Source organism: Vibrio sp. Vb2960, assembly GCF_033337665.1.
Classification (GTDB): domain Bacteria; phylum Pseudomonadota; class Gammaproteobacteria; order Enterobacterales; family Vibrionaceae; genus Vibrio; species Vibrio alginolyticus.
Genome location: NZ_JAWORD010000020.1, coordinates 1 through 99,491, shown reverse-complemented (window position 1 = coordinate 99,491; position 99,491 = coordinate 1). Strand labels below are relative to the sequence as shown.

The following is a 99,491-nucleotide window of genomic DNA, read 5'->3' as shown; positions in this document are numbered from 1 at the left end:
CTCAATGAATACTGAACATTACATAAGTAATGTTTGAATTGACTGTGCTGAATCTTTCGATTCAATGGTCACTTCGTTTCATTGAAACCTAATTTGATACCGAGGTATCGAATTGAATTATCATCAACGAGTGCCCACACAGATTGATAGGTCTATATTGTTAAAGAGCTTGCTTTGCGAGAAGTTTTTCTCTCAAAGCGGAGGTGCATTCTAGCGATTTAGTTGTTAGTGTCAAACACTTTTTTAAACTAATTTTTTGTAGAAGCTTTTTACCTCTTCGAACCTGCTGAAGCCTTGTGACGTCTGCCGTGTCGATGGATGCGCATTATAGGGAGAAGATTTTCTTTGGCAATACTAAAAATGCATTTTTTCTAAAAAAACATGCCAAATGGATACTTTCCATCCACCCCCCAAATTACCCAGAAATAACACTCAGGATTTATACAATTTACCCACAAAAAGCTGTGGATAACTACTCATCGCTATCAAAGAAATAAGAAATACGCGAACGCGGATTTAGATACTCTTTTACTTTATCCGGTAATTTTGACGGATGAATCGCGTTAACTATCTTTATATCTTTTGACGCAAGATCAATGATTGGCGCTTGCGTCCTTGGTACTGATGGATCGTAAACCAAGACATTCGGGAATAATAAATGCGATGCATTCACTGAGATAACCAGGCCGACCATATTATTAGAAAGCTGAACTACGGTACCCGGAGGAAACACGCCCATAAACTTAATTAGGATGTTCAGGTTCTCTTCTTTATATAGGTGTTTACAGTTCTTATATAAATGAGAGAGTGCGGTATAAGGAATCTTTTGGTCTGAGACTATCGGGGTATGACACAAGTTATCAAACGCATTGGCTACAGCAATAATTTGAGCAAACTCGTTGATCTCATCTCCTTTCAGGCCTTTAGGATAACCAGACCCATCTCTTAGCTCATGGTGCTGCGCGATCACAATTCTCGCGACTTCGGGAAAAGCCTCGATTTGACTCGCAAGATCGACGCCATATTTAGTGTGCAACTTTAAGTAGTTGGTTTCTGGCTCTGTTAGAGGTAGTTGCTTTCTTAATATTGCAGTCGGGATTTTTATTTTCCCGATATCATGGAATAGTGCGGAGAAGGAAAGCTCTTTCAACTGTGCTGCTGAGTACCCTTTAGCACGGCCAATCATCATCGAGATAACAGCCACGTTCAATGAGTGGAAATAAATATCTTCAAACTCATTTTTTCCGTTCATCAGATGTAACGTAACATTATCATCGCACATTAACTTCTCGACGATATCTTCAATAAGAAGCTTTGCTTCATCAACTGCTGCTGTCGGACGGTTACGGATTTTAGTCATGACTGAACGCATACGTGCCAGAGAGCGCTCAAACTCTTTTTCACACTGAATCACGCGTCGACGGTATGCACTTAACTTCTCTATGCGGTTCTGTTTTTCTTGCCACATTTTTTGAGTTTCATGATCTAACGACGCTTCATTTGTTACTCTGTCAGCTTGTCTTTGATCAACAGGGAGCGGAACGGCATCGCTTTGCTCTGGATTAAAGTAAACGAACTTTACGCCGAGGTGGCGGATCATCTCGACTTGCTCTTGGTCTTTAATCTTAAAGCTATTGAGTAGAAAGGGGTGATCGTTCCACTTTAGCGGAAGACGGATATGTAATCCGGGTTGAATACGATCGACCGTTAGTTTAATGGCTGCCACTTATTCACTACTGATTTATATTTCTTAAGAGAGTTAGAATACTAGTAAATTTTGTGAATAAATTCATCAGTAACTAGCAAAACATCAAACCGTTATTTCTAAGCGACTCACTTAATTAGATAGAAGTAAGCTACTTTAAGGAGCGATCTGCTTTGCGTATTTTAAGCTTGGCCTCGAATACTGGCTTGTCTATTACTTCTTGATCTTTGACTAGCCCCATTAAGGTTTGTACCGCTACACGGGCCATGTCACTGATAGGAAAGTGCACTGCTGATACTGTAGGGTAAAGACTTTCACAAAGATCAACACTGTCAAAGCTAGTTAATGAGATTTGCTCTGGTACAAAAATACTATGCTCGTGTAAGTACTGCATTGCGCCAACCGTCATTTCTTCACTGCACGAAAAGACAGCCGTCACATCAGGGTGTCGTTGTAAAATTGCAGCCATTGCATCATAACCACTTTGCCGGCCATAATTCCCTTCTTCACACCAGCTTTCATCAATATCTATACCAGCATCCTTCATTGCATCAATATACCCAAGCTTTCTCAATACACTGTTATGACGTTGGGATGGACCGGCAATACAAGCAATCTTTCGATGACCACCAGCTAAAAGGTGCTCAACGGCAATACGGCTTGCATGATGATGGTTAAAGGTAACACAACGCTCTTCTATTCCTTCCACGTAGCGATCCAGGAGAACGAAAGGTGTTGGCTGTTTAGCTAGTTCACGTAAGTCATCATCTGACAAATAACGACTATGAAGTACATAGCCGTCACAACGTAAATCATTAAAACGCTGAATTGCCTCTTTTTCACCTTGTGCAGAATGATGGCCTTGAGCTGTAATCAAAAACTTCTTATGAATATCCAGCTCGGTCTGAACCTGCTCCATCATCTCGCCAAAGAAGCCCCCCGTATAGTAAGTCACCAATAACCCAACCATATTACTGGATGAGGTTGCGAGTGAACGAGCAATTGCACTAGGACGATAATTCAATTGCGCCATAGCTTGCTCTACTTTTTTTCGAGTTTCCTCGCGAAATTTCCCCTCTCCATTAATAATTCGAGAAACGGTAGAGCGATTTACACCGGCGAGTTCGGCTACATCTTTAATCCTTGCCATAATGCTATTGGGTCCAACTGCAATTGTTATTAAATATTCGTTTGTGTAGAACGGCTGCCAGCAATTCGTAAGGTGCTATAGGGGGCGAAGCTGGCAGCCTTTAATCATACACTGACCATTTGATTGGTAGAAACAAGCTCAGAGTAATCCGTGACAGTTATACCATGATGAGCTAACTGTTCTTTTAAAATGGGAGAGGTAAGAACTTGTAACTCTAGCTCTCGCTGAAGCGCATAACCACTCTTTAAGATAAGCGCCTGATCGGCCTCTGCCGGGTGGCACATCACCTCAACCAAGTCATAGTCAGCTTTTAAGCTCAATAGATGTGCCATTAAGCCATCCAAGCTCACTTTTTGATCATAAAACTCATCAGTAAAGATATACCTGATTGTCATCGATTCTTGACACAAGCCAGTGCCCCGCAGTGGCACTCGGTATTCATTCGCTACTTCTTTAATAACGGGCAAAATTTGAGGGTGAGTATGCGCGTGATGATGGCTATCTAAGTGGCTTAGCTCTAACCCAAGCGATAAAAAATGTTCCACCTGAGCTTTTGCTTCATCATAAACGACCTGAGTTTCGAAGTCCTGCTTACTCCAAAGTTCGTCATAGTTAATAAAGTGCGCTCGGCCGTTGGTCAAGTTAGGATGCTTCGTTATAGGCACACCTGCTGTAAACCTAAGATGAACGCCAACTTTCAAGCCTGGATTATGGCTAGCTAGTTCTAAGGCATGTTGCTCAGCATCCATACCCACCATCATGGTGGTTGAATGAACCACACCTTGCTGGTGAGCTTTAACGATGCCGCTATTTACACCTCTCGTTAAACCAAAATCATCAGCATTAAAAATGACTTTCATTGGCGTCCTTCCTTAGTACTACAACGTCGTTAGTTTAAATTGAGGTAAATACGGAGCGTTCACCGCTAGGATATCATCCAGGATTGACTTGGCGCGGCCAATGTCAGGCACCAATGGGTTATTGGTTAATGCCATAAGCGCCTTGTCATAATTACCTTCGACAGCAGCTTCTATTGTTAGCTGCTCATACGCTTTAACTTGATAGAGTAATCCTTTGATATTGTTTGACAACTCGCCAACCGCAAGAGGTTTCGCCCCCCAGCTACCAATCACCGCACTACATTCAATCACAGCATCGTCAGGTAGGCCGTTGATCGCTCCATTATTTAAAACGTTAACAACATGAATACTATTACGATTGTTATAAATTGAATCAACTAGGTTCAGTGATGCATCAGAATAATAAGCACCACCCCGCTCCTCTAACTCTTTCGGCTTATGATCGAGGGTAGGATCTTGATAGAGCTTAAATAGCGCATTTTCTGTTTCCATTACCTGCTCAGCACGAGTGCCTTTTTCATCGGCACTTTGTTTCTCTTCAGCAAGCATGGCATCAGTTTGGTAGAAGTAGCGATGATAAGGACATGGTATCGCCCCCAGTGCTTTTAGAAATGCATGATCCCACGGCTCTTCCCAGATATTCTTCATACTGAAGTTGGCACCATCACCGACTTTCTCTAATACCGTTTGAGTAATATCTTCCCCATTGAGCCATGCTTTGTGTACCCACACGAGATGGTTTAACCCAGCAAACTCAAGTTGTAGCTCTTTTGGCTCGCACTCCATCATTTCTGCAATCATCATTTCCATTGAAACGGGCACATTGCATAAACCAATACTCTTTACTTTGGTGTACTTACTGACCGCTTCGGAAACTAAACCCGCTGGGTTGGTGAAATTGAGCATCCATGCGTTTGGAGCCAACTCTTCAATGTCTTTACAGATATCAAGAATGACCGGAATGGTTCGCAGTGCTTTAGCAAAACCACCAGGGCCCGTTGTTTCTTGGCCGATGACGTCGTACTTGATTGGGATTCGCTCATCGTTAGCGCGTGCAGCAAGGCCACCAACACGAAACTGCGTCATCACAAAATCCGCATCTTTTATCGCAGCACGGCGATCGAAACCGGCTTTTATCTCAATTTTTGCTCCGGCTTTATCGACCATTCGCTGAGCCAATCCTTTGATGATCTCAAGCTTCTCAGCTCCTGACTCAATGTCCACAAAATGGATTTTCTTAACGGGTAAATATTCTAAGCGCTTAATAACCCCTTCAACCAATTCCGGGGTATAGCTACTACCACCGCCAATAATGGCAAGTTTGATCGCCTCTCTAGACATTTTCATCCCCCTTTATTTGTTCGAGATTTTTTTGTTCAGTGCGACGATTTCTACAGCCATCTCTTGAGCCAAAATCGTAGTCATTAGGTGATCTTGAGCATGCACCATCACTAACGTCATCGGGACTTTCCCTTCTCCCTGATCTTCTTCAATAAGCTGAGTCTGTATTAAGTGGGCTTTATTAATGCACTCTCTTGCTTGAGAGAGCTTCTCATCAGCCGCTTCAAAATCTTGTTCTCGAGATAAACGCAATGCCTCGTAGCTTAAACTTCTGGCTTCACCAGCATTGCAAATGATCTCCATTACAACCAATTCTTGTTCCATCATTTTCTCTCCGAAAATCGGGCCGCGGTAATTGCGGCCCATTAAGCACAGTTAAGCAGTAACGCCTTCGCCTGACGGCTGCGTATCACCTTTAGTTTCCTTCGTCGTTGGTAGTTCTTGCTCCAACATTTGCTTCTCAAACATTTTGAAGAATGGGAAGTAGATGATTAGATCAAGAATTAATAAACCAATGACGAGCAATACTGGCGCAAAGGTCCAACCGCTACCCCACGAAGCACCTATCAGTGCCGGTGTTGTCCAAGGTGTTGTAGCGACCCCCATACCCACAAAGCCGACATGCACAGCAAAATACGCAATCGTAGCGTTGATGACTGGAGCGAAGACGAACGGGATAAACAAGGTCGGGTTCATCACAACTGGGCTACCGAAGATCACTGGTTCGTTGATTTGGAAAAAGCCAGGCACCGCACTCATTCGACCAATGCTCTTAAGGTGAACAGAACGGCTAAACGACATCAGCATAACAAGAGCAAGTGTTGCACCAGAGCCGCCAATAAAGATGTAAAAATCCCAGAACGGTTGAGTAAATACGTTTGGAATCGGTTCACCTGCAACAAAGGCTTCAATGTTGGCACCAATGTTGGTCAAAAAGATTGGAGAAAGCAGTCCAACAACAATTGCAGCACCATGAATACCCGCAAACCAAAGTAGCTGGCAAAGCAATAAAGCGCCAATAATGGCAGGCAATGAGTTAGACGCACTGATTAGCGGTTTAAAGATAGCCATAACAGCATCTGGAATCAGCATGTCGTACTGGGTTTGTACGAAAAGGCTAAGTGGATATAAGGTAATGAATATCGCTAAGACTGGTAGCAATACTTCAAATGATCGCGCAATCGCCGGTGGCACCTGCTCTGGCATGCGAATCGTAATATTGTGCTTTTTCATAAAACGGTAGAGCTCCACCGAGAAAAATGCACACATCACTGCGGTGAAGATCCCGGTTCCGCCCATGTGAGACATAGACAACGCGCCATCTTTAGCTGGGGCCGCAATGAGTAAAAAAGACATTAGTGACAATACAGCACTCGTGATCCCATCCATCTTGTAAGCCTTCGCTAAACTATAAGCAACGCCCAGCGAAACAAAAATGGTCATGATCCCCATCGACATGTTGTAGGGCATCATTATGGTATCAAAATGTGTAGTGGCGAAATCGAGCCAAATTCGACCAAAAGTAAAGGTTGTATCTTCGGCAAATGGGGGGAATGCAAAAATCAAAATGAAACTACCAACAATAATAAACGGCATTGCGACAATAAAACCGTCTCTCATTGCGCGAACATGGGGCTGATTCCCCACTTTAGCTGCTATAGGGGCTATATGCTTTTCGACTGCGCCTATAATTGCGTCATAAAGCTTCATAGAATCCATCCTTATTTTAGGCAAAAGAATCCCGCATCAAATATTTATATTTGATGTACAGTTATCTTTTTTAATTTAAAACTATGGTTTAGTTAATTAATTCTAATGCTTGCTCTAGTACTTCCTCTCCCTTCATCATTCCATAATGCTGAGGAGAAATCGCGTCAATGTTTTTACCATGCTCTTGCGCCGTTTTTCTTAGCTCTTCTAGCTGAAAACGTACTTGAGGCCCGAGAAGACAAACATCGTACTCTTTAATTGCATCTTCAAATGCATTCACTGACATCGCATCAATTTTGCATTCAATTCCTTTATTTTCAGCAGCTTGCTCCATTTTCTTAACAAGCATACTGGTGGACATCCCTGCGCTACAGCATAAAAGGATCTTTTTCATAGCCTTACTCCCGTTGTGTAAATTTCAACCTGCAAAAACTGTAGCAAAAATAACCAAGACAAAAAAGCGCAACCGGTTGCATTATTCGTGAACACAATCCCAATTTAGAAAATACCACCTATTTTTTTGTAATTATTTAGGTCTAGGATAAAAGTCATAAAATAATTTAAGACATCACATTAAGTTTCAAATTATCAATATTTTACTACTGACAACGTCGTTATTAATTTCTTAAAAGGAATAGAGAATGAAATTTAATAAATTGGCTATTGCAACGCTTGTAAGTGCCGCACTATCACAACACTCATTTGCTCAAACCGACTCTAAAGGCACAATTTATCTAACGTTTGATGATGGACCAATCAATGCATCTATTGACGTTATTCAAGTACTTAACCAGGAAGATATCAAAGCGACGTTTTACTTTAATGCTTGGCATTTAGATGGAATTGGTGATGAGAATGAAGACCGTTCCCTAGAAGCCTTAAAGCTCGCATTAGACACTGGTCATATTGTTGCGAACCACAGTTACGATCACATGGTGCACAACTGCGTGGATGAGTTTGGACCGAACAGTGCTGCGGAGTGTAATGCGACCGGGGACCACCAGCTTAACTCGTATCAAGACCCTGTTTACGATGCCTCAATGTTTACGGAAAACTTATCTGTGTTAGCAAAGTATTTGCCGAACATTACAAGCTACCCGAACTACAAGGCAACAGAGTTTGCTAGACTGCCCTACACCAACGGTTGGCGCGTGACGAAAGACTTCAAAGCAGATGGGTTATGTGCCACGTCTGATGACCTGAAACCTTGGGAACCAGGATATGTATGCGATACATCCAACCCATCCAACAGTGTAAAAGCAGCTATCGAGGTTCAAAGTATCCTAGCGAATAACGGCTATCAAACTCACGGTTGGGATGTGGACTGGGCACCCGAAAATTGGGGCATTGAAATGCCAGCAAACAGCCTTACAGAAGCAGAAGCATTTCTTGGATATGTGGATTCCGCGTTAAACACTTGTGCACCAACAACGATTAACCCGATCAACTCCAAAGCTCAAGAGTTCCCATGTGGTACACCTTTACACGCCGATAAAGTTATCGTATTAACTCACGAGTTCCTATTTGAAGATGGTAAGCGTGGCATGGGTGCAACGCAAAACCTACCTAAGCTCGCTAAGTTTATACAGTTAGCAAAACAAGCGGGTTATGACTTCGACACAATGGATAACTACACACCGAACTGGCAAGTTGGTCATAACTACGACGCTGGCGATTACGTCTTACACCTAGGTACTGTATACCAGGCTGTAACAAACCATACTGCGCAACAAGATTGGGCACCGTCTCCAACCTCTAGCCTTTGGACAAATGCAGACCCAGCCACTAACTGGACTCAGAATGTTTCCTATAAACAAGGTGATGTGGTGACTTATCAAGGTTTGCGTTATCTAGTTGATGTACCGCACGTGTCCCAAGCAGACTGGACTCCGAACACTCAAAATACCTTGTTCACAGCTCTATAGGCTGTTCCTACTATCACCATGTAGTAGTTTGCGCGAGGCATACCCCTCGCGCTTTTTTGTTTTGAAGATCAAGATACAACAAAGCCCCGACTTTCATCGAGGCTCTGTCTTAAAATATGGTACCTGCGAGTGACTTGACTGGCAGGCACTCCTGACGCCACCGCGAAGGCAACGCTAACTTTCTTTTGATATTTACGAACACCTAAAACGACGAAAGGCCGCTATAAAAGCGACCTTTCTATGTATGGTACCGGTGGGCGGACTTGAACCGCCACGCCCGAAGGCAACGGATTTTGAATCCGTCGTGTATACCAATTTCACCACACCGGCATCTTTGGGCTATTGCCCTTTGATGGTTGGCATTATACGTAAGCTTTTGACCTGCGCAAGCAGAAATACCTTAAATAACTATCGTTTGCTGATAATTTCGCCACAAAGTGTGACAAAGCTGTACTCATAAGAAACGTACGCTCCATTTTCTACTACTCTTCCAGATGAAAATGAGTATACGAAACTCTTTTTAAGTTCTATTCACTGTAATATCAGAAACATAACCATTCCCAATGCTCGACAACGCATTATGGAGCATCTCTGCGGTATCTTCTGCTTGCATGAAGTGACTCGTGTCCATCGTATTGCCGCTTGTTTTCCAGAATTCCGTATCCATTCCACCAGGATAAACCGCGATAATTTTCATAGGTTTTCCTTTTAGCTCCAAACGAACCGACTCAATTAATCCTTTGATGGCCCATTTCACTGCACAATACGTAGACTCTTGCGCTTTAGGTTGTTGCGCGGCTGTGGACATGATCATGACCACTTTTATTGGATGATCTTTGTAACGCTTTACTAACTCTCTTAACACATGAATCGCAGAATTCAGGTTGTTATCAATCAACTTTTGAATCTCTTCCGGCTCCTGCTCTTCCAGTAAGCCAAAATAACCACTTCCCGCACTATGAATGACCATTTCAGGGGACTGTTTCACCCCATCAAAGAGCTGTTTCACATTTTGGTGCGATGAGAGGTTGCAAGCTTGATAACCAACGTTATGAGAGAGTTGTTTTGCTAGTGCGGATAGTTTTTCTGTATTTCTTCCTATTACATACGTCTCTTTGCCTTCCGCATCATAACGCTTTGCTAGTTCCGCCCCTAAACCGCTACTTGCACCTGTAATTACAATCATGCGCTACCTCTTTTCAACCACATACTTTTAATTCATCTATCAATTAAGGTAACAGAATCGTGGTAATTCACACCTCAAGAGCACCATTCTTTGAAGCAAGCAGCTTTCTTACTTTCGTGATGCATGAAATATCAAGCAGAACGACGGGCATTTAACCTATGCTTAAGCAAGAATAACTTTCTGAATTTTCTATCGACTTTCTAGTGAGAACTGAATAGGAGCAAAGAATGACTGGGTCAAAATGGCAGTGGTTACTGAAACAGATGACGCGAAAACTGTGGGTCCGGACGTCACTCTACGCATTACTTGCTGTTGCTACCGCCTTAATGTCGATTGTTTTAAACCAGTTCATTACTCTGCCCCCTGCCATCAACGTCAGCAAGGATTTGTTGAACAACATATTAAATATCCTCGCAACCTCCATGCTTGCAGTGACTACATTCTCTCTCAATATTATGGTCTCAGCGTACAGTGCCGCTAGTGCAGGGGTAACGCCGCGAGCGACAAAACTGTTGATGGAAGACAGCACAACACAAAATGCCTTAGCAACCTTTCTTGGCTCTTTTCTATTTAGTTTGGTAGGAATTATCGCGCTAGGTATTGGGGCCTATCATCAACAAGCACAAATTTATCTGTTCATCGTAACTATCGCCGTAATCGTGATGATCATACTCACTCTGCTACGTTGGATTCAGCACCTTTCCGTACTAGGAAGGGTCAGTGAAACCACTTCATACGTGGAGCAAGCCTTGTTAGATGCGATAAGAAAACGGGGCAAAGAGCGTTGGCTAGGTGCTCACCCGTGGAGCCACCCAGAACATAAACCCAGAGGAAGTAAACCTATTTTGAGCCAAGAAATTGGCTACTTACAGCATGTTGATATGCATCATCTCGATAGTATTGCTGAAGCAAACCAATGCACCATCTACCTTGAGCGACAACCGGGAAGTTTTGTGTACGTAGGTCAACCATTGGCTTGTGTTTGTGGAGAATTGCCAGACGAAAGCGAAGTAACGGCAGCCTTCACGATTCGAACAGAGCGTTCATATGATCAGGACCCTCGCTTTGGTTTAGTCGTTATGGCGGAAATCGCCTCACGAGCACTATCTCCGGCTGTAAATGATAATGGCACCGCAATTGACGTTCTTGGGCGTTCTGTACGAGCACTTTCATTATGGGGAGACCTACTCAGTGAGCCGCCTACCAAAACTCGATATCCTAGACTATTTGTGCCCGCATTGAGCTGCCAGGATTTGTTTGATGATGTCTTTTTGCCGATAGCACACGATGGTGCAGCGCAACTCCAAATACAGATTCGCCTACAAAAGGCCTTGCTAGCTCTCTCTAGTATGCACCCTAAGTTATTTTTGTCACCAGCAATCAAGCTGTCAGAAAAAGCTTTAGAGCTTTCATTAAGCCAACATTATACCGAAGATGAGAAACACCAACTCTCTCAGCTATCTAATCTGGTCACAGACCAAAGAGCCAATGGTTAAGAGAATCGAATTCAGTTGAAACATATTGCTGCACGGCCTCGTGTATCATGACATGTGCTGATAACGTAGGGCAGAAAAGTCACTTAGTTTATACACAATTAAAGACTCTGTGCGTTAGGTCTCTTTTCTCTTGGTGAGGGAATCTATATTCTGACGCACAATTTTTAAGGTAAGTGATGGAATAATGACAACGTCTACAACTCTTCCACCTGCTGGTCTGTTTCGTCGACTTGCAGCGTTGATTTACGACACATTGATTATTATCGCAATTGAAATGATGGCCGCAGGTATTGTTATGGCCGTTGTGTTTGCACTAAATGCAGCAGGATTGTTGAGCTATGGCGAGTACGCTGATGCCGCAGATATGCTCGGAAAGCACCCTGTATTGAGCCCTCTATTTACACTTTACCTTGCGGGTGTGTGGATATATTTCTTTGTGTTCTTCTGGACGCGAGCAGGACAAACTCTTGGGATGCGCGCTTGGAAGCTTCGAGTTCGCAATGCCAAAGACGGAGCACCAATTACGGTAACTCAAGCTCTGATTCGTATTTCGACATCTGGCTTTGGCTTGGCAAATTTGACTGTACCGATTGATCCGAAGAAACGTGGTTTCCACGACATTTGGGCCAAAACAGAGGTTGTTGTATTACCTAAGGCAAATTAACTTGTCTAGGAACACAAAAAAGGAAGGCGTAATGCCTTCCTTTTACATTTGGTTCGGTAAAACTTGGTTTATTCGATGATGCTTCAGTTATAGCTTTCTTCGTAGCAGTGCAATCGCAATAGCTAAGAACACCAAACTCGGGGCCAAAGCACCAAACACTGGGGATATGCCATACACCAAGCTTAATGGACCAAAGAACTCACTGGATATGTAAAAAGTAAACCCGGCAACCACGCCCGACAATACCCTTGCCCCCATGGTCACGCTTCTGAGTGGACCGAAAACAAAAGATAGCGCCATTAACATCATCACAGCAATTGAAAGCGGCTGAGTCAACTTACGCCAAAACGCCAACTCATAGCGAGATGCATCTTGTTCCGATGCTTTCAGGTAAGTCACATAATCATACAAACCGCTCAGTGACAATTCTTCTGGCTTCACGGTCACCACAGCTAGCTTATCTGGTGCCAAAGAGGTGTGCCACTCCATCTGTTCGATGTCTTGCTTTGAAATTACGTTTTCATTTTCCATGTCCGTAATTTGTACGTAGCGCATCAGCCAGTTGTTATCTTGTTGGTAGTCGACTTCTTCGGCGAAAATAACTTTTTGTAGATTCTTATCATCATCAAAACGCCACATATTTAAAGCATAAAGCTTGTCGTCTTCGACTTTACCGATAAAGATAAAGTCGTTTGCGTCACGAGCCCACACACCTGAGCGCACAGACACAATGCTACCACCTGATATCGCAAACGCACGTAAGTCACGGGCCATCTTCTGGGCCTCAGGAGCGCCCCATTGGCCTAACGCCATAACGACAATCATGAGTGGGACGGCCGTTTTTAGTACCGATAACCCGATATCCAGCTTAGAGAAACCAGCAGCTTGCATCACCACCAGCTCAGAGCTTGAAGCCAACATACCTAAGCCGATCAGGGCACCGAGTAATGCCGCCATTGGAAAGAACATTTCGATATCACGCGGCACACTGAGTAACACAAAGTACAACGCATGAGTGAGGTCGTACACACCTCGCCCTACTTTACGTAGCTGTTCTACATATTTGATGATGCCCGATAAGCCAACAAACGTCGCTAAAACCAAGGCAGTGGTAGAGATGATGGTTCTACCGATGTAAAGGTCTAAGATTTTGAACACAGCTTACGCGAGCCTCTTCTTGCGGAATTTGTCTTTTATTCGTCTAGCAGCAACGCTGTCCATCATATTCGCCATGATAGCAACAATCAGCAACATCGCATTGATTGGCCACATACCAATAGCAGCCGGGATGTCACCATCTTCTAATGCAGATTTGGTTGCACTGATCGCCAAGAAATACGCTAGATAGATCAGAATCGCAGGCCCCATTTTGGCAAACCGTCCCTGACGCGGATTCACCGCAGACAAAGGAATAACGAGCATTGTTAAGAGTGGAATACACACAAATAACGAAATTCGCCATTGTAGCTCCGCTTGCGCCTCTGGATCTGGGTGACCTATCAAGTCAACCGTTGGGTATGCTTCCCAGTCTCGCCCTTTCTTTTTGACCTCACGTTGGCCGATAACACCTTCGTATTCATCGAATTTCGTGATCATATATTCAACGCGAGTAGGCACACCTTCATAACGCGTACCTTCTTTCATAGTGATGATCTGACGACCGTCCGAAAGCTCTTTTACTTCACCAGAAGATGAGAACATCACACTCGGTAACACTGAATCTCGAGGGCGCATCTGCGCAACAAAAACGTTGCTCAAGGTATTGTCTTTAATGTCATCGATGAACACAACCGATGAACCGTCTGGTGTACCTTGGAACTGACCTTTTTTAAGTAGGTCAACGCTGTTTTCTGACGCTACCTGCTCATAAAGCTGCTCAACGCGGTCTTGAGACCACGGCGATAGCCACAACGCATTGAAAGCCGCCACCGCTGAAGTAATCAACGCTAGGTATAAGGCCGCTTGAACCAAGAATTTATTACCAATACCTGTCGCGTTCATTACGACAATTTCGCTCTCTGCATACAGACGACCAAATGTGATCAATATGCCGATATACAGACTTAAAGGCAGCATTAACAGACCCATTGCTGGCATGTTCAAACCAACAATCGAGAAAATCAATCCAGCAGGAATATCCCCATCAGAAGCATCAGCAAGAACACTTATGAATTTCTGGCTTACAAACACCAAAAAAAGTACGAAAAAAATCGCAAATTGGCTCTTGAGTGTTTCGCGGATCAAATATCTAACAATAATCACGCTGAAATTACCTATACAAAACTTGTTTTTTTGGTCGAATCACTATAGTTTCCCGTTGAACCATTTATTTTTTTAAAAATTATAAACTAGATGTTAGTCGCTTAATCAGCTCTGCATGTAAGCCTGGAGCTAAAATTCAACAAGTAAGCGATCATTATCTAACATTTAGAGCAATTTGTCTTCAGGATGTAGGAGTACGCATGGAGTTCAGTGTAAAAAGTGGCAGTCCAGAGAAACAACGTAGCGCATGTATCGTTGTTGGTGTGTTTGAACCACGTCGCCTTTCTCCAGTAGCCGAACAACTTGATAAAATCAGTGACGGTTACATCAGTTCACTACTTCGCCGTGGTGATCTAGAGGGTAAACCTGGTCAGATGCTGCTACTGCATCAAGTACCAGGTGTTTTGTCAGAGCGCGTTTTACTTGTCGGTTGCGGCAAAGAGCGTGAACTTGGCGAGCGCCAGTACAAGGAAATCATTCAAAAGACGATCAGCACACTTAACGAGACAGGCTCAATGGAAGCGGTATGTTTCCTAACTGAACTGCATGTTAAGGGTCGTGATACATACTGGAAAGTGCGCCAGGCTGTAGAAGCGACTAAAGATGGTCTATACACATTTAATCAATTCAAGAGCGTGAAACCTGAGACTCGCCGCCCACTGCGCAAGCTTGTTTTCAACGTACCAACGCGTCGTGAATTGAACTTGGGTGAAAAAGCAATCACTCATGGTCTTGCTATCGCATCAGGTGTCAAAGCCTCAAAAGACCTTGGCAACATGCCGCCAAACGTAGCTAATCCAGCTTACCTTGCTTCTCAAGCTCGTCGTCTAGCGGACGACTACGAAACCGTAACCACCAAAATTATTGGTGAGCAAGAGATGGAAAAACTGGGTATGACCTCTTACCTAGCAGTAGGCCGTGGTTCTAAAAACGAATCTATGATGTCTATCATCGAGTACAAAGGTAACCCTGACTCAGATGCAAAACCGATTGTGCTCGTAGGTAAAGGTCTAACCTTCGACTCAGGCGGTATCTCTCTAAAGCCGGGCGAAGGTATGGATGAGATGAAGTACGACATGTGTGGTGCGGCATCGGTATTCGGTACAATGAAAGCGCTGGCGAAGCTAAACCTACCAATCAACGTTATTGGTGTTCTAGCGGGTTGTGAAAACATGCCTGGCAGCAACGCTTACCGTCCAGGTGACATCCTAACGACCATGTCTGGTCAAACTGTAGAAGTTCTGAACACGGATGCTGAAGGCCGTCTTGTTCTTTGTGACGCACTGACTTACGTAGAGCGTTTCGAACCAGACTGCGTGGTTGACGTTGCAACGCTAACTGGTGCTTGTGTTATCGCACTAGGCCACCATATCAGCGGCGTAATCTCTAACCACAACCCTCTTTCTCATGAGCTAGTAAACGCTTCTGAGCAAGCGAGTGACCGTGCATGGCGTCTACCAATGGCAGACGAGTACCACGAACAGTTGAAAAGCCCGTTTGCGGATATGGCAAACATTGGTGGTCGCCCTGGTGGCACAATTACTGCGGGTTGCTTCTTATCTAAGTTCGCGAAGAAGTACAACTGGGCACACGTCGATATCGCAGGTACCGCGTGGAAATCAGGCGCAGCGAAAGGCTCAACGGGCCGTCCTGTCTCAATGCTTGTCCAATTCCTTTTGAACCGCAGCGGCCAAGAGACAGAAGAGTAATTTCTGAACAACATCTAAAAGGGCCGCAAGGCCCTTTTTTATTATCCTAATTTTCTAAAATGAAAGTGGGACTTAAGATGGTCTTAGGAAGAGACCCAAGGCAAGTGAGAGAATGATGCAAACTGCAACCTTCTACATCATTAACGAAGAGAGCCCGCAAGCAACGGTGGCTGGCTTTGAAGAATACATCGTGTTTTTGGCTCAGCACTTTGCTCGCCAAGGCGCTAAAGTGTATTTAAACTGCCAAGACAAACCACACGCCGAGCAGCTCGCTGAAGCCTTTTGGCAAGTTGATGCAGACAAGTTCATGGCACATAACCTCGTAGGCGAGGGACCGAAATACGCCACCAACATTGAAATCGGCCATGAAGGTGTAAAACCTAATTGGAACCGTCAGCTGGTAATTAATTTGGCGGAAAATGAGACAACCTTTGCGAACAAGTTTGCTCAAGTGGTAGACTTCGTGCCCTGCGAAGAAAAAGCTAAACAACTCGCAAGAGAAAGATATAAAATTTACCGTCAAGCAGGTTACCAGCTGCAAACGATCGAAATTCAATATCCTTAACGGTCAATCCTTATAGTTAAGGCGATCTTGTTAAGATCCCTCACTTATAAAGATTGACTAAGATTCAACCATCAACGTATCCATTAAAAGAGCGCTATGGAAAAGACATACAACCCAACTTCAATCGAACAAGCTCTGTATCAGACTTGGGAAGAGAAAGGCTACTTTAAGCCACACGGTGACACTACTAAAGAATCATACAGCATCATGATCCCGCCACCGAACGTCACTGGTAGCCTACACATGGGCCACGCGTTCCAAGATACGATCATGGATACGCTTATCCGTTGTGAACGTATGAAGGGTAAAAACACCCTTTGGCAAGTAGGTACTGACCACGCTGGTATCGCAACTCAGATGGTTGTTGAGCGTAAGATCGCTGCAGAAGAAGGCAAAACAAAACACGATTACGGTCGTGAAGCTTTCATCGACAAAATCTGGGAATGGAAAGGCGAATCTGGCGGCACTATCACTAAGCAGCTTCGTCGTCTTGGCGCATCTGTAGACTGGGATCGTGAACGCTTCACGATGGACGATGGTCTATCTAACGCCGTTCAAGAAGTGTTCGTACGTCTATACGAAGACGATCTAATCTACCGCGGTAAGCGTCTAGTTAACTGGGATCCAAAGCTACACACCGCGATTTCAGATCTAGAAGTAGAGAACAAAGACACTAAAGGCAACATGTGGCACTTCCGCTACCCACTAGCAGATGGCGCAAAAACAGCGGATGGCAAAGACTACATCGTTGTTGCAACGACTCGTCCAGAGACCGTGCTAGGCGATACAGGTGTTGCAGTTAACCCAGAAGATCCACGTTACAAAGATCTTATCGGTAAAGAAATCATCCTTCCTATCGTTGATCGTCGCATCCCAATCGTGGGCGATGAGCACGCAGATATGGAAAAAGGTACTGGCTGTGTGAAAATCACACCTGCGCACGACTTCAACGACTACGAAGTAGGTAAGCGCCACCAGCTACCAATGATCAACATTCTGACTTTCGACGCGAACATCCGCGACTCAGCAGAAGTATTCAACACTAACGGCGAAGCAAGCGAAGCTTACAGCACTGAACTACCAGCTAAATACCACGGTATGGAGCGTTTTGCCGCTCGTAAAGCTATCGTTGCTGAATTCGACGAGCTAGGTCTACTTGAAGAAGTGAAAGATCACGATCTACAAGTTCCTTACGGCGACCGTGGTGGCGTGGTTATCGAACCAATGCTAACTGACCAATGGTACGTGCGTACTGCGCCTCTAGCGAAAACTGCAGTTGAAGCAGTAGAAAACGGCGACATCCAATTCGTTCCTAAGCAATACGAAAACATGTACTTCTCTTGGATGCGTGACGTTCAAGACTGGTGTATCTCTCGTCAGCTATGGTGGGGTCACCGCATCCCAGCTTGGTACGACAACCAAGGTAATGTTTACGTAGGTCGCACTGAAGAAGAAGTTCGTAAGAACAACAACCTAGGGTCAGTCATTGAACTGCACCAAGACGAAGACGTACTGGATACATGGTTCTCTTCTGCACTATGGACGTTCGGTACTCAAGGTTGGCCAGAGCAAACTGACGATCTGAAAGTATTCCACCCTTCAGACGTACTAGTAACTGGTTTCGACATTATCTTCTTCTGGGTTGCGCGCATGATCATGATGACCATGCACTTCGTGAAAGACGAAAACGGCAAACCACAAGTACCATTTAAGACAGTTTACGTTACTGGTCTAATCCGTGACGAAAACGGCGACAAGATGTCTAAGTCGAAAGGTAACGTACTTGACCCAATCGACATGATCGATGGTATCGACCTAGAGTCTCTAGTAGAGAAGCGTTGTGGCAACATGATGCAGCCTCAGCTAGCGAAGAAGATCGAGAAGAACACTCGTAAGACGTTTGAAAACGGTATCGAAGCATACGGTACAGACGCACTACGTTTCACTCTTGCAGCAATGGCATCAACAGGTCGCGATATCAACTGGGATATGAAGCGTCTTGAGGGTTACCGTAACTTCTGTAACAAACTATGGAACGCAAGCCGTTACGTAATGATGAACACAGAAGAGCAAGATTGTGGCTTCAACGGTGGTGAGATTGAATACTCACTAGCAGACAAGTGGATCGAGTCTCAGTTTGAACTTGCAGCGAAAGCGTTCAACAACCATATCGACAACTTCCGTCTAGATATGGCGTCTAACACGCTTTACGAATTCATCTGGAACCAATTCTGTGACTGGTACCTAGAGCTAACTAAACCAGTTCTATGGAAAGGTACTGAAGCGCAACAGCGTGGTACTCGCCGTACACTAATCACGGTTCTTGAGAAGACTCTACGTCTAGCTCACCCAGTGATTCCTTACATCACTGAAACTATCTGGCAAAGCATCAAGCCACTAGTTGAAGGTGTAGAAGGCGAGACAATCATGCTTCAAGCACTGCCTCAATTCGACGAAGCAAACTTCAACCAAGAAGCGCTAGACGATATTGAATGGGTGAAAGCGTTCATTACCAGCATCCGTAACCTACGTGCTGAATACGACATCAACCCAGGTAAGCCACTTGACGTTATGCTGAAAGCTGCAAACGCAGAAGACGCAGCGCGTCTAGAAGCAAACAAACAAGTACTGATGTCTCTAGCGAAACTAGAATCTGTACGCGTACTTGCTGCTGACGAAGAAACGCCAGCGTGTGCAACAGCATTGGTTGCTAAGTCTGAGCTGATGATCCCAATGGCGGGTCTGATCGACAAAGACGCTGAGCTTGCTCGTCTAGATGGCGAAATCAAGAAAACTCACGGCGAAATCAAGCGTATCGAAGGCAAACTAGGTAACGAAGGCTTCGTAGCGAAAGCTCCTGAAGCAGTTGTTGCTAAAGAGCGTGAGAAACTTGAAGGCTACAAAGAGACGCTAGCTAAGCTAGAAGAGCAGAAGACAACGATCGCTGCACTTTAAGCCTCAGTGAAAGAGAAGAATTAGCACTTCTCACTTTTTGGTTCAAAAGGTTGGTCATCATGGCCAACCTTTTTTGTATACATTTCACCAAAACCATCATCAATAGCTTCCCCCTATCACAACAATACTCATTACCCATTAGCATTAATGAGAATTATTATCGATAATAAGCTCATCGAAACAAACACGATTGAGTAATTATCATGAAAAAGACACTAACTTTCGCAGCACTGCATTTTACTATCGCATTTAGTGTCGCTTACGTACTCACAGGCGACATTCTAATTGGTAGTTTAATTGCCATGATTGAGCCTTCAGTGAACACCGTAGCCTTCTACTTTCATGAAAAGGCATGGGCAAAAGTCCCAGCACTTAAAGCTCGTCAGTGGATGACCAAATTAAAAACCGCAAGCTTTGCGACCGTGCACTTCAGCGTCGCTTTTACCGTGGTTTACTTACTAACAGGTGATGCATTTGTCGGCGGCGTAATGGCGATGTTAGAGCCAAGTTTGAACACGGTGGCTTACTACTTCCACGAGAAAGTATGGATGCGTAAATCATCAGAAAAAGCTCCAGCACCGCAGTTTTGTTTACATCACCACGCTTAAATATGGAGGCTCACTACGTCTCCTAACGAGAAAAATGACATTTACCATTGACAAGGTTGCGCACCGCAATTAATTTAATTGCGGTGCGCAACTTTATTTTTAGAGGTAAGTGATAATGAACGCTCGTCAACTTCGACACTACTCCCGTCAAGCCGTCCGATTGCTTGGTATGCTTGATAAACAATGCGGCGATGTCGCTCTCACTCCAGTGCAAGCGCACGCATTGGGTGAAATCCAATTGCAGCCATTGACCATCAATCAGCTGGCACAGCAGCTTAATGTCGACAAATCCAACGCGAGCCGAACCGTTACTGGTTTGATTAAATTAGGTTTGGTCGAGAGCATCGAAAACCCAAAAGACAAACGTAGTCAACTCGTAGCGATTACAGAGCAAGGCCAACAGGCGTTATCACAACTGGACCAACAGCAAAACCACTTCTTTGAACAACTGCTTACCCAACTCGATGACAGCGAGCAAGAGCAACTCAAACTTGGTCTAGAGACTTACCTAAAAGGGCTAACAAAAGTGTGTCAGTCTGAGGAATACGTTCTTCGACCTCTTACTAAAGCAGACAACCCGCAAGTCGCAGATGTGATTCGAAAAGTCTCTGCAGAATACGGCTTAACCGCAGACAAAGGTTATGGTGTGGCCGATCCAACGCTTGATGATATGTATTCGGTTTACAATCAATGCGGGGCCGCCTATTGGGTCATTGAACATCGCGGAGAGATCGTTGGTGGCGGTGGCTTTGCCCCTTTAGCTGGCGAGCCAAATGTGTGTGAACTACAAAAGATGTACTTCTTACCTCAAACACGAGGGCACGGTTTAGCCAAACGCATCGTCGCATTGAGCTTACAATTGGCGAAACAATTTGGGTATCAGCAGTGCTATTTAGAGACAACTGAATGTCTGAGAGAAGCGGTAAGCTTGTATGAAAAGCTAGGCTTTGAGCATCTCGATACCCCGCTTGGACAAACAGGGCATGATGCATGTGAAGTCGTAATGCTTAAAACACTGTAATAAAGAGCATTACTAAGAGTTAAAGCACAACATGGGTAACACAAAGCTCCTGGCTCAAGGCAACAGTGAAGTTTTGGTGCTGCCCATCCAGCTCAACAGACAACTGGTAGAGATCACTTGGATCAGGATCAGTAAGATCGGCATACTTTGGCGCTTCGATCTGGAATAAAGCGCTCGCATGCTCCGCTCGGACATCAATAGGAATATGGTAAGTCATACCATTAAACTTAACCGATGCCGATACTAAACCCGGCGCAAAAGTTTGGTAGTACAAATCCACCTTAAACTCACAACCACCACCGTGGTGCCAAATCTGCTCGGTTGCCACGCGGTCTAAACGTACATTGCGAATGAACTGTAGATACGGTTCTTGCCATACCCCTAAGCGCTCATCACTTTTTTTATATTCATGATCGGACAGAGAGCACAGCTCAGGTTTATCTTCATCAAACAGAAGATCCTCTTCTTCCTCTAAGAACAAGATTTCAAAGCGGTTACGCCCCATTTGCATGAACGGACGAATGTCTTTCTTGTAGACATTTTGAGAACCGTCACAGTCGAACAATGCAACTCCGTTCAAACGCACTTCTGCATGGTAATCCACACCACCCAACACCATTTCTACCGCTGGGAATGCCATCATGGATTCGTCCACTTCAATGTCATGCATCAGGTGCCACTCTTGCTGACGAATTGCTTCTTCTGTCAGTTCAGTTGGCAATACCTGACTCAAAGGAGCAGGGAAAGTAATGTCATCCTGTGGGATAGAAAGGTCCGTCAGTGGAGAGACTTGCCATAAACCGGCGAGTGAGAGTTGCATATACACCTTGAGCTAGATCAATTTTCACGCATTATAGGGAGAAATCCCCTATAAACTCAATGTGAATTATTTATCGCCTCCACATTCGTCAGTTTTTCAAGGTATAAAAAAACCAGCGTTAAACGCTGGTTTTTCCAAAAGTAGTGAGCTTTGATTACTCGTCGTCTTCATCTTCTTCAGGGTAAAGCGCATCTTCGCCTTCGTAGTACGTACCCCAACCGTCATAGATGATGTCGTATTTTTCTGCCAAGTGAATCAATTTTTCCACTTGCGCATCAATCGCTTCTGCGTCTAGTGCGGACTCCATAGTCGCATCACAGCAAAGCAACTTGTTACCATCTTCATCTTCAGTTTCTTCTGCTTCAAGAACTTCAAAGCCCATCTTGAATGCTTCAACTACCGCTTTTTCTAGCGTGTCAAAATCTTCTGCAAACAGGTGGTGCTCAATTTCGTATAGCGAATCTGGATCGCTGCCATCTTCTAGCAATGCTGCAATGATATCGCGAGTCTCTTCCTTTTGAATCTCAATTAATTCTTCTACTGATAGATATTCATCTTCGTGAGACATGTTTTGGCTCCAGATTAGTTACTTGATGGAAACACAATACCCGATACTGAGTATGCTGATCCGGTGAAATATGGCATGGATTGCGATGAAAAGCCACAAACAAACATCATACCACTGCGATTCTTATCGGTTATTTGAATCTAAATATTAAACTGACCACACAAAGAAACAAAAAATTAACAAAGAATGGCATTTTTTAATATTCAGAACATCCTAATTGACACTTAATGTGGTTATTTTCTCTTTCTATGCGTGTTTATGATGCTTTCTTGAATACACTCACGTGTAAAACGAAGAAGCATAACGAATAAATTCACTTTAATAATGCATAATTTAGAATAAAAATGCACGTTTTATGCACTGTGCGTGTATTCTTTCTCAACGGGAAAATTAGAATAAAAACGCATGCACTCTAATTTTAGTAAAATAGCATTTATATCTAATAATAAATTTCATAAGAATCAAAATAAAAATAAAAAACTCACAAAACCAGAAACACCAGAATATAAACAAAGCTTGATAACTTGCATCTTTCTAGGAAGCTTGTCATAACTAATGGCTGGAAAATTTGTAAGGATACAAAATGAGCAAGCTGTACGTTGGATCAGAAGTTGGTCAACTTCGACGAGTTCTATTAAATCGCCCTGAACGCGCCCTAACCCACTTAACTCCATCAAACTGTCATGAGTTGCTATTTGATGACGTTCTTGCTGTAGAAGCGGCAGGTGAAGAGCACGATGCATTCGCACGTACGCTGCGCGAGCAAGACGTTGAAGTGCTTCTCCTCCACGATTTACTGGTCGAAACCCTCGCTGTTCCAGAAGCAAAACAATGGCTGCTGAACACTCAGATTTCTGACTTTCGTTACGGGCCAACATTTGCGCGAGACCTACGCCAATACTTTTCAGAAATGGATGATGAACATCTTGCCTGCATATTTTTAGGTGGCTTAGCTTACTCAGAGCTACCGATCTCCTCATCTTCTATGCTGCCAAAAATGAAGCGTCCTCTCGACTTTGTTATTGAGCCACTGCCTAATCACCTATTCACTCGTGATACCTCGTGTTGGGTTTATGGCGGCGTTTCTCTTAACCCGATGATGATGCCTGCACGTCAACGTGAAACAAACCACCTACGTGCGATTTATCGTTGGCACCCAATTTTTGCTGGCCAAGATTTTATCAAATACTTCGGTGACGATGATCTGCATTATGATAACGCGAATGTCGAAGGCGGTGATGTGTTGGTTATTGGTAAAGGTGCAGTTCTTATCGGTATGTCTGAGCGTACGACTGCGCAAGGTGTAGAGAACCTTGCAGCGAGCCTATTTAAAGCAGGCCAAGCTACCGAGGTGATTGCAATTGATCTGCCTAAACACCGCTCATGTATGCATTTAGACACTGTGATGACCCATATGGATGTAGATACTTTCTCTGTCTACCCAGAGATCATGCGCAAAGATCTCGACACATGGCGCTTAACACCAAAAGGCAACGGTGAAATGCATGTTGAAGCCTCACATAACTATCTGCACGCGATTGAGTCCGCTCTTGGCTTAGATCAGCTGAAAATCATCACCACTGGTGGCGACAGCTATGAAGCGGAACGCGAACAATGGAATGATGCCAATAACGTTCTAACTGTAAAACCGGGCGTAGTAATTGGTTACGAACGCAACGTATACACCAACGAAAAATACGATAAAGCTGGCATCAAAGTACTGACAGTACCTGGTAACGAGCTTGGTCGTGGTCGCGGTGGCGCTCGCTGTATGAGCTGTCCAATAGAACGAGACGATATATAACTTACTCGTCCCTTTACATTAGGTGAATCAAAACTAAGGTTGATGTGAATACATCAACCTTTTTTAGCTTTAATTAAAAATAACTATTCACAATAAAAGCATTTATATGTTTTAATAAATTCTATTAATCTAATCACATGTACTAAGGGACGAGCTATGGCTTTCAATTTACGTAACCGCAACTTTTTGAAGCTATTGGACTTCTCAACCAAAGAAATCCAGTTTTTGCTCGAACTGTCTGCAGAGCTGAAAAAAGCTAAATATGCAGGAACAGAGCAGAAGAAACTTCAAGGTAAAAACATCGCACTAATCTTTGAGAAATCTTCGACTCGTACCCGATGTGCGTTTGAAGTCGCTGCCTTTGACCAAGGTGCTCAAGTCTCTTACATCGGCCCTTCTGGCTCGCAGATCGGTCATAAGGAATCGATGAAAGACACCGCTCGTGTTCTTGGTCGTATGTACGACGGGATTGAATACCGAGGCTTTGCCCAATCCATTGTTGAAGAGCTTGGTACGTATGCTGGTGTTCCAGTGTGGAATGGTTTAACGGATGAGTTCCACCCGACCCAGATCCTTGCTGACTTCCTGACCATGCAAGAGCACGGCCGTGGTAAACAGCTGCATGAAATAACCTTCGCTTACCTAGGTGATGCGCGCAACAACATGGGTAACTCACTTATGGTGGGCGCAGCGAAAATGGGCATGGATATTCGCCTTGTCGCGCCAAAAGCGTTCTGGCCTGAAGAAGAGCTCGTGGCAACTTGTCAAACTATCGCGCAACAAACCGGTGCAAAAATCACGTTAACAGAAAGCGTTGAGGAAGGTGTGAAAGGTTGTGACTTCCTATACACCGACGTTTGGGTGTCTATGGGTGAGTCTGCCGAGGCATGGGATGAACGTGTAGCGTTAATGACACCTTATCAAATCAATATGGACGTGATTAAACAAACGGGTAATCCACATGTGAAATTCATGCACTGCCTTCCAGCTTTCCACAATGATGAAACCACCGTCGGCAAAGAAGTCGCTGAAAAATACGGTATGAAAGGCCTTGAAGTAACAGAAGAGGTATTTGAATCGGAATACTCCATCGTATTCGACGAAGCTGAAAACCGTATGCATACCATCAAAGCCGTGATGGTTGCGACGCTAGGAAGCTAAACCAGTGCGCAAAAACAGCCGATAAAAACCATGATGTAATCGCTTGCGCTCACGAAAGTTAAGCGTATAATGCTCGGCAATTTGTCTGAGGATTAAGAAATGACCACGCTGATTGCTGACGTAAAAACGCGATTTGCTCTCGCTAAGCGACTACGCTTACGTGGTGTTATTTTCGTTAATTCTATTGAATTTTAAAACCTCCCCATTGGGGAGGTTTTTTTATGTCCAAAATTCCTTTCGGTTATTTGGATGTAGTCATTAATGTTATAGGGAAGAAGATCATGGCGAACTCGCTTTACCAGAAGCACATCATCTCTATTCCAGAGCTTTCACGCGAAGAACTGGAACTTATCGTAGAAACAGCAGGTAGCCTTAAAAAAGCACCTCGACCAGAACTGATTAAAAACAAAGTCGTTGCAAGTTGTTTCTTTGAACCATCAACACGTACACGTTTATCGTTTGAAACAGCGATTCAGCGCATTGGTGGTGACGTGATTGGCTTTGATAATGATGGTAATACCTCTCTGGCGAAAAAAGGCGAAACACTCGCAGATTCAGTACAAGTCATCTCTTCTTACGTCGATGCCTTTGTGATGCGTCATCCACAAGAAGGTGCCGCTCGCTTGGCCTCTGAATTTTCAAATGGCGTGCCAGTGATCAACGCGGGCGACGGTGCAAACCAACACCCAACTCAAACGCTACTCGACCTATACACCATCGCGGAAACACAAGGGCGTCTAGACAACCTGAACGTCGCATTCGTAGGTGACCTAAAATATGGCCGCACAGTGCACTCACTGACTCAAGCCTTAGCAAAGTTTAACAACATCCGCTTCTTCTTTGTTGCACCAGATGCGCTGGCAATGCCAGATTACATCTGCGAAGAACTAGACGAAGCTGGCATTCAATATAGCCTACACACAGACATGGAAAGTGTGATTCCTGAACTGGATATTCTGTACATGACACGCGTACAGAAAGAACGCTTTGACGAATCGGAATACGCACATATTAAGTCGGCTTACATCCTAACGGCAGCACTACTAGAAGGCGCGCGCGAGAACTTGAAAGTACTGCACCCACTACCACGTGTGGATGAAATCACAACTGATGTTGATAAAACGCCTCATGCCTACTTCTTCCAGCAAGCTCAAAATGGCGTGTATGCTCGCCAAGCACTGCTGGCGCTTGTTCTAAACGAAACACTGTAATCGAGGGGAAAAATCATGGCTAAAGAAACTCAATTGCAGGTAGAAGCAATCAAAAATGGTACGGTCATCGACCACATCCCTGCGCAAATCGGCATCAAAGTATTAAGACTGTTCGATATGCACAATTCATCACAACGCGTAACGATTGGACTGAACTTGCCATCATCAGCACTCGGTCATAAAGATCTACTCAAAATCGAAAATGTGTTTATCAATGAAGAGCAAGCGAGCAAGCTAGCGTTGTATGCTCCTCACGCGACCGTGAATCAAATCGAGAGTTATGAAGTGGTGAAAAAGCTCGCGTTAGAGCTTCCTGAGCGCATCAATGATGTATTTGAATGCCCGAATTCAAACTGTATTTCTCATAATGAACCAGTAGAAAGCAGCTTTAGCGTGTTCGAGAAGAAACAAGAAATCCGCCTAAAGTGTAAATACTGCGAGAAAGTGTTCTCACGCGAGATCGTAACCGAGCGATAAACACGCCGCACGACTAGGCTGTGATACGTTTAAAATACCCTGCAATGTCAGGGTATTTTGCTCTTTACCTACCGAGGGTTTAGAGGCAAACTGAGAATCTTTATTCCCTACAACTGATGGAAAAAATCAAATGACGAAAGTACTTCACACTGAGTCTGCACCAGCAGCAATCGGTCCTTACGTTCAAGGCGTAGATCTAGGTAACATGGTTCTTACTTCAGGCCAAATCCCAGTAAACCCAGCGACAGGTGAAGTGTCTGCTGATATCGCAGAACAAGCTCGTCAGTCTCTAGAAAACGTAAAGGCTGTAGTTGAATCTTCAGGTCTTAAAGTATCTGATATTGTAAAGCTAACGGTTTTTGTTAAAGACCTAAATGACTTTGGCACGGTGAACGAAGTTTACGGCAAGTTCTTTGATGAGCACGGCGTAGCAAACTACCCTGCACGCTCTTGTGTAGAAGTGGCTCGCCTACCAAAAGATGTTGGCATCGAGATTGAAGCAATTGCAGTTCGCAAATAATTGTACTTGCTGACAAACATAAAAACGGGTAGCTCAGGCTACCCGTTTTTTATTGTCTTTTCGTGATGATATCGCAGTAAAACTTAAGCAGCATTACGCTGTTTGACTTCTTCATCTAACGATTCAAGCTTCTCTTTCATCTGTTCACGACAGATATTCGCTAACTCGCGAATGCCCTCTTTACCATAGCCTTCAGTGCTGATTGGAGGTAGCATTTCAACAATCACATGACCATTGTTCCAACGGTTCAGCTTAATTTTATTCGTCGAGCTACATACGATAGGAATGATTGGCACACCTGCACCAATTGCCGCATGAAAAGCACCTGTTTTGAATGGCAGCAAACCACGCCCACGAGAACGCGTGCCTTCTGGGAACATCCACACAGAAACATCACTTTCTTTCATGCTGCTCACGACCTGATCGATAGTACCTTTTGCTTTAGAGCGATTCGCACGGTCAATCAGAATGTTACCCGTAAGCCAGTAAAGCTGACCAAACAGTGGCATCCAAGCCAAGCTCTTTTTACCTACTGTCACAACTTTCGGAGTCACAGCCGCAGAAACAGTAAACATGTCCCAGTTGTTCTGGTGGTTAGCAATGTAAACATGTTGGCCGCGTGAATACGCATCTTCAGGGATACGTAACTCTAACTTAATCCCAAACACACGAGACATCTTGGCAAACAAACGGCCAAAAGTGAAAACGTGCTTAGGGTTTCTAGGGCTTAATAGGCAGTAACCACAACCACCAATAAACATAACAATCGCAAAGATAGCGACAGCAAATACACGTAACAGTGCAATCATTCTTGTTCTCCAGGAACCGGCTTTTGCCAGATACAGCTATTAATATCTCTCTTTCCATAAAGGGAAAATATGGTCATGAGAGTGATATAAAAAAGCCGAAACTCAGGTTTCGGCTCTCTTGATATCCAAGTTACCTGCGGTGCAGTTTAACTTGCCTAGCTCACTCGCTCAATATTTGCGCCAAGTGCAGCCAGTTTATTTTCGATTTTGTCGTAACCACGGTCGATATGGTAAATACGATCAACGACGGTTTCGCCTTTAGCAATGCAACCTGCAATAACCAAACTAGCCGAAGCTCGTAGATCGGTTGCCATCACTTGCGCACCGCTGAGTGACTCAACATCACCACAGATAACCGTATTGCCTTCGATCTCAGCTTTAGCGCCCATACGCATGAGTTCTGGTACGTGCATAAAGCGGTTTTCAAAGATAGTCTCTGTGATCACGCCGCCACCTTTCGCCATCATGTTCAGAAGCGTAAATTGAGCTTGCATATCCGTCGGGAAACCAGGATGTGGCGCAGTACGTACACTTACCGCTTTTAGTTCGCGGTCGGTCATATCAACGGAGATCCAATCTTCACCCGTTTCGACAAGCGCGCCAGCTTCTTCCAGCTTGGCGAGAACCGCTTCAAGCAAATGAGCATTAGTGTTGCGACATACCACTTTACCGCCAGATACTGCTGCTGCGACAAGGAATGTTCCCGTCTCAATACGGTCAGCAACCACGTTGTGTTTACAACCGCCTAGGCGCTCAACACCTTCAATCGTAATGGTATCTGTGCCAGCGCCAGAGATTTTTGCGCCAAGCTTATTTAGGAAATCAGCGGTATCGACGATTTCAGGCTCACGCGCAGCGTTATCTAGTGTTGTTGTGCCCTCCGCCAGCGCTGCGGCACACATGATGGTGATCGTCGCGCCTACGCTGACTTTATCCATCACGATGTGTGCGCCTTTTAGCCGACCATCCACTTCTGCTTTCACATAACCATCTTCTAATGTAATGGTTGCGCCAAGCTGCTCTAAACCAGAAATATGCAGATCCACAGGACGGGCACCAATGGCACAACCGCCTGGTAAAGAAACCTGACCTTGACCAAAGCGCGCCACCAAAGGACCTAAAGCCCAAATAGAAGCACGCATGGTTTTCACTAAATCATAAGGCGCGCAGTATTCTGTAATACTGCTTGGATCAACATGAACAGAGCCATTGCGGCTTACTTTCGCGCCTAAACGCTTAAGCAATTCCATGGTTGTGTCGATATCACGAAGGTGTGGTACGTTTGCCACTTCTACTGGCTCTTCCGCCAAGATAGACGCAAATAAAATCGGCAGTGCTGCGTTTTTTGCACCTGAAATGGTCACTTCACCAACTAGTGGTTTATCTGACCCAATAACTCGAAACTTTTCCATCAATAAACCTTAAAGCGACATCAATTTCTTATCACGAGCCCACTCTTCTGGTGTGAACGCTTTGATTGATAATGCGTGAATGTCGTTACGCTGGATGTATTCCATCAGAGGAGCATAAATTAGCTGCTGCTTCTTAACGCGGCTCATTCCATCGAAACAAGCATCAACAGCAACCACTTCATAGTGGCTACCTTCACCTTTCACATGCACTTCTTGAAGGTTTAGTGCTTCTTCTAATAACTGTTGTACTTTTGCGCTATCCACAATTTACCCCTGATAATTCTGTATGTGTTTGGCCACTAAAGATTCAACATTGCTCAGTTGAAACAAAGTGCGCAGTTGCGCCGGCACGAAACTGAGCATTATATGACAGTTTTGCTTTTTTGCATGCTCTAATAAGTGGATTAACATCACCATTCCTGCAGAGTCGACGCGCTCTATCTCTTTTAGCGAGCATTCCAGCTCCGATTGAGCAGGTTGCCATTGCTGTGCATACGCCCACAATGAAGGCACTGTATCTCTATCAAGTGCCCCTGTTAGCTTAAGAATGTTTTGATCCAATTGCCACTGAGCGGGAGTCTGGGCCATTATTTCTTCGCCTCGAAGCGGATCGGTTCTGCGGCCAATTTTTCTAGGTCTTTAGCAACAGATAGAATACCTTCTTGACGAATTTTACTGTTCCATTCGGATTGTTTACTAGAAAGCAAACTAATGCCCTCTGCAATCATATCGAATGCTTCCCACTCACCAGACTGGTTGTCTTTACGCAGTTTAAACTCAAGTTTGATGTTTGGACGCGGAGTATCGATGATATCAACTTTAATGCTTGTAATACGCTTAGAGTCATCAATGCTAGGCTCAGGACCAAACTCAATTTTTTGGTCAGAGTATTGCGTCAACACTTGTGCATAAGACGCAATTAGGTACGCACGAAATGCATCGATAAACTCAAGTACATCTTCACGCTTAGCACCTTTTAAGTTTGGACCAAGAAGTTTTAACCCTGCATAGCGGTAGTTGACGTAAGGCATTAGCTCTTCTTCAACGATCACTTTAAGTAAATTTGGATCTTGTTTGATTTTCGGCTGTTCGGCTTTCAATCTTTCGAACGTGACTTCAGCTACTTGCTTCATCATCTTATAAGGTTCAGTTTTATCCACCTCTGCTGCTGTTGCTCCAAAAACGCTAAACACAGCACAAACTGAAAGTAGTAATCTCGCTAACATAGTTATTCCTTACTTGAGTCGTCTGAACCACCTACGCTGTATAGTACTTGACCAATTAAGTCTTCAAGCACAAGCGCCGATTTGGTGTCTTCGATGGTATCACCATCCACCAGCATGACTTCATCATCAAAAACGAAGCCAGGTACTAAACCAATGTATTGCTCACCAATCAGGCCAGATGTCAAAATTTGTACGCTCGACGTTTCTGGGAACTGATTGTATTTGCTATTGATAGATAGTGTTACAACTGGCAATAAGTTGTCTGGGTTAAGCGAAATACTACTTACTCGACCAATCACAACGCCCCCCACTTTTACGGGCGAACGAACTTTTAAACTGCCAATATTATCGAACTCGGCTTTGAGGGTATAAGTATCACCAGAGCCAATGCTTTTTACGTCAGCAACTTGAAAAATCATCACAAGAATCGCGCAAATTCCCGCTAATACAAAGCTGCCAACCCATAATTCAGTTTTACGTGTTTGTTGCATGATTAATTCCCAAACATCAATGCGGTCAGTACAAAGTCTAATCCTAGTACTGCTAAAGAAGAATGCACAACAGTGCGCGTAGTTGCTCGGCTGATCCCTTCCGATGTTGGAATAGCATCATAACCGTTAAATAGAGCGACCCAAGTAACCGTAATTGCAAACGCAAAACATTTGATCATACTGTTACCAATGTCTTGCCCTAGCTCAACAGAGGACTGCATCGCTGACCAAAAACTGCCGTGATCAACGCCTTTCCAGTCAACACCAACAAGCTGAGCGCCCCAAATTCCCACAGCCATGAAAATCATAGCCAGTAAAGGCATTGAGATAACCCCAGCCCAAAACCGTGGTGCAATCACTCGTTTCAATGGGTCTACCGCCATCATTTCAAGGCTAGACAGTTGTTCCGTTGCTTTCATTAGACCTATCTCTGCGGTTAACGCAGAACCGGCACGACCAGCAAACAAAAGTGCAGTAACAACGGGTCCTAATTCACGGAGTAACGAAAGCGCTACCATTTGCCCCAAACTGCCTTCTGCGCCGTAATCCACCAACACAACATAGCCTTGTAGACTCAAAACCATTCCAATGAACAGACCAGATACGACGATGATCGCCAGCGACTGAACACCAACAGAATAAAGTTGCTTAACAAGCAGAGGAAAGCTTCTGATCGGTTGTGGCTTAGAAAATAGCGCCCCAATCAACATGAAAGTCGCACGACCAAATGCTCCGCAAATAGAAAGCGTGCGTCGACCCAGCGAGGCGACAAAGTGAATGAAGTTATCGACCATCAAATAAGTCCTTTTCGATACTTTGAGAAGGGAAACGAAACGGTACAGGACCGTCGGCATCACCTTGTAAGAACTGCTGGACACGAGGATCAGAGTTTTGAGTCAGCTCTTCTGGCGTACCATAGGCGATGATTTTTCCATCGGCCATCAGGTATACCCAGTCAGCAATACTCATGACTTCAGGTACGTCGTGAGAAACCACAATAGAGGTCAAACCTAACGCTTGGTTTAGATTGCTAATTAGCTCAACCAAAACGCCCATAGTGATTGGGTCTTGCCCCACAAACGGCTCATCGTACATGATCAGGTCAGGATCAAGTGCGATTGCACGAGCCAAAGCAGCGCGTCTTGCCATACCACCTGAAAGCTCACTCGGCATTAATTGCGCCGCGCCGCGCAGACCGACAGCTTCGAGCTTGAGTAACACCATGGTGCGAATCAAATCTTCCGATAAATCGGTATGCTCTCTCAATGGAAAGGCGACATTATCAAAAACATTCAAATCAGTGAATAAAGCCCCTGACTGGAACAACATGCTCATTTTCTTTCGAGCATGGTAGAGTTTTTTACGCGAGAGAGAGGGAATATTGTCGCCATCAAACCAGATCTCTCCTTGCTCGGGATACAACTGACCACCAATCAAACGCAGCAGTGTTGTTTTACCAATTCCCGATGGTCCCATAATGGCCGTCACTTTGCCCTCAGGAACATGCAGATCAATATCATCAAAGATCATGCGTTCTCCCCGTGAAAAAGTGAGGTTGTTCACGGTGACTAAATCGTTGTTCGACATATCATCTCTTCTACTGTAGGAGCGTTGCAACTCACGGAATCATCAAGCAGATACTCATCGGAGTTGAATTCTACGTTTAATAAAGTAACGTCGGTACATTTATTAGGCTGCAATCATAAGCACATTGGCGTTGAATTTAAAGCACTGTTCAATTAAATAAAGTCGACTATATCCCTGCAATTTCTCATGGTTTATGACCTAATTAGCACGAAGTGTTTAAATCCTAGACCAGAATTGCTCATTTAAATGAGTGAGATTTACATACATTTTCGTTACTAACCTTTAATTTATTCTTCGTTTATCTTCCATTTTAGGCCGCAAAAGGTCAAAATTAGCGGTTATTCATTTTACTTATTTAATACTTAGGAATTCTCATGCTCGAAGCCGTTGCGTTGCTTATAGTCGGTCTTGTTTTGCTTGTTTGGAGTGCAGATAAACTTGTTTTTGGCTCTGCAGCGATAGCCCGCAACGTCGGTATTTCCCCGCTTGTCATCGGCATGACAATCCTTGCGATGGGCTCATCTGCCCCTGAGATGATGGTATCTGCAACCGCTGCTTGGGATGGTAAAACAGATACAGCGGTGGGTAACGTATTAGGCTCAAACATAGCGAACATTGCGTTAATCCTAGGTATTACAGCGCTGATCAAGCCTTTGTCGATTAGCTCCGCCGTCATCCGCCGAGAACTTCCACTCATGATAGCCGTAACCGTACTCGCTGGTATTCTGCTTTGGAATAGCCATCTCGGTTTTTATGAGGGTGTCTTATTGTTTGTACTCTTTGGGGCATTTTTATTTGCTATGTTGCAAATCAGCCGCAAAGAGCAAAAATCAGGTGATGTTTTTCTTGATGACCAAGAGTCAGAGATCCCTGAAGGCGTCAGTAACCCTAAAGCAATCATGTGGGTGGTTATTGGCTTGATACTGCTTCCTTTGGCAGCCAGCATGCTGGTTGATAACGCGGTAATTATTGCTAAACACTTTGGTATGAGCGACCTTGTTATCGGTCTAACTATTATCGCCATTGGCACTAGCCTGCCTGAACTGGCCGCATCACTTGCCGGAGTTTTAAAGGGTGAAGACGACATGGCTGTCGGTAACATTATCGGTTCGAATGTGTTTAACATTCTGGCGGTAATGGGGATTCCTGGCATCATTAATCCATCGGTGCTCAGTGAGTACGCGATGGGACGTGACTTCTGGGTCATGTTAGGCGTTTCATTGTTACTTGTCGCGATGTGTTTGGGTAAATCACGCAGTATTAACCGTATTGAAGGTGCCATCTTGTTTGTGTGCTTCTTAGGTTACCAAGTGTACTTATTCGCAAACATGACCGCTTAATTACCACGATCAATAAGTAGAGATCTGATATGTCCAATCAATTTGATTTTCGCGCTGCTGCTAAACAAGTTCTTGATATCGAAGTTGCTGCTCTGCAAGAGCTAGATACCTACTTTGATGATCAATTTGAAAAAGCGTGTGAACTTATCCTTTCCAACAACGGCAAAGTTGTCGTTATGGGTATTGGCAAGTCAGGCCATATTGGTAACAAGATTGCCGCCACTCTGGCAAGCACTGGGACTTCGGCGTTTTTCGTTCATCCAGGCGAAGCCGCACATGGTGACTTGGGTATGATTAGCCCTGGTGACATTGTGCTGGCAATTTCTAACTCTGGTGAATCAAACGAAATTCTGTCTCTATTTCCAGTATTAAAGCGCCTGAATATTAAGATCATCAGCATGACAGGTAAGCCAGAATCAAATATGGCCAAGCTGTCTGACTTACACCTGCAAATTACGGTACCTCAAGAAGCTTGTCCGTTAGGCCTGGCGCCAACTAGCAGTACGACTGCCACATTAGTGATGGGAGATGCATTAGCCGTAGCTCTGCTTCAAGCTCGTGGTTTTTCTGCCGAAGATTTTGCCCTATCTCACCCAGGTGGTGCACTGGGGAGAAAACTGCTACTTAAGTTGTCTGATATTATGCACTTTGGAGAAGCGTTACCTAAAGTTTCTCCTGACGCATTAATTCGCGATGCCCTGCTTGAAATTTCAGAAAAGGGGTTAGGCATGACAGCCATCGTCGATGAGCACGATGCTATGCTTGGTATATTCACCGATGGTGATTTACGTCGTACCTTAGACAAGCGTATCGATATTCATACGACGGCAATTGGCGAGGTCATGACGACAAACCCAACCACAGCACACCCTGATATGCTGGCGGTTGAAGGTTTGAACTTGATGCAGAATAAAAACATTAACGCTCTGATTTTATGTAAAGACGAAAAAATTGTGGGTGCACTGAACATGCACGATTTACTAAAAGCTGGCGTGATGTAATATCAGCACAAACATTTAAATCATTTATTAGACGAATAAAGGCAATGGTCAGGGAAGTACTGAGCTAAACGATAGGCCTTCATTATATGAGTTTTACTCGCCTTATTTATTTGCTCTTGATCTTCGTTGTAGCGTGGTGCGGTTATTACCTACTAACCCCTAAAGGCAACGACGCAATTCAAGTAGCACCAGATTCTGAACTGCCCATGTTCAGTGGTTCTGGATTAGAAAACATCACCTACGGTGAAGATGGTGTCCGCAGTTACATCATTCGCTCCACTAACTTAGACCATTATGCTAAGAGTGGAGATACTATTTTTAATAACCCGACTTTGATGGTTTACCGTGAAGGAAGCGTCATTGAATGGAAGGTGACTGCCACAAGAGCAGTGTTAGATGAAGACCAAGTTTTGACTTTATATGACAAAGTCTTAATGCAAAATCTTCTGCCTGGTGCGAGTTTTGATACCATGGCAACAGACAAATTGGTCATTAATCTAACCAATCGTGATTTTAAAGCTGACCAACAAGTAATGTTGGTTGGACCACAATTTGAAACTACTGGAGGCGCAATGCAAGGTAACCTAAAACAGCATACTGCGACTCTGACAGATGAAGTTCAAGGTCGATATGAAACCGTTACACCTTAGCCTACTGGCACTGGTATTGGCGGCGCCTCAAGCGCTGGCACTCAAGTCGGATACTCAACAGCCGGTTTACATAAACTCTGACACCCAACAGGTTGATATGAAGAGTAACCAGGTTGTTTTTGAAGGCGATGTATCTCTTAAGCAAGGGAGCATCAATATCGATGCTGATAGAATCGTGGTAACTCGCGATCCTAAAACCGAAGCAATTAAACAGATTCAAGCATTTGGTAAACCTGCGAAGTTTTCTCAGCTGATGGACGATGGTAAAACACTTAGTGGTCAAGCTACGGAGTTGGATTACCGTATTTCTACAGACGAACTGACCATGAAAGGTCAAGCGCAGCTGGCACAAGACAACAACACCATCAAAGGTTCTTCGATTCGTTACCAAATTGGTAAACAAAAGCTAGTCGCAGATAGCTCTAAGGAAGAGCGCGTTACGACCATTTTGCAACCCAATCAGATAGAGAACTAATATGGCAGTACTGAGTGCGAAAAACTTGGCGAAAAGCTACAAAAAACGCAAAGTCGTCACTGATGTTAGCTTAGAAGTTGAATCTGGTCAGATTGTTGGGCTACTCGGTCCAAACGGTGCGGGTAAAACCACCTCGTTTTACATGATTGTCGGCTTAGTACCTCGTGATGAGGGCACCATTACCATTGACGACAATGACATCAGTATTTTACCGATGCATAGCCGTTCACGCCTTGGCATTGGCTATCTTCCGCAAGAAGCGTCGATTTTCCGTAAGCTTTCAGTAGAAGATAACATCATGGCCGTACTTGAAACTCGTCAAGAAATGACGAGGGAAGAGCGCCAAGATAAACTGGAAGATTTGTTGGAAGAATTCCACATCCAGCACATCAGAACCAGTGCTGGTATGGCACTATCAGGGGGTGAACGACGCAGGGTGGAAATCGCTCGAGCTTTAGCGGCTAACCCTCAGTTCATTTTATTGGATGAACCTTTCGCTGGTGTTGACCCAATTTCGGTTAATGACATCAAGAAAATCATTGAGCATCTGCGCGATCGTGGTCTCGGAGTGTTAATCACTGACCATAATGTACGTGAAACACTGGACGTATGTGAAAAAGCCTATATCGTGAGCCAAGGGCACCTAATTGCATCGGGAACTCCGGCAGAAGTTCTCAATAATGAACAGGTGAAACAAGTTTATCTCGGCGAACAATTCCGTCTATGATTATATTAGGAACGGTAAGATTCTGAGCATTACAAGGTAAGTAACACTGAATGAAACCTTCATTACAACTCAAGCTAGGTCAGCAGTTAGCCATGACGCCACAGTTGCAGCAAGCGATTCGCTTATTGCAATTGTCGACACTCGATCTTCAACAAGAAATCCAAGAAGCGTTGGACTCAAACCCATTATTGGAAGTTGAAGAAGGCCAAGACGAGCCTCTAGCAAACGGTGAAGATAAGTCAGCGGTCGAGGCTGCTGATAGCAACAGTGCTAGCGAACCAACAGAAATTGACGTTCCAGATAGCTCCGATGTGATAGAGAAATCAGAAATTAGCTCTGAACTTGAAATCGACACGACTTGGGATGACGTCTACAGCGCGAATACTGGTAGCACTGGCTTAGCTCTTGATGATGATATGCCCGTCTACCAGGGCGAAACCACTGAATCATTACATGATTACCTCATGTGGCAGCTTGACCTAACACCATTCAGTGAAACCGACCGCACGATTGCATTAGCGATTATTGACGCTGTTGACGACTACGGCTATTTAACTTTGTCGCCTGAAGAGATTCATGAGAGCTTCGATAATGAAGAGATAGAGTTAGACGAAGTAGAAGCTGTTCGTAAACGCATTCAACAATTCGATCCTCTTGGCGTTGCATCGCGTAACTTACAAGAATGTTTGTTACTGCAACTGACGACCTTCCCAGAAGACACGCCGTGGCTTGCTGAAGCCAAAATGATACTTGCGGATCATATTGATCACCTAGGCAACCGAGACTACAAGCTCGTCATCAAAGAGACTAAGCTGAAAGAAGCCGATCTACGTGAAGTCTTAAAGCTTATCCAACAGTTAGATCCTCGTCCAGGCAGTCGCATCACTCCTGATGATACCGAATACGTAATTCCAGACGTATCCGTTTTTAAAGACAATGGTAAATGGACCGTTTCTATAAACCCGGATAGCGTGCCAAAATTAAAAGTAAATCAACAATATGCTCAATTAGGCAAAGGTAATAGCGCGGATAGCCAGTACATCCGCAGCAATTTGCAAGAGGCAAAATGGTTAATTAAGAGCTTAGAGAGTAGAAACGAGACGCTACTCAAAGTTGCAAGATGTATTGTTGAACATCAACAAGATTTCTTCGAGTATGGTGAGGAAGCCATGAAGCCAATGGTACTCAATGATGTCGCTTTGGCTGTGGACATGCATGAATCCACGATTTCTCGTGTAACAACGCAAAAGTTTATGCATACACCACGTGGTATTTTTGAATTGAAGTACTTCTTCTCTAGCCATGTTAGTACTGACAACGGCGGAGAATGTTCGTCAACAGCAATTCGTGCACTCATTAAAAAACTGGTCGCAGCAGAGAATACTGCCAAACCACTGAGTGATAGCAAGATTGCTGCTCTTCTGGCTGACCAAGGGATTCAGGTCGCAAGACGTACGATAGCCAAATATCGCGAATCCTTGGGAATTGCCCCTTCAAGTCAGCGTAAACGCCTATTATAAGGCACTAACTGAAAAGGAAAGTCTATGCAAATCAATATTCAAGGCCATCACGTTGATCTTACCGATTCAATGCAAGACTATGTAAATTCTAAGTTTCAGAAGCTCGAAAGGTTCTTCGACCATATCAATCAAGTGCATGTTGTACTAAAAGTTGAAAAAATTACTCAAATCGCGGAAGCTACGCTTCACATAAATCAAGGCGAAATCCACGCATCAGCCGATGACGAAAATATGTATGCCGCGATCGATTCGCTGGTAGATAAATTGGTTCGCCAACTTAATAAGCACAAAGAAAAACTAAACAGTCATTAATCATGCAACTGAGCGAAATACTGTCATTGGACTGCACCAAAAGTGCGGTCCACTGCACGAGTAAAAAACGCGCCCTTGAAATGATCAGCCGTATCGTGGCTGATCAAACGGGCCAAGATTCTACCGAGCTGTTCGAATGCATGCTCAATAGAGAAAAAATGGGCAGTACCGGTATCGGAAACGGTATTGCGATCCCTCACGCGAGAATGCAATCAAGCGACAAGGCCATTGCTGTCTTACTGCAATGTGATGAAGCAATCGAATTTGATGCGATTGACAATCGACCTGTCGATCTTCTTTTTGCGCTCCTTGTACCAGAAGAACAGTGCAAAGAGCACCTCAAGACTCTATCCTCTATGGCAGAACGTCTGAGCGATAAGCAAGTATTAAAACTACTGCGTAATGCTCAGAGTGATGAAGAACTTTACGACATCATGATTCACCAATAAGCAGGACTAACTCCATGCGACTAATCGTTGTTAGCGGGCACTCAGGTGCCGGTAAAAGTATTGCGCTTCGTGTACTGGAAGACTTAGGTTACTACTGTGTTGATAACCTGCCAGTTAACTTGCTGGACGCATTTGTTCATTCTGTTGCTGACAGCAAACAGAATGTTGCAGTCAGCATTGATATTCGTAATATTCCTAAAAAGCTAAAAGAACTGACGAGTACACTAGAACAGTTAAAAACTGAGCTTGATGTGACCGTGCTTTTCTTGGACGCTAATAAAGAAACGCTACTCAAACGCTACAGCGAAACACGCCGAATTCACCCGTTATCTTTAGGTGGCACCTCCCTCTCGCTCGATCAAGCCATCGAGCGTGAGAAGCAAATTTTGACGCCACTCAAAGCGCATGCAGATCTGGTCCTAAATAGTAGTGGGCAGTCTTTGCATGAATTGAGTGAAACCGTGCGTATGCGCGTTGAAGGCAGAGATCGCAAAGGGCTCGTTATGGTATTTGAGTCTTTTGGTTTTAAATACGGCCTGCCTTCCGATGCCGATTACGTATTTGACGTTCGCTTCTTACCTAACCCACATTGGGAACCAGCACTACGCCCGCTTACAGGTCTGGATGCTCCTATCGCCGCATTTTTAGAGCAACACCAATCGGTGTTAAGTTTGAAATATCAAATTGAAAGCTTTATAGAGAATTGGTTACCTCTGCTTGAGAAAAACAACCGCAGCTACCTGACCGTTGCAATCGGTTGTACTGGTGGTAAGCACCGCTCGGTGTACTTAACTCAGCAAATCGGTGAATACTTCGCCAACAAAGGACACCAAGTACAAATTCGCCATACCTCACTAGAGAAAAACGCTAAGGAGTAGCCGTGGAGTTAAGTCGTAAAGTATTGATTCAAAACCGCCTTGGCTTACATGCTCGTGCAGCAGTCAAACTGGTCGAACTGGCACAGAGCTTTGAAGCGGTCATCACCATCGACAATGAAGAAGACAAAACCGCCACAGCAGACAGCGTAATGGGCCTGTTAATGCTAGAGTCCGCTCAAGGGCAATACGTTACGATCCACGCAACGGGTGGGCAAGCGGAAGAAGCACTGGATGCCGTTTGCCACTTGATCGAAGATAAATTTGATGAAGGCGAGTAGTTTACTCGCTTTTTTCTTACCTCCCATTATCTTTCTCTTCCCTGACCTAATAAATAAATTTGCTTAGTATCATAAGTTGTTATTAAAAGGCGCCTAGAATTAAGTTATTATTCAACGCATTGTAAATATCAGGAATTGGGAGGAATGAATGGCAGAGCAAATTGAATTCGACCAAGCTCACCAAGCCCTCCAAGAAGTCACAGAAGCGCTAGAAAATGGCCGCTTCGTCCATGTTCGTCGTCAATTACAGGACATGGAACCTGAGGATATCGCTCACCTTTTAGAAGCCTCCCCACGGAAGAGCCGTGAAGTTCTTTGGCAACTCACCGACCCTGAAGATTATGGTGAAATCCTTGACGAGCTGAACGAAGACGTCAAAGACAGCCTCGTATCCAAAATGGCACCAGAAGCGCTTGCAGAAGCGACAGAAGGCATGGATACCGATGACGTGGCTTACGTACTGCGTAGCTTGCCTGACAACCTGTCACGCGAAGTCCTGTCGCAAATGGACTCATCTGACCGCCTACGGGTCGAAACCGCCCTATCCTACCCAGAAGACACCGCGGGTGGACTGATGAACACCGACGTCATCACAATTCGTGGTGACGTAGATGTGGACGTAGTTTTACGTTATCTACGTATGAAAGGCGAGCTTCCAGAAGCTACGGATGCCCTGTATGTGATCGATGAAGAGAGTAAGCTCATCGGTGAACTGCCGATCACGACGCTTATTACCACTCAGCCAGACGTAAAAATCATTGATGTAATGGAAGACGCGGACGAGGCCATCACCGTCGATACTAGCGACTCAGATGTTGCGAGTCTGTTCGAACGCCGTAATTGGGTATCTGCACCTGTTGTTGATGAAAACTTGCATTTGGTCGGTCGTATCACCATCGATGACGTGGTTGACGTTATTCGTGAAGACGCGGAACACTCGATGATGAGTATGGCGGGTATGGACGATGACGAAGATACTTTCGCGCCTGTTGTAAAATCAGCTCGCAAACGCAGTATCTGGCTTGGCGCTAACGTATTAGCCGCCCTTGCTGCTGCTTCCGTTTCTAATATGTTTGAGGCCACATTAGATCAAATGGCGGCCATTGCGGTATTGATGACGATTGTTCCGTCCATGGGTGGTGTCGCTGGTAACCAAACCGTCGCACTAGTGATTCGTGGTCTTGCTCTTGGTCATATCGGTGACTCAAACAAACGCGAACTGTTAATGAAAGAAGCCTCGATCGGCTTACTCAACGGTATCATGTGGGCGCTGATTATTGGTGGTATTGTTGTTGCTTGGAAAGGTAACTGGATGCTAGGAGGAATCATTTCCGCCGCCATGCTGACCAACTTATTGGTCGCAGGTATTGCAGGAGTAACGATTCCAATCCTATTGAAAAAAATGAACATCGATCCTGCTTTAGCTGGTGGTATGGCATTAACAACGGTGACGGATGTGATTGGTTTATCTGTCTTCTTAGGGCTTGCCACAATACTGATTACCTAACAGAAAAAACGAAAAAGCCTGATGAACACATCAGGCTTTTTTGATTCTGAATTGCTAGAACAGCTTATTCACCCGCCACTTTCATGGTATCCAGTAGGATAGAGCCCGTTTGGATTTGTGAGCGCGTTTCAATATCACTACCAACCGCCACAATCTTGGTGAACATGTCTTTTAGATTACCTGCGATGGTAATTTCTGATACTGGGTATTGGATTTCGCCATTCTCAACCCAGAAGCCTGCGGCACCGCGAGAGTAATCACCCGTTACCACGTTCACACCTTGTCCCATGACTTCTGTCACTAGAAGACCAGTACCGAGCTCTTTAAGCATTTGTTCGAAGTTTTGGCCTGTCGACTTCACGTACCAGTTATGAATCCCACCAGCGTGACCTGTCGGCGTCATCTTCATTTTACGTGCGGCATAACTGGTTAACAGATAAGTTGCTAGCACACCGTCGGTAATGATCTCACGGTCTTGAGTGTACACACCTTCACTATCGAATGGACTTGATGCCAAACCACGCAATACATGCGGACGTTCTGAGATATTGAACCATTCAGGAAGCACTTGTTTGCCTAGATGGTCAAGTAAGAAAGAAGATTTTCGGTACAAGTTACCACCGCTGATCGCCATAACGAGATGGCCAATCAAGCCTGTCGCAACATCAGCCGCAAACATGATTGGGTATTGACCTGTTTTTAGACGCTGCGCATCTAAGCGGTTAACCGTATTCTCTGCCGCCTTACGGCCCACCGTTTCTGGGGTCCATAAGTCATCACGATGACGTGCCACGGTGTAGCTGTAATCACGTTCCATCTCGCCGTTTTGACCAACGCCAATTACACAACAGCTAGTACTATGGCGGCTAGACGCATAACTAGCTAATAAGCCATGGCTATTGCCATACACTTTCACGCCGTAATGACTATCATAACTCGCGCCATCACTTTGCTTGATTGCATTGTTATAACTTAGCGCCTCTTTTTCTGCTGCAATCGCCACATTGGCAGCATAGTCTGGATCGGGTGCGTCTGGGTGGAAAAGATCAAGCTCAGGGATCTCTTGCACCATGTATTCTTTTGCTGCAGGGCCTGCAAATGGGTCTTCAGATGTGTAATGTGCAATATCTAGCGCCGCTATAACGGTTTGCTCGATTGCAGCTTCACTTAAATCAGACGTGGAAGCACTGCCTTTGCGTTGACCTCGGTAAACGGTAATGCCCAGCGCACCATCGCTATTGAACTCGACATTTTCTACTTCACCCATACGAGTTGAAACACTTAAACCAGTGCTTTTAGTAATTGCGACTTCGGCGGCGTCAGATTTTGCCGATGCAAGCTTTAAGGCTCTTGCGACGGCTTGCTCTAGCTCGGTACGTTGCTCAGCAACCTGCTGTTTAATATCCATTGTCTTTCACATCTTGTCTTTGATGAACAATAGGATAACAAGAATTTCGCTTTCTCCCCATGATTCTTGTTAAAATAGTCATAATATTAATCAAAACACAGGCAACTGAAATGGCACGTAAGAATCAAAAAGCGCCATGGGAACCAGAAGAAGAGATCATCTGGGTAAGTAAATCCGAGATGAAGCGAGACATGGAAGAACTGCAAAAGCTAGGTGAGGAGCTTGTCGGCCTCAAACCTTCAGTTCTAGAAAAGTTTCCATTGAGCGAAGATTTGCGAGAAGCAATTGCTGACGCGCAACGCTTTAAAAATGAAGCGCGTCGTCGCCAATTACAACGTATCGGTAAATTGATGCGTTACGAAGATCCAGAGCCAATCCAAGCCGCACTGGATAAAATTCGTAATAAGCACTCTCAATTAACGGCGGTATTCCACAAACTTGAAGCGTTGCGTGATCGCGTAGTGGAAGAAGGCGACAAAGCCATTGATGACGTAATGGAAATGTACCCAGAAGCGGATCGTCAGCGTCTACGCCAACTTGCTCGCCAAGCAGCGAAAGAGAAAAAAGCTGGGAAACCAGCAAAAGCGTACCGCGAAATCTTTCAGATCCTTAAAGGTCTAAACGAAGAAGAGTTTTAATTCGACGGCTCAAGCAATGAGCATTCGATTTAAACGCAAAAAGCAGACGTCAATGTCTGCTTTTTTTATCTTTGGTTTTACTGTCAGCGTTACACTAAGCGATTAACGAGGTCTCCGCGCTCGAAAGCGTTAATGTTCTCAATCAGGATTTCCGCTAAACGTTGGATCGAAGAGTCGCTACCCCATGCAACATGCGGTGTCAGTAACAAATTAGGTAAACTCATATTGGCAATCAGCGGATTGCTCTCATCAGCTGGTTCTTGTGTAAAAACATCAAAACCAGCCGCTGCAATTTCTTGCTGTTTTAAGGCATCCACCAGCGCGCTCTCATCCACCAAACCTCCACGCCCTGTATTAATCAAAATGGCGTTGGACTTCATTTGTTGCAACTCTGCTTGACCAATTAAATTCTGAGTATGATCGTTAAGCGGGCAATGCAAAGTCAGCGCATCGGAGCGTTTTAATACTTCCTCAAACGACACATAACCAGGCCGACATTCTGCCGCCCCTTTACGCTCAGAAAACAACACGGTCATTCCTAACGCTTGAGCCAGATTCGCCGTCGCTTGCCCTAGCGCCCCACTACCAACAACACCTAACGTGTTACCACCAATATCCCCGATTGGGTGAGTAAAAAAACAAAACTGCTGGTTACGCTGCCACTCACCTGCGGCAATATCTTGGTGGTACCCAAATAAATTCCGTCTTAAAGCGAATAACATTGCCATCACGTGCTCGGGCACCGAACGCGTCGCGTAACCACGTACATTAGCAACCGCAATATCATGATTAGCACAGTAGTTCACATCGACGTTGTTAAAACCAGTTGCGGCAACCGCGATCATCCGTAATTTTGGTAGTTGCTCTAATACATGTTGGTCAAGCACGACTTTATTGCTAATCACGATATCGGCATCTGCTAACCTTTCTATTACCTGCCCAGGCGCAGTTAGGTCGTACTCACGCCAGTGGTGCGGAAAGCCAGGTCGTGGGATCTCAATATGTTCTGGGATGGTCGCTCGATCTAAAAATACGATGCTTGGCAAAGACATAACAACTCCTTGTTCACGGCTGAAAGACAGGATACATCAACCACAGTAACGAAATAGCCAAAAATAGCGAACTAGAAAGAACCGCTGTTGAGTGCAATTGGCATTAAGGGTGTGGCAACGTTTTATAATCAGGCAATGTACGCTCTGGCGAAAAATATTTAAAGATCATCGCCTCGGCTTCAGAATAAAAGTCACAGGGTACAAAAATACTGCTCAGCTGATCCGTAGCTGGATGATAAAAACTTAGCTCCGCTGCGTGCAACTCTAAACGTTCTGAAAACTGATACGCCTCTTCGCTTGCATAAAACTCATCACCCACAATCGCATGACCAATCGCCATCAAATGCACGCGTAACTGATGCGATCGACCAGTAATGGGCAGTAGTCGCACAACGGTCGTATGAGTGCCATCAGGGTGCACTTCACGCTTCACTACTTGGAATAAAGTTTGAGATGGTTTGCCGTCGTCAAAACATACTTTTTGTCGTGGACGATTTGGCCAATCACAAATTAATGGAAGATCAATATTCCCTTCTTGCGGCTCAACATGCCCCCAAACACGTGCGTAATACACCTTGTGAGTGAGGCGATATTGGAACTGCTTTTTTAATGCTCGCTCCGCGGGTTTGTTTTTCGCCAGCAACATCAACCCTGATGTCGACATATCCAAGCGATGCACAACTTGAATTTCTGGATGCAACTCTTTGAGGCGGCTCCACATGCTGTCGTAATGCTCTGCAAGGCGACCAGGGACAGACAGCAGCCCTGATGGCTTATTCACTGCCAGAATGTCGTCATCCTCAAAAACGATATCAACCCAAGGGTCGGTGGGAGGGGTATATTCAAGCATTGCCATGGGAGATCTCTACAAAATAAAAACGCCGCGATTATATACCCAAATAGCACCCAGATGCAGGGTTCGGAAGAAAAGTTCAACCCAATAAAACAAAGTCAATCCTTTAGCATAAAAACTAAAAATAGCACGTTGTAAATTTAGTTTGACAACAAGACGCATAACTGAATAGAGTGCTAGATGCACACAGCATGATATTCGCAAAGAATACTTAAAATAAATACACCAAAACACAGCATTTAAAAGACATTACCGTTGCGCAGTATAGGGCGATCGCTCAGCCTGTCATGTACTGCGGTATGTATCTCTTTAGAAAGATACATAAGATAAAAAGGACAATAAGCAATGGACTCCGCCGTTATAGATAAACCCCAATCCAAACTTTCCTTATTTTTTCGTTCGCTAGGCCCCGGCATATTAATGGCATCTGCTGCGGTCGGTGGCTCTCACCTCGTGGCATCAACCAAGGCTGGTGCGATTTATGGTTGGCAATTGGCTGCACTGATTCTGCTCGTAAACCTGTTTAAATACCCTTTTTTCCGAGCGGGCGTACAGTACACCATGGGGACAGGGCTCACCTTGGTTGAGGGCTACGCGAAATTAGGTCGGCCTTATCTATGGCTATTTCTATTTCTTAGCGTGGTATCGGCCGTCATCAATACCGCCGCTTTGTTGATGTTTAGCGCTAGCTTGCTGGGCTACTTCATTCCGTTTTCACTATCAATGGCATCACTCAGCATCATTGTGATTGTCACCTGCCTGATCATATTATTTGCTGGCCATTACAAAGCGCTCGATACGCTATCTAAGGTGATCATGTCGGTGTTAACCATCGCGACTTTACTCGCTGTTTCTATCGCCTTTGGTAACCCTGTTGAGCAAGTAGCCAACTTCGAGCCGCCGTCACCTTGGTCTATTGCGGCTATTGGTTTTATCGTCGTGACAATGGGGTGGATGCCTGCACCGATAGAGATCTCCTGTTTAACCTCAGCATGGCTAAAACGCCAATCAAGCCAGCAAGAAGTAACATACCGCTCTGCTCTATTTGACTTTAATGTCGGTTATATTGGCACGGCGTTTCTTGCCATTATCTTTGTATCGCTAGGCTCTTTGATGCTTTATGGATCTGGCGTTGCGCTTGAAAGCTCTGGCGTTGGCTTCTCCCACCAATTGGTTGGCTTATATGCGGCAACGATTGGCGAATGGTCTCGTTACTTGATCGCGGTAATTGCGTTTTTCTGTATCTTTGGCAGCACGATTACCGTTATTGATGGCTACTCGCGCGTTATTTCGGATTCTCAACGCCTACTGCGCTCGCAACCAGACACTAACCCTAAAACCACTTCAGCGATCATGCTGGTAGTCTCCTTACTTGCATTGGGTATTGTGGTTTTCTGGGCTTCTGCGTTATTGCCTATGCTGAACTTTGCGATGATCCTCGCCTTTATGACCACGCCATTCTTTGCTCTGCTAAATTACACCTTAGTGAGCAAAACTGAGTTACCTGAGCCTTTGGCTGTTGGACCTAAACTAAAGTGGTTGTCGATTGCAGGCCTGATTTACTTGTTTGGCTTCTTGGCTGTATTTATCTGGTGGAAGTGGTTGATGTAAATGAGATAGCTATCAGTGATTAATGCATTCCGCTTAAAGAAACTAAACCGTAAATAAAGAAAAAGGTCTTCAACTGAAGACCTTTTTAATGAGCAATAAATACTTACTTAGTTGTGGCTCACCACAATCAAACGCAGCGAGTCGAGCTGAACCTGAGCTTGGTTGATGTAACCAGTGAGCTCTTTAATTTGTGCGTCGATAGCTTCAATTTCTTCGTCACGAATATTTGGGTTCACCGCTTTCAGTGCTTGCAAACGCTCAAGCTCTGCATTCAAACTGTGCTGCATATCTTGATGAGCTTGTTTGCGTACTTCTTCGACCTTCTCTTCAATAAGAACATCACCGGCTTCAATTAAGCGGTGTACGTCTTTCTGTACCGACGTAACCAACTTGCTACCTAAGTGACGGTTTACAGGGCTGAGCTGGCGGTTAAAGCTTTCAAACTCCACTTGAGCAGACAAATCATTACCACGCGAGTCCATCATTAAACGGATTGGCGTTTTCGGTAAGAAGCGCGCGATACCACTGCGTTTTGGCGCTTGCGCATCTACCGCGTAAATCAACTCAAGAAGAATAGTCCCGACTGGTAACGCTTTGTTTTTCAATAGAGATACCGCAGACGTCCCCACCCCTTCACTCATAAGAAGATCGATACCACCCTGGATCATTGGGTGTTCCCAACTGATAAAGTGCATATCTTCACGAGATAAAGCCGTATCACGATCAAACGTGATCGTCGCTCCTTCGTATGGCAGACCTGGGTAGCTTGGCACCATCATGTGCTCAGATGGGGTCACAATCAGGGCGTTTTCACCTTTATCGTCTTGATTCAAGCCAATCGTGTCAAAAAGAGAAAGTGCGAAGGTGACCAGATTGGTATCGCCGTCAGTTGATTCAATTTTCTCAACGATTTGTTGTGCTTTTTCCCCGCCATTTGAATGCATTTCTAATAGGCGATCACGGCCTTGCTCCAATTGGGATTTCAGCTCTTTATTCATTTTTGCTGACGCTTCAATGATCTCATCTAGCGTGCTGGTATCACCAGAGGCAAGAATTTCAATCAGATCATCGGAGTACTTATCGTAAACAGCACGGCCTGTTGGGCAGGTTTCCGCAAAAGCGTTCAGGCCTTCATCGAACCAACGTGCTAGGATCGCTTGCGATGTGCCTTTCAGGTAAGGAACATGAATGTCGATATCGCGATTTTGACCGATACGGTCCAAACGACCAATACGTTGCTCAAGCAAGTCTGGGTTAAATGGCAAGTCGAACATGACAAGTTGGTTGGCAAACTGGAAGTTACGACCTTCAGAGCCGATTTCGCTACAGATAAGAACTTGTGCTCCACCTTCTTCTTGCGCAAAGTAAGCCGCCGCTTTGTCACGTTCAAGAATCGACATACCTTCGTGGAAAACGGTGGCGCGGATACCTTCACGCTCACGCAGTGCTTGCTCCAATTGCAGTGCGGTACTCGCACGAGAAGCAATCACGAGGATTTTCTCGCTGCGCTTCTCTTTTACTTTTTCAAGCAACCAATTCACACGCGAGTCAAACTGCCACCAGCTCGCGTCATCGCCTTCAAATTCTTGGAAAATTTCTTCCGGGTAAAGGTTCTTCATCGCACGTGCTTCAGAACTCATCTTACCGCCAATCATTCCAGCAACACGCATTGATGTAGTGTATTGCGGTGGAATATCCATTGGCATCAGATGCACGTTACGCGTAGGGAAGCCTTTGATGGCCGCGCGCGTGTTACGGAACAAAACACGCCCTGTACCATGACGATCCATCAAGTTATCGATCAGCTCTTGGCGTGCCGACGCTTTAGCTTCTTCGTCCGCTTCACTTTCAATAATACGGAAAAGTGGTTCTACGTCTTGTTCAGACAACAACTCAGTGATCTGGTTTTTTGCTTCATTAGGTAGCTTTTCACCGGAAAAGAGTGAAGTAATCGCATCTGCTACGGGCGCGTATTGCTCTTCTTCCTCAACGAATGCTTCGTAATCATAGAAGCGGTCTGGATCCAACAAACGCAGACGAGCAAAGTGACTCTCACGACCAAGCTGCTCTGGCGTTGCAGTCAGTAGCAACACACCAGGAGTACGTTCAGCCAAGCCTTCTACCACTTGGTATTCGCGACTTGGTTTGTCTTGACTCCACTCTAGGTGGTGCGCTTCATCGACAACCAGTAGGTCCCATTCACCTTCCAGTGCTTGTTCAAAACGCTTGCGGCTCTTGCGTAGGAAATCCAAAGAACACAGCACATATTGCTGAGTATCAAATGGGTTTTCTGCATCCGCAAACGCTTCGATACAGCGCTCTTCGTCAAAGATAGAGAAATGCAGATTGAAACGACGCATCATCTCAACCAGCCATTGATGCTGCAGTGTTTCAGGCACCACAATCAAAATGCGTTCGGCACGACCAGACAGAACTTGTTGGTGGATGATCATGCCCGCTTCGATGGTTTTACCCAAACCTACCTCATCCGCCAATAAGACGCGTGGCGCGTGACGACGGCCAACTTCGTGCGCGATGTAAAGCTGATGAGGGATCAAACCTGCACGCATACCACATAGGCCACGCATTGGGCTCTTATGCTGCTCAAACTGGTTGGTTAGCGCACGGTAACGCAGAACAAAGTTGTCCATACGGTCGATTTGACCGGCGTACAACTTATCTTGAGGTTTGTTAAAACGAATTTGGTTGCTAAGGAAAATCTCACGCAGAACAACAGCGGTTTCTTGCGTGTCTTCACGAGTACCGAAATAGGTGTAAAGACCTTCATCTTCCAGTACTTCTTCTACTTTTAGAGACCAACCTTCTTGGCAATCGATGACATCCCCAACATTAAAGGTGACTCGGGTAACAGGTGCATCGTTACGTGCGTAAACTCGGTTTTCCTCTGACGCTGCAAACATCAATGTCACAGTACGAGCATCCATTGCTACAACGGTACCTAAACCTAAATCGCTTTCCGTATCGCTAATCCAGCGCTGCCCCAAAGCAAATGTCATGAATTGACTACCTCGTTATTAGTTCTTGATTCGTATTTCTTGTTGGTCTACTCATGCCCGTAGGCATGGATAATAGTTTAGATCTGATTCTGGCTTCTGCTATGCCGGTAGCATTCGTCATTCCAGTATGAGCTGAGTATTTTTTAAGCCAGCTCAACATGATAAATCGGACGTAGCCTATACGCAGAAAAAGGTCGCTAATCTTACTTGAAGCTGTGATTTAGGTCACGCCGAAACCGCACCAAGCAGAAACTTTTTTTCCCAAACTCTAAATGCAATCAAATTGTAAAATACTCATGCCAATTATTAAGTTGTAGAACGTAAATATTACGTATACTTCTAATGAGGGGCGTTTAAAACCATTGCATATGATTTAAGCGCGTTAGTACACGATTAGGATCAACACGGGTTTGCAGTAAGTTGTCTTGCTACTCGGTTGCACACTAGCCGACATCAGCCCGACAACCTCTATTGCAAGCAATCAGAGTTAGGTCACTTCACACCTATTTGGAAACGACCTAACAACTCGCATGCAGAGCCGTACTACGGCAAGGAGACGCTATGGGCGATACCGATCGGAAACTGTTTGTACTCGATACCAACATTCTTCTTCATGAACCCTTTGCCATCTTCTCTTTCCAAGAACACGATGTCGTTATCCCCATGACCGTGTTGGAAGAACTCGACCGAATCAAAGACAGTAAGCGCGACGTTGCAAGAGATGCGCGCGTGGCTATTCGCACCTTGGAAGATTTGTTTAAAGAAGCAACGCCAGATGAAATCTCTGAAGGCATTCCTGTTTCTAAAGACAACCCCGACCAGGGTACTATTTCCATTTTGGCGGATTTTGAACTGCAGGAAACCGTCAAAGCCTTCGCCGACAAAGCCGGTGACAACCGTATTCTCAACGCGGTGCTTTATCTGCAAAATAAACGTGCACCACGTGAAGTGGTACTGATCACGAAAGACATCAACATGCGTCTGCGAGCCAAAGGGGCTGGTGTACGCTTTGTTGAGGACTATAGAACCGACCAACTGATTGACGACATTCAATACCTAACCAAAGGCTTTCAATTGCGTGAAGGGGATTTCTGGAGCGGTATTGAGGAAGTAGAAAGCTATGCACTGGGCGGAAAAACTTACCACAAACTCAGTCGCGAACCCTTCGACCCAACCTTTATCAACCAATACGTTATTGATGAAGACAGTGACTTTGCTGGTCGCGTAGAAACCATCAATGAAGACAAGCTAACGCTTCTCGACCTGAGCCGCGAACGCCTAATGCATCGCAAGGCTTGGGACATCACACCTAAAAATATCTACCAGGGAATGGCGTTAGATGCCTTACTCGATCCAGAAATTGACTTGGTGATTCTAACGGGTGCGGCGGGTAGTGGTAAGACATTACTGGCAATGGCAGCAGCATTGGAGCAAACCATTGAAAAAAGCATGTTCGATAAAATTATCGTAACACGTAACACGCCAGATATCGGTGAATCCATCGGCTTCTTACCCGGCTCCGAAGAGGAGAAAATGATGCCGTGGTTAGCGGCGGTGACCGATACCTTGGAAGCACTACATAAACACGATCACTGCACTGAAGGCTCATTGAAGTACATCTGCGATAAAGCCAACATTCAATTTAAATCGATCAACTTTATGCGTGGCCGTTCGATTCAAAATGCGTTTGTACTGCTTGATGAGTGTCAAAACCTCACTGCATCACAAATCAAAACCATCATTACCCGCTGTGGTGAAGGAACCAAAATCGTCTGCTCCGGTAACTTGGCGCAGATTGACTCTCATTACCTCACCCCAGTGACATCAGGATTGACGTACATGGTTGAGCGCTTCAAGAACTTTGAAGGCAGCGCGAATATTCACCTTAACGGCGTGGTTCGTAGCCGCTTGGCGGAATTTGCTGAAGAAAACCTGTAATTGACACCGACTCACAAAGCAAAAGAGCGCTCTAATGAGCGCTCTTTTTATAACGATTCAACTGAGTTACTCAGTGCCACCCACTGTCAGTGAGTCCAGTTTCAAGGTCGGCTGACCAACACCAACTGGCACACTTTGACCTGCTTTACCACATACGCCAACGCCCTTGTCGATACTTAGGTCGTTACCGACCATAGAGACTTGCTGCATTGCTTCGATACCTGAGCCAATCAACGTCGCACCTTTAACAGGGCGCGTAATTTTACCGTTTTCAATCAAGTATGCTTCGGATGCAGAGAACACAAACTTACCCGAAGTAATGTCCACCTGGCCGCCACCAAAGTTTGGCGCATACAACCCTTTCTCGACCGTCGAGATTATTTCTTCTGGCGTATGTTCACCTGGTAGCATGTAGGTGTTGGTCATACGCGGCATTGGTAAATGTGCATAAGACTCACGACGACCGTTACCTGTTGGGTTCACATCCATTAACCGCGCGTTTAGCTTGTCTTGCATGTAACCTTTCAGCACACCATTTTCGATAAGCGTGTTGTACTGGCCGTTTACCCCTTCATCATCCACATTCAGTGAACCACGAAGGTCTTTTAACGTGCCATCATCGACGATGGTACACAGCGAAGACGTCACTTGTTGACCCATTTTGCCAGAGAAAACCGAAGATTCCTTCCGGTTAAAATCACCTTCTAGGCCATGACCTACCGCTTCGTGTAGCAACACGCCAGGCCAGCCAGAACCCAATACCACTGGCATCATGCCAGCTGGTGCTGCTTCTGCTTCAAGGTTGATTAACGCCATGCGAATCGCTTCGTCTGCGTAATGAAAAGCTTGTTTCACACCATTGCTTTCCGTTAAAAAGAAATCGTAACCGAAACGGCCGCCGCCACCAGCGCTACCGCGTTCACGTCGTTCACCTTTTTGTGCGAGCACGCTAATAGACAAACGCACCAAAGGACGAATATCGCCTGCATAAGTACCGTCTGTTGCCGCAACAAGCATCTGCTCATGCACACCGCTGATGCTGATCGAAACTTCTTTAATCAATGGTTCTTTAGTGCGGATGTAAGCATCTAGAGATTTGAGTAATTCTGTTTTTTGCTGCTTTTCCCATTCAGCTAGTGGATTCACAGCGGCGTAGTACGCTTGGTTTTCGGTGCGTTTAAACGCTTGGACTTTACCATTCTGCCCTTGCTGAGCAATACCGCGCGCCGCCATTGCACTCTGCTTCAGGCCTTCAGGCTGGATTTGATCAGAGTAGGCAAAGCCGGTTTTCTCGCCAGTTACTGCACGGACACCAACACCACAATCAATGTTAAAAGAGCCATCTTTGATGATGCTGTCTTCTAGAACCAGAGACTCATGCCAGCTGGACTGAAAGTAAATGTCCGCATAATCGATCTGGCGCGTCGCAATGCTGGCAAGCGTGTCAGCAATGTCTTGTTCTGTCAGACCATTTGGGGCAAGGAGTGCCTGTTCTATTTGGTTTGTGCTCATAGTTAGCTCTTTTATTTCCGTCTCAATTCATTTTGAAAGCGACTGTGTTGAGTCAGCGGCATATTCTGCCTTACTTGTTGGCTTTGTGACAAATCTATCTCTGTCACCAATAAGCCTACTTCATCCTGAAGCTGTTTATGGATACGTCCCCAAGGGTCAACGACCATTGAGTGTCCCCATGTTTTTCGTCCACATGGATGCGTTCCAGTTTGTCCGCTTGCCAAAATCCAACATTGTGTCTCAATCGCTCTAGCTCGCAATAGTACTTCCCAGTGAGCTTGCCCCGTCACAGCGGTAAACGCAGCGGGCACCACAATGATATCCGCCCCTTCTTGACGTAATAATTTATAAAGTTCTGGGAAACGTAAATCATAACAAATGCTCAATCCAACACTGCCGATATCAGTTTCCGCAACGACTATTTGATTACCCGCCATAAACGTATCCGACTCACGATAACTACCATAACCATCGGCTACGTCGACATCAAACATGTGCAGTTTGTCATAGTGAGCAATGCATTTACCGTGCGGCGGTAATACCAGTGTTGTGGTCGTGACACCTTTTGCGGTTTGAATGGGCATGCTTCCGACAATCAGTGTTAACTGGTTCTTTTTTGCGATTTCACAGAGCCGCTGTTGAATCATGCCACTACCAAGTGGCTCTGCATGTTGATGATAAGCTTCGCGACTGGCAAATAGCACTGTATTTTCAGGAGTAAGAACAAGTTTGGCACCTTGCTTGCTCGCTAAAGCACACTGTTTTTCAATGAAGTCCAAATTCACGTTAATATCCGGACCCGAAGTCATTTGAATAATGCCAACACGTTCCATGTGTTTCCTCCCTATTCCATTATATTCGGTGAGTTATTTGGCCTGTTCACGCAGTTTTTCTGGTAGCTTATATTCACCTTTACTTCGCGAAATTTCTTTCACCGTTGGTGAATCTAGTGGGCCTTTCACTTCATAATTGACTTGAGTGAAGACCTCTACCACCGGAGATATCACCGTAGAGATGGCCAAGACATACAAAGCAGTTTGAGGCGCAACGGCAAACGCGGTCAGCATTGGTAAGCCTGATGTGATGTCTGGTGTGAATTTCACTTCCGCATCAACCATTCTGCTGTTCATATTAGCGATACCGCGGATTTGCATTTCCCCTGCTAACGCATCCATTACGATATCATTGGTGATAAACACACCGTCTTGGATTTTGCCCGTTCCCGTGATCGAGTTGAATGCCATGCCTTTATCGAATACATCGGTAAAGTCGAGCTGCATCTTACGGATGATAGAATCCAAGCTGAACAAGCCTAACAAGCGTGCCGCACCACTAACTTCACTGATCACGCCTTTACCAAATTCCGTTGAGACGTTTCCTTGCAAGGTTTGTGTCTTCATTGACCAAGGTGCGCCGTCCCATTCCATATTGGCATTGATCTCAAATGGTGCTTGTTGAATGCCTGATGTAATACCAAAGCGCTCCATAAGATCGGTGTTGTTATCACCTTTCATTTTCATGGTTAAGTTGGAATGGCTACTCTCTTTCGTCAGGTCCCACCAACCACTCATATCAATGCGATTTTTGCCGCTACTAAAGGTGATATTTTTCCACTCCAAGCGGTTCTCGCGACGCTGCAAATCAACATTCACTTTGCCCACTTTGTAGCCTTGCAGCCAAAAATCATCGATGTTCAAAGTTAAGTTTGGCATCTCTGCGTGAAACTTGCGGTCAAAATTGGTAATCAAAGGTGCGTTTTGATCTTCACTCGCAAAGATTGAACTGCGCTCTTTGGTCATCTCTTCAAACCCTGGGATGTACAGATGCAAGTGCTCTAGAGAGACCGATAGATCATAGGGTTTCAGATAGTTAGCTTTCCCTTTAACCTCTTGACTGTCCACATCGAGTTGCCAACTCAAATTTTTCTTGCTTGCTGAAAAATCCACATCATGAAACTCAATCCCACCGAGCTGTAAGTTTGGCGTTTCAACTTCAATGCGTGTCGGCAATGGAATGGTCGGCGTTTTCATGCTTGCCAAAACAGACGATGAAGGCTTGCTCTCAGAGACCTGCGCAAGCTCAGCCCATTGGTCTAAATTCAGTTCTTCGACACGCACCGAAGCATCGTGCCCGACAATAGGACTAATCCGGAAGCCACCTTTGCCAACCATTAAATGAGTCGCAGTCAGAACCGGGACATCGCCAGCGATATCTATCTCAGTTTGATACTTCACATTTGGGATCTGTAGTCTTGCTGAAATACTCTCTTGGTTGCCGGATGCTTGCAGTTTCGCTTGTCCAGACTCGCCAATTTGTTTCGCTAAAGGATAAGGATATTGACTAGCCAGACGATTTAGCTGCGCCAGCACTTCAAGCTGATAAGTGAAACCAACATCATTGAGTTGCAAGTCAATGTCCATTTGCCACGGCGCATGGCCAGAAACAAGGTTTAACCAACGCTCACCGACATAGGGTTTGAGAGGCTCGACATCCCAATCTCCTAATGTATTAATTGTCACGTTGTAGCCTTGCTCCGCACTCTCTCCATGGAAATCAAGAGAGATAGGCTGTTGTAATAATTCGGCCGACAAACCCGATGTGGTAACCACATCATTATCGAAGGTGATGCGCCCTGTGGCGTTTTCAAGCGTCATTGGCGGCGCTTCAATATCAACACGATTTTCTGTTAAATCTGCATAACCCCAAGCGCGAGACTCTTTCTCAAAATCAAACGGTATATTGAGTTGAAACTCAGAGTAAACGGGACCACTCACTTGCAGCGCTGTCAATGCGGCACCGACTGAATCCACTAATGGCGTCGCCATCATGTAGTCACGGACTTCATTACCCGGCGCGCTTGCTTTCGCTTCAATCTCGATGTGTCCACCTTCTGCCAACTCAGGGATTCGCCCAGTGATACGCTTGGCATGAACGCCATTTAGTGTGGCTGATTTTGAATCCAAATACATGGCATCATTTTCAAACAGCAAGTCTAGCTGCAAATCCGTGATGGTTGGCCATGCCGTATCAAAGCTAAATTTCGCGTCTTTTAATCCAACCCAAGCTTGGAACATGCCATTATGTTCTTTGTAAGGAAAATCACCTAACTCGCCATACCACAACAATTTCGCTGTATTCACTTTTCCGCCCTGAATCGCGGTCGAAAGATAGTCGGTCAAGTCTTGTCCAAGTGCCAGAGTCGGTAGATAGCGCCATGTTTCACCCGCGTTGTAGAGATCCGCTTCGGCATAGAACGATAAAAATGGGCTTTGTTCTTTTGGGAAATCAAGACGAAATGCCCCCAAAACTTGAAGATCAGGCGTTGCTGCCGTCACTTTATCCGACCACAAACGCCAACCCGCATCATCTTGCTGCCAGATAATATCGACTTCACCTTGTTTGATATTCAGCGGAGCTTGGAATACATCACCGTACGGAAAGACATCATCAATGACGGTGACTTTTGCTTTAGCTTGATTCACATCCCCCGATACGCTGCCCTGTACGTGATGAAACCCGGGTAGGAGCTCCCATTGTGTCATCGCGAGTTCATCCAGTTCAGCCGAGTAGCGTAAGGTGTCTAAACCACCGTTCATTGACAATCGGACATCTTCGACCCGACCTTTCGGTGCTAGTTTGTTAATAAGGTCACTGGTCGACTCTGACTCCGGAGCCAGCTTGATGAGCGGAATGAGTGCTTCGATGTCGAGTTGAGAGAGATTAAGCATCCAGCCGTTTGGTTGCCAATCAAACGCGACGTCTAGCTCTGGCCAAGGGGTATTATCGGTTCTGATCTGAAGTGAGTGGCCATTTACTTTCCAGCCTTGTTTATCTGGTCGAAGATTGAAAATTCCAGACTCAATAAACAGCTCATGATGTCCATCTTCACTCCACACCAACTCGGAAGGCAGCAATTCAACATAAGCATCATGCGGTTGGCTATGTTTGAGCGTTAGCCAAGTATTTAAGCTGACTTTACCCGACTCTGCTCCTGACTCTTCTTGCATGTAAGTGGTCAGCCAAGGTGTGACCGAGACATCTTGAGCACTCACGTAAAACTCACCAGATACATCACGCAACGAGCCATGATCTTTAAAGTTAGCGCTTACTAACAATGAGTTCAGGCGAACATCGGCAATGCTAACCGTGCCTTCGGCTACGTGACGTTTCCCTTGATTGCTCCAACGAAGCTGCTCAATATCTAAACGGCGAGTTTCACCAGACACCGACTTATACCAAATCCGTGAATCGCTAATAGTGAAATCTTCGAACTGACGTAAAAGAAGTGAGTCGAGTTGGTCAATGAGTTTCACTTCGCTCTTATCCACTTCAGGCTTCGGATCTTGACGATGAGAAGTCGGCAGAATGTCTACCGTGTGAATGTCTAAAGCGAGGTTATGAATGGTAAGGTCTGCAACTACAGGTTTAAGTTGAAAAAGAGATTGAATAAGATCGAACTCAATTTGGACTTCTTCAACAGCGAAGCGTGCATCTTGCACGTTTGGTAGATTTGCCTCTAAACCCAGTAACGCAATTGAGGGATGATTATTGCGCCACGTCCCTGCGACATTGGCAATAGAAACGTCAAAACCTGTGCCTTGTTTGACCCAGGTTTTGATCTCATCTTGGAAATGGTTAAGTTGCGGCAATGTGACGCGCAGCGTGGTCACTAATATGGCTAATAACACCAATACAGTAACTAAACTCCACGCACAAAAACGCCCAAAACGGTTAACACCAGAATTCACAAATGTTCCAAATTACATCATTACGACGTCAAACTGTTCCTGAATGTACAGGGGTTCAGCCTGAACTCGCACTTGCTTGCCAATAAATACTTCGAGCTCTGCCAACGCATGAGACTCATCGCCCAACAGCGCTTCAGCAACAAACGGCGATGCGTACACGACAAAATTATCGGCGTCGTAAGCACGGTTCACACGAGTAATCTCACGTAATATCTCAAAGCATACGGTTTCGACCGTTTTCACGCTGCCACGGCCTTCACAAGTAGGACAGCCAGAACACAAGATATGTTCAATACTTTCTCGCGTACGCTTGCGCGTCATTTCAACTAAACCAAGCTGGGTAAAGCCGTTGATGTTGGTTTTTACTCGGTCTTTCGCAAGTGCCGTTTCCAGTGAGGTAAGTACTCGCTGACGATGCTCTTCGGATGCCATATCGATAAAATCAATAATGATGATACCGCCGAGGTTACGTAAACGTAGCTGACGCGCAATAGCTTGCGTTGCCTCTATATTGGTATTGAAGATCGTCTCTTCGAGATTACGACGACCAACAAATGCACCTGTGTTGATGTCGATGGTGGTCATGGCTTCGGTTTGATCGATGATCAAATAGCCGCCCGATTTTAGCTCGACCTTGCGCTCTAAAGAACGCTGAATTTCGTTTTCGGTGTCGTACATGTCAAAGATTGGCTTGTCACCTTCGTAAAGCTCAAGCTTATCTGTTAACTCCGGTACATACTCAGAAGTGAATTCTTTCAGGTTTTCATATTCAAGGCGGGAGTCGACCATGATCTTATCGAGCTCTGTGCCAACAAAGTCACGCAGAATGCGTTGAGCTAAGCCGAGTTCACCGTAAAGTGTTGAACGCGTTTTGTATTTTGAGCGACGCTCCATGACTTTTAGCCACAAACGCTTTAGAAATGCCGCATCTTGAGAGAGCTCTTTTTCATCAGCGCCTTCTGCCGCGGTACGAATGATAAAACCACCGTGCTCATCGCAGTAATGGTTCACCACCTTTTTCAAACGCTCACGCTCTTTCTCACTTTCAATACGCTGCGAAACACCGACATGGCTAGCCCCCGGCATAAAAACAAGATAACGCGAAGGTAAGGTGATATCCGTCGTTAAACGCGCACCTTTCGTGCCGAGCGGATCTTTGACCACTTGCACAACAATGTCTTGTCCCTGGCGTACCAGCTCAGAGATATCACGGACTTGAAACTGCTGTTTTTCGTTTTCTGCCACACATTCGGTATGGGGAACAATATCTGACGCATGTAAAAATGCCGCTTTATCTAAACCAATGTCGACGAAAGCCGCCTGCATACCTGGTAACACTCGGCTTACTTTGCCTTTGTATATATTGCCCACAATACCGCGACGCGATTCGCGCTCGATATGTATTTCTTGTAGTACTCCACCTTCAATCATGGCCACACGAGTTTCACTCGGGGTCACGTTAAGCAGCAATTCTGCACTCATGTGCACACCTCAAAACAATTATAAAAATTCTTGAATTAGCTGATCGGTTTCGAACAAAGGTAAGCCTACTACAGCGTGATAACTGCCTTCGATTCGGGTGACAAATCGCCCTCCGAGTCCCTGAATACCATAACTTCCAGCTTTATCGCATGGCTCTCCTGACTGCCAATATTGTTCGATTTCTTCGTGAGTCAGTGGTTTGAACCACACGTCAGTGGTAACGACCACTGAATGTTGTTGTTCCGATGATACAACGCTCACCGCAGTCATCACTTGATGACGACGACCCGATAAGTCAGTAAGCATACGCTTTGAATCTTCAAAACTTTTTGGTTTTTCTAGCACACGGTCATCGCATACTACGACCGTATCAGAGCCCAATACAACGGAATCAGGCTTAGCCAACGCTAAGCCTGCCTGAGCTTTTTCCAAAGAAAGACGCAACACGTAATCTCGTGCTTGCTCATGAGCCTGTTTGGCTTCCTCAATATCAGGCAATACGATCTCAAAATCATAACCCAGTTGAGCAAGCAGCTCTTTTCTTCTCGGAGAACCCGATGCGAGAACGAGAGATAAGCTTTTCTTCACCGCTTTACCTTACGTGCCATGCACGACGAACTCGTCGCATTAATAAAAACATCCATGGCCAAAGTATACAGTTTATTGCCGCCGTCCACAGAGATAATGGATTAAATACTACGTCCTGGTTCAAATATTCCCCACAGAATATCAAAACTTCCAACAACGCAGTAAAAAAGGCAATTAAAATCGACTGTTGCCACAATGCCATGTTGCGAATCAATAGGAAATTCAGCGCCACAAGGTAGATAACGATCGACATCATCATGCCACGAATTCCAAGCGTTGAGCCGATCAAGATATCCCACAATAAGCCCAACACTAGCGCAGTTCCGACGTTCACTCGGTGCGGTAGTGCCAACACCCAATAACACGTAACAAGGAACAACCATGAAGGGCGTAACACATCTAACACACCTGGCCATGGAATGGTTTGCAGTACCAGCGCAACGAAGAAACTGACGCCAATCACCATTCGGCTGCTCAATACATTATTGGCCATCGGTTACCTCTTGTTCTTGCTCTAACCCTTCATCTACATTGGACCGCAGTACTTTGTGTTGACGGTCTTCATTCGGCCAAATCAGCAGTAGGTAGCGTAAGCGATCAAATTCCACAACCGGCTCAGCCTTGATTGAGGCGAACTCTTGACGCGTATCGTGATCCACATTGGTAACCGTCGCGACTGGATATCCTTCAGGGTAAATACCACCTAAACCGGATGTCACCAATAAATCACCAACCTGAATATCTGTGCTGGTTGGAATGTGCTCCAGTTGGATTTCATCCATTTCACCATTGCCCGATGCGATCACTCGGATATCATTGCGGATCACCTGGACAGGAATTGCATTTTTCGCGTCCGTTAGCAGCAGAACACGTGCGTTGTGCGCTGCGACAAACGTGACCTGACCAACGATGCCTTTCTCATTGATAACAGGCTGACCAACGTAAACACCATCAATACGGCCTTTATCGATCACCACTTGATGACGATAAGGTGAAGTATCAACCGCCATTACTTCTGTCACGACTTTCTTTTCATCACGGACAAATGAAGATCCTAACAACTTACGTAAGCGTTGGTTTTCTTCTTTATACTGGTCGAGCAAGATAAGCTCGCTTTTCAGGCGTAGCACTTCTCGCTTTAAGCTGCGATTGCCTTCAACCAATGCCTGATGAGAATTAAAACGTTCAAATACGCCATCGAACATACTACGAGGTAAATTCGCTGCGTACTGAATCGGTGCAACCATACTGTTTAGTAGGTATCGAACGTTGGAAAACGTATCTAGACGACTATCGGCCAGCATTAAGCTCGCCGACACGATGACAGCAAAAAACAGACGTAATTGCAGAGACGGACCTCTGCCGAAAATCGGTTTCATCTTGTTTTTGACCTGATTGCTTCCATGATTATTGAGCCTTACTTGGCAACCTAAAAATACTTAACTAAATACTTTTAGGTATGGAGCATGTTTGAATTACAGAGAGAGCAGAAATGAAGGTGAAGCCCGACATGAGCTTCACCTAAACCTTTATTCTTCAGAGAACAGATCGCCACCGTGCATGTCGATCATTTCTAGTGCTTTACCGCCACCACGCGCAACACACGTTAGTGGATCTTCCGCGATAACCACAGGAATACCAGTTTCTTCCATTAGTAGACGGTCTAGGTCTTTAAGTAGTGCACCACCACCGGTTAGTACCATACCGTTTTCAGAAATGTCTGAAGCAAGCTCTGGTGGACACTGTTCTAGTGCAACCATGACTGCTGATACGATGCCAGATAGCGGCTCTTGAAGCGCTTCTAGGATCTCGTTTGAGTTCAAGCTAAAGCTGCGTGGCACACCCTCTGCAAGGTTACGACCGCGAACTTCAATCTCTTGAACTTCATCACCAGGGTAAGCAGAACCGATTTCGTGTTTGATCTTTTCAGCCGTTGCTTCACCAATCAAGCTGCCGTAGTTACGACGTACGTAGTTGATCACTGCTTCATCAAAGCGGTCACCACCGATACGTACAGACGATGAGTAAACCACACCGTTTAGAGAGATAACGGCAACTTCAGTTGTACCACCACCGATATCGACCACCATTGAACCTGTCGGTTCAGATACGCGTAAACCAGCACCAATTGCCGCCGCCATTGGCTCGTCGATTAGGTAAACTTCACGCGCACCAGCACCAAGTGCTGATTCACGAATTGCGCGACGCTCAACTTGGGTAGAACCACAAGGAACACAAACAAGAACACGTGGGCTTGGCTTTAGGATGCTGTTATCGTGCACTTGCTTGATAAAGTGCTGAAGCATTTTTTCGGTTACATAGAAATCAGCAATTACGCCGTCTTTCATTGGGCGGATAGCGGAAATGTTGCCAGGTGTACGACCAAGCATCTGTTTTGCTGCGTGACCGACTGCAGCAACGCTTTTTGCAGAACCTACACGATCTTGACGAATAGCAACTACAGAAGGTTCATCAAGGACAATTCCTTGCCCTTTTACATAAATTAGAGTGTTGGCTGTACCTAAATCGATAGATAGATCGTTAGAAAACATGCCACGAAGTTTCTTAAACATACTCTTCGCTCATCCTGCAAAAATATAGAAGACAAAAATTGCTCTAAATGTACCAATGCCTCGCTGTCACAGCAAGGTATTGGTACACAAACATGAGCAGAAAGCCTCAATTTCTTGCAGTTTCCTAACTTAAGGGCAAAAACCTAAGTTGTTACTGTCCGGTTAACCCTGGCTCACCACGGTAAATCACACGGTCATTACCTCGATGAATACCAAAGGTGACGACGGAGGATGGGTTTTCTTCACCAGCTTTCTTATTGTCCCAGTTGTACTTGAGCCAAGGTAAGCCATTTTTTGAATCATCAAGATCTAACCAAACGCGCGTTTGCTGGCGATATGGTTCAGCTTGAGTTGCAGTAATAGAGCGAGAAGAACCTGAAGAAATAGTCCCTCCATCGCCTAGAGTTACCTCTTTTGCACTGTTATCTGTCGGCCAAATGTGCACCTGAGAGTCATCCTCAATTTCTCCAAACACTTTAGTTTGGCTGTCATCAGAGTTAGCAATAAAGCGGCTACCATTCCAGTACTCAACTCGAAGTGGCACATGCAATGTCGAACCTTGGTTGCCACCTACATCATCTAGATCAACGCGACCAAAGCGGATATCTGGTTGTTCGACTAAGCGTGAGTTAGTGCCTTTTTCAGTATCAATAATGTACTCAACGGGGTCTGCATTATTGGTGTACACCAAGCCAATCTCTGAGATTGCAGTACCAATTTTTGAGTTAAATGGCCCATCAGGGTAATTGCCGCCAATATCTTTGTTCCAGCATGCACTTCCGATACACTGACCACTATTACCAATTGAGAAGTCTCCGATACTTTTATCAGATTCGTTGCTCCAATCACCAGCGCCAGAATCGGGCGCATCAAAGCGAGCTGAGTAATCGTCAATATCATCGAGGTTGAATTCCGCTTTTGTAACAAAGTCTGCATAGTTCTTAATCGCAGCTTTGTTAGCATTCAAAGCTTCTACGCTGAACTCGACCCCATCAAAAGGCTGGTTCATGTAAACAAAACTTAGCTCATCAGGGTAAGTCCAAGAACTGTCCACAACCTTAAAATATTTAGGATAGAAACGACCAACGGTGACGTCATATTCATCTAGTTTCTCTCCCAAATACGTTGCTTTAGTTTTAAGGTTTAAAGCGCCAACTTCATCCCAAACATATTCAACTGTTTTACCTGTTTTAGCTTCTTCCGAACTAAAGTCTAAGCTTGAACCTTTACTTGGGTCTAAGTTGGCGATATCACTACCCAATGGATACAAGACAGAAAACTCAGCATCAAGTGGTGCAGCCGTATTTGAATCAGAGAAATAGTTTTGTGTCAGTGGGTATTCACAAACATTGGTAGCATTACCACGTGAGTCGCTATGAACGACTGGTTTATAGGTCACATTAAAGCTTTCAGCAGAGGCAATAAAGCCATCACCAGTAGCTTGTGTCTCAGGGTTAGCTTTTCCACCATTTTTCGCCACAATATTACATGCGGCAATTTTCCATGGTCGAGACTTAACGCTGAATGAGCCATTGAGAACCACTGATTCTTGCTCACCTTTCTCTTCATCCGGAGCGATTGGACACCCATCTGAGTACTGAGGATCACACGTGAAATTCGCATCTTCGAGTTTGATTGTGTACAAGCCCGACTCCATTAGCTTAAAGGTATCAGATGTCTTACCTTGCTCTGAGTCAATAAATTTAGGCTCATATGTTAATAAGCTCGCGTCACTGCGCCCGTCAGCTGGTGTTTCGATTTCCAACTGAACACTTGGTGAGCCCGTGTAACTTTTCACTACCGTTTGCTGGCCATCGCTACAAGCTAATACTCTTGTTTCTATTTGATAATTTTTACCAGCTACGATTGCTTGGTCATCTACGTCAAACTTGAATGGTACAAATTTGAAGGTAGACGTCTGCGTTTTTGATGGATCATTGTCCACCGTAACCTTTAACGTATATTCGTCATTAAGCTCAATACCATTTTGATCTGTAACGGTAACTTGTAGCTTCAACTTACCAAGCTTCGAAGACACATTGCTTGTAGTAAAGCTTGGGTAAGTGCCTGTACCAGTGCTATCAGCGACTTCTACAGAGAACTTATCGGCATCAGGATAAACCTGCACAGTAACCCCTGTACTTTCCGCATAGCCATCATTCTTGGTTTCTATTTCAAAGCTAGGTTGCTCTGTCCCGCACATCAGCGCATATTGTGTTGCTGGTGATAGCGTTACTTCATAGTTGTCAGAAGGCGTAAAACAGTGGTTATCGGTCGCTATAATTTGTGAGCTGTTGTTCATCTGAATTCGTCTTGCAGTGATCGCACCATTTACAATCGTTGAGTTGCTCAGGTAAACATCTTTTTCACTATACAGTAGACCTGTAAAAACTGCGTTTTGACTAAGTACAACCTGCCCATCACTTGAACCATGTACAAGCACAACTAACTCAGCGTCTCCCACTTCACCAAAGTGGCTATCGTTATTACTTATCGATAGGCTTTTTGTATGGATAGTAACTTTCTCTCCATCAGGTATTTCAATGACTCCTGAATTGTTTAAGTTGATACTCCCCACCCAATAAGTACCTGTTTTAAAAGTTACCTTGCCTTTACCTACAGTGAGGGTGCCAATTACCTCATTATTCCTAAACTCACGCTCATCTTGCCATATATTCACATTAGTTAAGTTCGGGTCATCAGGAGACCGAAAACTTTCAAGCTCCTGTTTTTTCACTCTCAAACCTGAGTCACCCAGACAGCTTTGGCCATCACAGTTAGCTTGGTTATGCATCGTAATATCTGCTGGGCGAAAACCAACGTAACGCTTACCGTTACTTAATTGCGCGCCAGAAATTTTGGCAGTATTACTCATCTCAAGCTTGGCATTATTATTTGAATCCCATGTTTGAGCTGGCGAAGGGAAAAGTTCACAAACCCCATCAACTGGAGGTTTATCGAAAAGGAAGTAGGAGAATGGTTCGACAACATGACCACGTTCCGAGTCTCTCTGCATATCTTCTTCATTGATAAGGGCTACACCTGTTTTTGTCACTGAGCAGCGACGTAGCCAACCACCATTGTTACCATTACGCGTTCTTTTAGACGCAAGTAATACAGGTGCAGACTTAAAGCCAGAAACAGGAAAATTACTCACTTGTAAGCAACCCTCTGTAATTGGTTTAATGACGTTGTCGTCCAATGCTCCCAACGTATTTCGTGTAGAGCCATCCCCTAACCAGAACTTACGACCACTCACAAAGCCTTGCCCGAGACCAGCAACAAAAGCTACGTCCTCAGATTTAGCTAGCACAGCATTCTTCGTAACTTCTGAACGATCTAAAATCAATGAGAAGCCTTGCACTGTAGGATTAAGTGCAATTGAACTCAGCCACAAAGGTTGCCCATTAATGTAGTTATTCTTAGTTTGTAATTGAACTAAGACGCCAGGGGCAGACGCAAAAGAAGTATTTAGACCAAAGTCCCTAAATAGCACATTTTTACTTCTGTAGGTTGTACCGCCAATATTCGAATAAGTAAGGTCGGAGCTTACCTTACCCGCAACAATCATGGCATCCCCATCAAACTTGATAACACCAGGTTCGATAACGAGGTAGTCTATGTCTTCCATGGGAGCATCAACGAAAGTCACCCTCTCACCTTGATTATTGTTGTCCGTGCATCGCCACTTCCCGTTATTGTTTTGCTTCAATCGCTTACATGCCGCGCTATGTGGCGGAAACAACTGCTTTACTGTGGCCTGAGTTTTGGACTTTGACCATATACGTAAATTTGAAGGATACTCCGTCCTCTTATCCGCGAAGTTAGACATTGACGCATCAATCGTCGACATCACAAAGACAAGCGGCTCTTCATCGTAGGTGTTCTGAAACTCGATATCACATGTAACACCACGCTCATTATTCAATACCTTACAATTTTCAGCAGGGATGGTGCCAAATTCAAACTGAGGGTTGTTATTTACTGCAGCAAAACTGATTGACGAAAAAAGGAAAAGAGCTACCGTAAGTAACGATGTTATTATTTTTTTCATTGTATTTTACTCCCTTACCCAAACTTCTTGCTGACGTTGAACTTTAGACACTCCAGAACCACAAACAGCCACACTTTTAACCACATATAGCTCCACTTCTTTACCAGGAAAGTCACCTGGTAGCTTACCTGCCTTCTGACATTCAATCGTTGTCACTTTGCATGCCTGATCGAACAAGCCGCTGTCGGGCTTAACGCTTTTAGCCTTAATATCATCGCAACGAGTTTCAACAGCAGCGGAACCACCTAAAGGGAAAAACTGAGTTAACACCCAGTCATTACTCGATTGGGCAGTAAACCATGCCTTTGCACCCAAAAACTCACGCGTTAAACCACTTTGATTAGACCAAGTCACTTTCATTAGTGATGCAGCCAAATAACCCATTACGATAATGACAAAGAGCGTCACAATTAACACATGGCCTTTTTGCTTATTATGGAACATTCAGCACCTGCACATCTTGTTGGTACACACTACTTTCACCGGACTGTTCAAACGCGAACCTCAGATGCACAAGCCCGCCTCGGTGAAGCGATGTATCATCATATTTGAAATAGCTCTGAGATTGGTCATCAACATAAATAAGATTGTCGGCAATTATTTCGCCGTTACGCTGTATCTGTGTGCCTACAAAGCAATATTTCACTGACTTAGATGGATCATAGAGATAGTGTCGATTAGAAACGGAGCGACTAGTTACTGAACTAGCGCCGTTAATGATCTTGTATGATTTATTCGAATCTGGAGAAAGGGCTCCAACATCAACACTATGAGTGGATGAGGTTAAATCACTTAACCGTGTTGGGTTAATCACCATTTTCAAGCCACTATCAAATTCGGGAGCATTATTACCAAAAAAACCCACCACAAACTGTATATCATTACCAGAAATCGCATAAAAACCAGAGTGCTCTATAGGCATAAAAATCAGGCAGTTTTTCTCTTTCTCATCGATAAAAAAACTATTCGGCACCGCATGACGAATCTCTCGAGATATTTTCTCAATAACGAATTGCGCCTGAGTTTGTAGTCTATGCCTATCAATAGTATCAGCATAGCCCTTTGCTCCTAACTGCAAATAACCAGCAATTCCGAGCATGATAAAACTACTAATCACAATAGTGATGACCATTTCTATTAAAGTGAAACCACAATTTTTCATTAGTAATTTCCCCTTATCGCAGACAGTGTTAAAGGCTGTGTTTGTCCGGCGTAAATAGTCATAGTGACTCGTTTATAAGGCGTGATATCTTCCTGTGAAGGATTATTGACACCCGTTCCATCTGATTCAACGTATTGCACTTTCACTTCAACTCGAAAGTTCTTGTAATCATTTGCCATAGACGTGCCAAGAACGTTACTCAGCTCGTATAACGGCGTAGAGTTACAGCTGGCCTTTGTACCTTGTGTATACCAGCAACCGATATAGTCATCGACATCATTAAAACTAGCTGGGTTTGATTCACCGCTATCTGCCCCAAGACTTGTGGAACAATCCTTACCACCAAGGACAGTCTCACTACAGCGTACTAAACCACCATCAAAGTCGCTGTTTTTATCGAAGCCTCGCGCCAATATCTGCGACATGAAACCTTGGCCTAATGCGGCCGCGCGGGTTTGATAATGAGGGATGGCGGAATCTCGAATTTGAGGGACAAGAAAAGAAGTAAACGCCACCATCGCAATGCCCATTAAAACAATCGCGATGATCATTTCTATTAACGTCATGCCACTAGATTTCTTCATGAGCATGTACCTTTAGAAACATAGCCTTGAGTATTAATTTCAACTTGGCAGCGGCTTCGACCATGTTTATCTTCAATTAAGATGTTTACAGCACCACTTACAGGATTGCCGAGAAGGTTAAAATTAATTGTATTTGCGGCACCGCTGATAACGGAAAACTTTGCGGACTTATCGATAACCACGTCACTACGGGCATCTTGTGCACTGCCTGTTAGTGCACAGGCAGCAACCGAACCAACACATGAGCTAGAAACTTGTAAACGAAAGTTGTTATCAGGACTTGTAGCATTCGACTGCATACGATTCACCTGCACTTGGCGAATCACAGAAATCACACGTTCTTGTAATGCATATGCAGAGAAACTGCCAGAGTCCATAAAACGGCTGGCTGCAAAAAGTGAAAGGATAGAGAGGAGAACAATCACGAGGATTAACTCCATTAACGTGAACCCTAATGCAGAGCTGCGAATTTTCATAACCCAACCTTAGGCTTAGAACAAGCGAGATAAGTATACGATGAAATTATGAGATTAATGATAGGTTTATAATTTTTCGATTCGAAGTGTGAACAGACGAACAAATAACCAATGTCTAGTTATTTTGCCCTTTTGAACGACCAATTTCTTCTTCAATTCGATCGTATGTTTCTTTGTTGCTTAGCGTCTCAGAAACGTGCTCAGCGGTTTGCTTGGTTTGCTCCCACTTTGCTTCGTAAGTTTCTGGCTGGAAGCTGATAAATCTTGGTAATACCACATAACCGATCACACCCAAGATAATCAGCACAACCACAAACTCTATTGCACTAAGGCCTGATGATTTACGCATATGAACTATTCCGAGATTAATCAAAATAAAGAGATAAAGGCCAGACTAGCTGGCCTTTAATGATCATGATTATTTGTCGTTACATACTGTATCAGCAAGGCTATCTTCACCAGGTGTAACTACTTTAGTTGTAGCTACTGCTCCTGATGTAGCTTGCGCATATTCTACACATTTCTTAGTGTATTTCTCGATACCAAAGTATGCTTTACCGTCAGCAGTTCCTGCTTTCTCAACGAAATCACCATCAGTACCTAAGCCATCAACAACCTCTTGTAGGTCTGTAGCTGTAGCTAGAGGGTAGCCGTAAATTGTTTTTATCTTCTTACCATTACCAAGATCTAGCTCTGTACCTGCTTCTTCGTCTGCTGTTTCGATACCTGCGATTGCAGACTTACCATACACAATTCCAGAAGCACCATTGATAGCTCCCTTAAGACCTTCTAGCGTTGAATCACGAGCATCATCTTGCAGGTTAAGGAAACGTGGTGCTGCAGTTACCGCTAGAATACCTAGGATTACAATTACCACTACCAATTCGATAAGGGTGAAACCACCTTGTCTTTTCATTGTTTACTCTCTCTATGTAAGCATGCAGTACAACTGCAAAGTTTCGTTTAGGTCACGCGACCATTTTGGATATTGTCAAAACGGTTTGGGGCAGCAACCTTCACTAAAACTGACCGTGAAGTGGATACTGTATCTACCGCTTGAGCAGAATGACGATTCGCCATTATTCAGTTCATGCTGCAATGAGAAAAACACATTATTGTTTACCCACTATTACAGCCTGTTACTTATGGTTATGATTGCATTATACCGACTTTCATTACCAATTATAGTGCTTAGGTGTCAAAAAAATCACTCCGCCGATATTTCGACGTCTATTTTCAGTTGATTAGCAGTTGAGATAACTACAATCGACTGACCATTTTCATAAGTGTATTGACAGACATAACGATCAGTTTTGATGGCTCCACTGATATCTATTAACTTGTTGGTCATTATTTTACGTTGGGGGTAATGCACCGCTAGCCAATAACCACAATCTAATACACCTTGCTGAGTAAAGGGAGACACTAACCCGCCCTCAGTCATAGTAAGGTTTAAGCCATCCATCAGCATATGTTCTGGCTCGCCTTGTACTAGCCAAGCTTGACGATAACGCTGAACACTATCTTGCATCCAAACTCTCGCTAACTTCGCTCCAGTTACTTGTGCTTGCTCGGTCACAGGACGTAATTTGACCGCCAAACCCACCGCCATAATCGTAGCAATAACCCCAAATACAATAAGCGTTGCTCGGCTTTGATTTTCAACCACCTATTAGCCGCCTTTGATGATGTCGAGCATTCCCCACATTGGTAGGAAGATACCCAATGCCAGCACCATGACCATGCCTGCTACAATCACCAAAAGTAATGGTTCTATTCTTGCGGTCAGTGTTTTTAGATCGTAATCAACTTCTCGATCGTAAAAATCCGACACTTCCAGCAGCAACTCATCAATACGACCAGTTTCTTCCCCTACTGCAATCATCTGAATCACCAATGGGGTGAATATTTTACTGTTGATGGCCGTCACTGAAATGGTGCTACCCGCTTCAATCGCGGACTTCATCTCAAGAATTCGGTTTTCTAAAAAACGGTTCCCTAAGGCTTCCCCGGCCAAAGCCAAAGACTGGTTAAGTGGCACCCCTGATTTCAGCATCAACGAAAAGGTTCTGGCAAAACGAGAAAGCTGCGCACGATTAACGATATCGCCTACAATTGGCAGCCGAAGCCGAAACTTATCGAACTTCTCCCGACCATCAGCCGTCGCCACCCACGCTCTGAACACCGTAAACGCGCCAATCATTGCCACAACCAGCAACACCCAATAATTAACAAAGAAATTAGAAGTCGCGATCAAAATACGCGTCGGCAATGGTAGCTCAACACCAAAGCGCGTAAACATCGATGCAAACTCAGGGATCACCAAGATATTCAATACAAACATGGCGATGGTGATAAAGATAATGACAAACGTTGGATAACGCATCGCCGCTTTAATGCGTTTGCGAGTCTCAAGTTCCTGTTCGTAGTAATTCGCCAGTTGCAATAGCGCTTGGTCAAGCCGACCCGTATTCTCACCGACGTTGATCATAGAAACGAACAGTGGGCTGAATACTTTACTGTGTTGCTGCATCGCAGAAGACAAACCTCGGCCATTACTCAGTTCAGAAACGACATCTTCTAGCGCCTCTTTGAGCTGTTTGTTTTCGCAATTTTGCAACAAGCCACGCATAGAGCGCAGCAAAGGTACGCCAGCTTTAGTCAAACTAAACAACTGGCGAGAGAAAAGAATAATTACTTCCAACGGAATAGCAGGCACAAACAGCTTAGATAAGCTCACTTGGCTTTTTGCCGACTCTTTCTCTAAACGTACATTGAGCGGGATGACCCCTTTGTTCATCAATGCTTCCGCCGCAGCTTCTGAGTTCACTGCTTCGATTTTGCCGTTAGTGGATGAGCCGTCTAGCGTGCGGCCTTGATAACGAAAAGTTGGCATTCACTTACCTATATGAAAATGGGATCAGTCTTACCAGAAGCATCACCCTCACCTAGGGTCATCACTTCGTCCAAACTGACGGTGCCTTGTAGCGCCAGTTCCATTGCAGAAGCAAGCAGTGGCTTATAGTTTTCTGAGCGGCGCGCGGCTTGCGCAAAGCCAACCGCATCATTGGCGCGCAATTTATCCATCATCTCTTGCTCAAGTTCGAGCATTTCAAACACACCGATTCGGCCTCGATAACCAGTCAAGTTACAGTTTTGGCAACCTGCGCCTTTATAAAAAATGGTGCTAACTTGATTTGGGAAACGCCCAGCTAACCACTGCTGGCGAGACTCATCTAAGTGGTCTTCTGTTTTACAATCTGGGCAAACTCGGCGCACAAGACGCTGCGCCACCACGGCTCTGACTGCACTAGCAACCAAGTAACCCGGCGCACCCATATCGATCATACGTAACGCACTGTCGACAGCATCGTTGGTGTGAAGAGTGCTCAATACTAAGTGACCCGTTAGTGCAGCTCGCAGACCAATTTCTACCGTCTCTTGATCACGCATCTCACCAACAAGAATGATGTCTGGGTCTTGACGTAAAAAGGTTCTCAGAACACGCGAGAAAGTTAGATCGATCTTACTGTTAACCTGTACCTGAGTGATGCGAGGCAGACGATATTCAACCGGGTCCTCTGCTGTAATGATCTTTTTCCCAGGTTCGTTGAGCTCACTCAATGCGCCGTAAAGCGTGGTGGTTTTACCGGAACCTGTCGGCCCGGTAACCAAAATCATGCCATGCGGACGCGCCAACTGTCGACGTAAGCGAGCAAGCAAGTCTGGCGGCAAGCCCGACTCTTCTAACGGACGCAAACCAGCGGACTGGTTAAGCAGACGCATTACTACAGATTCTCCGTACTGCGTTGGTAACGTCGACATACGAATATCAATTGATTGGCCACGAACTTTGATATTGAATCGGCCATCTTGTGGCAAGCGCTTTTCAGAAATATCTAGGTGTGCCATCAACTTCAGTCGAAGAACCAAAGCCGATGCAATGTTCACTTCATTTAAGAGCGTTTCATGCAATACGCCATCAATACGCTGGCGCAAACGCAATACTTGATCGTCTGGCTCAATATGAATATCCGAAGCTCCAACCTGTACCGCATCTTCAAACATGGAATTAACCAGCTTTACAACGGTAACCTCTTCACTGTCGGCCTCATCAATACCGTAATCAAAGCTTTGTACATCTTTATGCTCTTCATGCAGCTGTTCAGCAAAGGAGGCGATCTCTTTAGTACGGCGGTAATAACGGTCAAAGCTTGAAATAAGCTGACGCTCTGAAGCAACAATGAACTCAAGGTTGTATTGACCTAACAAGTTCATCAATGATTCTTGAGTGAACAAGTCCGCAGGGTCGCTCATAGCAACGCGCAGGGTGTCCCCATTTCGAGCAACGACCATCGCACGTAAGCGACGTGCGTGTACCTCAGGTAGAATCTGCACGGCTTCGGCATCCACAGGCGCACGACCAAGATCGATCAGTGGCAAACCAAGCTGCTGAGACAAGAAGTCCAACATTTGCTTTTCGGTAATAAAGCCAAGGTCAATTAACGCATCCCCTAGCTTCTGCCCGGTACTGCGTTGTGCGTTTAGTGCTTGCTGGATTTGTTCTTCAGAGACGATACCTTCCTCAACCAGAAGATCGCCCAAGCGTTTTCTCAACTGAATTTTCATTGTGCGCTCTCCAACTCTTTCAAGATGCTCAAACGGTCACGGATAAATGCTTGCGATTGATTCGAAATGCCAACTTTACCCAGAGCTTGGTTGTAAGAGTGAATCGCGGCAGTAAAAGCCAGGGCGCGCTCTTGTTGAATAGCCAAACCTAACCACCAGCGCGCGTTTTCCGGCTCACGCTGAGTTAGGAGTTGATAGCTCTCAAGCGCAATGTCATTTTGCTTGTGTTTTTGTGCCAATGCCGCACGCATCGCCAAGTAATCTCGACTTGGTACTGGAGGCAAATGAACAAGCGGGCTCAGCGCCGCTTCAGGTTGATTAGCTTTCACTAACAACTTAGACAAGGCCAAGCGAAGTACTTGGTTGTTCGTATCTAGGTTGATACCTTCTTGAATAATCTCATATGCTTTACGCGTGTCACCTTTACCAAAGTACAACGCTGATAGCTTTTGACGCGTGTCTGCATTCATTGGCTCATAACGCAACGCCTCGGCATAAGCCGATAACGCCGTTTGCATATCGTTAGCATCGAGTGCTTTTTCCGCTCGACTAACTGCCTTAAGAGAAAGCTGACGATGTGTAAGCTCAACCTGCTCAATACGCATTGAGCTGTTTTCTGATGTCGTGTGGGTTACGGGATCGTATTGTTCCTCGCTCGGCATCGTTGCTAACTGCGCGAGTAAAACTGCCTCTTCAGAGGCGGTATTTATCTCAGATCTTGGCGTGAACCTATCAGTCTCTTGCATGTGAGTCTGTTGCGCTACTGGCTGCGTGGCTGGTTTGGTGTAAACCACATGAGTTGTATCGGGCGTCATTTTACTCGTTGGCGAGTGAGTGCGCTCCGATGAAACAATTGGTGAGACATTCACAGACGACAGTGGCATAGCGTCGGTTTGAAACTGTGATAGCTCGCCTGAAGGGACAGGACCGCGAGAGACCGCCCAGCTACCAACCGCAAGGCTTAACGAAAAACCGGCGACAAGCCAAAGCCAAGGTTTACTGCGTGAGACACTTGGAATCTCCGCACGAGTAAGCTCTGACGGCGATGTTTTTTCAGCAAGTTCTGATAATGCTTTATTGATGGCACTCAAGGTTGACTCCATCCCCAAAATACGGGTGTTTTAAACTTAGGTTTACGGGCATCAAACGTATCGTGCATAGCGGCGTAAACGTGATGATTTTTCAATAGTGTGCAACGCTCATTAAATGCAGCAAGCAACGACTTGTGGCTAATTTGGTTTATCAAGCGCGGAATCCCCATGGATGAACGCCAAATCGCTTTTTTCTGTTCAATAGAAAAAATGTGCGCCCCATTGCCTGCTTTATCTAAACGATTATTGATGTAAGCCACGCCTTCATCGATAGAGAGAGGACGTAACTGGCAGCTAAACGTAATGCGTTGACGAAATTGCCTTAGCTCATGGTTAGCCAATCTTTCATCCAACTCAGGTTGTCCGAATAACACCAATTGAATGAGCTTATCTTGTTCCGTTTCTAGGTTGCCAAATAGACGCAATGTTTCTAAAGCTTGTGGGGAAAGAGCTTGCGCTTCATCAACGATCAAGACGGTTTTCTTTCCCAAGGCATGTACTTGAATCAAGTGCTCTTGAATGAGGGAAACGATGCGCAGCGGATCATCGTTCTCGATACCCAACTCTCTGGCGACAGCAAACTGCAACTGTTCCCCATTCAACACTGGATTGGGTAAGTAAATAAGCTCAACTTCAGATTCAATCTGCTCGATCAGCTTACGGCATACCATGGTTTTTCCAGTGCCGACTTCTCCCGTCACCTTAATCACCCCTTCTCCCATTTGCACGGCAGCTAGGATGGTTTGGATCGCCTCATAGTGAGGGACTAACCCCAAGAACATTTCGGTATTTGGGGTTAACGAAAAAGGCTGAACTCGGAACCCAAAGTGTGACAAGTACATACTCGAATCACAAACCTATTGAAAAACAGAACCTTTCCCAGCGCTTATTGCGCATCTGGGAACCACTCTTGCAGCAGATCACGAGAGCGCTCTAGCTCTTTCTGCCAAGAGTTCACGCCAACTACGGTCGGTTTTAGCAAGATGACCAATTCTGTTTTCTCAGTTACGTTATTCACGTTGCGGAACAAGTGCCCCAGTGCTGGTACATCGCCCAAAAATGGGACTTTAGAAACAAGCTCACGATTTTGCTGTTTCATCAACCCGCCGATAACCACAACATCGCCATCTTTAGCACGAATAACCGAGTCTGATTCACGAATAGAGCTTTTCGCTAATGGCAGTTGGATGTTTTGGAAATCTCCGCCCAAGTTCAATTGCTTCACCTCTTCCGTGACTTCAATAACTGCGGGGTGAACATGCAAGAACACATTGCCTTTGTTATCAATTTGCGGAGTCACATCGAGGGAAATACCCGAGAAGAATGGCGTCAGTTCCACTTCAGGAACTGCATTTGAGTTTTCACCGTTGCCTGCATTGCTCGATAGCTCGGTAACAAAGTACTCATCGGTACCCACTTTGATGACAGATTTTTGGTTGTTGGCAGCGGTAATACGAGGGCTCGAAAGGACGTTCAAGTCACCTTGCGTAGACATGAAGCTCAATACAGCATTGAAGTTACCATCCGAAATAGTCACGTTAGTTTGACCGCCCAATAGCGTGCCAATCGCATCCAATGGTGGTAATGTCGACGCAGGGCGGTTGACTACGATACTACCCGAGTTACCAATTGACGCCGATAAGTTTGACCAGTTGATGCCTTGTTGGTAGCCATCATTCAACGTCACTTCTAGGATTTTAGCTTCAAGAATGACCTGGCGCTGCATGCGCTCCTGCGATACACCTAAGAACTCGCGTACTTCGCGAATATCATCTGGAAATGCTCGAACCGTAATAACTCCCGCTTGTGGCGTTACAACCACACTTTGCCCTTTGCCTGAACCAATTAGATTCGCAACAGCTTGCTGCAGCATCGGCCAGAAGTCACTTTCAGTGATGGTTTCGATGCGTGTACCGCCCGTAGATGTGGTCGAGCTATCGTTGTTGTTTCCATTGTTAGAGTCTGACGAGTCAGAACTGTCTGAGCTACCACCAGAATTAGACGTACCAGCCGAGGTTACAGAGCCCGTAACAATGCTGGTTAATGAGCGACCAGAACGCTTGAACTGCAGGTAATCGACTGGAATGGTCACCGTACGCATACCTGCTGGGTAGATTTGAATAACTTTGCCAGACTTCACCACGTCATAGCCATACATATTCTGTACGACATTCAGAACTTCATCCAATGTCACATCTGACAAGTTGACGGTGATATTACCTTGTACCGACGGGTGAATCGCCACGCTGTACTCTGTGCCTTTCACCAACGAGGCGAAAAAGCTTCTTGCATCGACCGCATTCGCTTGAATACGAAAACGCTTCGAGGTGCCTTGCTCTGATGCAACGCTCGAGTCTAAATTTGGCATCAAGTCTGCCTCAACAGAAGAAGGGATTTCTTCCAATGTGCGGCTGTTCGCTTGATTGATCGATTCATTGAGCGCTTCTTTAACTTCCACTGGATTCCGATGACCCATTGAACATCCCATTAAAGAAGCAATCGTTATTCCTACAACTAATTTGCGCATATCTGATCGGGCTCTGGTTATTATTGTTTTACGTTTAAATCAAAAAGCTCTAGGTCCCACTGACGGTTACCACGCTTTAAAGTTACAAATTCACTATTAATGCTCGCGACGCGATAACCCTTAAATAGCTCGCCTTTTTCGACAAGTTTGTTATCCATAATCGCGATACAATCAGTACTTGGCTTACACACAATACTGTTGAGCTTAGGCAGTCGGTACCGTTTAACTTTTGGTTTCGCTGACGTTTCAACCGCTGGTTTTTCCCAACCAAGTGGGGCCGTTGGGTCTTGGTTTGCCCAAGCGGTTCCTGCCGCTGCCATAACAAGCAATGAGATGATGAGTTTGTTAACCACCAATAAACTCCTCTCTAGATCCTAGTGTGTAGACTTCTAACACAAGCTTCGCTTTCGGGTACTCTTCGACTTTATAACTAAAGCTGCGCCAGTAATAACTCGCAGGAAGGCTCTCCAATTTATTCAGATAATTAGCAATAGAAAAATAGTCACCAGTCAGTTCCATACGAACAGGATGCACGTAGTAACCAGAGTATTGCGATGCTTCTTTATCTTCCGTTATTGGCTCAGATGGCAAGGTTTGCAGAGACAAAAGGTGAATGCCACTTTGCTGCTCCAACACATTTTCAAGCAGCTCAGCCATTTGCGAAGGTGTAATAAGATGCTCGATGATCTCCGCTAATTGCATCGAAAGATGCTGACTCTCAGCTAACAGATTAGATATCGCGCGATCAATCTCAGCATTTGGATCTTTCTTAAGTTGCGCCTGAATACGTAGCGTATCGATTTCAATCTTTTGATTGGCTTGCTTTAAATTACTTAGTTGCCTCTCATTACTGATGATCTCGTTAAGCTTTGGCTCCAATACCAGCGTAAAGAGCAACATGATCACGACAACTAAACCGCACAATGCGGTGAGCACTTTTTCACGCGTACTCATTTCGCCAAAGCGCCCTTCTAATGAGAGCCAGAATTCGTTCATTTCTCTTTATCCTCGCGCGTTTTTAGTTCAAACGTCACAATATCCTTATCATTTCGACCTATTTTGACGTCGTCAAACGTTCGGCCAACCAAGCTAATTTCGTTTTTAAATTGGCTAACCCAATTTGGCACTGAGCTCGGTTTTTTCGCTAGTCCCTTCAGGTCTAAGGTATGGGTATTGATTCGAATTTCGGACAAAGAAATTTCTTGGTTTCCTAGCTTCGCTAATGATTGCATCACGCCAGAGTAACCCGTGCGTTGCGAGTCATCGTATTTCCCGACAGCTTTAAGCGAGTCTCGCTTCGCCTTGACTTCACGCTCTAAGCGGGCTTTAGCTGCCAGCTTATTATTGTCAGGTTGATGTTTACGTAGCTTGACTTGATAACGTTCAAGCTCTGACTTCATGATATCGCCTTTACTTTTTACAATAGCAATCTCATCTTCCAAACCGCTGCTCTGCCAAGTGACATAACCGTAAGAAAATAGAATTGCAGCCGCCGCAACGCCCCAAGATAACGCGATATTTTTTAGCGTCAGGAGCTCTTTTTTCGGTTTTAAGTAATCGGGATATAAGTTGACGCGTCGAGTATTTGAAGTAGCCGCAGTGTCAGCCAAAACATGCCCTGATAGCTCATGTTCTGGTGGTAATAACGGTGAAACCTTAGTACTTAAACGGTAGTTCAGAGCCTGAACAAGCTCGCTCTCATCCTCTTCATCACAGCACACTTTCAATTGATGTAATTGCACGTGGCGTAACTGAGATGAAAGATAGTCAATCGAACGTTGCAGTTCTAACGACAGACTGTCCATCTGTAAATCGCTAGACGGAACCCCCGTTAACGGTGGCGTCACACTGCGAATAGAGCGGTGGAACGCAATAGTATTTTCGACAAAAGCGCTTATACGGAAATGACCACGCACACTGCGTTGTAATAATAGGAAGTTTCCTAGTTCACCAGCAGTCTCTCCCCAAATATCGTCTTCAGGAAGAATGGCTTCTAATGGTAACTGGGCTCGATTGGCCAGTAACACAATCTTATCCAATATTTTTCGCGATAAGACGTATGCTTGCACTTTGGTTGAATTCGGTAACTCGACCGCATCGGCAATAATGTCGATAGCACGCTCAGAGATCAGTTCTTTCAACAAAAACGGTAATGCGGCTGGCCATTCTTGACGCGGCATGACCGGTTTGTCGATTTGGTACATCTGGTAATAGTTATGAGAAAGAATAACCGTTAATGAATCATACGCACTCGCTGCAACGCTCAATGCTTGCTCAACGGCTTTTTCCCAATTGGACTCAGAAATATCAAATTGGTATGGACGACTACTTTTGATTGAAGATGATAAATAAACGGCGTCTGGCTGAATAACCAAAAAGCAGGAGCGATCACCACTAGATGATCGCTTAAGCTTGTCGAATAGTGCTTTGAAATCCATGATTATTATCTTTATTTTTTCCGCCAGCGATTTCGTCTTCCCAATTTAACTTGGGATTCTGATTGAGAATTCGGCAACGCTTGGGGACGAGGAAGAAACTGCTGCTCCGCAGAAAAGTAACGCCCTTGCCCACCATAAACCCCGAGCTCAATTAATGTGTTGAGCTCATTCTGATTCTCAATTCCCACTGCTATAATTTTAGTTTTACTGTTTGCCGCCGCACCTAGCATACTGCGGACAAATAGCTGGTTTTCATGTCGTTGGTCGATTTTTGCTACTAAACTGCGATGAAGTTTAAGGTAACGAATGTCCACTTCTTTTAAATAGTGAGTGCTGACGATGGTACGCCCAGCCTGCCCAACCATTAAGTGGCACCCTAAACCGGCCAGCATTTTAGCGACTGGTCGCATAAAGTCTAAGTGTCTTACAAATTGTGCTTCAACAAACTCAAAACTGAGACACTTTCTCTGCTCACGTGACAACTGTAAGAGTTCATCACGAAACCATTTAAAGTACTCTCGGTTAGAAAATGGCGTTACATTCAAATTGAGCGCATACGATCTTGAGTTATCAAAATTATCCTTAAACTCTCTTAAGAATTTATTAATAACCGACTTATCCATTTGCGCTTCATAACCAACCTGTCTGATCGCAGAAATGAACCGAGATGCTTTAACAATCCCATTCTCAGGATCGCGAATCCGACATGTTAACTCTTCATATAATGATTTTTTATGCGTCGCGTCACTTATTGGGTGCACAGATTGTGCGTAGAGTATCACACTTTCAGGTGTAAGTGCTGTGTCAAATAACGTTCTCCACCTCACACTTCCGCGAGCTTCTTCATCGTGGTTCCATTTTTTGAAGCGACTCCAATTATTGTTATTTTGTAGTTGCGCACTACGCAAAGCAGTCTCGGCTTCATCAATGATTTGGCTGTGTCGCTCACCTTCTTTATAAGTGGTGATGCCAATATGGCACCAGTTGTCTGGATCAAGTGGCTCTGGCGGCATTAACTTTTCTAACTGGCGAATGCATTGCGAGGCAAGGTTAGCCACATCTTTCGCACTTTGGTGCGGTAGAAAAAGCGCAAAATCAGCATCGTAATAACGGGAAAATACAACATCTGGGTATCGTTGAACTAAATTGGACAATAAACTCCCAACTTCAACAATAAACTCATCCGTAATTTGCTTATCTTGCTCTTCTTCAACCAGTTTCCAGTCTTGAATACGCACTAGCAACACGGCGCCGCGAGCCCCACTTTCTAGTAACGCCGATTCCAACTTGCTATCAAATAACACTCGGTTAGCGGTACCGGTTAGCTTATCAAGGAAGGTTTGAGTTCGAATAAAGGTATCAAATCGGCTTCGCTCTTGACGCGCATCTTGTAACTCTTCGATTAATACATCGAGCGCTTCACTGGCGGTGTAAGGCCATTCTTTTTTGTCACCTTTGGCATACTGCTCCACCCTACCAGCCAGGATCATTCTGCCTCGCTCTTCGAGCATTTCGGAGCCTTCTAATTGCTCCTTAAGCCATGCCACACCGCGCATTAAGCAGAAGATGATCAATACAACGGCAAGCGTGATCGACCAAAGCGCCTGCATTGAGTAGCTGTAACCTAAGTAAGGGGGAATTGCTTTAAAGTGAATCGTGTAATCTTGATTGTGAGTCAGCTGGTACTCAGCCTCAAACAAGACTGACGCTTCCATTTGATGAGAAGTATCTTTGAAGCGATAAACAACGGCGTTGTTGGTCGACAACGTCATTTCGACAATATTGGAAGCCTGCAGCATTTTCGGCATCCAGCGCTGCATAGAATAAGCGGCGTCAGGATCTTCCATCTCCTTGTCGACCACCTCTACGATCCCTTCTAAATAATGGGTGAGATATTCCTGCCCAAGACGTTTAAAAGAGAGGGTGCCACCGACAAACAAGATAAACATGGCGCAGATAACGATCATAGTGACAAAGGCCACCAGCCGTGTGCTTAACTTAAGAGTTGGGGTATACCTCATGAATACCAAATTCCTTTTTTATTCATCATATACCTTATTGAAATATTTATACTTGATAAGAGTTCATCAAACAATCGGATTAGTCTGATAGTGAGAGGCTGGAGCATAAAGAAAATCACACTCATTGATAAGTTTTATTGTTACGCCTAACCTTGCCAAGATAAGCCTGTGAGATCATTAGATTGCGACAATAAAAAAGGCCGCGATATTCGCGGCCTTTTCGATTCAAGCATAAGCAGAATTTAGAACGGGATATCGTCGTCAAAATCCATTGGTGGCTCATTGTACTGCTGCTGTGGTTGCTGCGGAGCCTGTTGTTGTGGTTGCTGTTGCTGAGGCGCATTGTACTGCTGCTGAGCTGGCTGTTGAGGCTGACCCCATCCACCTTGTTGCTGCTGTTGACCGCCCATTGGTGCGCCGCCACCTTGAGCACGACCGCCAAGCATTTGCATCACACCATTGAAGCCTTGAACAACTACCTCAGTTGAGTAGCGATCTTGGCCACTTTGATCTTGCCATTTGCGAGTTTGCAGTTGCCCTTCAATGTAAACTTGAGAGCCTTTACGCAAGTACTCACCTGCTACTTCCGCAAGTTTGCCGAATAACACAACACGGTGCCATTCCGTTTTTTCGCGCTGTTCGCCAGTCGCTTTATCACGCCATGAATCAGAAGTCGCAATAGTAATGTTTGCTACTGCACCGCCATTCGGCATGTAACGAATTTCAGGGTCGTTACCTAGATTCCCCACCAAAATAACTTTGTTAATTCCACGGCTGGCCATGATGTGCTCCGTTTCACTCTGGATATATAAAATTTTAGCGCATTAGAATAGCACGCTTTAATGTTTTGATTAAAGTCTAATACCATTGTGATCTATTGAGTCATCCTCTAGAACCCAAATCGTATTTCAACTTACGTGTGTAGCATTTTTGATTCGCGTTGCAGACATCGTTTCGTGAAGCTTTGAATTCGAACGCATTTATTCAGTAAAGCGATGGTTATGGCCTCTCTTTAATGCCAGTTTATGGCTTCTATTGAACCCAGGGAGATTGGAACACGTGAGAAAGTCGGCTTACGCAAGAAAGCTATTTCTGATCAGTATGGAAGATAATGCGCAAAAAAAAGTGGCGGCACTCGAAAAGTACGTTGATATGAGCATCCCGGTGATTTCAACCGTAGCACTCATGGAAGCCAAGCCACAACACCGTAATAAAATTCTACTGATCGACTTCAGTGAACATAAATCACTTGTTCAATCGATCAAAAACTTGCCTCTTGTATGGAAAAACTTTGAAACCGTTGTCTTCAACGTGCCTAAAAGACTAACCACGGATGAACTTCTTTCATTTGGTCAATTAAAAGGTGTGTTTTATTCTGAAGATACGCTAGAGCAAATTGGAGAAGGGTTAAAAGGCATTGTTAACGGTCAAAACTGGCTGCCGCGTAATGTAACCAGTCAACTTTTACACTATTACCGCAATGTCATTAATACTCATACTGCACCAGCTACGGTAGACCTAACCATTCGTGAGCTACAAGTACTGCGTTGCCTACAAGCTGGCGCCTCGAACAGTCAGATGGCCGAGGAGTTATTCGTCAGTGAATTCACCATCAAATCGCACTTGTATCAGATATTCAAAAAGCTATCCGTAAAGAACCGAGTACAGGCAATCGCCTGGGCAGACCAAAACTTAATGTCATGATGCAATGTGAGCGGCTCTGATAACTGAAATGACGAGTCGCTCATCTTTTTTCCGCACCGAGTCTCACATTTTTTCCTACTTTATTCATGATTCATTGATACCTCTCGTGTTAAAGTTATGCGCAGATTCTTGATAAAAACGAGATAGGATATTCCCCCAATGATAAAAAAATGTCTGTTCCCTGCTGCAGGCTATGGCACTCGCTTCCTACCGGCAACGAAATCTATGCCAAAAGAGATGATGCCAGTCGTGAATAAACCGCTTATTGAATACGGTGTCGAAGAAGCAATCCAAGCTGGTATGAACGGCATGTGTATTGTGACAGGTCGTGGCAAGCACTCGATCATGGACCACTTTGATAAGAACTACGAACTGGAACATCAGATTAGCGGTACCAACAAAGAAGAGCTGTTGGTAGATATCCGTGAAATCATTGAATCTGCAAACTTCACTTATATACGTCAACGCGAAATGAAAGGCTTGGGCCACGCGATTCTAACTGGACGAGAATTGGTAGGCGATGAGCCATTTGCTGTTGTTCTTGCTGATGACCTTTGTGTGAACGAGCAAGAGGGCGTACTGGCTCAGATGGTGGCACTATTTAAGCAGTTCCGCTGTTCTATCGTTGCAGTGCAAGAAGTACCAGCCGAAGAAACACACAAATACGGCGTTATCTCTGGTGAAATGATCAAAGACGACATCTATCGCGTAGACGACATGGTAGAAAAACCAGAGAAAGGCACGGCGCCTAGCAACCTTGCTATCATTGGCCGCTACATCCTGACTCCCGATATTTTTGAACTGATTGAAAACACTGAACCTGGTAAAGGTGGTGAAATTCAAATCACTGACGCGCTGCTAAAACAAGCAAAAGCGGGCTGTGTATTGGCTTACAAATTCAAGGGCAAACGCTTTGACTGTGGTAGCGTTGAAGGTTACATCGAAGCAACTAACTATTGTTTTGAAAACCTGTATCTAAAAGATGAAAAAACCTCTGAGCTAGGTAAGCACGCAACACAAAAAGCAGTATAAAGCATCGTCGTAGTACGAAATTACTGTATCGAAAGCCCAGCACAACGCTGGGCTTTTTACTTTACTGTTTTTTTATCCAGTAATTTTCTTTGCACATTTCTCACACTATGTAATACTTGCCCCACTTGGTTATACATAGAGCAAAAACGATGGATAAAATAGAAGTTCGCGGTGCCCGAACCCATAACCTTAAAGACATTAATCTTACAATCCCTCGCGATAAACTGATTGTCATTACTGGACTAAGTGGCTCCGGTAAATCCTCTCTCGCTTTCGATACATTGTATGCAGAAGGCCAACGACGCTACGTAGAGTCTCTCTCTGCCTACGCTCGTCAGTTTTTGTCTCTGATGGAAAAACCCGATGTCGACCACATTGAAGGGTTATCACCCGCGATTTCTATTGAACAGAAGTCTACTTCTCATAACCCGCGTTCAACCGTCGGTACAATTACCGAAGTCTACGACTACTTACGTCTATTGTATGCTCGTGTGGGCGAACCCCGCTGTCCAACGCATCATGCTCCTCTTGCTGCGCAAACCATCAGCCAAATGGTGGACAAAGTCCTAGAGATGCCGGAAGGCAGCAAAATGATGCTATTGGCACCTATTGTCAAAGAACGTAAAGGTGAGCATGTTAAAACGCTTGAGAACTTAGCGGCTCAAGGCTTTATTCGTGCGCGTATTGATGGAGAAACTTGCGATCTTTCCGATCCTCCAACCCTTGAACTACATAAAAAGCACACCATTGAAGTTGTGGTAGACCGCTTTAAAGTTCGTCCAGACTTACAACAGCGCTTGGCCGAATCTTTCGAGACAACACTCGAATTATCAGGCGGAATTGCAGTTGTCGCGCCAATGGATGGCGACGGTGAAGAGATTATTTTCTCCGCCAACTTCGCTTGTCCACAATGTGGTTACAGCATGCAAGAGTTAGAGCCGCGACTTTTCTCATTCAACAACCCTGCTGGAGCATGTGGCACTTGTGATGGCTTGGGTGTTCAACAATACTTCGATCCAAGCCGAGTCATTCAAGATGATTCATTAAGCTTGGCACAAGGTGCGATTCGCGGTTGGGATCAAAAGAACTACTACTACTTCCAAATGCTCACCTCATTGGCCGATCATTATGGTTTTGACCTCCATGCCCCTTTTAATTCTCTGCCAAAGAAAACGCAAGATGTCATTCTAAAGGGCTCAGGTCGTACTGAGATTGAGTTTAAATACATCAACGATCGTGGCGATATTCGCGTTAAGCGCCATCCATTCGAAGGTATTCTGAATACCCTAGAACGTCGCTATCGTGATACAGAATCCAACTCTGTCCGTGAAGAGCTCGCGAAATACATCTCCACTAAATCTTGTTCAAGCTGTGGCGGTACTCGTCTACGCCTTGAAGCACGTAACGTGTTTATTGCTGATACGACACTACCTGAGATTGTTGAACTCAGCATTGCTGATGCATTGGAATTCTTCCATTCCTTGAAACTGGAAGGTCAACGCGCCCAAATCGCTGAAAAAGTGATGAAGGAAATCAACGACCGCCTGCAATTCTTAGTTAACGTCGGTTTGAACTACCTAAACTTATCACGCAGTGCGGAAACCTTATCAGGCGGTGAAGCTCAACGTATTCGTTTAGCAAGCCAAATTGGTGCAGGTCTTGTTGGTGTGATGTATGTTCTGGACGAACCGTCGATTGGTCTCCACCAGCGTGATAATGAACGCTTATTAAAAACGCTCACTCACTTGCGCGATTTAGGTAATACCGTACTTGTGGTAGAACACGATGAAGATGCGATTCGCTGTGCAGATCATGTCATAGATATTGGTCCTGGTGCTGGCGTACATGGTGGTAATGTTGTTGCGGAAGGCACCATGGAAGAGATAGTCGCGAATCCGAATTCTCTGACAGGTCAGTACTTAAGTGGTGTTAAAGAAATCGCAGTACCGAAAGATCGCACGCCGCGAGATCCGAAAAAAACGGTTGAGCTAATAGGCGCAACAGGTAATAACCTTAAAAACGTTAACCTTTCAATTCCTGTTGGGTTATTCAGCTGTATTACAGGGGTATCTGGCTCAGGTAAATCAACGCTGATTAATGATACTTTCTTTAAAATTGCGCATACCCAACTTAACGGAGCGACAACGGCTCAGCCTTCACCTTATAAATCGATTAAAGGTCTAGAGCACTTCGATAAAGTCATCGATATCGATCAAAGCCCAATTGGCCGTACACCTCGCTCTAACCCTGCAACCTATACGGGGATCTTTACACCAATCCGTGAACTGTTTGCAGGCACACAGGAGTCGCGTTCTCGCGGTTACAAACCGGGCCGTTTTAGTTTTAACGTACGCGGTGGTCGTTGTGAGGCCTGTCAGGGTGACGGTGTTATCAAAGTAGAAATGCATTTCCTACCAGATGTTTATGTGCCATGTGATGTGTGTAAAGGTAAACGCTACAACCGTGAAACGCTCGAAGTACGTTACAAAGGTAAAACTATTGATGAAGTGCTAGAAATGACGGTCGAAGATGCACGCACCTTCTTCGATCCAGTTCCTGCCATCGCTCGCAAACTACAAACACTGATGGATGTCGGTTTGTCGTACATACGATTGGGTCAAGCGGCAACAACACTCTCCGGTGGTGAAGCACAGCGTGTGAAACTGGCGCGAGAGCTATCCAAACGTGATACAGGAAAAACCTTGTACATTTTGGATGAACCAACAACCGGCCTTCACTTCCATGATATCCAGCAGTTGCTCACTGTACTGCACAGACTTCGCGACCACGGAAATACTGTCGTGGTGATCGAGCATAACCTGGACGTCATTAAGACTGCGGACTGGATTATCGATCTTGGTCCTGAAGGGGGTCAGGGTGGCGGCGAGATAATCGCTCAAGGCACTCCGGAAGATGTGTCGCAAATCGAGGGTTCGCACACAGCTCACTTCCTCAAGCCTATGTTGAAGTAGAAAAAACAGGTAAAGTATCGAGACCAGCAAGTGCTGGTCTTTTTTCATTCAAAACAACGCAATAACTATGGCTACTATACATGTAAGTGGAACAAAGCTTTCTCCCGAAAAAGTACAGGTTCCCCTCAATCGCAAGTTTCTCATTGCCTTGGCAACACTATTTGTGTTGGCAATGCACTTTTTCATGCCCAACCCCGGCGGTTCGGGGCTTTCGCTTTCGTTCAATGCGACAACTTGGATTGCTTTTAGCTTTGCATTAGGCATTGGGTGTTACCAACTTGCGAATAATCGAGTACTACGTTACTCAAAACTAACCATCGGCTTGTTCATTAGTGCTCTTATCATGACGGTGCCCATTCTGTACCCAAATGCGAATAGCAGTTTGGCAGCCAATAAGCTCATTGGCCTGTGGTGTGGTGTCCTGTTCTTTATTGTTTTACAACAATTTCATTTCAGTAATAAACATCGCCAACGCCTATTATGGTTCATTGTCCTTGCGGTTGTTATCGAAGCCATTTTTGGTTTGACACAATATCTGTATCTCAAACCAGGCAATCCGTTTGGTTACGACACGGTGGCCAATCGTCCTTATGGTATTTTCCAACAGCCCAATGTAATGGCCAGCTTTCTTGCGACAGGGTTGGTGATTGCCAGCTATTTACTTGCACGTCAGCCCTACAAATACGATCGTAAGTTAAGCGATGTTTACCTTCTCTATGCCGTGCCAGTTTTAACATTACCACTAATTGTGGCGTTGGCTTCACGCACTGGTTGGTTAGCCTCAGTCATCGCCGTGTTGTTGGTCATTCCATACATGTACCGTTTTGCAACCAAAGGGCGCTTTATCCGCTGGGTTGTGTCACTTGTAAGTGGGCTCTTACTCTCAGTCGTTGTCATGCATCTTGCCTTTCCTGATGGAGGTGGGTTAGCCGCAGAAAAAGTAAATATGGAGTCTCCTCGAGCGTATACTTTTCCACAAACATTAGACATGGTGATTGAAAAGCCTTTTACTGGTTATGGATATGGCAAGTTTGAATCTGAGTACATGCTGTATACGGCTCGTCAACATGCCCTAAATGAGAATTACCCAGCTGGTTTGCCAGCCATGGATCATCCGCATAATGAGCTACTTTACTGGGGAGTAGAAGGTGGCTTGCTGCCAATACTCGGCATCTTCTTAGCGATGGCACTAGTACTGTATCGAATCTATCAAGCCAAACGCGGAACTCGTCTTGCGTTGCTGGCCTTGTTTATACCTATCGTATTGCACTCACAACTGGAATACCCTTTCTACCACTCTCTCGTGCATTGGTTGATCTTCGTTATCCTACTGTACTGGGTCGATCAGCGCGTCTCTCGTTATCGACAAGTCGGCTTTAGTAATGTGACCAAAAGCTTGCTGCGTGTTTTTAGTTTGGTACTTCCCGTTGCGTTTACGTTTTACATGGTAAGCGCATTACATACGAATTATGTATTGACGAAGTTTGAGACCACTAGACCAACTAACCCTGATATTCTGAATCAAGTCAGTAACCCTGTAGTTTGGAAAGACAGGTTTGATTGGGATGTCTATAGCACGTTTTTAAACCTTGGGCTGTACCAACAAGACGCAACCTTGATCAAGCCTTATATCGATTGGTCGCTAAAAATCATCAAAGATAAGCCTCGCCCTGCATTTTATAATAATTTGATTTTGGCCTACCAAGGCTTAGATGACTCAAGTAAAGCGGAGCAAATTAGAGCTGAAGCGCAGTTTTTGTTCCCGAAGATTGATTTCAGTGACGTCAATTACCAACCACCTTCTCAAGCAATCTCTGCCCCACCAGCCCCCACTTCAGGAGCTGAGTAATAAATACCAAAAAGCGAAGGGATGACCTTCGCTTTTCTTTATCTCATTGCTGTATGATTTTATTCAGTGAGTGACTCTTCTAACGCTTTTAAGCACAGCGCAACGTTTTCAGATCGAGCGCCGTAACCCATTAAGCCAATACGCCACGCTTTACCAGCTAATGCCCCAAGGCCTGCACCAATTTCTAGGTTATAGGTTTCTAGCAAGTGAGCACGAACTTTTGCTTCATCAATTCCTTCAGGCACGTAAATCGCATTTAATTGTGGCAACCGATGGGCTTCGTCCACAACAAATTTAAAGCCTAACTTTTGTAAGCCATTTTTGAGTTTTTCATGCATCAGTTGGTGACGAGCCCAAGCGTTTTCTAATCCTTCATTTTTCAGTATCAATAAAGCTTCGTGAAGCGCATACAAGCTATTAACTGGCGCCGTATGATGGTAACTACGCTTGCCTTCTCCACTCCAATACCCCAAAACTAAACTCTGATCGAGGAACCAACTCTGTACTGGTGTTGTTCTTGCTTGAATCTTTTCAATCGCGTCAGGAGAAAACGTCACTGGTGAGAGCCCTGGTACACATGACAAACATTTTTGACTGCCAGAGTAAACCGCATCCAGTTGCCATTCATCCACTTTTAACGGCACACCACCAAGCGATGTCACCGCATCAACAATAGATAATGCATTATGCTGTTTCGCCAGCTTACCCAATGCTTGAGCATCACTGACTGCACCAGTTGAGGTTTCCGCATGTACAAAAGCAAGAATTTTTGTATCTGGGTGCTGTTCGAGTGCTTGCTCGACTTTATCAATGGAAACAGGCGTCCCCCATTCATCATCGACGATAACAACTTCACCACCAGCACGGACGACATTTTCGCGCATGCGTTCACCAAATACACCGTTACGGCAGACGATCACTTTGTCGCCTTTCTCGATCAAGTTTACAAAGCAGGTTTCCATCCCTGCACTACCTGGCGCTGAAACCGCAATAGTGAACTCATTGTCAGTTTGAAAGGCATACTTCAATAGCTGCTTGAGCTCATCCATCATACCGATAAACAGAGGATCAAGGTGACCTACCGTAGGACGGCTTAGTGCTTGTAACACTTGAGGATAAATATCAGAAGGACCAGGTCCCATTAAAATACGGTGAGGTGGAATAAAGCTTTGGATCGACATGTCAGCTCCTTGATTATCTTTTATCCTGAGCATTCTAAAAGTTCTACTCAATAACATGGCTCAGGTGTAGGGTTCTTCACCCTAATAGATTTTTCCTCTATCAGCAATTAGCCGTAAGTATAGAGGTCAAACCAGTGTCACAAAATCGTTAATAAAAAACACCATAAAGGTTGAAATATTGATTGACATTAAGGCCTCAAAACCGTTCAATGTTTGAGCTTTATGTAGAAGAGGAGCGCTACCCAGGTAGATGATTTGTGGAACCGCAATTCCAACACCAATCATTGAGGGGGAGTAGTGCCGAGGTAAGTCAAAGTTGCAGGATTTGACTTGTCGGTTGAATTGGGCTGAATCCCATCAACTGTCATCAGCGCAGTCTGATGAAGGGCTTCTGAGGGTAAATTTTTCAAATAGCATTCTAAATACCTCTCTTTTTGCTCTGTTCCTTTTCTCACTAAACATTGGATGTACAATTTTTTAGGAAGTCGTGGGAGAACGCAGTGAGCGCATTTAACGTAGCTAAATTCGGTGGAACCAGTGTTGCCAACTTTGAGGCAATGAGTCGTTGCGCCACCATTATCGAAAACAATCCAAATACTCGCCTGGTCGTGAGCAGCGCTTGCTCTGGCGTCACCAACCTGTTGGTAGAACTCGCCAACGGTGTTCAGGATCAAACGCACCGTACTGAGCTGCTGCAAAATCTGGCCAACATTCATGACGCCATTTTAACTCAGCTCGAAGACAGCACGAAAACTGCTGCCGAGGTGTATGGCATATTAGATACCGTAACCAGCCTGGCCGAGGCTGCATCTATCCAAGCTAGTGCAAAGTTAACCGATCATTTAGTCGCATGTGGCGAACTCATGTCGACGCATATTCTAACTCAGTTAATGTGTGAGCGAGGCATTCAAGCTGTGCGCTTTGATATCCGCGATGTGCTGCGTACTGATGACAACTTTGGTCGCGCGGAGCCAAACATTGAAGCAATTTCGACGCTTGCGCAAGATAAACTCGTACCACTTTGCCAACAATCCGTTGTTGTTACTCAAGGCTTCATAGGATCTGACGAAGCCGGTAATACAACAACATTAGGTCGAGGGGGCAGCGATTACAGCGCCGCCTTAATTGCTGAGAGCGTTAAAGCGGCAGGGCTAGAAATCTGGACTGATGTTCCGGGCATCTACACAACAGACCCGCGAATTGCGCCAAAAGCCTCACCAATTCCTGAGATCAGCTTTAGTGAAGCTTCAGAAATGGCTAACTTTGGCGCTAAAATCCTTCATCCTTCTACGCTAGTACCCGCATTACGCCACGACATTCCGGTATTTGTAGGGTCATCGAAAGAGCCAGAAAAAGGGGGAACTTGGATTCGCCACCAAGTCGAAAGCTCACCGTTATTCCGTGCGCTAGCTTTGCGTTGTAACCAAACCATGGTAACGCTACGCAGCGCCAATATGTTCCACGCATACGGCTTCTTAGCAAAGGTCTTTGAGATCCTTGCAAAGCATAAGATCTCTGTCGATTTGATCACAACATCTGAAATCAGTGTATCGTTAACACTTGATCAAACCGATACATCCGGCGGCGCGCCGCAGCTGCCGCAAGCTGTACGAGAAGAGTTAGAAGAGCTATGTAAGGTAGAAGTTGAACATGACCTATGCCTCGTTGCTCTCATTGGTAACAACATGAGTGAGAGTAAAGGCTACGCGAAACAGGTTTTTGGCACGCTAGAAGATTTTAACCTGCGCATGATTTGTTATGGCGCTAGCCCTCACAACTTATGCTTCTTGCTCCATGAATCGGTATCGAAGCAAGCCATACAAAAACTCCACACGGAGTTGTTTGAGAAGTAAGTTCAACTCAATAAAACAAAGGGCTGCGTATCTGCAGCCCTTTGTCGTTTCATTAGTTGTTACATTTGGACGAGGTAAACATCAATTAACCGTTAATGTTTGGCCCTAACCATTTTTCAGCCTCGATCCTATCCCACCCCTTACGATCGGCGTAACTCTCTAGCTGATCTTCTTGGATCTGTGCGATCGCAAAGTAACGTGAGTCAGGATGAGAGAAATACCAACCAGATACTGACGCGCCCGGATACATTGCATAGCTGGAGGTTAGAGTCATGCCAATATTCTCTTCCACATTAAGTAGCTCCCAAAGCGGTCCTTTTTCAGTATGCTCAGGGCACGCTGGATAACCTGGTGCAGGGCGAATACCTTGGTATTTTTCACGAATGAGATCATCGTTAGATAAATCTTCATCAGCTGCATAACCCCAAATTTCTTTACGGACACGCTCATGCAAATACTCAGCAAACGCTTCGGCTAGGCGATCCGCCACCGCTTGAATCATAATTGCGTTGTAATCATCTCCCTGTGCTTTGTATTCATCAGCAAGCTCTCGTTCACCAATACCACCAGTGACAGCAAATGCCCCTATCCAATCATGCTTACCCGACTCTTTAGGTGCGATGTAGTCGGATAAACAATAGTTGAATCCTTTTGGTTTCTCGGTCTGTTGTCGCAAGTTACGTAATACTTTCACAACGTCGGTACGAGTTTCATCAGCATAAACTTCAATGTCGTCCCCCACGCTCGCAGCAGGGAATAAGCCACACATTCCACGCGCTTTTAACAGGCCTTCTCGCTCAACTCGATCAAGTATCTCGTTGGCATCTTCGAATAAACGTTTTGCTTCTTCACCAACTTCTTCATGTTGGAAAATTGTTGGATACTTACCCACAAGTGACCAAGTCATAAAGAATGGTGTCCAATCAATGTATTGACGTAATATAGCCACATCAAAATCATCGAAGATATGAATGCCAGGCTTAACAGGCACTGGAGGTGTATAAGCTTCCCAATCGATCGCAACTTTATTCGCTCGAGCCGCTTCTAATGTCACTGGTTTGGTTCTCGGTTTCTTTCGATTATGTTGATCACGTACTCGTTCGTAATCAGCTTCAAGTTTTTCAACAAATTCAGGGCGACGTTCATCTGACAGAAGAGAAGTACATACGCCCACTGCACGTGAGGCGTTGTTCACGTAAACCACTGGATGCTTGTAATTTTGCTCAATCTTAACTGCTGTATGGGCTTTTGACGTTGTTGCGCCACCGATGAGAAGAGGTAAGTTAAAGTCGAGACGCTCCATCTCTTTTGCAACATGCACCATTTCGTCTAATGAAGGTGTGATCAACCCTGATAAACCAATAATATCGACGTTCTCTTCTTGCGCTACTTTTAAGATCTTTTCGCAAGGAACCATGACACCAAGATCGATAATTTCGTAGTTATTGCACTGCAATACAACGCCAACGATATTTTTCCCGATATCATGTACATCACCTTTGACCGTCGCTAGCAAAATCTTACCGTTTGTTTGTCCCACCTGCTTTTCTGCATTGATGTAGGGCTCCAGATGCGCGACTGCTTGCTTCATCACTCGTGCAGATTTTACGACCTGAGGAAGGAACATTTTACCTTCACCAAACAAGTCTCCGACGACGTTCATCCCATCCATTAGTGGGCCTTCAATCACCTCTAATGGCTTTGAAGCGTTGACACGAGCCTCTTCGGTATCATCAACGATGAACTCAGTTATTCCTTTCACTAACGCGTGTTCTAAGCGCTTTTCAACAGGCCAAGTTCTCCACTCAAGTGCAGAGGCATCCTCCTCTTTACCTACCCCTTTGCCTGCATATTCCGCCGCGATATCTAACAATCTCTCAGTGGCGTCATCACGACGGTTAAGAACGACATCTTCCACAGCCTCACGCAATTTTTCAGGCACGTTATCGTAGATTTCTAACTGACCCGCATTCACGATCCCCATATCCATACCATTCTTAAAACAGTGGTAGAGGAATACCGCATGAATCGCCTCGCGAACATAGTTATTGCCACGGAAAGAGAACGAGACGTTAGAAACCCCACCCGAGATCATCGCGTGTGGTAAATCACGTTTGATATCTCCAACGGCTTCAATGAAATCCACCGCGTAGTTATTATGCTCCTCGATCCCCGTAGCAATGGCAAAAATGTTTGGGTCAAAAATGATGTCTTCTGGTGGAAAGCCTACTTCATCAACAAGAATTCGGTAAGCGTTGGTACAAATTTCTACTTTGCGCTCACGTGTATCTGCTTGCCCAATCTCATCGAACGCCATCACAATCACAGCCGCACCGTAACGGCGGATCAACTTAGCTTGTTCAACGAATTTCTCTTTGCCTTCTTTGAGAGAGATCGAGTTAACAATGCCTTTGCCTTGGATGCACTTAAGACCAGCTTCAATAACCTCCCACTTGGAAGAGTCGACCATGATTGGTACTTTGGATATTTCAGGTTCTGACGCACAAAGGTTTAAAAATCGAACCATACAAGCTTGTGCATCCAACATGCCTTCATCCATGTTGATATCGATAATTTGAGCGCCATTTTCAACTTGTTGACGAGCCACATCGAGCGCTTCGTCGTACAGTTCTTCTTTAATCAAGCGCTTAAAACGCGCAGAACCAGTTACATTCGTACGCTCACCGACATTGATGAATAAAGAGTCTTTATCAATGGCGAGCGGCTCTAAGCCAGACAAGCGACAAGCAACGGGAAGTTCAGGTAATTGACGAGGGGCGATATTTTCAACCACGAGTGCCATTTGGCGAATGTGCTCAGGAGTTGTACCACAACACCCACCAATCAAGTTTAAAAAGCCGCTTTGAGCCCACTCTTTAACATGCTTAGCCATATCTTCTGGCGACAAATCGTATTCGCCGAATGCATTCGGAAGCCCAGCATTTGGGTGAGCGGAAACAAAAGATTCTGATATACGCGAGAGCTCTTCAACATAAGGACGCAGTTCATCCGGGCCAAGTGCACAGTTCAAACCAAACGAAATCGGTTTAACATGACGTAATGAGTTGTAAAACGCTTCTGTGGTTTGACCGGATAATGTTCTACCGGAAGCATCAGTAATAGTCCCCGAGATCATCACAGGTAACTCAATACCCATCTCTTCAAACACACTTTCAACAGCAAATGAACAAGCCTTAGCGTTAAGAGTATCGAAGATGGTCTCGATAAGAATAAGATCAGAACCACCTTTAATCAGCGCTCGAGTCGATTCAGAGTAAGCCTCAACTAACTCGTCGAAAGAAACATTTCGATATCCAGGGTCGTTTACATCAGGAGAGATAGAACAAGTGCGGTTCGTCGGCCCTAAAACCCCTGCGACATAACGCGGTTTATCGGGTGTTTTTGCGGTCCATTCGTCTGCAACTTCACGTGCAAGCTTGGCAGCTGCAAAGTTAATTTCTTCACTTAGGCTTTCCATCTCGTAGTCAGCCATCGCAATGGTTGTTGCGTTAAAAGTGTTGGTCTCAAGAATATCTGCACCCGCTTCTAAATATGCAGCGTGAATTTCCTTGATAAGTTGAGGCTGACTTAGAACCAACAGGTCGTTGTTACCTTTTAGATCACAATGCCAATCCGCAAAGCGCGTTCCTCGATAGTCTTGCTCTTCAAGTTTGTATCCCTGAATCATGGTTCCCATACCACCATCAATCAAAAGAATACGTTGCTTCAATTGAGCTTCAATCTGTTGTCTTACGTTACTTCCCACAGTACAGCCTCATTCCTTTAGTTATCTTTCCATCCTATCACACAAACTTCAGGAGTCTAGACGTCTAAACGTAGAATTAATGATTATTTTATATCCTTCTTAACTTGCAAAATAATCACGAAAAAATGTTTGCTATTTAAGCAGCATCAGCCGAGAATTCCATTCATAAAATGTTACAAATAGAGAGCTCTATGTCGGTCTATCATACTTTATGTTTTCTATCCGCAGCTGCGATGCTAATTGCTTTTGTAAACAGCAAGATAGGAAAGATGCAAACCACCATTGCGATTACCGCAGGTTCAATGGTGCTTTCACTTCTAATCTTAATTGCGGGTCAAAACAACTGGTTCCATCTCACCGAAATTGCGACGGAGACGGTCACAAGGATTAACTTCGAAGATTTCTTGCTCAAAGGCATTCTTGGCTTCTTACTATTTGCTGGTGGACTAGGCATCAAACTCCCGAACCTTAAAGATCAAAAGTGGGAGATCACTGTTTTAGCCCTTGGAGCCACACTGTTTTCCACGTTCTTTATTGGATTTGCGCTGTATGGGTTTTGTCAGTTAATTGGCATCCAATTTGATTTGGTCTACTGCTTACTATTTGGTGCTCTAATATCACCAACTGACCCAATCGCTGTATTGGCTATTGTGAAAAAACTAGATGCTCCTAAACGTATCTCCACTCAGATTGAAGGAGAATCGCTCTTCAATGATGGTTTCGGTTTAGTTATCTTCGTCACTCTATTTACGATTGCATTTGGCACTGAGGCACCAACTGTAGGTAGTGTCACCTTACTCTTCATCCAAGAAGCTATCGGTGGTATCACATATGGTTTCGTCCTCGGTTTGCTATTCCACTACTTGATCAGTGCCACCGATGATCACTCAATGGAATTGTTACTTACCATTGGTGTCCCAACAGCAGGTTACGCATTTGCTGAATACATCCATGTATCAGGCCCACTCGCAATGGTTGTATCCGGTATTATGATTGGCAACTGGACACGCTTTATTGGCTTTTCAAAAGAGAGTGAAGATCACCTTGACCATTTTTGGGAGCTTGTTGATGAGTTCTTGAATGGCGTGTTATTCCTACTGATCGGCATGTCGATGCTGCTATTTGAATTCCACAAAGAAGACTGGATCATGATGGCTATTTCAGTCCCTCTTGTACTAGCAGCTCGCTATCTAAGTGTATTTCTTTCTTACATAGGCTTTAAACGTTACAGAAAATATAATCCATGGTCAGTGCGTATTTTGACGTGGGGCGGCTTACGCGGGGGCCTTGCATTGGCAATGGCACTTTCCATTCCATCTGGTATTTGGGTGATTCAAGATAAGTTAATCGATGTAAAAGAGATTATTCTTGTAATGACCTACTCCGTCGTTGTTTTCTCTATCCTCATTCAAGGCTCAACAATCACTCCAATGATTGAAAAAGCAAAAGCAGAAGAGAAGAAGATGGAAGAGAACAACCAAGCAATAACCACTCCGGAACATACGGAGCCAGTGGACTCTTAAAGACACGTAACTTAATAAATCAAAAGCAGCTACCTAGCTGCTTTTTTCATAACTAATTTTCAGACTCCCCTTCAAGGACGAAGGCTCCTTATTCTTTGATATACCATCAAATATACGAAGAATCGCTACGCTACATTTTCATAGATACTAACTATTGCTGATAGATAGTATTCATAGGCGAGCCTTTTAATTTACCCATTTTCATCTGTATCACTTCTCTTCCCTTGGCAATATAGGCTCCTCGCAAACATCAAAGCTAAACTTCCACAATACTTAGCAATGAGCGAGTTTGTATTTTTATGAGAAAGAGGCATTTAGGGTAATTGCGTTCAGAACCCAAACAGGTTAGCAACCTCACCAAGATAAAACTGAGCTAGCATTCAGGTAGATCAAAGCCTTAACAGAAATGTAGCCCCCCTCCCTCTTGATCTCAGTGAGACTAAACTTGTATTCAAAGTCGTCCTGTTTTCAAATTAGAAACAAGCGACACTTCAAACAATTAAACTCTGTCACATAACTAGATTTTCTAATATCGAATAAAAGGAGCTTTGGTGAATGAAGAGGCTCAAAACTAGCGCTCGAGACTGCAGAAACCACACAAAACTGCGTTCCACTTCACTCATAACAGGGCTTAGAAAGCATAGCCAGAGGGAAGCCTACCTCTCGATGCAAGGTTTCAATATGAAAGTGGGTTTAAGGTAAGTCGGTTAACCAAAACGAAAAAAGCCTCAGTCTTTCGACTGAGGCTTAATATAAGTGGCGGAGTGGACGGGACTCGAACCCGCGACCCCCGGCGTGACAGGCCGGTATTCTAACCAACTGAACTACC

The 99,491-nt window shown here is 44.8% G+C and carries 86 protein-coding genes, 1 tRNA gene and 1 riboswitch; of the genes, 34 read left to right on the top strand and 53 right to left on the bottom strand.

Annotated features, from left to right (window positions below; translation table 11 throughout):
* Nucleotides 1–472: 472 nt before the first annotated feature.
* The 7 genes from R7O03_RS17380 to R7O03_RS17350 all read right to left on the bottom strand — a co-directional run bounded on the left by R7O03_RS17380 (nt 473) and on the right by R7O03_RS17350 (nt 7,160).
* Nucleotides 473–1,726 (bottom strand): HD-GYP domain-containing protein, encoded by a 1,254-nt coding sequence (locus R7O03_RS17380; RefSeq protein ID WP_005381029.1) that lies wholly within the window; start codon nt 1,724–1,726, stop codon nt 473–475.
* A gap of 130 nt (nt 1,727–1,856) precedes the next feature.
* The gene (locus R7O03_RS17375) at nt 1,857–2,855 is read right to left on the bottom strand and encodes a LacI family DNA-binding transcriptional regulator (protein WP_158174168.1); all 999 of its coding nucleotides are present in this window, start codon (nt 2,853–2,855) and stop codon (nt 1,857–1,859) included.
* Nucleotides 2,856–2,959: 104 nt separating this feature from the next.
* A complete protein-coding gene (chbG, locus tag R7O03_RS17370; protein ID WP_158174169.1) occupies nt 2,960–3,715 on the bottom strand; it encodes a chitin disaccharide deacetylase in 756 nt (251 codons plus the stop codon).
* Between the two features lie 18 nt (nt 3,716–3,733).
* Complete coding sequence (locus R7O03_RS17365) at nt 3,734–5,056, bottom strand: 6-phospho-beta-glucosidase (protein WP_158174170.1); 1,323 nt, start codon at nt 5,054–5,056, stop codon at nt 3,734–3,736.
* Between the two features lie 12 nt (nt 5,057–5,068).
* Nucleotides 5,069–5,380, bottom strand: a complete 312-nt coding sequence (locus tag R7O03_RS17360; RefSeq protein WP_031777269.1) for a PTS lactose/cellobiose transporter subunit IIA — start codon at nt 5,378–5,380, stop codon at nt 5,069–5,071.
* Nucleotides 5,381–5,431: 51 nt separating this feature from the next.
* A complete protein-coding gene (locus R7O03_RS17355; protein WP_005381064.1) occupies nt 5,432–6,766 on the bottom strand; it encodes a PTS sugar transporter subunit IIC in 1,335 nt (444 codons plus the stop codon).
* 88 nt (nt 6,767–6,854) lie between these two features.
* A complete protein-coding gene (locus R7O03_RS17350) occupies nt 6,855–7,160 on the bottom strand; it encodes a PTS sugar transporter subunit IIB (RefSeq protein ID WP_025767645.1) in 306 nt (101 codons plus the stop codon).
* 247 nt (nt 7,161–7,407) lie between these two features.
* On the opposite strand from R7O03_RS17350, the gene R7O03_RS17345 reads away from it, so the two are divergent.
* Entirely contained in the window at nt 7,408–8,691 is a 1,284-nt protein-coding gene (locus tag R7O03_RS17345) for a carbohydrate-binding protein (protein ID WP_237306914.1), read from the top strand.
* Between the two features lie 245 nt (nt 8,692–8,936).
* Here R7O03_RS17345 and R7O03_RS17340 read toward each other — a convergent pair.
* Nucleotides 8,937–9,021 (bottom strand) — tRNA-Leu (locus R7O03_RS17340).
* Nucleotides 9,022–9,211: 190 nt separating this feature from the next.
* Nucleotides 9,212–9,877, bottom strand: coding sequence for an SDR family NAD(P)-dependent oxidoreductase (locus R7O03_RS17335; protein ID WP_005381068.1), 666 nt, complete (start codon nt 9,875–9,877; stop codon nt 9,212–9,214).
* A 227-nt stretch (nt 9,878–10,104) separates the two neighbouring features.
* On the opposite strand from R7O03_RS17335, the gene R7O03_RS17330 reads away from it, so the two are divergent.
* Together R7O03_RS17330 and R7O03_RS17325 are read left to right on the top strand one after the other, a co-directional pair.
* Nucleotides 10,105–11,373: a DUF2254 domain-containing protein gene (locus R7O03_RS17330; RefSeq protein WP_005381069.1), complete on the top strand. Its 1,269-nt coding sequence runs from the start codon at nt 10,105–10,107 to the stop codon at nt 11,371–11,373.
* A 184-nt stretch (nt 11,374–11,557) separates the two neighbouring features.
* On the top strand, nt 11,558–12,037 hold the full coding sequence (locus R7O03_RS17325; RefSeq protein WP_005381070.1) for an RDD family protein: 480 nt from the start codon (nt 11,558–11,560) through the stop codon (nt 12,035–12,037).
* An 87-nt stretch (nt 12,038–12,124) separates the two neighbouring features.
* Here the strand turns inward: R7O03_RS17325 and lptG are convergent, their stop codons facing one another.
* Nucleotides 12,125–13,195 (bottom strand): LPS export ABC transporter permease LptG, encoded by a 1,071-nt coding sequence (gene lptG, locus R7O03_RS17320; RefSeq protein ID WP_005381071.1) that lies wholly within the window; start codon nt 13,193–13,195, stop codon nt 12,125–12,127.
* A gap of 3 nt (nt 13,196–13,198) precedes the next feature.
* The gene (gene lptF, locus R7O03_RS17315; RefSeq protein WP_005381072.1) at nt 13,199–14,299 is read right to left on the bottom strand and encodes an LPS export ABC transporter permease LptF; all 1,101 of its coding nucleotides are present in this window, start codon (nt 14,297–14,299) and stop codon (nt 13,199–13,201) included.
* A 200-nt stretch (nt 14,300–14,499) separates the two neighbouring features.
* On the opposite strand from lptF, the gene pepA reads away from it, so the two are divergent.
* From pepA to R7O03_RS17290, 5 genes are all read left to right on the top strand, one after another.
* A complete protein-coding gene (gene pepA, locus R7O03_RS17310) occupies nt 14,500–16,008 on the top strand; it encodes a leucyl aminopeptidase (protein WP_005381073.1) in 1,509 nt (502 codons plus the stop codon).
* Between the two features lie 115 nt (nt 16,009–16,123).
* Entirely contained in the window at nt 16,124–16,573 is a 450-nt protein-coding gene (locus R7O03_RS17305; protein ID WP_031777270.1) for a DNA polymerase III subunit chi, read from the top strand.
* Between the two features lie 96 nt (nt 16,574–16,669).
* Entirely contained in the window at nt 16,670–19,528 is a 2,859-nt protein-coding gene (locus R7O03_RS17300; protein ID WP_213904995.1) for a valine--tRNA ligase, read from the top strand.
* A gap of 203 nt (nt 19,529–19,731) precedes the next feature.
* Nucleotides 19,732–20,136: a DUF2061 domain-containing protein gene (locus tag R7O03_RS17295; protein ID WP_005381078.1), complete on the top strand. Its 405-nt coding sequence runs from the start codon at nt 19,732–19,734 to the stop codon at nt 20,134–20,136.
* 115 nt (nt 20,137–20,251) lie between these two features.
* Entirely contained in the window at nt 20,252–21,157 is a 906-nt protein-coding gene (locus R7O03_RS17290; protein ID WP_213986826.1) for a bifunctional helix-turn-helix transcriptional regulator/GNAT family N-acetyltransferase, read from the top strand.
* 19 nt (nt 21,158–21,176) lie between these two features.
* Here the strand turns inward: R7O03_RS17290 and R7O03_RS17285 are convergent, their stop codons facing one another.
* Together R7O03_RS17285 and rraB are read right to left on the bottom strand one after the other, a co-directional pair.
* Complete coding sequence (locus R7O03_RS17285; RefSeq protein WP_318131907.1) at nt 21,177–21,977, bottom strand: glycosyl hydrolase 2 galactose-binding domain-containing protein; 801 nt, start codon at nt 21,975–21,977, stop codon at nt 21,177–21,179.
* 154 nt (nt 21,978–22,131) lie between these two features.
* Nucleotides 22,132–22,545, bottom strand: coding sequence for a ribonuclease E inhibitor RraB (gene rraB, locus R7O03_RS17280; protein WP_005381081.1), 414 nt, complete (start codon nt 22,543–22,545; stop codon nt 22,132–22,134).
* Between the two features lie 583 nt (nt 22,546–23,128).
* Between rraB and arcA the strand changes: the two genes are divergently transcribed.
* The 6 genes from arcA to R7O03_RS17250 all read left to right on the top strand — a co-directional run bounded on the left by arcA (nt 23,129) and on the right by R7O03_RS17250 (nt 27,718).
* Complete coding sequence (gene arcA, locus R7O03_RS17275; RefSeq protein WP_005381082.1) at nt 23,129–24,349, top strand: arginine deiminase; 1,221 nt, start codon at nt 23,129–23,131, stop codon at nt 24,347–24,349.
* A 156-nt stretch (nt 24,350–24,505) separates the two neighbouring features.
* Complete coding sequence (locus R7O03_RS17270) at nt 24,506–25,510, top strand: ornithine carbamoyltransferase (RefSeq protein ID WP_318077723.1); 1,005 nt, start codon at nt 24,506–24,508, stop codon at nt 25,508–25,510.
* Between the two features lie 99 nt (nt 25,511–25,609).
* Nucleotides 25,610–25,705, top strand: coding sequence for a hypothetical protein (locus R7O03_RS17265; RefSeq protein ID WP_005381084.1), 96 nt, complete (start codon nt 25,610–25,612; stop codon nt 25,703–25,705).
* Nucleotides 25,706–25,791: 86 nt separating this feature from the next.
* On the top strand, nt 25,792–26,721 hold the full coding sequence (gene pyrB / locus R7O03_RS17260) for an aspartate carbamoyltransferase (protein ID WP_005381085.1): 930 nt from the start codon (nt 25,792–25,794) through the stop codon (nt 26,719–26,721).
* A gap of 15 nt (nt 26,722–26,736) precedes the next feature.
* Nucleotides 26,737–27,198, top strand: a complete 462-nt coding sequence (gene pyrI, locus R7O03_RS17255) for an aspartate carbamoyltransferase regulatory subunit (protein ID WP_258454717.1) — start codon at nt 26,737–26,739, stop codon at nt 27,196–27,198.
* Nucleotides 27,199–27,328: 130 nt separating this feature from the next.
* Complete coding sequence (locus R7O03_RS17250) at nt 27,329–27,718, top strand: RidA family protein (protein WP_005381087.1); 390 nt, start codon at nt 27,329–27,331, stop codon at nt 27,716–27,718.
* Between the two features lie 83 nt (nt 27,719–27,801).
* Here R7O03_RS17250 and R7O03_RS17245 read toward each other — a convergent pair whose 3' ends face one another.
* From R7O03_RS17245 to mlaF, 8 genes are all read right to left on the bottom strand, one after another.
* The gene (locus tag R7O03_RS17245) at nt 27,802–28,527 is read right to left on the bottom strand and encodes a 1-acylglycerol-3-phosphate O-acyltransferase (RefSeq protein ID WP_005381088.1); all 726 of its coding nucleotides are present in this window, start codon (nt 28,525–28,527) and stop codon (nt 27,802–27,804) included.
* A gap of 155 nt (nt 28,528–28,682) precedes the next feature.
* The gene (gene murA, locus R7O03_RS17240; protein ID WP_005388419.1) at nt 28,683–29,939 is read right to left on the bottom strand and encodes a UDP-N-acetylglucosamine 1-carboxyvinyltransferase; all 1,257 of its coding nucleotides are present in this window, start codon (nt 29,937–29,939) and stop codon (nt 28,683–28,685) included.
* 9 nt (nt 29,940–29,948) lie between these two features.
* Entirely contained in the window at nt 29,949–30,203 is a 255-nt protein-coding gene (gene ibaG / locus R7O03_RS17235) for a BolA family iron metabolism protein IbaG (RefSeq protein ID WP_005381092.1), read from the bottom strand.
* Nucleotides 30,204–30,206: 3 nt separating this feature from the next.
* Nucleotides 30,207–30,527 carry a lipid asymmetry maintenance protein MlaB gene (locus R7O03_RS17230; protein ID WP_005381093.1) on the bottom strand — a complete coding sequence of 107 codons (321 nt, stop codon included), beginning with the start codon at nt 30,525–30,527 and terminating at the stop codon, nt 30,207–30,209.
* Nucleotides 30,527–31,165: a phospholipid-binding protein MlaC gene (mlaC, locus tag R7O03_RS17225; protein WP_005381098.1), complete on the bottom strand. Its 639-nt coding sequence runs from the start codon at nt 31,163–31,165 to the stop codon at nt 30,527–30,529. Before mlaC ends, R7O03_RS17230 begins: the two co-directional genes overlap by 1 nt.
* A 2-nt stretch (nt 31,166–31,167) precedes the next feature.
* Entirely contained in the window at nt 31,168–31,656 is a 489-nt protein-coding gene (gene mlaD / locus R7O03_RS17220; protein WP_005381099.1) for an outer membrane lipid asymmetry maintenance protein MlaD, read from the bottom strand.
* A 2-nt stretch (nt 31,657–31,658) separates the two neighbouring features.
* Nucleotides 31,659–32,450: a lipid asymmetry maintenance ABC transporter permease subunit MlaE gene (gene mlaE / locus R7O03_RS17215; RefSeq protein ID WP_005381100.1), complete on the bottom strand. Its 792-nt coding sequence runs from the start codon at nt 32,448–32,450 to the stop codon at nt 31,659–31,661.
* Complete coding sequence (gene mlaF / locus R7O03_RS17210) at nt 32,440–33,243, bottom strand: phospholipid ABC transporter ATP-binding protein MlaF (protein ID WP_005388422.1); 804 nt, start codon at nt 33,241–33,243, stop codon at nt 32,440–32,442. Before mlaF ends, mlaE begins: the two co-directional genes overlap by 11 nt.
* A 374-nt stretch (nt 33,244–33,617) precedes the next feature.
* Here mlaF and R7O03_RS17205 point away from each other — a divergent pair, with 374 nt between their 5' ends.
* The 11 genes from R7O03_RS17205 (at nt 33,618) to mgtE (ending at nt 42,380) form a co-directional block, all read left to right on the top strand.
* On the top strand, nt 33,618–34,583 hold the full coding sequence (locus R7O03_RS17205) for a calcium/sodium antiporter (protein WP_005381102.1): 966 nt from the start codon (nt 33,618–33,620) through the stop codon (nt 34,581–34,583).
* A 29-nt stretch (nt 34,584–34,612) separates the two neighbouring features.
* Complete coding sequence (gene kdsD, locus R7O03_RS17200; RefSeq protein ID WP_005381104.1) at nt 34,613–35,584, top strand: arabinose-5-phosphate isomerase KdsD; 972 nt, start codon at nt 34,613–34,615, stop codon at nt 35,582–35,584.
* Nucleotides 35,585–35,670: 86 nt separating this feature from the next.
* Complete coding sequence (gene lptC, locus R7O03_RS17195) at nt 35,671–36,234, top strand: LPS export ABC transporter periplasmic protein LptC (RefSeq protein WP_005381106.1); 564 nt, start codon at nt 35,671–35,673, stop codon at nt 36,232–36,234.
* Nucleotides 36,215–36,709: a lipopolysaccharide transport periplasmic protein LptA gene (gene lptA, locus R7O03_RS17190; RefSeq protein WP_005381109.1), complete on the top strand. Its 495-nt coding sequence runs from the start codon at nt 36,215–36,217 to the stop codon at nt 36,707–36,709. The genes lptC and lptA overlap by 20 nt, the downstream gene beginning before the upstream one ends.
* A gap of 1 nt (nt 36,710) precedes the next feature.
* Nucleotides 36,711–37,436: an LPS export ABC transporter ATP-binding protein gene (lptB, locus tag R7O03_RS17185; protein WP_005381111.1), complete on the top strand. Its 726-nt coding sequence runs from the start codon at nt 36,711–36,713 to the stop codon at nt 37,434–37,436.
* 50 nt (nt 37,437–37,486) lie between these two features.
* Nucleotides 37,487–38,956 carry an RNA polymerase factor sigma-54 gene (locus R7O03_RS17180; RefSeq protein WP_005381112.1) on the top strand — a complete coding sequence of 490 codons (1,470 nt, stop codon included), beginning with the start codon at nt 37,487–37,489 and terminating at the stop codon, nt 38,954–38,956.
* A gap of 24 nt (nt 38,957–38,980) precedes the next feature.
* Complete coding sequence (hpf, locus tag R7O03_RS17175; protein ID WP_005381114.1) at nt 38,981–39,268, top strand: ribosome hibernation promoting factor; 288 nt, start codon at nt 38,981–38,983, stop codon at nt 39,266–39,268.
* Nucleotides 39,269–39,270: 2 nt separating this feature from the next.
* Nucleotides 39,271–39,717 (top strand): PTS IIA-like nitrogen regulatory protein PtsN, encoded by a 447-nt coding sequence (ptsN, locus tag R7O03_RS17170; protein ID WP_005381116.1) that lies wholly within the window; start codon nt 39,271–39,273, stop codon nt 39,715–39,717.
* A 14-nt stretch (nt 39,718–39,731) separates the two neighbouring features.
* Nucleotides 39,732–40,595: an RNase adapter RapZ gene (gene rapZ, locus R7O03_RS17165; RefSeq protein ID WP_005381118.1), complete on the top strand. Its 864-nt coding sequence runs from the start codon at nt 39,732–39,734 to the stop codon at nt 40,593–40,595.
* A gap of 2 nt (nt 40,596–40,597) precedes the next feature.
* Nucleotides 40,598–40,873 (top strand): HPr family phosphocarrier protein, encoded by a 276-nt coding sequence (locus R7O03_RS17160; protein WP_005381120.1) that lies wholly within the window; start codon nt 40,598–40,600, stop codon nt 40,871–40,873.
* Between the two features lie 148 nt (nt 40,874–41,021).
* Nucleotides 41,022–42,380 (top strand): magnesium transporter, encoded by a 1,359-nt coding sequence (mgtE, locus tag R7O03_RS17155; protein ID WP_005381121.1) that lies wholly within the window; start codon nt 41,022–41,024, stop codon nt 42,378–42,380.
* A gap of 64 nt (nt 42,381–42,444) precedes the next feature.
* Here mgtE and pmbA read toward each other — a convergent pair whose 3' ends face one another.
* Nucleotides 42,445–43,788: a metalloprotease PmbA gene (gene pmbA, locus R7O03_RS17150; RefSeq protein ID WP_054577139.1), complete on the bottom strand. Its 1,344-nt coding sequence runs from the start codon at nt 43,786–43,788 to the stop codon at nt 42,445–42,447.
* A gap of 110 nt (nt 43,789–43,898) precedes the next feature.
* Between pmbA and yjgA the strand changes: the two genes are divergently transcribed.
* Complete coding sequence (gene yjgA / locus R7O03_RS17145) at nt 43,899–44,426, top strand: ribosome biogenesis factor YjgA (protein WP_005381124.1); 528 nt, start codon at nt 43,899–43,901, stop codon at nt 44,424–44,426.
* A gap of 89 nt (nt 44,427–44,515) precedes the next feature.
* Here yjgA and R7O03_RS17140 read toward each other — a convergent pair whose 3' ends face one another.
* Together R7O03_RS17140 and rluA are read right to left on the bottom strand one after the other, a co-directional pair.
* On the bottom strand, nt 44,516–45,478 hold the full coding sequence (locus tag R7O03_RS17140) for a D-2-hydroxyacid dehydrogenase (protein ID WP_318131906.1): 963 nt from the start codon (nt 45,476–45,478) through the stop codon (nt 44,516–44,518).
* A 103-nt stretch (nt 45,479–45,581) separates the two neighbouring features.
* Nucleotides 45,582–46,334 carry a bifunctional tRNA pseudouridine(32) synthase/23S rRNA pseudouridine(746) synthase RluA gene (rluA, locus tag R7O03_RS17135; RefSeq protein ID WP_256903341.1) on the bottom strand — a complete coding sequence of 251 codons (753 nt, stop codon included), beginning with the start codon at nt 46,332–46,334 and terminating at the stop codon, nt 45,582–45,584.
* Between the two features lie 342 nt (nt 46,335–46,676).
* Here rluA and R7O03_RS17130 point away from each other — a divergent pair, with 342 nt between their 5' ends.
* Nucleotides 46,677–47,942, top strand: a complete 1,266-nt coding sequence (locus tag R7O03_RS17130; RefSeq protein ID WP_005381130.1) for an NRAMP family divalent metal transporter — start codon at nt 46,677–46,679, stop codon at nt 47,940–47,942.
* Between the two features lie 107 nt (nt 47,943–48,049).
* Here R7O03_RS17130 and rapA read toward each other — a convergent pair whose 3' ends face one another.
* On the bottom strand, nt 48,050–50,959 hold the full coding sequence (gene rapA, locus R7O03_RS17125; protein WP_005388434.1) for an RNA polymerase-associated protein RapA: 2,910 nt from the start codon (nt 50,957–50,959) through the stop codon (nt 48,050–48,052).
* Nucleotides 50,960–51,520: 561 nt separating this feature from the next.
* Between rapA and R7O03_RS17120 the strand changes: the two genes are divergently transcribed.
* Complete coding sequence (locus R7O03_RS17120; RefSeq protein WP_005381133.1) at nt 51,521–52,897, top strand: PhoH family protein; 1,377 nt, start codon at nt 51,521–51,523, stop codon at nt 52,895–52,897.
* A 66-nt stretch (nt 52,898–52,963) separates the two neighbouring features.
* Here the strand turns inward: R7O03_RS17120 and tldD are convergent, their stop codons facing one another.
* From tldD to R7O03_RS16990, 26 genes are all read right to left on the bottom strand, one after another.
* On the bottom strand, nt 52,964–54,409 hold the full coding sequence (gene tldD / locus R7O03_RS17115; RefSeq protein ID WP_151514346.1) for a metalloprotease TldD: 1,446 nt from the start codon (nt 54,407–54,409) through the stop codon (nt 52,964–52,966).
* A gap of 11 nt (nt 54,410–54,420) precedes the next feature.
* Nucleotides 54,421–55,242: a carbon-nitrogen hydrolase family protein gene (locus R7O03_RS17110; protein WP_151514347.1), complete on the bottom strand. Its 822-nt coding sequence runs from the start codon at nt 55,240–55,242 to the stop codon at nt 54,421–54,423.
* A 33-nt stretch (nt 55,243–55,275) separates the two neighbouring features.
* Nucleotides 55,276–59,157: a YhdP family protein gene (locus R7O03_RS17105; protein WP_151514348.1), complete on the bottom strand. Its 3,882-nt coding sequence runs from the start codon at nt 59,155–59,157 to the stop codon at nt 55,276–55,278.
* A 12-nt stretch (nt 59,158–59,169) separates the two neighbouring features.
* Nucleotides 59,170–60,639, bottom strand: coding sequence for a ribonuclease G (gene rng / locus R7O03_RS17100; RefSeq protein ID WP_005381138.1), 1,470 nt, complete (start codon nt 60,637–60,639; stop codon nt 59,170–59,172).
* 18 nt (nt 60,640–60,657) lie between these two features.
* A complete protein-coding gene (locus R7O03_RS17095) occupies nt 60,658–61,227 on the bottom strand; it encodes a Maf family protein (protein WP_005381139.1) in 570 nt (189 codons plus the stop codon).
* A 4-nt stretch (nt 61,228–61,231) separates the two neighbouring features.
* Nucleotides 61,232–61,720, bottom strand: coding sequence for a rod shape-determining protein MreD (gene mreD, locus R7O03_RS17090; protein ID WP_005381141.1), 489 nt, complete (start codon nt 61,718–61,720; stop codon nt 61,232–61,234).
* On the bottom strand, nt 61,710–62,606 hold the full coding sequence (mreC, locus tag R7O03_RS17085; protein ID WP_005381142.1) for a rod shape-determining protein MreC: 897 nt from the start codon (nt 62,604–62,606) through the stop codon (nt 61,710–61,712). Before mreC ends, mreD begins: the two co-directional genes overlap by 11 nt.
* Before the next feature lie 150 nt (nt 62,607–62,756).
* On the bottom strand, nt 62,757–63,800 hold the full coding sequence (locus R7O03_RS17080) for a rod shape-determining protein (protein WP_005381144.1): 1,044 nt from the start codon (nt 63,798–63,800) through the stop codon (nt 62,757–62,759).
* Nucleotides 63,801–63,951: 151 nt separating this feature from the next.
* Nucleotides 63,952–67,854 carry a DUF6701 domain-containing protein gene (locus tag R7O03_RS17075; RefSeq protein WP_318131905.1) on the bottom strand — a complete coding sequence of 1,301 codons (3,903 nt, stop codon included), beginning with the start codon at nt 67,852–67,854 and terminating at the stop codon, nt 63,952–63,954.
* Between the two features lie 6 nt (nt 67,855–67,860).
* The gene (locus R7O03_RS17070) at nt 67,861–68,298 is read right to left on the bottom strand and encodes a hypothetical protein (protein ID WP_017636194.1); all 438 of its coding nucleotides are present in this window, start codon (nt 68,296–68,298) and stop codon (nt 67,861–67,863) included.
* Nucleotides 68,288–69,016 carry a PilW family protein gene (locus R7O03_RS17065; protein WP_017636195.1) on the bottom strand — a complete coding sequence of 243 codons (729 nt, stop codon included), beginning with the start codon at nt 69,014–69,016 and terminating at the stop codon, nt 68,288–68,290. Before R7O03_RS17065 ends, R7O03_RS17070 begins: the two co-directional genes overlap by 11 nt.
* Nucleotides 69,016–69,600, bottom strand: a complete 585-nt coding sequence (locus tag R7O03_RS17060; protein ID WP_318131904.1) for a type II secretion system protein — start codon at nt 69,598–69,600, stop codon at nt 69,016–69,018. Before R7O03_RS17060 ends, R7O03_RS17065 begins: the two co-directional genes overlap by 1 nt.
* Nucleotides 69,597–70,076, bottom strand: coding sequence for a prepilin-type N-terminal cleavage/methylation domain-containing protein (locus tag R7O03_RS17055; RefSeq protein WP_318131903.1), 480 nt, complete (start codon nt 70,074–70,076; stop codon nt 69,597–69,599). The genes R7O03_RS17060 and R7O03_RS17055 overlap by 4 nt, the downstream gene beginning before the upstream one ends.
* Before the next feature lie 115 nt (nt 70,077–70,191).
* The gene (locus tag R7O03_RS17050) at nt 70,192–70,425 is read right to left on the bottom strand and encodes an MSHA biogenesis protein MshA (protein WP_318131902.1); all 234 of its coding nucleotides are present in this window, start codon (nt 70,423–70,425) and stop codon (nt 70,192–70,194) included.
* Between the two features lie 69 nt (nt 70,426–70,494).
* Nucleotides 70,495–70,992 (bottom strand): type II secretion system protein, encoded by a 498-nt coding sequence (locus R7O03_RS17045; protein ID WP_318131901.1) that lies wholly within the window; start codon nt 70,990–70,992, stop codon nt 70,495–70,497.
* A 291-nt stretch (nt 70,993–71,283) separates the two neighbouring features.
* Entirely contained in the window at nt 71,284–71,745 is a 462-nt protein-coding gene (locus R7O03_RS17040) for a hypothetical protein (RefSeq protein ID WP_054579426.1), read from the bottom strand.
* A 3-nt stretch (nt 71,746–71,748) separates the two neighbouring features.
* Nucleotides 71,749–72,972, bottom strand: a complete 1,224-nt coding sequence (locus tag R7O03_RS17035) for a type II secretion system F family protein (protein ID WP_005381186.1) — start codon at nt 72,970–72,972, stop codon at nt 71,749–71,751.
* Nucleotides 72,973–72,980: 8 nt separating this feature from the next.
* Nucleotides 72,981–74,705 (bottom strand): GspE/PulE family protein, encoded by a 1,725-nt coding sequence (locus tag R7O03_RS17030; RefSeq protein WP_158159799.1) that lies wholly within the window; start codon nt 74,703–74,705, stop codon nt 72,981–72,983.
* A complete protein-coding gene (locus R7O03_RS17025) occupies nt 74,702–75,796 on the bottom strand; it encodes a tetratricopeptide repeat protein (RefSeq protein ID WP_318131900.1) in 1,095 nt (364 codons plus the stop codon). The genes R7O03_RS17030 and R7O03_RS17025 overlap by 4 nt, the downstream gene beginning before the upstream one ends.
* Nucleotides 75,793–76,638, bottom strand: a complete 846-nt coding sequence (locus tag R7O03_RS17020; protein WP_033907419.1) for an ExeA family protein — start codon at nt 76,636–76,638, stop codon at nt 75,793–75,795. Before R7O03_RS17020 ends, R7O03_RS17025 begins: the two co-directional genes overlap by 4 nt.
* Nucleotides 76,639–76,682: 44 nt before the next feature.
* A complete protein-coding gene (gene mshL / locus R7O03_RS17015) occupies nt 76,683–78,323 on the bottom strand; it encodes a pilus (MSHA type) biogenesis protein MshL (RefSeq protein WP_262681836.1) in 1,641 nt (546 codons plus the stop codon).
* 20 nt (nt 78,324–78,343) lie between these two features.
* Nucleotides 78,344–78,676 carry a hypothetical protein gene (locus R7O03_RS17010; RefSeq protein ID WP_005381196.1) on the bottom strand — a complete coding sequence of 111 codons (333 nt, stop codon included), beginning with the start codon at nt 78,674–78,676 and terminating at the stop codon, nt 78,344–78,346.
* Nucleotides 78,669–79,319 (bottom strand): type II secretion system protein GspM, encoded by a 651-nt coding sequence (gene gspM / locus R7O03_RS17005; protein ID WP_005381197.1) that lies wholly within the window; start codon nt 79,317–79,319, stop codon nt 78,669–78,671. The genes R7O03_RS17010 and gspM overlap by 8 nt, the downstream gene beginning before the upstream one ends.
* Entirely contained in the window at nt 79,316–80,761 is a 1,446-nt protein-coding gene (locus R7O03_RS17000; RefSeq protein WP_258625465.1) for an MSHA biogenesis protein MshI, read from the bottom strand. The genes gspM and R7O03_RS17000 overlap by 4 nt, the downstream gene beginning before the upstream one ends.
* An 11-nt stretch (nt 80,762–80,772) precedes the next feature.
* Nucleotides 80,773–82,782: an RNase E specificity factor CsrD gene (gene csrD / locus R7O03_RS16995; RefSeq protein WP_054728884.1), complete on the bottom strand. Its 2,010-nt coding sequence runs from the start codon at nt 82,780–82,782 to the stop codon at nt 80,773–80,775.
* 242 nt (nt 82,783–83,024) lie between these two features.
* Nucleotides 83,025–83,564, bottom strand: a complete 540-nt coding sequence (locus tag R7O03_RS16990) for a single-stranded DNA-binding protein (protein ID WP_005387798.1) — start codon at nt 83,562–83,564, stop codon at nt 83,025–83,027.
* Between the two features lie 277 nt (nt 83,565–83,841).
* Between R7O03_RS16990 and R7O03_RS16985 the strand changes: the two genes are divergently transcribed.
* From R7O03_RS16985 to R7O03_RS16970, 4 genes are all read left to right on the top strand, one after another.
* Nucleotides 83,842–84,486, top strand: a complete 645-nt coding sequence (locus tag R7O03_RS16985) for a LuxR C-terminal-related transcriptional regulator (protein ID WP_258625461.1) — start codon at nt 83,842–83,844, stop codon at nt 84,484–84,486.
* A gap of 159 nt (nt 84,487–84,645) precedes the next feature.
* A complete protein-coding gene (galU, locus tag R7O03_RS16980) occupies nt 84,646–85,518 on the top strand; it encodes a UTP--glucose-1-phosphate uridylyltransferase GalU (RefSeq protein WP_005381239.1) in 873 nt (290 codons plus the stop codon).
* 149 nt (nt 85,519–85,667) lie between these two features.
* Nucleotides 85,668–88,490 (top strand): excinuclease ABC subunit UvrA, encoded by a 2,823-nt coding sequence (gene uvrA, locus R7O03_RS16975; RefSeq protein ID WP_318131899.1) that lies wholly within the window; start codon nt 85,668–85,670, stop codon nt 88,488–88,490.
* Between the two features lie 67 nt (nt 88,491–88,557).
* On the top strand, nt 88,558–90,339 hold the full coding sequence (locus tag R7O03_RS16970) for a PglL family O-oligosaccharyltransferase (protein WP_318131898.1): 1,782 nt from the start codon (nt 88,558–88,560) through the stop codon (nt 90,337–90,339).
* Nucleotides 90,340–90,398: 59 nt separating this feature from the next.
* Here R7O03_RS16970 and R7O03_RS16965 read toward each other — a convergent pair whose 3' ends face one another.
* The gene (locus R7O03_RS16965) at nt 90,399–91,520 is read right to left on the bottom strand and encodes a pyridoxal-phosphate-dependent aminotransferase family protein (RefSeq protein ID WP_262643768.1); all 1,122 of its coding nucleotides are present in this window, start codon (nt 91,518–91,520) and stop codon (nt 90,399–90,401) included.
* 220 nt (nt 91,521–91,740) lie between these two features.
* A riboswitch (Lysine riboswitch) is annotated at nt 91,741–91,919 on the top strand.
* Between the two features lie 101 nt (nt 91,920–92,020).
* Here R7O03_RS16965 and lysC point away from each other — a divergent pair.
* Nucleotides 92,021–93,373 (top strand): lysine-sensitive aspartokinase 3, encoded by a 1,353-nt coding sequence (gene lysC / locus R7O03_RS16960; protein WP_042523508.1) that lies wholly within the window; start codon nt 92,021–92,023, stop codon nt 93,371–93,373.
* 85 nt (nt 93,374–93,458) lie between these two features.
* Here lysC and metH read toward each other — a convergent pair whose 3' ends face one another.
* On the bottom strand, nt 93,459–97,139 hold the full coding sequence (gene metH, locus R7O03_RS16955; protein WP_258500745.1) for a methionine synthase: 3,681 nt from the start codon (nt 97,137–97,139) through the stop codon (nt 93,459–93,461).
* A 191-nt stretch (nt 97,140–97,330) separates the two neighbouring features.
* On the opposite strand from metH, the gene R7O03_RS16950 reads away from it, so the two are divergent.
* Complete coding sequence (locus R7O03_RS16950) at nt 97,331–98,662, top strand: cation:proton antiporter (protein ID WP_053306797.1); 1,332 nt, start codon at nt 97,331–97,333, stop codon at nt 98,660–98,662.
* Nucleotides 98,663–99,491 lie beyond the last annotated feature (829 nt).

What these genes read in the sequence shown, in the direction of transcription:
- R7O03_RS17080 (WP_005381144.1), bottom strand. Translation starts at nt 63,800, where the DNA reads ATGTTTAAGAAACTTCGTGGCATGTTTTCTAACGATCTATCTATCGAT.
- murA (WP_005388419.1), bottom strand. Translation starts at nt 29,939, where the DNA reads ATGGAAAAGTTTCGAGTTATTGGGTCAGATAAACCACTAGTTGGTGAA.
- mreC (WP_005381142.1), bottom strand. Translation starts at nt 62,606, where the DNA reads ATGAAACCGATTTTCGGCAGAGGTCCGTCTCTGCAATTACGTCTGTTT.
- mreD (WP_005381141.1), bottom strand. Translation starts at nt 61,720, where the DNA reads ATGGCCAATAATGTATTGAGCAGCCGAATGGTGATTGGCGTCAGTTTC.
- R7O03_RS17290 (WP_213986826.1), top strand. Translation starts at nt 20,252, where the DNA reads ATGAACGCTCGTCAACTTCGACACTACTCCCGTCAAGCCGTCCGATTG.
- R7O03_RS17130 (WP_005381130.1), top strand. Translation starts at nt 46,677, where the DNA reads ATGGACTCCGCCGTTATAGATAAACCCCAATCCAAACTTTCCTTATTT.
- csrD (WP_054728884.1), bottom strand. Translation starts at nt 82,782, where the DNA reads ATGAGGTATACCCCAACTCTTAAGTTAAGCACACGGCTGGTGGCCTTT.
- R7O03_RS16950 (WP_053306797.1), top strand. Translation starts at nt 97,331, where the DNA reads ATGTCGGTCTATCATACTTTATGTTTTCTATCCGCAGCTGCGATGCTA.
- lptC (WP_005381106.1), top strand. Translation starts at nt 35,671, where the DNA reads ATGAGTTTTACTCGCCTTATTTATTTGCTCTTGATCTTCGTTGTAGCG.
- hpf (WP_005381114.1), top strand. Translation starts at nt 38,981, where the DNA reads ATGCAAATCAATATTCAAGGCCATCACGTTGATCTTACCGATTCAATG.
- R7O03_RS17335 (WP_005381068.1), bottom strand. Translation starts at nt 9,877, where the DNA reads ATGATTGTAATTACAGGTGCAAGTAGCGGTTTAGGGGCGGAACTAGCA.
- rapZ (WP_005381118.1), top strand. Translation starts at nt 39,732, where the DNA reads ATGCGACTAATCGTTGTTAGCGGGCACTCAGGTGCCGGTAAAAGTATT.
- rluA (WP_256903341.1), bottom strand. Translation starts at nt 46,334, where the DNA reads ATGGCAATGCTTGAATATACCCCTCCCACCGACCCTTGGGTTGATATC.
- yjgA (WP_005381124.1), top strand. Translation starts at nt 43,899, where the DNA reads ATGGCACGTAAGAATCAAAAAGCGCCATGGGAACCAGAAGAAGAGATC.
- R7O03_RS17060 (WP_318131904.1), bottom strand. Translation starts at nt 69,600, where the DNA reads ATGAAGAAATCTAGTGGCATGACGTTAATAGAAATGATCATCGCGATT.
- R7O03_RS17295 (WP_005381078.1), top strand. Translation starts at nt 19,732, where the DNA reads ATGAAAAAGACACTAACTTTCGCAGCACTGCATTTTACTATCGCATTT.
- R7O03_RS17365 (WP_158174170.1), bottom strand. Translation starts at nt 5,056, where the DNA reads ATGTCTAGAGAGGCGATCAAACTTGCCATTATTGGCGGTGGTAGTAGC.
- R7O03_RS17350 (WP_025767645.1), bottom strand. Translation starts at nt 7,160, where the DNA reads ATGAAAAAGATCCTTTTATGCTGTAGCGCAGGGATGTCCACCAGTATG.
- R7O03_RS17075 (WP_318131905.1), bottom strand. Translation starts at nt 67,854, where the DNA reads ATGAAAAAAATAATAACATCGTTACTTACGGTAGCTCTTTTCCTTTTT.
- mlaC (WP_005381098.1), bottom strand. Translation starts at nt 31,165, where the DNA reads ATGTTAGCGAGATTACTACTTTCAGTTTGTGCTGTGTTTAGCGTTTTT.
- R7O03_RS17020 (WP_033907419.1), bottom strand. Translation starts at nt 76,638, where the DNA reads ATGTACTTGTCACACTTTGGGTTCCGAGTTCAGCCTTTTTCGTTAACC.
- arcA (WP_005381082.1), top strand. Translation starts at nt 23,129, where the DNA reads ATGAGCAAGCTGTACGTTGGATCAGAAGTTGGTCAACTTCGACGAGTT.
- tldD (WP_151514346.1), bottom strand. Translation starts at nt 54,409, where the DNA reads ATGAGCACAAACCAAATAGAACAGGCACTCCTTGCCCCAAATGGTCTG.
- R7O03_RS17270 (WP_318077723.1), top strand. Translation starts at nt 24,506, where the DNA reads ATGGCTTTCAATTTACGTAACCGCAACTTTTTGAAGCTATTGGACTTC.
- ptsN (WP_005381116.1), top strand. Translation starts at nt 39,271, where the DNA reads ATGCAACTGAGCGAAATACTGTCATTGGACTGCACCAAAAGTGCGGTC.
- R7O03_RS17360 (WP_031777269.1), bottom strand. Translation starts at nt 5,380, where the DNA reads ATGGAACAAGAATTGGTTGTAATGGAGATCATTTGCAATGCTGGTGAA.
- R7O03_RS17245 (WP_005381088.1), bottom strand. Translation starts at nt 28,527, where the DNA reads ATGATTGCACTGTTACGTGTATTTGCTGTCGCTATCTTTGCGATTGTT.
- lptB (WP_005381111.1), top strand. Translation starts at nt 36,711, where the DNA reads ATGGCAGTACTGAGTGCGAAAAACTTGGCGAAAAGCTACAAAAAACGC.
- kdsD (WP_005381104.1), top strand. Translation starts at nt 34,613, where the DNA reads ATGTCCAATCAATTTGATTTTCGCGCTGCTGCTAAACAAGTTCTTGAT.
- mlaD (WP_005381099.1), bottom strand. Translation starts at nt 31,656, where the DNA reads ATGCAACAAACACGTAAAACTGAATTATGGGTTGGCAGCTTTGTATTA.
- gspM (WP_005381197.1), bottom strand. Translation starts at nt 79,319, where the DNA reads ATGAACGAATTCTGGCTCTCATTAGAAGGGCGCTTTGGCGAAATGAGT.
- R7O03_RS16965 (WP_262643768.1), bottom strand. Translation starts at nt 91,520, where the DNA reads ATGTCGATCCAAAGCTTTATTCCACCTCACCGTATTTTAATGGGACCT.
- pyrB (WP_005381085.1), top strand. Translation starts at nt 25,792, where the DNA reads ATGGCGAACTCGCTTTACCAGAAGCACATCATCTCTATTCCAGAGCTT.
- R7O03_RS17300 (WP_213904995.1), top strand. Translation starts at nt 16,670, where the DNA reads ATGGAAAAGACATACAACCCAACTTCAATCGAACAAGCTCTGTATCAG.
- R7O03_RS17000 (WP_258625465.1), bottom strand. Translation starts at nt 80,761, where the DNA reads ATGGATTTCAAAGCACTATTCGACAAGCTTAAGCGATCATCTAGTGGT.
- R7O03_RS17180 (WP_005381112.1), top strand. Translation starts at nt 37,487, where the DNA reads ATGAAACCTTCATTACAACTCAAGCTAGGTCAGCAGTTAGCCATGACG.
- R7O03_RS17110 (WP_151514347.1), bottom strand. Translation starts at nt 55,242, where the DNA reads ATGGAACGTGTTGGCATTATTCAAATGACTTCGGGTCCGGATATTAAC.
- R7O03_RS17035 (WP_005381186.1), bottom strand. Translation starts at nt 72,972, where the DNA reads ATGCCAACTTTTCGTTATCAAGGCCGCACGCTAGACGGCTCATCCACT.
- R7O03_RS17375 (WP_158174168.1), bottom strand. Translation starts at nt 2,855, where the DNA reads ATGGCAAGGATTAAAGATGTAGCCGAACTCGCCGGTGTAAATCGCTCT.
- R7O03_RS17265 (WP_005381084.1), top strand. Translation starts at nt 25,610, where the DNA reads ATGACCACGCTGATTGCTGACGTAAAAACGCGATTTGCTCTCGCTAAG.
- R7O03_RS17330 (WP_005381069.1), top strand. Translation starts at nt 10,105, where the DNA reads ATGACTGGGTCAAAATGGCAGTGGTTACTGAAACAGATGACGCGAAAA.
- pepA (WP_005381073.1), top strand. Translation starts at nt 14,500, where the DNA reads ATGGAGTTCAGTGTAAAAAGTGGCAGTCCAGAGAAACAACGTAGCGCA.
- R7O03_RS17045 (WP_318131901.1), bottom strand. Translation starts at nt 70,992, where the DNA reads ATGAAAAGACAAGGTGGTTTCACCCTTATCGAATTGGTAGTGGTAATT.
- R7O03_RS17325 (WP_005381070.1), top strand. Translation starts at nt 11,558, where the DNA reads ATGACAACGTCTACAACTCTTCCACCTGCTGGTCTGTTTCGTCGACTT.
- galU (WP_005381239.1), top strand. Translation starts at nt 84,646, where the DNA reads ATGATAAAAAAATGTCTGTTCCCTGCTGCAGGCTATGGCACTCGCTTC.
- R7O03_RS17345 (WP_237306914.1), top strand. Translation starts at nt 7,408, where the DNA reads ATGAAATTTAATAAATTGGCTATTGCAACGCTTGTAAGTGCCGCACTA.
- chbG (WP_158174169.1), bottom strand. Translation starts at nt 3,715, where the DNA reads ATGAAAGTCATTTTTAATGCTGATGATTTTGGTTTAACGAGAGGTGTA.
- R7O03_RS16990 (WP_005387798.1), bottom strand. Translation starts at nt 83,564, where the DNA reads ATGGCCAGCCGTGGAATTAACAAAGTTATTTTGGTGGGGAATCTAGGT.
- R7O03_RS17120 (WP_005381133.1), top strand. Translation starts at nt 51,521, where the DNA reads ATGGGCGATACCGATCGGAAACTGTTTGTACTCGATACCAACATTCTT.
- rraB (WP_005381081.1), bottom strand. Translation starts at nt 22,545, where the DNA reads ATGTCTCACGAAGATGAATATCTATCAGTAGAAGAATTAATTGAGATT.
- rapA (WP_005388434.1), bottom strand. Translation starts at nt 50,959, where the DNA reads ATGACATTTGCTTTGGGGCAGCGCTGGATTAGCGATACGGAAAGCGAT.
- R7O03_RS17305 (WP_031777270.1), top strand. Translation starts at nt 16,124, where the DNA reads ATGCAAACTGCAACCTTCTACATCATTAACGAAGAGAGCCCGCAAGCA.
- R7O03_RS17285 (WP_318131907.1), bottom strand. Translation starts at nt 21,977, where the DNA reads ATGCAACTCTCACTCGCCGGTTTATGGCAAGTCTCTCCACTGACGGAC.
- R7O03_RS17140 (WP_318131906.1), bottom strand. Translation starts at nt 45,478, where the DNA reads ATGTCTTTGCCAAGCATCGTATTTTTAGATCGAGCGACCATCCCAGAA.
- R7O03_RS17055 (WP_318131903.1), bottom strand. Translation starts at nt 70,076, where the DNA reads ATGAAAATTCGCAGCTCTGCATTAGGGTTCACGTTAATGGAGTTAATC.
- R7O03_RS17355 (WP_005381064.1), bottom strand. Translation starts at nt 6,766, where the DNA reads ATGAAGCTTTATGACGCAATTATAGGCGCAGTCGAAAAGCATATAGCC.
- mshL (WP_262681836.1), bottom strand. Translation starts at nt 78,323, where the DNA reads ATGCGCAAATTAGTTGTAGGAATAACGATTGCTTCTTTAATGGGATGT.
- lptA (WP_005381109.1), top strand. Translation starts at nt 36,215, where the DNA reads ATGAAACCGTTACACCTTAGCCTACTGGCACTGGTATTGGCGGCGCCT.
- R7O03_RS17230 (WP_005381093.1), bottom strand. Translation starts at nt 30,527, where the DNA reads ATGGCCCAGACTCCCGCTCAGTGGCAATTGGATCAAAACATTCTTAAG.
- R7O03_RS17065 (WP_017636195.1), bottom strand. Translation starts at nt 69,016, where the DNA reads ATGAAAAATTGTGGTTTCACTTTAATAGAAATGGTCATCACTATTGTG.
- R7O03_RS17205 (WP_005381102.1), top strand. Translation starts at nt 33,618, where the DNA reads ATGCTCGAAGCCGTTGCGTTGCTTATAGTCGGTCTTGTTTTGCTTGTT.
- R7O03_RS16970 (WP_318131898.1), top strand. Translation starts at nt 88,558, where the DNA reads ATGGCTACTATACATGTAAGTGGAACAAAGCTTTCTCCCGAAAAAGTA.
- R7O03_RS17070 (WP_017636194.1), bottom strand. Translation starts at nt 68,298, where the DNA reads ATGTTCCATAATAAGCAAAAAGGCCATGTGTTAATTGTGACGCTCTTT.
- R7O03_RS17030 (WP_158159799.1), bottom strand. Translation starts at nt 74,705, where the DNA reads ATGAAAATTCAGTTGAGAAAACGCTTGGGCGATCTTCTGGTTGAGGAA.
- uvrA (WP_318131899.1), top strand. Translation starts at nt 85,668, where the DNA reads ATGGATAAAATAGAAGTTCGCGGTGCCCGAACCCATAACCTTAAAGAC.
- R7O03_RS17250 (WP_005381087.1), top strand. Translation starts at nt 27,329, where the DNA reads ATGACGAAAGTACTTCACACTGAGTCTGCACCAGCAGCAATCGGTCCT.
- pyrI (WP_258454717.1), top strand. Translation starts at nt 26,737, where the DNA reads ATGGCTAAAGAAACTCAATTGCAGGTAGAAGCAATCAAAAATGGTACG.
- rng (WP_005381138.1), bottom strand. Translation starts at nt 60,639, where the DNA reads ATGAGTGCAGAATTGCTGCTTAACGTGACCCCGAGTGAAACTCGTGTG.
- pmbA (WP_054577139.1), bottom strand. Translation starts at nt 43,788, where the DNA reads ATGGATATTAAACAGCAGGTTGCTGAGCAACGTACCGAGCTAGAGCAA.
- mgtE (WP_005381121.1), top strand. Translation starts at nt 41,022, where the DNA reads ATGGCAGAGCAAATTGAATTCGACCAAGCTCACCAAGCCCTCCAAGAA.
- R7O03_RS17050 (WP_318131902.1), bottom strand. Translation starts at nt 70,425, where the DNA reads ATGCGTAAATCATCAGGCCTTAGTGCAATAGAGTTTGTGGTTGTGCTG.
- mlaF (WP_005388422.1), bottom strand. Translation starts at nt 33,243, where the DNA reads ATGTCGAACAACGATTTAGTCACCGTGAACAACCTCACTTTTTCACGG.
- mlaE (WP_005381100.1), bottom strand. Translation starts at nt 32,450, where the DNA reads ATGGTCGATAACTTCATTCACTTTGTCGCCTCGCTGGGTCGACGCACG.